Source organism: Luteibacter sp. (assembly GCF_035539195.1).
Taxonomy (GTDB): Bacteria; Pseudomonadota; Gammaproteobacteria; order Xanthomonadales; family Rhodanobacteraceae; genus Luteibacter.
Genome location: NZ_DATLIW010000039.1, coordinates 1 through 86487, shown reverse-complemented (window position 1 = coordinate 86487; position 86487 = coordinate 1). Strand labels below are relative to the sequence as shown.

At 66.9% G+C, this 86487-nt stretch carries 74 protein-coding genes, 1 other RNA gene and 1 riboswitch; of the genes, 24 read left to right on the top strand and 51 right to left on the bottom strand.

Annotated features, from left to right (window positions below; genetic code table 11):
- Nucleotides 1–399 precede the first annotated feature (399 nt).
- From lpxC to rnpB, 16 genes are all read right to left on the bottom strand, one after another.
- Nucleotides 400–1311 (bottom strand): UDP-3-O-acyl-N-acetylglucosamine deacetylase, encoded by a 912-nt coding sequence (gene lpxC / locus VM621_RS17275; protein WP_325470200.1) that lies wholly within the window; start codon nucleotides 1309–1311, stop codon nucleotides 400–402.
- Between the two features lie 317 nt (nucleotides 1312–1628).
- A complete protein-coding gene (gene ftsZ, locus VM621_RS17270; RefSeq protein ID WP_325470199.1) occupies nucleotides 1629–2813 on the bottom strand; it encodes a cell division protein FtsZ in 1185 nt (394 codons plus the stop codon).
- A 132-nt stretch (nucleotides 2814–2945) separates the two neighbouring features.
- The gene (gene ftsA, locus VM621_RS17265; RefSeq protein WP_325470198.1) at nucleotides 2946–4181 is read right to left on the bottom strand and encodes a cell division protein FtsA; all 1236 of its coding nucleotides are present in this window, start codon (nucleotides 4179–4181) and stop codon (nucleotides 2946–2948) included.
- A gap of 8 nt (nucleotides 4182–4189) precedes the next feature.
- Complete coding sequence (locus VM621_RS17260) at nucleotides 4190–4930, bottom strand: cell division protein FtsQ/DivIB (RefSeq protein ID WP_325470197.1); 741 nt, start codon at nucleotides 4928–4930, stop codon at nucleotides 4190–4192.
- Nucleotides 4927–5901, bottom strand: coding sequence for a D-alanine--D-alanine ligase (locus VM621_RS17255; RefSeq protein WP_325470196.1), 975 nt, complete (start codon nucleotides 5899–5901; stop codon nucleotides 4927–4929). Before VM621_RS17255 ends, VM621_RS17260 begins: the two co-directional genes overlap by 4 nt.
- Nucleotides 5901–7340, bottom strand: a complete 1440-nt coding sequence (murC, locus tag VM621_RS17250; protein WP_325470195.1) for a UDP-N-acetylmuramate--L-alanine ligase — start codon at nucleotides 7338–7340, stop codon at nucleotides 5901–5903. Before murC ends, VM621_RS17255 begins: the two co-directional genes overlap by 1 nt.
- Nucleotides 7337–8434, bottom strand: a complete 1098-nt coding sequence (gene murG / locus VM621_RS17245; protein WP_325470194.1) for an undecaprenyldiphospho-muramoylpentapeptide beta-N-acetylglucosaminyltransferase — start codon at nucleotides 8432–8434, stop codon at nucleotides 7337–7339. The genes murC and murG overlap by 4 nt, the downstream gene beginning before the upstream one ends.
- Nucleotides 8431–9654 carry a putative lipid II flippase FtsW gene (gene ftsW / locus VM621_RS17240; RefSeq protein WP_325470193.1) on the bottom strand — a complete coding sequence of 408 codons (1224 nt, stop codon included), beginning with the start codon at nucleotides 9652–9654 and terminating at the stop codon, nucleotides 8431–8433. Before ftsW ends, murG begins: the two co-directional genes overlap by 4 nt.
- 5 nt (nucleotides 9655–9659) lie before the next feature.
- Complete coding sequence (mraY, locus tag VM621_RS17235; RefSeq protein WP_046968252.1) at nucleotides 9660–10742, bottom strand: phospho-N-acetylmuramoyl-pentapeptide-transferase; 1083 nt, start codon at nucleotides 10740–10742, stop codon at nucleotides 9660–9662.
- The gene (locus VM621_RS17230; protein WP_325470192.1) at nucleotides 10732–12096 is read right to left on the bottom strand and encodes a UDP-N-acetylmuramoyl-tripeptide--D-alanyl-D-alanine ligase; all 1365 of its coding nucleotides are present in this window, start codon (nucleotides 12094–12096) and stop codon (nucleotides 10732–10734) included. Before VM621_RS17230 ends, mraY begins: the two co-directional genes overlap by 11 nt.
- A complete protein-coding gene (locus VM621_RS17225) occupies nucleotides 12093–13586 on the bottom strand; it encodes a UDP-N-acetylmuramoyl-L-alanyl-D-glutamate--2,6-diaminopimelate ligase (RefSeq protein ID WP_325470191.1) in 1494 nt (497 codons plus the stop codon). The genes VM621_RS17230 and VM621_RS17225 overlap by 4 nt, the downstream gene beginning before the upstream one ends.
- On the bottom strand, nucleotides 13583–15391 hold the full coding sequence (locus VM621_RS17220; RefSeq protein ID WP_325470190.1) for a penicillin-binding protein 2: 1809 nt from the start codon (nucleotides 15389–15391) through the stop codon (nucleotides 13583–13585). The genes VM621_RS17225 and VM621_RS17220 overlap by 4 nt, the downstream gene beginning before the upstream one ends.
- Nucleotides 15388–15660, bottom strand: coding sequence for a cell division protein FtsL (gene ftsL / locus VM621_RS17215; RefSeq protein WP_325470189.1), 273 nt, complete (start codon nucleotides 15658–15660; stop codon nucleotides 15388–15390). The genes VM621_RS17220 and ftsL overlap by 4 nt, the downstream gene beginning before the upstream one ends.
- Nucleotides 15657–16580 (bottom strand): 16S rRNA (cytosine(1402)-N(4))-methyltransferase RsmH, encoded by a 924-nt coding sequence (rsmH, locus tag VM621_RS17210; RefSeq protein ID WP_325470188.1) that lies wholly within the window; start codon nucleotides 16578–16580, stop codon nucleotides 15657–15659. The genes ftsL and rsmH overlap by 4 nt, the downstream gene beginning before the upstream one ends.
- A gap of 44 nt (nucleotides 16581–16624) precedes the next feature.
- Nucleotides 16625–17071 carry a division/cell wall cluster transcriptional repressor MraZ gene (gene mraZ, locus VM621_RS17205; protein WP_325470205.1) on the bottom strand — a complete coding sequence of 149 codons (447 nt, stop codon included), beginning with the start codon at nucleotides 17069–17071 and terminating at the stop codon, nucleotides 16625–16627.
- Nucleotides 17072–17648: 577 nt separating this feature from the next.
- Nucleotides 17649–18015: RNase P RNA component class A (rnpB, locus tag VM621_RS17200), an RNA gene on the bottom strand.
- A gap of 92 nt (nucleotides 18016–18107) precedes the next feature.
- Between rnpB and rsmI the strand changes: the two genes are divergently transcribed.
- From rsmI to VM621_RS17185, 3 genes are all read left to right on the top strand, one after another.
- On the top strand, nucleotides 18108–18935 hold the full coding sequence (gene rsmI / locus VM621_RS17195; RefSeq protein ID WP_325470187.1) for a 16S rRNA (cytidine(1402)-2'-O)-methyltransferase: 828 nt from the start codon (nucleotides 18108–18110) through the stop codon (nucleotides 18933–18935).
- Between the two features lie 112 nt (nucleotides 18936–19047).
- Complete coding sequence (locus VM621_RS17190; protein WP_325470186.1) at nucleotides 19048–20850, top strand: penicillin-binding protein activator; 1803 nt, start codon at nucleotides 19048–19050, stop codon at nucleotides 20848–20850.
- Between the two features lie 28 nt (nucleotides 20851–20878).
- Nucleotides 20879–21253, top strand: a complete 375-nt coding sequence (locus VM621_RS17185) for a YraN family protein (RefSeq protein WP_325470185.1) — start codon at nucleotides 20879–20881, stop codon at nucleotides 21251–21253.
- A 113-nt stretch (nucleotides 21254–21366) separates the two neighbouring features.
- Here the strand turns inward: VM621_RS17185 and VM621_RS17180 are convergent, their stop codons facing one another.
- The 3 genes from VM621_RS17180 to VM621_RS17170 all read right to left on the bottom strand — a co-directional run bounded on the left by VM621_RS17180 (nucleotide 21367) and on the right by VM621_RS17170 (nucleotide 25712).
- Nucleotides 21367–22041, bottom strand: coding sequence for an HAD family hydrolase (locus VM621_RS17180; RefSeq protein ID WP_325470184.1), 675 nt, complete (start codon nucleotides 22039–22041; stop codon nucleotides 21367–21369).
- Nucleotides 22042–22131: 90 nt separating this feature from the next.
- On the bottom strand, nucleotides 22132–24822 hold the full coding sequence (locus VM621_RS17175; protein ID WP_325470183.1) for a putative bifunctional diguanylate cyclase/phosphodiesterase: 2691 nt from the start codon (nucleotides 24820–24822) through the stop codon (nucleotides 22132–22134).
- Between the two features lie 113 nt (nucleotides 24823–24935).
- Nucleotides 24936–25712 (bottom strand): TenA family transcriptional regulator, encoded by a 777-nt coding sequence (locus VM621_RS17170; RefSeq protein ID WP_325470182.1) that lies wholly within the window; start codon nucleotides 25710–25712, stop codon nucleotides 24936–24938.
- A gap of 244 nt (nucleotides 25713–25956) precedes the next feature.
- On the opposite strand from VM621_RS17170, the gene VM621_RS17165 reads away from it, so the two are divergent.
- Complete coding sequence (locus VM621_RS17165) at nucleotides 25957–28011, top strand: M13 family metallopeptidase (protein ID WP_325470181.1); 2055 nt, start codon at nucleotides 25957–25959, stop codon at nucleotides 28009–28011.
- 167 nt (nucleotides 28012–28178) lie between these two features.
- On the opposite strand, the gene VM621_RS17160 is transcribed toward VM621_RS17165, so the two are convergent.
- Genes VM621_RS17160 through VM621_RS17140 form a run of 5 tightly spaced genes read right to left on the bottom strand, consistent with a single transcriptional unit; the run spans nucleotide 28179 to nucleotide 34442 of the window.
- Complete coding sequence (locus VM621_RS17160) at nucleotides 28179–28892, bottom strand: ABC transporter permease (RefSeq protein WP_325470180.1); 714 nt, start codon at nucleotides 28890–28892, stop codon at nucleotides 28179–28181.
- Nucleotides 28889–29818, bottom strand: a complete 930-nt coding sequence (locus VM621_RS17155) for an ABC transporter ATP-binding protein (protein WP_325470179.1) — start codon at nucleotides 29816–29818, stop codon at nucleotides 28889–28891. The genes VM621_RS17160 and VM621_RS17155 overlap by 4 nt, the downstream gene beginning before the upstream one ends.
- On the bottom strand, nucleotides 29815–30939 hold the full coding sequence (locus tag VM621_RS17150) for an ABC transporter permease (protein ID WP_325470178.1): 1125 nt from the start codon (nucleotides 30937–30939) through the stop codon (nucleotides 29815–29817). Before VM621_RS17150 ends, VM621_RS17155 begins: the two co-directional genes overlap by 4 nt.
- Entirely contained in the window at nucleotides 30936–31838 is a 903-nt protein-coding gene (locus VM621_RS17145; protein WP_325470177.1) for a glycine betaine ABC transporter substrate-binding protein, read from the bottom strand. Before VM621_RS17145 ends, VM621_RS17150 begins: the two co-directional genes overlap by 4 nt.
- Before the next feature lie 3 nt (nucleotides 31839–31841).
- Nucleotides 31842–34442, bottom strand: coding sequence for a glycoside hydrolase family 31 protein (locus VM621_RS17140; protein ID WP_325470176.1), 2601 nt, complete (start codon nucleotides 34440–34442; stop codon nucleotides 31842–31844).
- Between the two features lie 150 nt (nucleotides 34443–34592).
- Here VM621_RS17140 and VM621_RS17135 point away from each other — a divergent pair, with 150 nt between their 5' ends.
- On the top strand, nucleotides 34593–34847 hold the full coding sequence (locus VM621_RS17135) for a CsbD family protein (RefSeq protein ID WP_325470175.1): 255 nt from the start codon (nucleotides 34593–34595) through the stop codon (nucleotides 34845–34847).
- A 35-nt stretch (nucleotides 34848–34882) separates the two neighbouring features.
- Here the strand turns inward: VM621_RS17135 and VM621_RS17130 are convergent, their stop codons facing one another.
- The 9 genes from VM621_RS17130 to VM621_RS17090 all read right to left on the bottom strand — a co-directional run bounded on the left by VM621_RS17130 (nucleotide 34883) and on the right by VM621_RS17090 (nucleotide 46061).
- The gene (locus tag VM621_RS17130; RefSeq protein WP_325470174.1) at nucleotides 34883–35356 is read right to left on the bottom strand and encodes an MEKHLA domain-containing protein; all 474 of its coding nucleotides are present in this window, start codon (nucleotides 35354–35356) and stop codon (nucleotides 34883–34885) included.
- A 34-nt stretch (nucleotides 35357–35390) separates the two neighbouring features.
- Nucleotides 35391–37121, bottom strand: a complete 1731-nt coding sequence (locus tag VM621_RS17125) for a thiamine pyrophosphate-dependent enzyme (protein ID WP_325470173.1) — start codon at nucleotides 37119–37121, stop codon at nucleotides 35391–35393.
- 359 nt (nucleotides 37122–37480) lie between these two features.
- Complete coding sequence (locus VM621_RS17120; RefSeq protein ID WP_325470172.1) at nucleotides 37481–38878, bottom strand: diguanylate cyclase; 1398 nt, start codon at nucleotides 38876–38878, stop codon at nucleotides 37481–37483.
- 1 nt (nucleotide 38879) lies between these two features.
- A complete protein-coding gene (locus VM621_RS17115; RefSeq protein WP_325470171.1) occupies nucleotides 38880–40067 on the bottom strand; it encodes a hypothetical protein in 1188 nt (395 codons plus the stop codon).
- Nucleotides 40064–42406, bottom strand: a complete 2343-nt coding sequence (locus VM621_RS17110) for a putative bifunctional diguanylate cyclase/phosphodiesterase (RefSeq protein WP_325470170.1) — start codon at nucleotides 42404–42406, stop codon at nucleotides 40064–40066. Before VM621_RS17110 ends, VM621_RS17115 begins: the two co-directional genes overlap by 4 nt.
- Before the next feature lie 7 nt (nucleotides 42407–42413).
- Nucleotides 42414–43058, bottom strand: coding sequence for a methylamine utilization protein (locus VM621_RS17105; protein ID WP_325470169.1), 645 nt, complete (start codon nucleotides 43056–43058; stop codon nucleotides 42414–42416).
- Between the two features lie 44 nt (nucleotides 43059–43102).
- Nucleotides 43103–43303, bottom strand: coding sequence for a hypothetical protein (locus VM621_RS17100; protein ID WP_325470168.1), 201 nt, complete (start codon nucleotides 43301–43303; stop codon nucleotides 43103–43105).
- 29 nt (nucleotides 43304–43332) lie between these two features.
- Nucleotides 43333–45051 carry an ABC transporter ATP-binding protein gene (locus tag VM621_RS17095; RefSeq protein ID WP_325470167.1) on the bottom strand — a complete coding sequence of 573 codons (1719 nt, stop codon included), beginning with the start codon at nucleotides 45049–45051 and terminating at the stop codon, nucleotides 43333–43335.
- Nucleotides 45018–46061, bottom strand: a complete 1044-nt coding sequence (locus tag VM621_RS17090; RefSeq protein ID WP_325470166.1) for a serine kinase — start codon at nucleotides 46059–46061, stop codon at nucleotides 45018–45020. Before VM621_RS17090 ends, VM621_RS17095 begins: the two co-directional genes overlap by 34 nt.
- A gap of 127 nt (nucleotides 46062–46188) precedes the next feature.
- Here VM621_RS17090 and VM621_RS17085 point away from each other — a divergent pair, with 127 nt between their 5' ends.
- Together VM621_RS17085 and VM621_RS17080 are read left to right on the top strand one after the other, a co-directional pair.
- The gene (locus VM621_RS17085; protein WP_325470165.1) at nucleotides 46189–47679 is read left to right on the top strand and encodes a radical SAM protein; all 1491 of its coding nucleotides are present in this window, start codon (nucleotides 46189–46191) and stop codon (nucleotides 47677–47679) included.
- Nucleotides 47680–47687: 8 nt separating this feature from the next.
- Nucleotides 47688–48911 carry a nucleotidyltransferase family protein gene (locus VM621_RS17080; protein WP_325470164.1) on the top strand — a complete coding sequence of 408 codons (1224 nt, stop codon included), beginning with the start codon at nucleotides 47688–47690 and terminating at the stop codon, nucleotides 48909–48911.
- On the opposite strand, the gene VM621_RS17075 is transcribed toward VM621_RS17080, so the two are convergent.
- The 12 genes from VM621_RS17075 to VM621_RS17020 are packed head-to-tail and all read right to left on the bottom strand — an operon-like array spanning nucleotide 48908 to nucleotide 61218.
- Nucleotides 48908–50023 (bottom strand): glycosyltransferase family 4 protein, encoded by a 1116-nt coding sequence (locus VM621_RS17075; protein ID WP_325470163.1) that lies wholly within the window; start codon nucleotides 50021–50023, stop codon nucleotides 48908–48910. The genes VM621_RS17080 and VM621_RS17075 overlap by 4 nt on opposite strands.
- Entirely contained in the window at nucleotides 50020–51144 is a 1125-nt protein-coding gene (locus VM621_RS17070) for a glycosyltransferase family 4 protein (protein WP_325470162.1), read from the bottom strand. Before VM621_RS17070 ends, VM621_RS17075 begins: the two co-directional genes overlap by 4 nt.
- A gap of 13 nt (nucleotides 51145–51157) precedes the next feature.
- On the bottom strand, nucleotides 51158–52702 hold the full coding sequence (locus VM621_RS17065; protein ID WP_325470161.1) for a B12-binding domain-containing radical SAM protein: 1545 nt from the start codon (nucleotides 52700–52702) through the stop codon (nucleotides 51158–51160).
- Entirely contained in the window at nucleotides 52699–53400 is a 702-nt protein-coding gene (locus VM621_RS17060) for a class I SAM-dependent methyltransferase (protein ID WP_325470204.1), read from the bottom strand. Before VM621_RS17060 ends, VM621_RS17065 begins: the two co-directional genes overlap by 4 nt.
- Complete coding sequence (locus tag VM621_RS17055; RefSeq protein WP_414674564.1) at nucleotides 53397–54629, bottom strand: amidohydrolase family protein; 1233 nt, start codon at nucleotides 54627–54629, stop codon at nucleotides 53397–53399. The genes VM621_RS17060 and VM621_RS17055 overlap by 4 nt, the downstream gene beginning before the upstream one ends.
- Nucleotides 54630–54633: 4 nt before the next feature.
- A complete protein-coding gene (locus VM621_RS17050; protein ID WP_325470159.1) occupies nucleotides 54634–55464 on the bottom strand; it encodes a class I SAM-dependent methyltransferase in 831 nt (276 codons plus the stop codon).
- 24 nt (nucleotides 55465–55488) lie between these two features.
- Entirely contained in the window at nucleotides 55489–56325 is an 837-nt protein-coding gene (locus VM621_RS17045) for a Wzz/FepE/Etk N-terminal domain-containing protein (RefSeq protein WP_325470158.1), read from the bottom strand.
- Nucleotides 56301–57473 (bottom strand): hypothetical protein, encoded by a 1173-nt coding sequence (locus tag VM621_RS17040; protein WP_325470157.1) that lies wholly within the window; start codon nucleotides 57471–57473, stop codon nucleotides 56301–56303. The genes VM621_RS17045 and VM621_RS17040 overlap by 25 nt, the downstream gene beginning before the upstream one ends.
- On the bottom strand, nucleotides 57470–58417 hold the full coding sequence (locus VM621_RS17035; RefSeq protein WP_325470156.1) for a glycosyltransferase family 2 protein: 948 nt from the start codon (nucleotides 58415–58417) through the stop codon (nucleotides 57470–57472). The genes VM621_RS17040 and VM621_RS17035 overlap by 4 nt, the downstream gene beginning before the upstream one ends.
- Nucleotides 58414–59670: an O-antigen translocase gene (locus tag VM621_RS17030; RefSeq protein ID WP_325470155.1), complete on the bottom strand. Its 1257-nt coding sequence runs from the start codon at nucleotides 59668–59670 to the stop codon at nucleotides 58414–58416. The genes VM621_RS17035 and VM621_RS17030 overlap by 4 nt, the downstream gene beginning before the upstream one ends.
- A complete protein-coding gene (locus VM621_RS17025; protein ID WP_325470154.1) occupies nucleotides 59667–60779 on the bottom strand; it encodes a DegT/DnrJ/EryC1/StrS family aminotransferase in 1113 nt (370 codons plus the stop codon). The genes VM621_RS17030 and VM621_RS17025 overlap by 4 nt, the downstream gene beginning before the upstream one ends.
- A gap of 13 nt (nucleotides 60780–60792) precedes the next feature.
- Nucleotides 60793–61218, bottom strand: coding sequence for an FdtA/QdtA family cupin domain-containing protein (locus tag VM621_RS17020; RefSeq protein ID WP_325470203.1), 426 nt, complete (start codon nucleotides 61216–61218; stop codon nucleotides 60793–60795).
- Nucleotides 61219–61412: 194 nt separating this feature from the next.
- Between VM621_RS17020 and VM621_RS17015 the strand changes: the two genes are divergently transcribed.
- The 8 genes from VM621_RS17015 (at nucleotide 61413) to dusB (ending at nucleotide 68147) form a co-directional block, all read left to right on the top strand.
- Nucleotides 61413–61943 carry a cytochrome b gene (locus VM621_RS17015; protein WP_325470202.1) on the top strand — a complete coding sequence of 177 codons (531 nt, stop codon included), beginning with the start codon at nucleotides 61413–61415 and terminating at the stop codon, nucleotides 61941–61943.
- A 23-nt stretch (nucleotides 61944–61966) separates the two neighbouring features.
- Nucleotides 61967–63310 carry a cytochrome C gene (locus VM621_RS17010; protein ID WP_414674563.1) on the top strand — a complete coding sequence of 448 codons (1344 nt, stop codon included), beginning with the start codon at nucleotides 61967–61969 and terminating at the stop codon, nucleotides 63308–63310.
- A gap of 34 nt (nucleotides 63311–63344) precedes the next feature.
- Nucleotides 63345–63704, top strand: a complete 360-nt coding sequence (locus tag VM621_RS17005) for a c-type cytochrome (protein ID WP_414674565.1) — start codon at nucleotides 63345–63347, stop codon at nucleotides 63702–63704.
- 57 nt (nucleotides 63705–63761) lie between these two features.
- Nucleotides 63762–64505 (top strand): hypothetical protein, encoded by a 744-nt coding sequence (locus tag VM621_RS17000; RefSeq protein ID WP_325470151.1) that lies wholly within the window; start codon nucleotides 63762–63764, stop codon nucleotides 64503–64505.
- A gap of 80 nt (nucleotides 64506–64585) precedes the next feature.
- A complete protein-coding gene (locus tag VM621_RS16995) occupies nucleotides 64586–65170 on the top strand; it encodes an RNA polymerase sigma factor (protein ID WP_325470150.1) in 585 nt (194 codons plus the stop codon).
- A complete protein-coding gene (locus VM621_RS16990; RefSeq protein WP_325470149.1) occupies nucleotides 65167–65805 on the top strand; it encodes a zf-HC2 domain-containing protein in 639 nt (212 codons plus the stop codon). Before VM621_RS16995 ends, VM621_RS16990 begins: the two co-directional genes overlap by 4 nt.
- Nucleotides 65802–67106, top strand: coding sequence for a S8 family serine peptidase (locus VM621_RS16985; RefSeq protein WP_414674562.1), 1305 nt, complete (start codon nucleotides 65802–65804; stop codon nucleotides 67104–67106). Before VM621_RS16990 ends, VM621_RS16985 begins: the two co-directional genes overlap by 4 nt.
- A 54-nt stretch (nucleotides 67107–67160) precedes the next feature.
- The gene (gene dusB / locus VM621_RS16980) at nucleotides 67161–68147 is read left to right on the top strand and encodes a tRNA dihydrouridine synthase DusB (RefSeq protein WP_325470148.1); all 987 of its coding nucleotides are present in this window, start codon (nucleotides 67161–67163) and stop codon (nucleotides 68145–68147) included.
- A gap of 10 nt (nucleotides 68148–68157) precedes the next feature.
- Here dusB and VM621_RS16975 read toward each other — a convergent pair whose 3' ends face one another.
- On the bottom strand, nucleotides 68158–69180 hold the full coding sequence (locus tag VM621_RS16975) for a hypothetical protein (protein ID WP_325470147.1): 1023 nt from the start codon (nucleotides 69178–69180) through the stop codon (nucleotides 68158–68160).
- Between the two features lie 151 nt (nucleotides 69181–69331).
- On the opposite strand from VM621_RS16975, the gene VM621_RS16970 reads away from it, so the two are divergent.
- Together VM621_RS16970 and fdhD are read left to right on the top strand one after the other, a co-directional pair.
- The gene (locus VM621_RS16970; protein ID WP_325470146.1) at nucleotides 69332–71677 is read left to right on the top strand and encodes an FdhF/YdeP family oxidoreductase; all 2346 of its coding nucleotides are present in this window, start codon (nucleotides 69332–69334) and stop codon (nucleotides 71675–71677) included.
- Complete coding sequence (gene fdhD / locus VM621_RS16965) at nucleotides 71667–72506, top strand: formate dehydrogenase accessory sulfurtransferase FdhD (protein WP_325470145.1); 840 nt, start codon at nucleotides 71667–71669, stop codon at nucleotides 72504–72506. Before VM621_RS16970 ends, fdhD begins: the two co-directional genes overlap by 11 nt.
- Before the next feature lie 18 nt (nucleotides 72507–72524).
- On the opposite strand, the gene VM621_RS16960 is transcribed toward fdhD, so the two are convergent.
- The 4 genes from VM621_RS16960 to fusA form a co-directional block, all read right to left on the bottom strand.
- Entirely contained in the window at nucleotides 72525–72863 is a 339-nt protein-coding gene (locus tag VM621_RS16960; protein WP_325470144.1) for a hypothetical protein, read from the bottom strand.
- Nucleotides 72860–73420, bottom strand: coding sequence for a molybdenum cofactor guanylyltransferase (gene mobA / locus VM621_RS16955; protein ID WP_325470143.1), 561 nt, complete (start codon nucleotides 73418–73420; stop codon nucleotides 72860–72862). Before mobA ends, VM621_RS16960 begins: the two co-directional genes overlap by 4 nt.
- A complete protein-coding gene (locus VM621_RS16950) occupies nucleotides 73390–74586 on the bottom strand; it encodes a molybdopterin molybdotransferase MoeA (protein WP_325470142.1) in 1197 nt (398 codons plus the stop codon). Before VM621_RS16950 ends, mobA begins: the two co-directional genes overlap by 31 nt.
- Before the next feature lie 398 nt (nucleotides 74587–74984).
- Nucleotides 74985–77060: an elongation factor G gene (fusA, locus tag VM621_RS16945; RefSeq protein WP_325470141.1), complete on the bottom strand. Its 2076-nt coding sequence runs from the start codon at nucleotides 77058–77060 to the stop codon at nucleotides 74985–74987.
- Nucleotides 77061–77592: 532 nt separating this feature from the next.
- On the opposite strand from fusA, the gene VM621_RS16940 reads away from it, so the two are divergent.
- The 3 genes from VM621_RS16940 to VM621_RS16930 are packed head-to-tail and all read left to right on the top strand — an operon-like array spanning nucleotide 77593 to nucleotide 79903.
- A complete protein-coding gene (locus VM621_RS16940) occupies nucleotides 77593–78573 on the top strand; it encodes an aldo/keto reductase (protein WP_325470140.1) in 981 nt (326 codons plus the stop codon).
- A 40-nt stretch (nucleotides 78574–78613) separates the two neighbouring features.
- Nucleotides 78614–79039, top strand: a complete 426-nt coding sequence (locus VM621_RS16935; RefSeq protein WP_325470139.1) for a MarR family winged helix-turn-helix transcriptional regulator — start codon at nucleotides 78614–78616, stop codon at nucleotides 79037–79039.
- 51 nt (nucleotides 79040–79090) lie between these two features.
- The gene (locus tag VM621_RS16930; protein ID WP_325470138.1) at nucleotides 79091–79903 is read left to right on the top strand and encodes an SDR family oxidoreductase; all 813 of its coding nucleotides are present in this window, start codon (nucleotides 79091–79093) and stop codon (nucleotides 79901–79903) included.
- Nucleotides 79904–79935: 32 nt separating this feature from the next.
- Here the strand turns inward: VM621_RS16930 and VM621_RS16925 are convergent, their stop codons facing one another.
- The gene (locus tag VM621_RS16925) at nucleotides 79936–81216 is read right to left on the bottom strand and encodes a glycosyltransferase (protein ID WP_325470137.1); all 1281 of its coding nucleotides are present in this window, start codon (nucleotides 81214–81216) and stop codon (nucleotides 79936–79938) included.
- Between the two features lie 88 nt (nucleotides 81217–81304).
- A riboswitch (cobalamin riboswitch) is annotated at nucleotides 81305–81522 on the top strand.
- Between the two features lie 195 nt (nucleotides 81523–81717).
- On the opposite strand from VM621_RS16925, the gene metE reads away from it, so the two are divergent.
- The 4 genes from metE to metK all read left to right on the top strand — a co-directional run.
- Nucleotides 81718–84009: a 5-methyltetrahydropteroyltriglutamate--homocysteine S-methyltransferase gene (gene metE, locus VM621_RS16920; protein WP_325470136.1), complete on the top strand. Its 2292-nt coding sequence runs from the start codon at nucleotides 81718–81720 to the stop codon at nucleotides 84007–84009.
- Nucleotides 84010–84195: 186 nt separating this feature from the next.
- The gene (locus tag VM621_RS16915; protein ID WP_325470135.1) at nucleotides 84196–84561 is read left to right on the top strand and encodes a hypothetical protein; all 366 of its coding nucleotides are present in this window, start codon (nucleotides 84196–84198) and stop codon (nucleotides 84559–84561) included.
- A gap of 314 nt (nucleotides 84562–84875) precedes the next feature.
- Nucleotides 84876–85196: a hypothetical protein gene (locus VM621_RS16910; protein ID WP_325470134.1), complete on the top strand. Its 321-nt coding sequence runs from the start codon at nucleotides 84876–84878 to the stop codon at nucleotides 85194–85196.
- A 271-nt stretch (nucleotides 85197–85467) separates the two neighbouring features.
- Nucleotides 85468–86487 (top strand): methionine adenosyltransferase (gene metK, locus VM621_RS16905; RefSeq protein ID WP_325470133.1); only part of this gene is annotated, 1020 nt, incomplete at its 3' end.

The following is an 86487-nucleotide window of genomic DNA, read 5'->3' as shown; positions in this document are numbered from 1 at the left end:
CGGCCGGGGCCGACGACGGCACCACACAACGGCTCTCCTTCCACTCGACCGTATCGTCGTGAGAGACCTTGGCGTCCACCCTCGAGGCGAGTTCCGCACAAGTGGAGCGGCCGTAGGCCAAATAGGTACATGGGCCGCGGTCAGCGGCCTTTCCTTGTCGAACGCGGAGGACCTGTTTGAGCAGCGAGGGTGGGCGCCAAGGTCTCCCCGCGAAACGCCCAAGTGTACAAAGCGACGGCGCAGCCGAGCCCGCGAGGCCGAAGGCGAGCGAGGTGCAAGGTGCGAAAGAATGCCCGGCATGCCCAGCACCCGCCCCCGGTAATCCGCGAAGAACCACGAAAAAGGCCGCGATTCGCTCGCGGCCTTTCTGCTATGACGGGAGCCCCGGAGGGCCGCGCCTCAAACCGCGTGAGCGGGCTGGGCGTAGGAGATCGGCGCCTTGGCCGGGTCCTTGAAGCTGACTTCTTCCCAGGCGGTGGCGTCGGCCATCAGGCTGCGAAGGAGCTTGTTGTTGAGCTCATGACCCGACTTGTGCGCGGAGTACGCGCCGATCAGGCTGTGGCCCAGCATGTAGATGTCGCCGATGGCGTCGAGGATCTTGTGCTTGACGAACTCGTTGTCGTAACGGAGACCGTCTTCGTTGAGTACGCGGTAGTCGTCCAGCACCACGGCGTTGTCCATCGAGCCGCCGAGCGTGAGGTTACGCTCACGGAGCATCTCGATGTCGCGCATGAAACCGAACGTACGGGCGCGGCTGACTTCCTTGACGAACGAGGTCGTCGAGAAATCCATCTCGGCCTGGGAATTGCGCTTGTTGAACAGCGGGTGGTCGAACTCGACCGAGAAACCCACCTTGAAGCCGTCGAACGGCTCGAGCTTGGCCCATTTGTCGCCGTCCTGGACGATGACCGGCTTCTTGATACGGATAAAGCGCTTCGCGGCTTCCTGCTCTTCGATACCAGCGGACTGGATAAGGAAGACGAAGGGGCCGGCGCTGCCGTCCATGATGGGGACTTCCGGCGCGGAGAGGTCGACATAGGCGTTGTCGATACCCAGGCCAGCCATGGCCGAGAGCAGGTGCTCGACCGTAGAAACGCGAACGTCGCCGTTGATCAGCGTGGTCGAAAGACGCGTGTCGCCGACGTTCTCGGGACGCGAATGCAATTCGATCGGTGGATTGAGATCGGTGCGACGAAACACGATGCCGGTGTTCGGCGCCGCGGGACGAAGCGTCATGTACACCTTGTCGCCGGTATGAAGGCCGACGCCAGTGGCGCGAATGATGTTCTTGAGCGTGCGCTGCTTAATCATATTGGGTCAAACCTTAGCCGGCAGCAGCCTTAAGTGGCGGATATGCTAACACAGTCTTAACCTCGGGCCAGACAAACCGAACGGCACAGTACAGCAACGCTTCACTGTTCCTTCAGTATCAGCAGTTAGCCGCTCAGCAGTCGTGAGACTGCAAGCAACGCAATTCAAGCAATTGAAAATATTGAACTATTTTCCCGTCATCGGGGCAACACCCCGCCGCCCGGACGGGATCGGCGGCGGAGCGTCGGGCGTCCCGGCGTCATGCCGGGGCAGCCTCACGTTTTCCTTAACGTGCCTCTCGTTCCACGTTTCGGCAATCAGTCGGCCTGGCGGCGCAGGAACGCCGGGATATCCAGGTAATCGATTGCCGGCTCGGCGCCCTTCGACGGTGCCGGCTCCGACCGCGTCGACGAAACGACGTCGGGCTGCGCGTAGTCGACCACTTCGTTGCCGGTACCGGTACGCAGCACGACCGGACGCGGGCGCTGCCGCATCTCGACCTGCTGCTGCACCGGCTGACGCACCGGCTGCTTCGAAGCCACGCCCGCACGGTTCAGGCCGGTGGCGACCACGGTCACGCGAACGTCGTCCTGCATGTCCGGATCGAGCGACGTGCCGATGACCACGGTGGCGTCTTCCGAGGCGAAGTCGTGGATGACGCGACCGATCTCGTCGAACTCGCGCATGGTCAGGTTCGGGCCGGCGGTGACGTTGACGAGGATGCCGCAGGCGCCGTTGAGGTTCACGTCCTCCAGCAGCGGGTTATTGATCGCCGCCTCGGCCGCAGCCTGGGCACGATCGTCGCCCCGGGCGGTGCCCGAGCCCATCATCGCCATACCCATTTCGCTCATGACCGTGCGGACGTCGGCAAAGTCGACGTTGATCAGGCCGGGGGCCGTGATCAGGTCGGCGATGCCCTGGACGGCGCCCTGGAGGACGTCGTTGGCCGCCTTGAAGGCATTGAGCAGGGTCACTTCGCGACCGAGCACCGAGAGGAGCTTCTCGTTCGGCACCGTGATCAGCGAGTCGACATGCTGCGAGAGGTCTTCGATGCCCTTGAGGGCCACCTGCATGCGGCGACGACCTTCGAACGGGAACGGCTTGGTCACCACCGCGACGGTGAGGATGCCCTTCTCCTTGGCGAGCTGGGCAACCACCGGCGCCGCGCCCGTACCCGTGCCACCGCCCATGCCGGCGGTGATGAAGACCATGTCCGCACCTTCGAGCATTTCCTCGATGCGCTCACGGTCTTCGAGCGCGGCCTGGCGGCCGACTTCCGGGTTGGCACCGGCGCCGAGGCCCTTGGTGACATTGCCGCCGAGCTGCAGGTGCGTGCGCGAGCCGCAGGACTTCATCGCCTGCGCGTCGGTGTTGGCGACGACGAACTCGACGCCTTCGATATTGGAATTGACCATGTGGGCCACGGCGTTACCGCCACCGCCGCCCACGCCGATGACCTTGATGACCGCGTTCGGTGCCAGCTTTTCGATGAGTTCAAACATTTCCCGTCCTCCGCAGAACTTTTAGTTTTTATGGTTTATGTCCCAAGTCCGACTCCTGTCGGCCATGGGTTGCGGGCCATCCTCTTGCCCCGGCGCCCCCCTTCCATCGGGCACCGACAATCCGCTCGACGCTTAAAAATTCTTGGTGAACCAGCTCCGGAACTTCTCGACCACATTGCCGACGTTACCGACGGCCGAGCTCGTGTTACGCGAGGCGCCGGTCGACCGCGAACCATGCAGAAGCAGGCCCACGCCGGTCGAATGCAACTCGCTGGATACGACATCGCCCAGGCCCGACACGTGCTGGGGCACGCCGATACGGACCATCTTGTGGAAGATTTCTTCCGCCAGCTCGAGCGCGCCTTCCATGCGCGAGGCGCCACCGGTGAGCACGATGCCGGCGGCGACGAGGCTCTCGTAACCCGAGCGGCGCAGTTCGTCCTGCACCATCTCGAAAATTTCCTCGTAGCGCGCCTGCACCGACTGCGCCAGCGCCTGGCGAGCCAGGCGACGCGGCGGACGATCGCCGACGCTCGGCACCTGGATCGTTTCTTCCGCATGCGCAAGCTGGGCGAGCGCGCACGCGTACTTGATCTTGATCTCTTCCGCGTGAGCGGTCGGTGTGTGCACGCCATAGGCGATGTCGTTGGTGACCTGATCGCCACCGACCGGAAGCGACTTGGTGTAACGAATCGCGCCCTGCGTGTAGATAGCGATATCCGTGGTGCCGGCGCCGATGTCGACCAGGCAGACGCCGAGTTCAAGTTCGTCCTCGGTCAGTACCGCCTTTGCGCTGGCGACGGCTGCCGGCACCAGCTCGTCGACCGAAAGACCACAGCGCTGGATGCACTTGGAAATGTTCTGCACCGCGCTGGCCGCACCGGTGACCAGGTGCACGCTGGCTTCCAGGCGCACGCCACTCATACCGACGGGGTGGCGGATGCCGTCCTGGCCATCGATGCGGTACTCCTGCGATTCCTTGTAGAGCACCTTGCGGTCGGCCGGGATGGCGACCGCGCTGGCGGCTTCGAGCACCTGCTCCAGGTCGGCGGCCATGACTTCGCGGTCGCGGATGGCCGCGGTGCCGTGCGAGTTGCGCGTTTCCAGGTGGCTGCCCGAAATCGAGGCGTAGACCGAGCGGATGTCACACCCGGCCATCAGCTCGGCTTCTTCCACGGCGCGCTGGATCGAGTGCACCGTCGATTCGATATCGACCACCGAGCCGCGCTTCATGCCGCGCGACACATGGGTGCCGATGCCGATGATCTCGATCGGTTCGCCCGGCTCGTATTCGCCGACGATCGCGACGACCTTCGACGTTCCGATGTCGAGGCCGACGACGAGCTGTTTGTCGTTCTTGTTTCTCATGGTTTAGCTCAGCTTCCGACCTTGGGTGCGGCCGTGGTTTCCGGTTCCGGCCACCGGATGGCGAATCCGTTGGTGTAACGAAGGTCGGCATAGGCGAAACCGCCACGCCGACCGGCGACGAGTTGTGGGTAGACATCGAGGAAGCGGGCGAGACGACGGTCGGCCTGGTCGCGATCGCCGATGACGATCTCGGCACCGCTTTCCGTGGTGACGCTCCAGCTACCGCGTTCGCTCAGGCTCACGCCGACGATGGCGAGCTGCGCCCTGCCCTCGAACGCCTTATGAGCCTGCGCGTAGAAGCTCACGACTTCGGCCAGTCGCGAATCCGGGCCGCGCAGGCGCGGCAGGTCGCCCATCTGGTCGGCACCCGGAGCGTCGAAGACGAGGCCCTGGCGGCTGATCAGACGGTCCTCGTTCCAGCGCGCGAACGGCTGGCGCTCGTAGATGCGGACCAGGAGCGTGTCGGGCCAGCGCTTGCGCACTTCCACCGACTCCACCCAAGGCAGCGCGCCGATCGCATGGCGCACGTCTTCCAGATCGGTCGCGAAAAAGCCTTTGCCCAGCCGCGGCAACACGGCGCTGCGGATCTGTTCGGCGCTGACATGCGCGAACTCCGCCTCGACCTTGATGTTCGTCACCGGCCAGCGACCGGCGGCGAACCAGCCCTGCATCACGCCGACCACGGGCAATACCACCAAGGTGATGGCGATACCCCAGGCGACGATCCGCGTGGCGGCGGCTCCCTTCATGCCTTCGCACCCTCCCGCTGCATGGAGGTTTCGAGGACGCGCCAGCAGAGAGCCGGGTAATCCAGGCCCGCGACGGCGGCGGCTTTCGGGACGAGCGAATGCGAGGTCATGCCCGGCGCGGTGTTCACTTCGAGCAGCCAGTTCTTGCCGTGGCGGTCGCGCATCACGTCGACGCGGCCCCAGCCGAAGCAGTCGAGCGCATCGAACGCGGTCAGCGCGAGGGCGCGCATCTCGTCTTCGGCGGTGCCGGCAAGGCCGGGCACGATGTACTGGGTGTCTTCGGCGATGTACTTGGCGTTGAAGTCGTAGTACTCGCCCTTGTAGTCGATCTTGATCGTCGGCAGCACCTCGCGGCCGAGGATGCCGACGGTGAACTCGCCACCTTCGTCGTCGCCGCCTTCGATCAGGGTTTCCATCAGCATGTCGCCCGGATACCGGCGAGCGAGTTCCACGGCGGCATCGAGGCCGGCTTCGTCGAACACGCGCGTCACGCCGACGCTGGAGCCTTCCCATGCGGGTTTCACGATCAGCGGGAAGCCTACGTCGCGCGCTGCGGCGTGGACGTCGGCACCACGTGGCAGCGCGCGGAACCGCGGGGTCGGCAGGCCGAGGGCGATCCACACCTGCTTGGCGCGGACCTTGTCCAGCGACAGTGCCGAGCCGAGCACGCCGGAACCGGTATACGGCACGCCGAGCGACTGCAGTGCACCCTGGAGCTCGCCGTTCTCGCCGCCGGCGCCGTGCAGGATATTGAACACGCGGGCGAAATGACCGGCGCGCACCGCGTCCAGCAGGGCCGGAATACCATCGATGGCATGCGCATCGACGCCGCGCGAGCGCAGCGCCGCGAGCACGCCGCGACCGGAGGCGAGCGAGATCTCGCGTTCGGCGGAACTACCGCCCATCACCACGGCGACGCGGCCGAAATCGGCGGCGTCGGTGACCAGGCGGGGGAAACGTGTGTCTTCCATTACTTCTTGCTCCTCAGATGGCCGGCGTTACCCAGCTCGATAGCGGCTGCACCGATGTCACCGGCACCGAGCAGCATGATCAGGTCGTTGTCGCGCACCAGCGCGGACAAGGTGTCGCGCAGATCGCGCGGGTGATCGACCAACACGGGGTCCGTCTTGCCGCGCGCACGGATGGCGCGGGCAAGCGCCTTGCCGTCGGCCCCGGCGATCGGCGACTCGCCTGCCGGATACACCTCGGTCAGGACGAGTACGTCCACCTCGGCGAGCACGTTGGCGAAGTCGTCGAGCAGGTCGCGCGTGCGGCTGTAACGATGGGGCTGGAAAGCGACGACCAGGCGGCGGTCCGGCCAGCCGCCACGGGCGGCGGCGAACACGGCCGCGAGCTCGCGCGGATGGTGGCCATAGTCGTCGACCAGCAGCGCGCTGCCGCTGTCGAGCGCGACTTCGCCGCGACGGTGGAAGCGGCGGCCGACGCCCTCGAAACGGGCGAGCGCACGGGCGATCGCTTCGGCCTCCACGCCGAGCTGCCAGCCCACCGCGGCCGCGGCAAGCGCGTTCTGCACGTTGTGCCGGCCCGGCAGGTTGAGCGTGACCGGCAGTGTGCCGGCCATGCCCGGCAGGTGCAGGTCGAAGTGCATCTCGAAACCGATCTGGCGCACGTTGGTCGCGGTGACGTCCGCGCCCGGCTTGTCGATCGCGTAGGTCAGCATGCGGCGCGAGGTGTCCTGCGCAAGCAGGGCCGTTTCCTCGTCGTCGATGCACAACACGGCCATGCCGTAGAAAGGCAGGCGGTGCAGGAAGTCGCGGAACGCCTTCTTCACCTGGGCGAAGTCGCCGTTGTAGTTCTCCAGGTGGTCGGCGTCGATGTTCGTCACGACCGCCATCACCGGCGAGAGCATCAGGAACGAGCCGTCCGATTCGTCGGCCTCGGCGACCAGGTACTGACCGGTACCGAGCCGGGCGTTCGCCCCGGCCGCATTGAGCTGCCCGCCGATGACGAAGGTCGGGTCGTAGTCCGCTTCGGCGAGAACGCTGGCAACCAGGCTCGTCGTCGTCGTCTTGCCATGCGTGCCCGCGATCGCGATACCGCGCCGGAAGCGCATCAGTTCGCCGAGCATTTCCGCGCGCGGCACCATCGGCACGCGGGCGGCCTGGGCGGCGACGATCTCGGGGTTGTCCTGGCGGATCGCGCTCGAGGTGACGATCACGTCGGCGCCGTCGATATTCGCGGCGCTGTGGCCGATATGGACTTCCACACCGAGCCTGGCCAGCCGTTCGGTGGTCGGCGACGGCGCACGGTCGGAACCGGACACGCTGTAACCGAGGTTCTTCAGTACCTCGGCGATACCGCTCATGCCAACGCCGCCTACGCCGATGAAGTGGACACGGCGGAACGAGGTCATGAAATCGTCGTGGGCGCGCAAACGACCGGGCGTCATGCGGAAACCTCCATGCAGTGACGTGCAATCGTTGCTGCTGCGTCGGGCTTGGCCAGCGTACGGGACGCATTGGCCGCGGAAAGGATGTGCTGGCGATCCTGCAGCATGCGCGACAGGATGACCGCGATTTTCTCCGGACCGTCGGACGAGGCGGCCACGGCGTCGGCAAGTAGCAGGGCACCGCCGGCGTCGACCATGGCACGCGCATTCGCCGTCTGGTGATCGTCGACGGCATGCGGGAAAGGAACGAGCAGGGCTTCGAGCCCGGCGGCGCAGAGTTCGGCGACGGTCAGTGCGCCGGCGCGGCAGACCGCGACGTCGGCCCACTCGTAAGCGCCCGCCATGTCATCGATGAAGGGCACGACGTTGGCGTGCGTGACGCCTGCCGCCGCATACGCGGCACGTGCTTCCTCGAGGCCACGCTCGCCGGTCTGGTGGACGATTTCCGGCTCGCCGGCGCCGAACCCCGGCATGCCACGCATGAAGGCGAGCGCCTTGGGCAGCGCGAGATTGAGCGTGCGCGCACCGAGGCTGCCGCCGAGCACCAGCAGGCGCGGACGGCCGTCGCGCTGTGCGAGGCGCTGATCGGGCGCCGGCAAGGCGGCGATTCGCGCGCGCACCGGGTTACCCACCCACTCGCCGTTCGGCAGCACATGGGGGAACCCCGTGAGGACCTTCTTCGCGAACGAAGCGAGCTTGCGGTTGGTGAAGCCGGCGACGGCATTCTGCTCGTGCACCACCAACGGGATACCCGCCAGGCGCGCGGCGACACCGGCCGGACCGGCCACATAGCCGCCCATCGACAGCACGCAGCGCGGACGCAGCTTGCGCAGCAGTTTCAGCGAGGCGAACAGGGCGCGAGCGAGCATGAACGGCGCCAGCAGGCGGGTCGCCACGCTCTTGCCGCGCAGGCCGCCGACGGCGACGGTGTGCAGGTCGAGGCCGTGGGCCGGCACGACGCGCGTTTCCATGCCGCCTTCGGCGCCGAGCCAGGCCACCGGCACGCCGCGCGAGCGCAGCTCGTCGGCCACGGCGAGCCCCGGGAAGATGTGTCCCCCGGTACCGCCGGCCATGATCAACACGGGGGCGTTCATGCCATGCCCCCGAGCGGCGCGGCCGAGTTCGGCACGGCGTTCGCCGGCAGGCGCACGGCGGTCTGCCGCGCATCTTCGGCGCGGTTGATCTCGAAGGTCGCGCGCAGGAGCACGCCAACCATGGCGCAGGTCATCAGCACGGACGAGCCGCCCGAGCTGATCAGCGGCAGGGTCAGGCCCTTGGTCGGCAGCACGCCGAGGTTCACGCCGATCGAGACCATGGCCTGGAAGCCGAGCATCAGCGAAATGCCGTAAGCGACGTAGCCGGAGAAGCGATGACCCAGTTCGACACCCTTCAGGCCCATGTACAGGCCACGGCCGACCAGCACGATGTACAGGAAGATCACCAGCACGATGCCGGCCAGGCCCAGCTCTTCGGCGAGCACGGCGAGAATGAAGTCCGTGTGTGCCTCGGGCAGGTAGAAGAGCTTCTGCACGCTCGAACCCAGGCCGACCCCCGTCCATTCGCCACGACCCACGGCGATCAGCGCCTGGGTCAGCTGGAAGCCGTCGTTGAACGGATCCTTCCAGGGATCGAGGAACGAGGTGAGGCGCTTGATGCGGTAGTCCTCGGCGGTCGCCGCGTAGATCAGCGCGGGGACCAGCGGCGTCGCGAGCACCAGCAGGTTGCGCATGCGCGCGCCGGCGAGCCAGACCATGCCGACGGTGGTGGCGACGACCAGCGCGGCCGAGCCGAAGTCCGGCTGGGCCAGCAGCAGGAGCACGATGAAGCCCGCGACGCCGACCGGCTTGACCACGCCGAACAGCTCGTATTCCACGCCTTCGCGGTGGCGCACGAGATAACTGGCGAGATACGCGACGAGGATGAGCTTCACCGCTTCGACCGGCTGGAAGCTCGTCACCAGCAGGTTCACCCAGCGGCGCGCGCCGTTGATGCGCATGCCGAACACCGGCAGGAACACCATGAGCAACATGATGATGCCGAACAGCAGGAGCAGGAAGCTGTGCTTCTCGAGGGTCTTCAGTTCGGTACGCATGGCCGCGGCGGCGAGACAGCCGCCGAGGACCAGGAACACGAGATGGCGCTTGAGGTAGTAGAACGCACCCTGGTGCGAGCCGTCGGCCACGGCGATCGAACTGGAGGTGACCATCACCACGCCCAGCGCCGCGAGTGCGAGCGCGGCCAGGAGCAGCGGGAGGTCGAAGCTCCCCCGCGGGCCCTGTCGGCGTTGCGCCTGGTTTTTGCCGAAGCCAAACATGATTCTCAGCGCACCTTCAACGTGGCCAGACCGATAAGCACCAGCACGACGCTGATGATCCAGAAGCGAACGATGACCCGGGGTTCCGGCCAGCCCTTCAGCTCGAAGTGATGGTGGATCGGCGCCATCCGGAAGATCCGCTTGCCGCGCAACTTGAAACTGGCGACCTGCAACATGACCGAGGCGGTTTCCATCACGAACACGCCGCCCATCACCAGCAGCACGATCTCCTGGCGCACGATGAGGGCGACGCAACCGAGTGCGGCGCCGATGGCGAGCGCGCCCACGTCACCCATGAAGACCTGGGCCGGATACGTGTTGAACCACAGGAAGCCGAGGCCGGCACCGGACAGCGCGCTGCAGAAGATCGCCAGCTCGCCCGCGCCGGGAATGGCCGGGATGCCGAGGTACTCGGAGAACAGCTTGTTGCCGGCAAGGTAGGCGAAGATGCCCAGCGCGCCGGAGACCAGCACGCTCGGCATGATCGCCAGGCCGTCCAGGCCATCGGTCAGGTTCACCGCGTTGGAAAAGCCGACGATGATGAAGTAGCCGATCACCACGAAGAACAGGCCCAGCGGCACCGCCACCTGCTTGAACAGGGGCACGTACAGGGCGATCTCCGCCGGCGCCTGATGCGTCTGGTAGAGGAAGACGGCGGCGGCCAGGCCGAACACCGACTGCCAGAAATACTTCCAGCGGCTGGCCAGCCCGCGGCTGTCCTTGAGCACCAGCTTGCGGTAATCGTCGTAGAAACCGATGACGCCGAAGGCGAGCGTGACCAGCAGCACCACCCAGATATAGCGGTTGCCGAGGTCGGCCCAGAGCAGGGTGGCGATGCCGATGGCGAAAAGGATCAGCGTGCCGCCCATGGTCGGCGTGCCGGCCTTGGAGAGGTGGGTCTGCGGGCCGTCGCTGCGCACCACCTGCCCCGCTTTCAGCGCGGCCAGCTTACGGATCAGCGCCGGGCCGAGCAGGAGCGACACGGCCAGCGCGGTGAGCGCCGCCATGATCGCGCGGAAGGTGATGTACTGGAAAAGATGCAACGACGTGAAGTGCCGAGCCATCCATTCCGCCAGTTCAAGCAGCATCGGATGCTCCTTCAGCGTGTTTCTTCATTGCCGCCACGACCCGATCCATGCCGGACGAGCGTGACCCCTTCACGAGGCAGGTCACGCCCTCGTGGATCTGCGTGCAGGCGGCCTCGATCAGCGCCTCCTGTGTCGCGAAATGTTGCGCGCCCGGCCCGAACGCTTCGACTGCCGCGGCCGACTTGATCCCCGTGGCGAGCAGGCGCTCGATGCCACGCTCGTGTGCGAACTTGCCGATGCCGGCATGCAGCTTGATCGTTTCCGGACCCAGTTCGGCCATGTCGCCGAGGATCAGCCAGCGCTCGCCACGGGCGAGCGCCAGGGTATCGATGGCGGCGGCGGCGGAACCCGGATTGGCGTTGTAGCTGTCGTCGATCAGTGTCCAGTTTCCCTGCATGGCTTCCAGGTTCAGGCGGCCCGCCACGCGCGGCACCTGCTCGAGACCTTCGACGATGACATCGACCGGAACATCCAGGGCCGTCGCGATGGCCGCCGCGGCGAGCGCGTTGGCGACGTTGTGGCGGCCGGCCATCGGCAGGTGCACATCGCCGTCGCCGTGCGGCGTCGACAGCACGAAGTGCGTCCCGTCGATGCGCTCCTCGATGATGTCCGCGCCGATATCCGCGCGGTGCTCCAGGCCGTAACGAAGTATCTTGCGGGTACCGGCGAGGTTGGCGAAGAAGCCGGCGAAACGTGTGTCGTCGGCATTGATCACCGCGACGCCGTCGACGGGCAGCGACTGATAGAGCGCGCCCTTGGTTTCGGCGACGCCTTCGATCGTGCCCATGCGCTCAAGATGCGCGGGCGCGATGGAATTGACGAGGCCGATATCGGGCCGCGCGATGGCAGCCAGGTAGTCGATGTCGCCCGGCTTGCCGGCGCCCATTTCGAGCACCAGGTACTGGGTATCCCGCGGCATCGCCAGCAGGGTCAGCGGCATGCCGATCTCGTTATTGAAGTTGCCGGCATTCACGTGCGTACGGCCATGGCGCGACAGGATGGACGCGGTCAGCGTCTTCACCGTGGTCTTGCCATTGGAACCGGTAATGCCGACCACGCGTACGCTGGTCTGGGCACGCACGGCGCTGGCGAGATCGCCCAGGGCGATCTGCGTGTCGTCGACGATCACCTGGGCAATCGCCACGTCGACCGGGCGCGTCACCAGGGCGGCGACCGCACCACGCTCTGCCGCGGCGGCGACGAAATCATGGCCGTCCACGCGCTCGCCCGGCAGCGCGACGAACAGGTCGCCGGCCTTCAGCGTGCGGGTATCGATGGAAAAGCCGGTCACCTCGACATCGGCGCCATGCAGGCGGCCGCGGGTCCACAGGGCGACGGCGGACAGGCGCATCATGCGCGGGCTCCTTTCGTGCTCTTGGCCATCGCCTCACGGGCGACGGCGAGGTCGTCGAAGGGCAACTTGCCCTGCGGACCTTCCTGATAGGTTTCGTGACCCTTGCCTGCGATCAGCACGACGTCGTCGGCTTTCGCATCGGCCAGGGCCAGGGCGATGGCCTGCGCACGGTCGCGCTCCACCAGCACGGTGTCGCGGTGCGCGAAGCCTTCCATGATCTGGGCGACGATGGTGTCGCCGTCTTCGGTGCGCGGGTTGTCGTCGGTAACGATGACCATGTCGGCCAGGCGCTCGGCGATCGCGGCCATGATCGGGCGCTTGCCCTGGTCGCGGTCGCCGCCGGCGCCGAACACGCAGATCAGCTTGCCCTTGGTGTGCGAACGCAGCGCCAGCAAGGCCTGCTTCAGTGCATCCGGCGTGTGCGAATAATCGACCACGACCAGCGGCTTGCGGCCGTCGCCGCCGAGGCGGCTCATGCGGCCGTTCACCGGCTCGAGCGCTTCCAGCGCGGCGTGGATACGGTCGAACGGTTCACCCAACGCGCCGAGGACGGCGGCGACGGCGAGCAGGTTGGCGACGTTGAAGCGGCCGAGCAGCGCGCTGCGCACGGTGCGCATGCCCCACGGCGTATTGAGGTTGAACGACAGGCCCTTGGCCGACGTCACGATGATATCGGCGCGGACCTCGGCATCCTTGTCGGTGCTTTCGCCCGCCATCGTGGTGCGCAGCTTCGCGATGCCCTCGCCGAGACCCTTGGCCAGTTTCGCGCCGAACGGATCGTCGATATTGATCACCGCGGCGCGCAATCCCTCGAAGGCGAACAGCTTGGCCTTTGCGGCGCCGTAGGCTTCCATCGTGCCGTGGTAATCGAGGTGGTCACGGGTAAGGTTGGTGAACACGGCCACATCGAACGCCAAGGCGTTGACCCGGCCCTGCTCCAGCGCGTGCGAGGAGACCTCCATGGCGACGTGCGACGCGCCGGCGTCGCGGAAGCCGGCAAGCAGGGCCTGCATGCTGATCGCGTCCGGGGTCGTGCGCTCGCCTTCGACGACCGCACCGTGCATGCCGGCGCCCAGGGTACCGACCGTGGCCGGCTTGCGGCCGAGGAAGGCCAGCGCCTGCGCGATGAGCTGAACCGTCGAGGTCTTGCCGTTGGTACCGGTAACACCGATCAGGTCGAGCGACTGCGACGGTTCGCCGAAGAAGCGGGCAGCGATGGCGCCGGTCTTCTCACGTAGTTTTTCCACCGCGATCACCGGCACCCCCGCGTCGATCGTCGTGAACGGCGGCTCGGCGAGGATCACGCTGGCGCCCTGCTCCACGGCCTTCGCCGCGAAGTCGATGCCGTGGCCCTTGCCGCCGCGCAGCGCGACGAAGGCTTCGCCTTCGGCGATTTGCCGGGAATCCAGCGAGAGCCCGGAAACGACGAGTTCGCCGGCACCCGAGGCGTCGGCGAAACCGTGAAGGAGTTCGGCCAGGGGCATGGTCATGGGACCACCTCTTCCGCCGCACTGTCGTCCGCCGGCGGCGGCGGTGCGTTCGCGGTGCCGATGAGGCCGCCCACGCTGGGCCCGCCGACATACCAGCGACCGACGTTGTCGGGCGGGATATCGAGCAGGCGCACGGCACCCTGCATCACCTGGGCGAAGGCCGGGCCGGCGACCGAGCCGCCGTAGTAATGGCCGCCCTGCGGATCGTTGATCACGACGACCGTTACCAGGCGCGGGGCGCTGGCCGGGATCATGCCGACGAACAGCGAGATGTAGTTCTTCGCGTAGTAACCACCCACGGAGAACTTGTGCGATGTACCGGTCTTGCCGGCGACGCTGTAGTTGGCGACCGAGGCGAAGCCGAAGCCGGTACCGCCGGGCTGCAGAACGGTTTCGAGCATCCGCACCAGCTGCTGGGCGACTTCGGGCGTGATGACCTGGTTCGGCGGGTTGTCCGCGCCCTTGATGAAGCTGGGCGAGCGCAGCGCGCCGCCGTTGGCGATGGCGGCGTAACCGGTAGCCAGCTGCAAGGGCGTCACGCTGAGGTTGTAGCCGTAGGCCATGCGCGACTTTTCGATCGGCTTCCAGGTCCGGCTGACCGGCAGGTAGCCGGCGGCTTCGCCGGGGAATCCGCTGCCGGTGCTGCTGCCGATGCCGAACGACTTCCACATGTTGTAGAGGAACTCGGTATCGAGCGTCATCGCGATCTTGGCCGCGCCGACGTTCGACGATTTGGTGATGACGCCGGTCGGCGTGAGCGTGCCCCAGTTGTGGGTGTCGCGCACCGGGTGGCCGCCCATCATCCAGGTACCCGGCGAGGTCTCGATCATCGGCGAGGTGGGTGTGTACTTGCCGCTGGTCAGCGCCGCGGCCATGGTGAAGGCCTTCATCGTCGAGCCCGGCTCGACCACGTCGGTGAGGGCACGGTTGCGGCGATCGTTCGGCGTGCTGCCGCGAACGGCATTGGGGTTGAAGGTCGGCAGGTTGGCCATGCCGAGCACTTCGCCCGTATGCACATCCATCACCACGATGGATCCGGAGTCGGCCTTGTTCTTGTCCAGCGCGTCCTTGAGCGCGCTATAGGCGAGATACTGGATGCGACGATCGATGGACAGCGTGATGTCGCGACCCGGCTGCGGCTCGCGCACCAGCTCGACGTCTTCGACGACGTGACCCATGCGGTCGCGGATGACACGCTTCGCGCCCGGCTTGCCGGCCAACCATTCGTCGAAGGCCAGCTCCAGGCCTTCCTGGCCGTGGTCGTCGATATTGGTGAAGCCCAGGATATGGCTGTTCACCGCGCCCGACGGGTAATAACGGCGGTACTCGCGTTGCGAGGAAATGCCGGGAATCTTCAGGTCGACGATCGCCTGCGCGTCTTCCGGACGCAGCTGGCGGGCGATGTACATGAATTCCTTGTCGGCGCGCGCGGCAATCTTCTGCTTGAGATCGTCCGCGTCGACGTGCAGCGCCTTGGCCAGCTCGGGAATGCGGTCTTCGTTCTCCAGCACTTCCGGCGGATTGGCCCAGATCGAGGCGACCGGCGTCGACACCGCCAGCGGCTCGCCGTTGCGATCGAAGATCGTGCCGCGCGACACGGCGATAGGCATCTCACGCAGGAAGCGGGCATCGCCCTGATCCTGGTAGAACTGCTTGCGCACCACCTGCAGGTCGAACGCACGGACAACGAGGCCGGTCGCGCATACGCAAAGCAGCGCCACGACCACGGTCATGCGCTTGCGCGGGCTCGGCCCCTGGCCGCGGCGGCGGCTCGGCACGACGGGCTTGCCGTAGCGGGCCTTCATCGACGCACCAGCTGGATGTCCTGCGGCTTCGGCGTCACCATGCCGAGTTTGGCACGGGCTTCCGCATCGATACGGCTGGGCTCGGCGTACGTGGCCTGCTCGAGCTCGAGGCGACCGTATTCGACGCCGAGATCGTCCTTCTGCGCCTGCATCTTCGAGAGTTCGACGAAAAGCACGCGGCTCTCATGGCGCGTCCACACCACGCCGATCGCGCTGGCGAGAACCGCCAGCAGCAAGATCGAGAGGCAGATCGCGCCGAAGACTTTCATGCGAGTTTCTCCGCGACGCGCAGCACCGCGGAACGCGAACGCGGGTTCGCGGCCACTTCGGCATCGGAGGGGAAGATCGCCTTGCCGATCGGCTTGAGGCGGGCCTGGCTGGCGGCCGGCGGCGGGCCGCGGCGATTGCCCTGCACACGGCCTTCGTGCGAACGGATGAACTGCTTCACCGTGCGATCTTCCAACGAGTGAAAGCTGATCACGGCGAGGCGGCCGCCGACCTTGAGCAGGTCGAGGGCGGCATCGAGGCCACGCTCGACGGATTCGAGTTCGGCGTTCACGCGGATGCGCAACGCCTGGAACGTGCGCGTCGCCGGATTCTTGCCGGGTTCGCGGCGGCCGACACAGCCGGCGACGAGGTCGGCGAGTTCGGACGTGCGGGTAATCGGCGCGGTGGCGCGACGCTCGACGATGACCCTGGCGATACGACGGCTGAAGCGTTCTTCGCCGAAGCGCCAGAGCACGTCGGCGATCTCGGCTTCATCCGCTTCGGCGAGGAAGTCGGCGGCGCTGATGCCACGCGTGGTGTCCATGCGCATGTCGAGCGGGGCGTCGGCCATGAAGCTGAAGCCGCGGCTGCGATCGTCGAGCTGGGGCGAGGACACGCCGAGGTCGAGCAGGATGCCGTCGAGGCCGCCTTCGAGCGCCGGCCACTCGCCCATGGTGGCGAAGTTCTCGTGACGCAGGGCGACACGCGGATCGGTGGCGAGGTCGGCTTCGGCCACGGCGATCGCCGTGGGATCGCGGTCCATGAGAAACAGGCGACCGTCGGTGGACAGGCGCGCGAGAATCGCCCGGGCGTGACCGCCGCGGCCGAAAGTCCCATCCAGATAGCGCCCGTTCTCGCGCAAGGCGAGGCCCTCCACCGCTTCGTCGAGCATCACAGGGATGTGCACATCGCGCCCCGCCATCGCCACATCCCGCTCCCGTTCCACCAAGACCTCGAATTAGTTCGTCACAACCGCAGTTCCGCCATGTCGTCGCTGATCTCGTCCTCGCCGATCGTTTGCCGGATCTTGGCGAGGTGGGCCTGTTCGCTCCAAAGCTCGAACTTGTTGCCCATGCCGAGGAGGACGGCCTTTTTTTCTATCCCGGCCGCCGAACGTTGGCTCGATGGAAGGAGGATGCGGGCCGCTCCGTCAGGCTCGACGATGGCCGCGGCACCCACCAGCTTCATCTGCAAAGCGCGGTGGACGGCCTTGACGCTGGGTAGCGCGTTGACCTGATCGCGGACCTGTTCCCATTCCGCGTACGGAAAGATCCAGAGGCAACCGGTCTCGAAGGGGTTGTAGGCAACGACCAGACGATTCGCACAGGCGTCGGCCACCAGATCCCGATACGAAGTCGGGATCGTCAGACGACCCTTGTCGTCGATCGTGATGGCTGTCTCACCTTGGAACATCTTCGTTGGCCGCCCCACCAAATCCCACGATTTCACACTGGGGCCCACGATAGTCTCGGGTCCTGAGACTGTCAAGGAAATTTTTCTTGTGAATCAAGGAGAAAGCTCACGTTCATCACCAATTCCAGCCGTTTCTGAGGAAGGGGCGGAAGGTGGTTGAATCATTGAGGTTTTTTACGAACGACCTCGGCGTTTCAAGGGCCCCGCAAAGGGGAATTCGAATGTGTGACTGAACTCACGTTCATGCGACGGTTGAGACCATCCGGAAGCCATGTGGAAACCATCTGGGAGCTATGTGGAAGCCATGCGGGAACGATGTGGGAACGATGTGGGAGCCATGCGGGAACCATGTGGGAGCCGCTTCAGCGGCGATGCTCTTTCTTCGCTGGGGGTGAAGCAAGCAACCTGGCAAGAGTCGCTGCTACGCAGCGGGTGTATTTGCCATTCGCCGCTGAAGCGGCTCCCACATGGCTCCCACATGGCTCCCGCATGGCTCCCGCATGGCTCCCGCATGGCTTCCACATGACTTATCAAGCAAAACGGCGCCGTCGTAAGACGGCGCCGTTTTACCGCGAAGAAAAGGAGTCGGCCTGTAAGCCGGGTTCTGTTCGTCTTGCGACGTGACAGTCATTCTTCTCGGCCTGGCGTCACCGCCAGGCTCTAGCAACCTACCCGGGAACGACGCGGGCCGCGTCATAGTCCCCTTATTTGGTCTTGCTCCGGGTGGGGTTTACCGTGCCATGCGACGTTAGCCCCGCATGCGGTGCGCTCTTACCGCACCCTTTCACCCTTACCTGATCCCCTTGCGGGGCCATCGGCGGTCTGCTCTCTGTTGCACTGGCCGTCAGCTCACGCTGCCCAGGCGTTACCTGGCACCCTGCCCTATGGAGCCCGGACTTTCCTCGATACGCCCGAAGGCGTGACGCGACTGTCCGGCCGACTCCACCGCCAATGATACATGGGGCAGCCTGGTCCAAGCACCATCGCCGATGCATCCGCTCCTACAATGCCCGGTCACCGCTCACGGATTCCTCCGATGTCTCTCTCCCGCCCCGGCATGCTCCATGTGGTCGCCACGCCGATCGGTCACCGCGACGACATCAGCGCGCGCGCCATCGAGACGCTGCGCCGGGTGAAGGTGATCGCCGCCGAGGACACCCGGCATACGCGCCCCCTGCTGCAGCACCTGGGCATCGACACCCCGCTGGTCGCCCTGCACGACCACAACGAGCGTACCGCCGTGGACGGACTGGTCGAGCGCATGCGCGCGGGCGACGACGTGGCCCTGGTCTCCGACGCCGGCACCCCCCTGATCAGCGATCCCGGCTTCCGCCTGGTCCGCGCCGTGCGCGCGGCAGGCCTTCGGGTGAGCCCGGTACCCGGTGCCAGCGCGGTCATCGCCGCGCTTTCGGTCGCCGGGCTACCCAGCGATCGCTTCATCTTCGAAGGCTTCCTGTCCGCGAAGGCCGGTGCCCGACGCGCCCGCCTGGGCGAACTGGCCGGCGAATCGCGCACGCTCATCTTCTATGAGTCGTCGCACCGCATCGTCGAGTCCCTCGAGGACATGCGCGACACATTCGGTGCCGACCGCGAAGCCGTGGTGGCGCGCGAACTCACCAAGATGTTCGAGACCGTGCTCGATGGCCCCCTGTCCGACCTGGTCGAGCGCGTCACGACGGACGCCAACCAGCAGAAGGGCGAGTTCGTGGTCATGGTGGCCGGACGCGAGGAAGGCGAGGACGAGCGGCTGGCCGAAGGCCTGCGCGTGTTTGCCATCCTCAAGGAAGAACTGCCGCCGGCCAAGGCGGCGAAGATGGCGGCCGCCATTACCGGCGCGCCTCGCAAGGCCCTGTACGGCAGTTGATCGCCGTCGCCATTCGCTGGACCGCCTCACATCGGCCTCGCGAAGCGATGGGCTATGATCCGGACGTTTCGGCGCCGGAAGGGCGCCGCCGTGCCGCCCAAGGAATCTTGCGATGCAACCGATCCGCGCCACCACTCTCAGCCTCCTGCTCTGCGCCGGTCTCGCTGGCTGCGTGACCCAGGGCGGCGTGAGCCAACATGGTTCCGCCCCCTCGGGTGACGCGACGCAGGCGGCGCAGGCGCTGTACACCAAGGGACAGTTCGACCAGGCCGCGCAAGCCTATCTCGCGCTGGCCGGCCAGGACGCCGCGCACCGGGACTACTACAAGCTGCTCGCCGCCGAAGCGTACCGCCAGGAAGGCGCGCTCGATCGCGCCGCACCCGTCGTCAGCGACATCCGTCGCTCGCACCTCGATGGCGAGGATGCGCTGCGCTTCGATGCCCTGCGCGCCGAGATCGCGCTGAAGAACAACGATCCCGCCGCCGCTCTTTCGTACACGGGCAAGCCGTCGTCGCGGGTGTCGCCGCAGATCGACCAGCGGCTGGCCGAGTTGCGCGCGCGGGCCCAGGCGGCATCGAACGATCCCTGGAGCGCCGCGCAGACCCGTGTCGAACTCGACGGACAGCTGCGAGGACTCGACCGTGAGCAGAACCGCAAGGAGATCCTCAACCTGCTCACCGGCATGGGCGCCCAGCCCCTTGCCGAACGCGGCGGCGCGCTGCCCGCCGGCGACCCGATGCGCCCCTGGGTGACCGAGGCGCAAAGCCAGCTCGGCAGCGTGACACGCTCGCCGGCGGTGCTCGACCAGGCGGTCGGCACGGTCACCGGCGACAAGGGCGTGCGCGAAGGCTACAAGGTACCGACCAAGGTCGCGCTGTTGCTGCCCCTCACCGGCCCGCTGGCCGGCGCCGGCGCAGCCATCCGCGATGGCTTCTTCACCAACTACATCGAAGCCGCGCACACGAACGCACCGCGCCCCGAGGTCGTCGTCTACGACGCCGGCAACGACGCGCAACATGCCGTCGCCGCCTACGACAAGGCGGTGGCCGAAGGTGCCCGCTTCGTCGTCGGCCCACTCAACCGTGACGGCGTGACCGCCATCTTCGCCAAGGGCGCCCTGCCCGCGCCGATGCTCACCCTGAACTACCCCAACGACAACAAGAACCTGCCCCCCGCGGGGGCGAACGAGTTCGGGCTGCTGCCCGAGACCGAGGGCGCCCAGGTTGCCGACCATATGGCCGACCGCGGCATGCGCAGCGCCATCGTCGTCATCTCCACCGACGATTTCGCCCGCCGTGCCGGCAACGCGTTCAAGGCCGAGTGGCAGGCGCGCGGCGGCACCGTGATCAGCCAGGCCACCCTGGATTCGGCGAGCATCGATTTCGCCTCCCAGTTGTCCGCCCCGGACAACCAGGATCCCGCCACCAGCGGCGTCTTCATCAGCATGAAACCCCAGCAGGCGCGCCTGCTGTTACCCCAGCTGCGCCTGGCGAAGATCACCCTGCCGGTGTTCGCCACCTCGCATGTCTACAGCGGTGGCGACGACGCCACGGCGGACCGCGACCTCGAAGGCGTCGAATTCTGCGACGCGCCGTGGCTGTTCGATGGACAGCCGGGCCTGCCCCGTCGCGCCGACCTGTCATCCGCCCTGCCCTCGACCAAGGGTGTTGCCGCGCGCCTGTTCGCCTTCGGCATGGATGCCTGGGGCCTGGTGCCGTACATCGACTGGATGCGCGGGCACCCGGGCAGTTACCTGCCGGGCGCCACCGGCCAGCTGGTCGCGGATGAGTTCGGACGCGTGCGACGCGTACTGATCTGGGCGCGCTTCACCGACGGCGTAGCCCACCCTGTCGCGGGTAGCCTCGAACTCGAAGCGCCGGCAGCGGCCCCCAACGTGGAAAGCGGCGGCGGCTGATTCCCGTCGGCGCGGCCGGGAGTGCCGCGTGACCGCCACAACGAGGAAAACCACCGCGCGCCGCGCCACCGGAGACCACTTCGAGGGCGCGGCGCTGTCGTATCTGCAATCGCGCGGCTTGCGCCTGGTACGGGCCAACTTTCTCTGCCGGCACGGGGAGATCGACCTCGTCATGCGCGACGGCCAGACCCTCGTGTTCGTGGAAGTACGCTATCGACGCAGTTCGGCATTCGGCGGCGCGCTGGGCTCGATCACGACGGCCAAGCGACGACGGCTGATCAGCGCGGCTCACCTATGGCTGGCCTGGCATCCGCACGATGCGCGGCGCCCCTGCCGCTTCGATGTGCTCGCGTTCGAGGGGGAGTCGGTGGAATGGGTGCGCGCGGCCTTCGAGGCCGCTTGAGCACCCATCGCCGCTGAAGCGGCTCCCACAGATGAAGCGGCTCCTACAGATGAAGCGGTTCCCACACGAAGGGTGCTGCATCGCCGACGGATCGGCTCCTGCAGACGCCGGCATCAGGCGGTGGCGAGGAACGCCTCGCGGCCCATCGTCGCCAGCTCGCCGACGGAATCGATGGTGATGTCGGGCGGGGTTTCCTGCAGCTCCGCGCCCGCCGCGGCGGCATAGTGCCCCTGCCTGACGAACACCGTGGTCACCTTGTCGCCCAGTAGTTTCTTCAGCGCAACGAGGATGCGTGGCTTGTCGTCGACCATGACATAGTGGTCGGCCGGGTAGCGCTTCCGCATGTCGTCGAGCATGTCTTCCTTGTGCACGTAAATGAGCACGTCCTCGCGAAAGGCATCCCACAACCCGGCCCGGCGGATCTTGCGCGGTTGGAACACGGTGTCGCCGTCGGACATGATCACCGGCCGGCCCAGGGTGCGAAGGTGATCGATCGCTTCGAGCACGCCCGGGAAGCGGCGCTCGTCGAAAGGATAGTCCAGCAGGAAGAACGACATCTCCATGAAGGCGAGGCTGCTGTCCTGGCCGCGCAGACGCTGCAACACGCCGAGGTAATCGGCGTAGCCGACCTGGTCGCGGATCTCCTTGTCGATCGCGTTGTAGCGCACCCGTCCGTCTTCGCCGAAGTCGCGCAGCAGACGGGCGGCCAGATCGGCGCTGAAACGGTCGTTGTCGATCAGGGTGTTGTCGACATCGAAGAGGAAAACGATGGGGTCGTGGGTGGACACGATGGATCCTTGCACGGGAACGTCCGGCTTATATGGGGATGCCCAGCGTGGACCGAAGGGGTCGCCGGGGTCTTGTACGAGCGGACCCGATCAGGCGCGGCGCGTCGGCACGAGCGACAGCCGGGTGCCGCCACTGGCCTTGGAGTTGGGCGCGAGCAGACGCTCGATCTCGTCTGGCGGCAGCGGACGCGAGTATAGAAACCCCTGGCCCTCCTGGCAGCCGGCGCGCAGCAGGAAATCGTGCTGGGCTTCGGTTTCGATGCCTTCGGCGATCGTGTGCAGGTCCAGGCTCCGCGCGATGGCGACCATCGCTTCGGTGATCGCCACGTCGTTGCCGTTGAGCGGCAAACCGGTGACGAAGGAGCGGTCGATTTTCAGATAGGCCACCGCCGGCAGTTTCAGATACGCCAACGAGGAATAGCCGGTACCGAAATCGTCGATCGCCACGCCCACGCCCAGCTTGTGCAGGGCGAGCATCGCGCGCTCGGTGTCTTCGCCCAGACGGAGGATCGCGCTCTCGGTGAGTTCCACGAGCAGGCGCTTGGGTGGTATCCCGGTGGTGAGCACGGCCTGGCTCACGCCCGCAAGAAACTCCGGGTGGCCGAACGAACCCGCCGAGACATTCACGGCCAGGCGAAGCGGAGGCAGTCGCGCGAGGTCCCATTGGCGCAGTTGCTCGCACGCGGTCTCCAGCACCCACTGGTCGATCTGGCGGATCAGGCCGAGACTCTCGGCAAGCGGAATGAACTCGTCCGGTCCCACGTTCCCGCGATCGGGGTGGCGCCAGCGGATCAACGCTTCCACGGCCACGATGCGGCCCGTCTTCATCTCCACACTGGGCTGGTACACCAGGTGGAACTCGTGCCGGGCCAGCGCCTGGCGCAGTTCCGAAGCGAGTTTCAGGCGACGCCGCGCGTCGGCATGCATCTTCGGTGTATAGAAGCGCAACGCGTTGCGTTCCTCGGTCTTGGCCACGTACATGGCCGCGTCCGCATTGGCGATCAGGGTGACCGCATCGTTGCCGTCCAGCGGGTAGCCGGCGATGCCGATGCTCGCGCTGACATACAGCTCGTAGTCGCCCAGGTCGAACGGGCGGGCCAGCGCGGCCAGCATCGCCTCGGCCACGACCAGCGCCTCTTCGCGCGAACGCAGGTCGGCGAGCAACACGGTGAATTCGTCGCCACCGATTCGACCGGCGACATCGTCGGGGGTCAGTTGCGCGCGGATGCGTTCGGCGACACGCATGAGCAACGCATCGCCCGTGGCATGGCTGTAACTGTCGTTGACGACCTTGAACGCATCCAGGTCGACGAAGAGCACGGCGATGGCACCGCGCTCATGCGCGGCCCGGGTGATCGCTTCGGCGCAGCGGCGCTCGAATTCGGCGCGCGTGACCAGGCCGGTGAGCGGATCGTGCGTGGCCATGTGCTGAAGGCGCTGGCGATCGGCCTTGCGCGCGGTGATGTCGGAGACGACGGCGACATAGTGTTGTGGGCGCCCTTCGCTGTCGCGAATGGTGCTGATGCTCATCAGTTCGGGATACGTACTACCGTCGGCACGCCGGCTTTCCACTTCACCGAGCCAGTTGTCGCCCGAAGCGATGTCTTCCCATAGCGACGCCGGCAAGGGACGGCCGTCGGGCAATGTGCGCGTGGCATCGAACCGCGTGCGCCGCAGTGCCTGCAGAGAGATGCCCGTGAGCTTGGCGTGCGCCGCGTTCGCCGTGGTCACCCGACGGTCGGCATCGGCGATGATCACGCCTTCGGCGATGCTCGCCAGGGCCTCGGCCGCGATCTTGCGCTCCTGCTCCATGGCCACGCGATCGGAGATATCGCGAACGATCGCCTGGCACACCTGGCGCGATCCCCAGACCACCAGGCTGCTTTGCGTTTCCACCGGCCGGCTGCTGCCATCCGCATTGCGCAGCACACCGGTCCCCGCGTGGTCGGAGCCTTCGACGAAGAGACTGGAAAGCTGCATGCCTATCAGTTCGGCGCGCGAACAACCTGACCAGGTCGCCGCACGCCGGTTGGCATCGAGGATACGGCCGCTTTCCTCGTCCACCATGAAGATGGCATCGGCGGCACTGTCGAACAGCAGGCTGTAGCGCTCCTCGGTGCCGCGGATGGTGGCGACGATACGGCCGGCCATGCGCAGCCAGAGCAGGGAAGCGAGCGCGGCGACGGCGAACACCGTGAAGAAGAGGACGCGACCGATCCACGAGGCGCCATTGGCGATATCGAGCGAGAAAGCCTTGGTCCGCGGTTCGACGTAGCTGTTGAGCGCGGCGATATGGGCGCGCTCCGCGTCGATCGTCGCGGCCGGCGGCGCGCCGGCGGCATACGCGCGATCGAGCCGGTCGGCGGTATCGGCGAGGTCGATCAGGCTGGCGTCCACCGAACGCCACTCCGTGACGGCTTCGCGCACATACGGCATGCCGGAAAAATACTGGAAGATGAAGACCATCCCGGGGATGGCTTCCGGAATCACCCCGCCGCGTGCGAAGGCGTCGTAAACATCCGCATGGACGAAGTCGCCGCTGGCAATCGCATCGCGTGCCCAGCGGTCGGCCATGAGTACATCGTAGTTTCGCCGGAATCCGGCAAGGTCCGCCGGACGACCGTGCGTGGCATATTCGTCGAGGTCGATGACGGCCTGCTTCTGCGCCTTCGACCAAAGACTCTCGCCGTTGAGAAACCCGGCGAGAGTCACTTGCGTCTGTAGCGCCACCCACGTCAGGGCGAGGATGAGGCCAACGACCGCAACGAGCGCGTAGGCCAATGGCCTCAGACGCCTCGAAAGGGGCAGTTGATGATTGGCCTCAACGCGTTGCATCGCTTCCTCAGATCCTCATCCGGTCGTGATAGTGCGCCACATGGTGCCCAACTTGCGAGTTACGCGGCTGCCTCGTTCCACTTGCGGATCGACGCCGTGGCATCCATGCACCGATCCAGCGTAATACTCATGCTGACGTAGCTGCGACGGACACATTCCCTGATGTGCTCGATCTGGTCCACCGGAGGATTCGTCCCCAGCAGGGTGCAGACGATCTCCAGCGCTTCCCACGGATGTGTATCGTCATAAGCGGCGTGAAGCTGAAGCCAACGCAGCCCGGCTTTGCGGCCCGTAATCGGCAGGCTTTCGGCGTAGGTCACGCTTTCATAGACGATTTGCGACCAATCGCCGGTTGCCCCCTCCACCGCATAATTGGTCGCGGCGATACCCGCGGCCAGCGAATCGTCACGGCTCACTTCCTCGCACCACTGGGCCAGGGCCTGCGTACCTTTGGGCGGTTCGGCCCGGAGCACGTCCTCGCGGGACACCCCGGCGCTCTCGGCCCAGTTCAGCCAGTACTCGGCGTGATTCTGTTCCACCCGGATGTTACGCACCAGCCAGCGGCGAGCGAGGTCGTCGCCCGGGCTGCGGCCGTAACGCGTCTTCAGGAGGCTGTGCGACATATAGCCGGGGAAGCGTTCGATGACCGGCCAGACACCGATCATGAAGTTGCGGGTGGTTTCCGGATCGAGGGTGGCGGCGATCATCGCCGACCACATCTCATGGCCGACGATCTGCCGCCGTGTGTCCTCGCAGGACGAAACCATGTCCTGTGCCCAGAGCGGATAGCTGGCGATGTCGGTCTGTGAGCCGGTCAGTTCGAAACGAGCGTTCATATAGATCTCCCAAAGGATCTGCTGCCAATTGAAGGTCGAGGCAGGCCCGGGCGACCCGCGGCCCGCCTTGCCGGCCCCGTTGCGGGGCCGGACGACCATTAGGGCACAATCGCTACGGCACATTTTCGGCAATTTCGGCCATGGCGGCCGTCGCAGAGGCCGCTTGCGTGTAGCCCATTCGTCATGGACACAGTCGTCACCGCGGGGTCTATCGTTGGCATCCCGAATGCCAGGACATCCTTCCATGGTCACGATCAACCGCATCCTCGCCGCCGCCATCGTGTGTGGCCTCGCTTCCACCGGCGCGCTCGCCGCCGGCGCACCCGTCGGGGTGGACCTGAAGGGAATCGATCACTCGGTGCAGCCAGGTGACGACTTCGACGGCTACGCCAATGGCGCCTGGAAGAAAACCGCGGTGATTCCGGCCGACCGGGCCAGCACCGGCGTGTTCCTGGAGGTATTCCAGAAAGCCGAAAAGCGCAACGCCGAACTGATCAAGGCGGCAGGCGAAGGCCATCCTGCGGCGGGCAGCGAACAGCGCCTCATCGCCGACTACTACAAGGCCTACATGGATGAGGCCGGCATCGAGAAAGCGGGACTGAAGCCCCTCGCGCCCGCGCTTGCCTCGATCGACGCGATCAAGGACAAGGACGGCCTGTCGGCCGCGCTCGGCGCACAGCTGCGCGCCGACGTCGATCCGATCAATGCGACCCACCTGGACACCGAGCACCTCCTCGGCCTGTTCGTCGCCCAGGGGCTGGAAGATCCCTCGAAGAACATGCCGTACCTGCTGCAGGGCGGCCTGGGCATGCCCAACCGCGATTACTACCTGAAGACCGATAAGGACATGGCCGACACGCGGGCCAAGTACGCCGCGTACGTCGAAGCCGTGCTGACGCAGTCCGGCACGCCCGATGCCGCCGGCAAGGCGAAAGCCATCCTTGCCCTCGAGACGAAGATCGCCCAGGCCCAGGCCTCCATCGTCGAAAGCGAAGACATCCACAAGGCGAACAACCCGTGGCCGCGCGCGGCCTTCGCGAGCAAGGCGCCGGGAATCGATTGGGACGCCTATTTCAAGGCGGCCCACCTCGACGACCAGCCGACCTTCATCGTCTGGCAGCCGGCGACAGTGACCCGGTTCGCCGCGCTGGTCGCCAGCGAGCCGCTGGACACCTGGAAGGCCTGGCTACGTTTCCACACGATCAATGCCGGTGCGAGTGGCCTGCTGCCCAAGGCCTACGACGATCTCGCCTTCGGCTTCTACGGCAAGACGCTCACCGGCACGCCGCAACAGCGTGAACGCTGGAAGCGTGGTATCGGTCGCGTCAACGCCGACCTTGGCGATGCCGTCGGCCAGATCTACGTGAAGCGCTACTTCCCCGCCTCCTCCCGCGCCCAGGTGCAGGACATGGTGAAGAACATCCTCAAGGCCTTCGACGCGCGCGTGGACACGCTGGACTGGATGTCGCCCGAGACCCGGCAGAAGGCCAAGGCGAAGATCGCCACGATCAAGGTCGGCGTCGGCTACCCGGATACGTGGCGCGATTATTCGAAGCTGGAGATCCGGCCGGACGACGCGCTCGGCAATCACCAGCGCGCCGAGATGGCCGAATATCAGCACCAACTGGCAAAGCTCGGCAAGCCGGTGGATCGCGACGAATGGTGGATGACGCCGCAGACGGTCAACGCGGTGAACCTGCCGCTGCAGAACTCGCTCAACTTCCCTGCGGCGATCCTCGAGGCGCCGTTCTTCGATCCGAAGGCGGACCCCGCCTCCAACTATGGCTCGATCGGCGCGGTGATCGGCCATGAAATCAGCCACAGCTTCGACAACACCGGTGCCGAGTTCGATGCCCAGGGCCGCCTCGCCAACTGGTGGACCGATGCCGACCAGAAGCATTTCAAGGAAGCCGGCCAGCGCCTCGTCGAACAGTTCAACCAGTACGAGCCCCTACCCGGCCTGCACATCAACGGCCAGCAGACGCTTGGCGAGAACATCGCCGACCTTTCCGGCCTGACCATCGCCTTTGCCGCGTACAAGGAGAGCCTGCACGGCAAGCCCGCGCCGGTGATCGACGGCATGAGCGGCGACCAGCGCTTCTTCCTCGCCTTCGCCCAGTCATGGCGGACGAAGACGCGCGACGCGGCCTTGCGCGCACAGGTGATCGGCGACGGTCACGCACCGGGCGAGTTCCGCGCGCAGACCGTGCGCAACCTGGATCCCTGGTACGACGCGTTCCAGCCGAAGCCGGGGCAGAAGCTGTACCTGGACCCGAAGCAGCGGGTGAAGATCTGGTAAGGGATTCGGCCATGCCGAAGTCGTAAGAGCATCGCCGATGAATCGGCTCCCACACAAAGCAAGGTCAGGCTATGTGTGGGAGCACCGGCCGGCTTGTGTGGGAGCACTGGCCCGGCTATGTGTGGGAGCACTGGCCAGGCTATGTGTGGGAGCCGCTTCAGCGGCGATCAGCCTTGCCGGCGAATTCGCCGCTCGAGGGTTCCGAGCAAACCGTCGATCGAAAGCGCCAACGCGCCGACCAGCAGCGCCCCCTGCACCACATACGCCGTATTGTTCCCCACCAGCCCCTCCACGATCGGCGAGCCCAACGTGGTCGCGCCCACGGCCGAACCGATCGTCGCGGTGCCGACACCGACGATGGCCGACAGGCGCACGCCGGCCATGATCGGCGCGGCGGCCAGCGGCAATTCCACCTCCCACAGGCGTCGCCAGCGACCATAGCCCATGCCGTCCGCCGCGTGCAGCGCGGCCGGCGGTACGTTGTCCAGGCCTGCCACGGTCTGGCCGAGCACCGGGAGCACCCCATACAGCGTCAATGCCAGCAGCGTCGGCGCGGCACCGAAACCGAGCAAGGGCACGGCGATCGCCAGCACGGCAACCGGCGGAAACGTCTGCCCGATCACCGCCACGGCACGCACGGTCGGCAGCAACTCGCGGCCGCGAGGTCGCGTCGCCAGCACGCCCAGCGTGAGACCCGCCGCGACCGCGATCAGGGTGGCCAGGACGACCAGCCACAGATGCGACAGCGTCAACACAAGAAACGACGTGCGCGCGTACAGCGGATGCGATAGCGACGGCAGCCAGGCGTGGAACCACGGCGCGCTATGGGGCAGCACGAGGAGCAGGACGACCAACAGCAACGGGGCGACGATCGCCTTCACTCGCGCAAGGCCACGAGATCGGCCAGCAGGATTGCGCCGGCAGGCTGCCCGGCTTCGGACACGGGCAGACGATCGCGCCCCTGGGCCAGCATGGCGCCGAGCGCGTCCTGCAGCGAGGCGCCGCCGTCGACGGCATCGCCATCGGCACGCTCGTCCTTGCGCATGCTGTCGCGCACGCGGCGCACCGCCAGTTCGCGCAGGCGTGCGCGCGACCCGCCGACGAATTCACGCACGCGTTCGTTCGCCGGATGGCGGATGAGTTCGAGCGGCGTACCGACCTGGGCGACCTTGCCGTCGAGCATCAGCGCCACGCGCTGACCGAGGCCGAACGCCTCGTCCATGTCGTGCGTGACGAACAGGATCGTCGTGGCCGTATCGCGCTGGATCGCCTTCAGGCTGGCCTGCAACGATTCGCGCGTCACCGGGTCGAGTGCACCGAACGGCTCGTCCATCAACACGATGCGCGGCCGCGCCGCCAGCGCACGCGCGACACCGACACGCTGTTGCTGCCCTCCCGAGAGCGTGTCGGGATAGCGATCGGCGAAAGCGGGCTCGTCCAGCTTGAGTAGCGCCAGCAGCTCGGCCACGCGTGCACGGATGTCGACGCTCGACCAGCCCAGCAGCCGCGGCACCGTGGCGATGTTCTCGCCGACGGTGCGGTGCGGGAACAGACCCACGGACTGGATCGCATAACCGATGCCGCGCCGCAGCGTCTCGACCTCCTGGGTAGCCACGTCCACGCCATCGATACGCACGCTGCCCCTATCGATGTGGACCAGGCGATTGACCGTGCGCAACAGGGTGGACTTGCCCGAGCCCGAAGGCCCGACGAGGACGAAGAACTCGCCGTCCTCCACGCGAAGCGAGAGGTCGTCGATGACGACGTGCTCGCCGAAGCGCTTGTGGACGTGGTCGAACTCGATCATGGGCGGCGTTCCGTAAGGGCGAGCATGGCCTGGAAGAGAAGATCGACGACCAGCGCCAGCGCGATGATGGCCAGCGTACCCAACATCACCATGTCGTTGGCGCCCTGGCCGATGCCGAGGAAGACGAAGCGGCCGAGTCCGCCGGCACCGATCAGCGTGGCGACGGCGGCCAGGCCGATCGTCTGCACGGCGACGATGCGCAGGCCGGCAAGCAACACCGGCCAGCCCAGGGGCAGCTGCACGCGCGCCAGCAACTGCACTCGACTCATGCCCAGGCCGCGCGCCGCGTCACGCGCATCCGCCGGCACCGCCCCCAGGCCGGCGACGGTATAGCGCACCACCGGCAACAGCGCGTACAGCACGAGGGCGAAGACCGCCGGCGCGGCACCCGTGCCACCGAAGCCGATCGCGCCCAGCGCTGGCCATGCCTGCGCCAGCCAGGCGAAAGGCCCGATCAGCAGCGCGAAGAGGGCAAGCGACGGGACTGTCTGCAGGAAGGCGAGCCCGCCGACCACGAGGCCATCCGTTCGTCGCGTGCGCCATGCCCACCAGCCCAGGGGAACGCCGACGACGAGCGCCAGCACGAGCGTGGTCGCGGCCAGGACCAGATGCGTGAGCAATGCATCCATGAAGGGTCCACGCTGCGCATGGAATTCACGGACCAGGGCCAAGGTGTCGAAGCATCCACCGAGCCCCATCGCGACCAGTGCCGCCAGCAGCGAAAGCCAAGCGCCGATCCGTCCGGCCATGCGCACGTCGCGCAAGCGGTCGAGCATGAGCAGAACCGCCGCGAGCCACATCGACCAGAATCCCGCACCCAACGGCACGCGCGCACTGGGTATCGTCGTGAGAAGCAGCGAATGCGCGTCGATACTCGCCAGCAGGGGCAACCCGGCAATGAGCAGCCACGCCATCGAGGCAACGGCCACAGGGCCTCCCTTTGCGCTCGTCGTGCCGAAGGCCGCTACCAGCGCCCACGTCGCGGCCAGTGCCAGCGCCTGCGGACTGTGCGGCGCACCGCTCAGCAACCGGTTCGGCGTGAGGTACAGGAAAGGGAGGGCCAGCGCGGCGAAAAGGCCGGCGCCCGCCAGCACCGCCACCGGCAACGCGCGCCGGTTCATCGCAGCAGGCCCGCGTCGCGCAGGAAGTCGCGGGCCACGACGGCCGGATCCTCACCGTCGATCTGTGTGCGTGCGTTGAGCTTGCGCAGCACGTCCACCGTCAACGGCTGGAAGGCGGCTTCCAGCGAACGCCGCATGGCCGGATAACGGCGCAGCACATCCTCGCGTACCACCGGCGCAGGCTGGTAAACCATTTCCACATGTCGAGGGTCGGCAAGCACGGTCAGCCCGGTGACGGCGATGGCGCCATCCGTGGAGTAGACCATGCTCGCGTTGACACCCGATATGCCTTCGGCAGCGGCCTTGATCGTCGCCGAGGTATCCCCGCCGGCGAGCACCAGCAACTGGTCGCCACGCAGCGTGAAGCCGTAAGCCGACTGGAATGCCGGCAAGGCCGCGTCGCTTTCCACGAACTCGGCGGAGCCGGCCAACCGTACGTCGCCACCACGGGTTACCCAGTGTGCGAAATCGTCGAGCGTCGCGAGCTTCGCAGCACGCGCCACGTCACCGCGCACGCCGATCGCCCAGTGGTTGTCGGCCGGCGCCGGGCGCAACCAGACCAGGCGATGGGCGGCGAGATCGAGCGAGGCGGCGAGCGCATACGCCTTCGGCGCGTCGCGAAACGCGGGATCGCTCTCGCGATGGAAGAAGAATGCGGCGTTGCCGGTGTATTCCGGATAGACGTCCAGGTCGCCATTGAGCAGGGCACGACGCACGATGGAAGTCGGCCCGAGCTGGGTGCGGTCGACGACCGGAACGCCGTCGCGGCGCAGCACCTGCAACAGGATCTGCCCGAGCACCGCGCCTTCGTTATCCGCCTTCGAGCCTACCCGCACCACGGCCTGCCCCTGCGCCGCGAAGGCGAGCATCGTGAGCAGGACGCAGAGCAGGCGACGCAACGCTCAGCGCCCCAACAGGCTGGCGAACGTACGCTTGAAAGCCGCGTCGATCGGCGTGGCATCCACGCTCGCCGGCAAACCGCGGAAACGCGCTTCGAAGGCGAGGACGGCATCCATGAACCGCTGGGCGCGACCTTCGTCGTCGCCCTCCTCCACCGCATAGCCCAGCACGCGCGCCGCCTGGCCTGCGAGATCGACGTCGTCGGGAAGGGCCGAGATATCTCCCCAGACCTGCTTCAGGTACGCCACGGCGATCCCGGCACGCCGCATCCGATGGAGCAGGCCGACCGGCATCGTATGTTCGGGAGTGAAGCGGGCGACGATGTCCTGCGGTTCATCCAGCGAGACCGGACCGAGGTCGACGCGGATGCAGAGCGACGCCGTGTCGAACAGCCAGGTCCGCGCCTTGGGCGACGCGCCGTACGGCAGGCGCACACCGTTCACCTCGACGCTTTCCGGAATGCCTGCGTCGAGCAGCTCCACGATGTACGAACGCGTCGCGGGCCGGCCCCTGTACTGCCCGCGCATGGCGTCGATGTGAACGCGCTGCGCGCGATCGCCGCGACGGCTGCGTACACACGTGCGCGCGAACTCGCCGCGCTGGTAACCCTGGGTCTCGCCGTCGTCGTCGTAGAGTTCGGTGGCGCCCTCGTCGCCGGGAAACACCTGCAGGATCAGCGCGTCGGGCACGCTGGCAAGGTTGCTCATGCCCTCGGGGTACAAAGGCACGACGCTGCCGGGACGTACGAAGATCGGTATCTCCTCGAGCGTGTAGTGTCGCTCGATCATCTGCCCGCCTTCGAAGGACTCCGCGCCGTCGCGGCTATACCATAGGCCCGGTGGCAGCCAGACGGGAAAAGCGGCCGCGCCGTCGTCGCCCACCGGTTCCGTCACCGGCGCGACAAGGATATCGTTGCCGAACATGTACTGCGCCGGATGGTTGTACGACGCTTCGTGCTCGGGCCAGTGGTAGTACATCGGCCGCACGATCGACAGGCCCGTATCGTAGGCGTGGCGCGCGGCGCCATAGATATAGGGCGCGAGCTGGTAGCGCAGGCGGATCGCGGCGAAGATCGCGTCGCCATAAGGCGGCCCGAAGTGCCACGGCTCCTTGTGCAGGCTGGCTTCCTTCGCCGAGTGCGTGCGCAGCACCGGGCTGAAGGTGCCCAGCTGCATCCAGCGCGCATACAGCTCGGGCTCAAGATGCCGCTCGGGCCGGGGGATGTGCTTATGGAACGTATGCCCACCGATGTCGTGGCTCCAGTAGCCGTAAAGGACATTGGACGCCATCGCCGTGAAGTGCGGCTGGAAGGCCAGAGAATCCCAGGAGATCACGCTGTCGCCCGAGAAACCGATGGGATAACGGTGATTACCCAGGCCACCCCAGCGGTGGTAGATCAGTCCACGGTGGTCGCCTTCGCGCTGCATCTCGGTGAAGAAGGTGTGGTTCAGCCACCACGTATTGGACAGCCCGGGATACGCCTTCGATTCCGGCCATTGCTGCCAGTCGAGCCACCAGAAATCGACGCCGATCTTCTCCAGCGGGTGGAGCACCGTGTCGAACAGCGCACGCATGTATGGCTTCGAGGTGCCCTCGAAAGGAATCGCCGCCTGCGTCGAGGTGTCCCACGACAACGCCTTCGCCATCGCCTCGTACTGCTCTTCGTGCGGCAGCACGCCGGAGGCCGGATGCAGGTTGAGGGTCACGCGCAGGTGCTGTCCGTGGGCCCAGCGCATGAAAGCCTTGGGGTCCGGAAACAGGCTCCGATTGAAGGTGTAGCCGGTCCAGCCCGACTGCTCGCCGAAGACATCCTTCTGCTCGTGGCCCGGCCGCAACGAGAGTCCTGGCGTGGTGTGCCAGTCCATGTCGAGCACCAGCACGTCGAGCGGGATACGCTCCTTGACGAAACGCGCCCCCAGCGTGCGGAGTTCCTCGTCCGTGTAATTCCAGTAGCGCGACCACCAGTAGCCGAAGACGAAGCGAGGCGGCATCGGCTGGGGCCCGGCGATGGCGGCGAAGTCGGCCAGGGCGGCACGGTAGTCGTGGCCGTAGCCGAAGAAATACAGGTCCTGACGCTCGCCGGCCGGACGTTCGAGCACCCAGCCTTGGTCATCGATGCCGAAGCCTTCGGTGTCGTCGACCACGTGCCAGCCGTCGCGCGCGATCAGTCCTTCCTCGATCGGCAGCTTGCTGCCGTCCTGCCAGGTGTCGCCGTCGTAGCGGTCGAGCGTGCGGTAGGTGCCGCCGAGATTGGCCTTCTGGACATCGCCGGGTTTCCAGGAGAGGTCGCCATCGCCCTGGCGGACCACGATGGCGAGGTTGGCAGCGGTGAAGCGCCCGGTGCCCTTCCGGTAGCGAAGCCGGAGCGCACCGGTGTCGATCTCGAGGGAGTGCTCGTCTTCGGCAATCCGGAAGCGGGGCACGTCGAGCGCCCTATGCACCACGACCTGGGTGCGGCTGTCCCGGAAGGCGCCGGTGGCACTCCATTCCAGCCGGACGAGCCGTGGCGTGAGGACACTGAAGCGCACCCCGGCCCGCTCGATCACGGCCTCCGGGTGGGCCGCGGCGCCGGCTTCGGACCGCTGGTCTGTCGTGGCTTCCATGGGCGCGGAGCCCCTTCTTCGGCGCGAGGTGCACCATTATGACGCGTCGCCGCATGGAACCGGTGAAAGCATGCGCTTGACGGCGTCTTGTCGCGGCGTGCACTTCCGGACCGTCACCTTCTGCTCTTCAATCACCGGAGGAGCGGGACCATGACAGAAGACCAGATCCGTGGCGCAGCCAACACCATCGGCGGACGCGTCCAGCGGGCCGCCGGCGCCCTGGCCGGCGACCACGGCCTCGAAGCCGAAGGCGCCATCCGCGAGACGGCCGGCCGTGTCCAGGCCAAGGCCGGCGAGGCGGTCGACACCGCCCGCGACGTGATCGCCCATCGCCCCCTCGGTGCCATCCTGAGCGGCTTCGGCGTCGGTATCCTGGTCGGCATGCTCCTCGCCCGCCGCGACTGATTCGCCTGCAAGGGGACGCCGGCGGCCCGCGATGATCAAGCGGACGTTTCACCGCCGGCATCGTCCTCGAACCTGTACAGCGCCGCCTGTCCACGGCGACGCCCATGCATGTCGTGAAGCTCCCAGACCGAGCAATCGTGAATGCGAAACGTTGTACCGTCCTTGGCAACTCGTATTCCGGAGTAGCCGTGGGCGATGCCGTGTTCTTCGAGCGCCCGAAGGAAAGCCGCGCGGTCGCCGCGACTTTCCGCCGGCGCGCTGAGGCGCGAAGGAAGCCGAAGCAATTCACCCATCGAATAGCCGAAACGGCCCTGGGCCGATCTGTTCGCGTAGATGAAACAAGGATCGACCTCGGCGCTGTGAGCCATGAGACCGAATCGGGCTTCCCTATGAAGCCATAGCAATCGGCACTGTCGCACCGACACAGGCGTCTCGAGCGGGTGACCCATCCAGCGCCGATAGGAATCGTCCACCAGGCGGATGATGTCGAACGGGATCGTTGGCCTCATGAGAATGCCCTGCCTTCAACGCGACACGCAGCGCTCAGAGGTTACGCAGCCGAGGGTTCTTCCCGAGTTCCTGTCGCCCATCGACCGGTATATCGACGAGGATGGAGCGCTGCGGATGTGAGAGGCATCGGGTGAGTAGCTCGTCCAGGTTGGAGAGATCGGCGCGAAGCCGAAAAGCGTCCCAGCCACAGGCTTGCGCGATCCCGGCGTAGTCGAGTTTTTCGAGGTCGGCGTGGTAACGCTCTGGAGGAACGTCGTCAAGAATCTTGCCGAGCCCTTGCTCGACGATGGCGTACGTCCCGTTGTTCAGCAGGAACACCACCAGACCCAGGTGACGTGCTTCACCGAGGTAACCGGCGAACAGGCGAAAACACCCGTCGCCAGTGAAGGCGAACACGTGCGCGTCTGGTGCACCAAGACTCGCACCTACGGCCGCGCCGAACGCGCCCCCCATGGCGGATCCGCGATAGAAGCTGTGAAACCGGATATTCGGGTTGGGTCGCTGGGTGACATATTGACGATCCTTGTAGGCAAGACAGACATCGTCGAAGCCTATGCTCCCCTCGGGCCACCACGCGTCCAGACGTCGGTACAGATCGACGAGGTCGACATGGCCAGCGGAGGCAGTCGCGTAGGGTCCGGCATTCAGCTCCGCGGGTGCGATGGCGGCAGGCCTGTGCCTGAGAGGTTCTTCGAGCAATCGTTCGAGCATGGCTTCGAGGGCTTCCGCCAAGGGTGCACGTAACCAATAGCTGGCGCCTTCGACGCAACGGGCGAATCCGCCCGAACCGATCCCATACCCACTCTCCTTACCGGTAACGATGAAAACCGAGTGGACACCGACGGGATCGAGATTCGTGGTGTATTCGTCAGGAACCGCACCGAGCACCAGGAGGACGTCGTTCTCGCCAAGCGAGCGCCACAACGCGGTGGCTTCGTCGTTTCCGCCGAACAGGATGTATCCGTATCCGTAGGGGTTGTCGCGCGCCACACCGTTGGCGCCATTGATGCTCCAGATCAGGGGCGATGCGACAGCCTCGCAAAAGCGCGTCGTCAAGGACGAGGCACCTTCGATGCGCGACAGTTCCTCACCCACCAGGACGACGATTCGTCGTCTGTCACTACGGGTGCGCAAAGCACGGACAAAGGCGTCAACGGCATCGCCATCGGCATGTACTTGTCGTTTCGCGCGTTGCCGAGGCGGTGCGACCTGGGACTTCCGAAGCGCTTCGTCCACCAGGACGAGTACGACCGGCTGGCCCCCGGACACGACCTCCCCCGCCCGAAGCAGCTGGCCGTTAAGCGCTTTCGCACTGTCCAGAACGAATACGTTCCCGCCGAGTTCGGCCCTCAGCTGCTCGACGATGTTACTACCGTGGATCGACGTGTCCTGCAGTGGTCCCCATCCCTCGGCCGAAGAAGGCGATACGGGAACGATGTAGACGGCCGGAATGTCATGCAATTTCGCATCGGAGAGACCGCAGGCGAGCAGCTTCGTGGCGGCTCCGGTGGTGGCGATGGCAGCGGCCGGCCTCCCGGTAGCGAGAAAGTGACCAAGAGGAATGAATCCGGCCGCGTATTCGCCGATCGAGAAGAACCGCAGCATGTCCCGCGAAGGGGACGGCGCGCTCCACGGCGGCAGGTGTTTCAGTAGATGAATCACACCGCCGCCGGTTACACCGGCGCATAGACCGATGCCCCAGTGGCGTAACGTGGCGGCAAGCACTTCGTAACCCGTCGGAGCCGACATCGGCCTTGCTGACATGCGCATCCCTCCATGGTGGCCATCACCCTTGTAGGTATAGCGCAAATGCGTGCCGAAACCGCTCGAGGCAGCTTGCGGTCGATACCTCCATTCCGGAGCGTCTTCTTGCTAATCAAACCGCTCACGACAGCGCTGCCGTTTACACATCATGTTGCCGAACCCGGGCGTCGCGGTCGGGTTGGCTCTTGGGGCTTTCGCGGAAGCATCGCCGCTGAAGCGGCTCCCACAGTGGCTGCTTGGGGCGCAGGGGCGATCCCTTTCGCCGCTGAAGCGGCTCCCACAGGGGCTGTGTGGGTCCCACAGGGGCTGTGTGGGTCCCATAGCGGGTGTATGGGTCCCACCGTGGCTGTTCGCTCGACTCAGAGCAACAGGCAGCGATTACGCCCTGCCCGCTTGGCGGCGTAGAGCGCACGATCCGCGCGATCGAAAACCGTTGCGGCGGTGTCGTCGGGGAGAAAACGCGTGACGCCGCCGGACATCGTCACCGTCACCGGTTTCTGACTGGCGTGGAAGGCGAGCGCCGCGACCGTCTCGCACAATGCCTGGGCGGCGGTCACCGCCTCCTCGGCGGAAATGCCGGCGAAGACCACGACGAACTCCTCGCCGCCGTAACGGGCGACGAAGGCCGGTTCGGGCAGTTCACGCGTGAGCGTCTGGCCGACGATACGGAGCACCGCGTCGCCCGCGGCGTGACCGAAGCTGTCGTTGATCACCTTGAAATGATCGATATCGAAGGCGCCCACGCAGGCGACGCCACGATGCTCTCGCACATCGCGCTCGATCTCGGCCATCCGACGCTCGTAGGCAAGGCGGTTCGGCAGCCCGGTGAGCGGATCGGTGAGAGCCAGTTCGTGTTCCCGGCGCAGCGAGTCCTGCAGGGAGGTAGCCTGGGTTTCCAGCTCTTCGACGCGATCCTTCATGCGTGCGGCGCGATCGCGGTACGTCGCCAGCCGCTCGTCTTCGCGCACGCGGAACGCGCGGAAATGTTCGTCGATCAGGGAGAGACGCGCGTTGACCTGGGCCTGCAAGGTGTCCAGGTCGGTGGCGCCCTGCGTCTGCTCGACGAGAAGGCGCATTTCCTCGCGCACCGTGGCATCCAGGTCGCGCCCCTGTTCGTCGGCGGCGGCCATGTTCTCGGTCTCCGCCACGAGATAGCGAGTCATGTCGCCGAGCCTGCCGCTGACGTCGGCAAGCAGGTCCTGCAGTCGGGCGATATCGTGCTTCAGGGCGTCGCGCTGCAGGTTGACCAGATCGGCCAGAGCGTTCGCGGCCGCGGCGACTGCGTCGGTATCGTGCGCATCGATCAGCGCGGCCCGCAGTTCGTCGGCACGGCCGGCGAGGGTGGGCGCCAGGACGATGCGTTGGAGGACCTGGCGCAAGGTTTCGATCGCGACCCTGTCCGCGCGGCTGTCTTCGGCGACGTCCCGCGTGGCGCCTACGAGCGTGACCGTGTCGTCACCCGGTTCCCGCGCCGACGCTTCACGCGGCTCCAGCGCCGTAACCGCCTCGGCCAACGCGTCGAGCAAAGGCTCGAGGGTATCGGGGGACGAGACGTGGCGCAGGTCGTCGCCAAGCTGGTCGAGCAAGCGGTCCGCTTGCGTGCTCTGCCCGCGGGCCAGCGCGACCAGGCGTAACACGAGTCGCCGCAAGCCTTCTTCGAGCTTGCGGAAGTCCTGCTCGTCGCGCTCCATCCGCTCGAGGGCAAGATGGTATTTGCGCTCCCAGACATCCTGCGTCACGTCGTCGCCTTCGCTCATATCAATACATCACCCGCGCCAGCAGCTGCAGCTGGTTGCCACGTTCATGGGGCGAGAGTCCCACGTCTGCACGAGCGTCGCGAGTGGCAGCGACGTGCAGCCACTCGGCGGTGAGGCGTAGCCAGTCGCTCGGCCGCCAGTTCAGTGCGGCGGTGACCGCACGGCCACGCTCGCCCGACGGCCAGGTGCGGAAGCGTTCCACGCGCAAGGTCGGACGCCAGGCGCCACGGTTCCAGCCGGCAAGCAGGAAGCCCGACTGGAAATGGGTGCGGACGATGTTCTGTCGTGGCTGCACGTCGGTATCGCCATCCATGCCTTGTGCGATCCAGGTCACCGGACCGGTGGCGAACTTCGCGCCCACCGACCAGAAGCGCGTGCGCCAGGCGAACAGCTTGTCGCCCCCGGCATAGAGTTCGTGGGCGTGGGGGTCCGCGCGGTTGTCGTAGCGCAGGAGGCGCAGATCCAGGCCGGCGGCATTCGTCCAGCGGGTGTCGGCATACCACCCGGTGCGACCACCGACGCTCTGCAAGGGCGCATACGCCTGGCGACCACCGTCCTCCTCGGACGGCTCGCGCAACCGCCCGCCCACGCCATACACGAGGTCGCTCAACGACCAGCCCCGCGTGGCCAGGATGTTCCCTGCCGGATCGCCGTGCCGGAACAGGCCGCCGCCAAGGCCGAGCGTCCCGTTGTCGCCGCGCCATTCCTCACGGGCTTCGGCGCCCAGGCCACGCAGTTCCTCCCCGACCCAGCTGTTGATGGCCGAGGGCGTGACGGTCCACGGGCTGGTCCAGCCGATACCGTCGTTCTCCAGCGAGATCGGGATGAAATACAGACCGCCCTTCAGCGACGCCCGCCATGCCGACAGCGATAGCGGGCGGTAGCGAAGGAAAGCCTCCATCAGCTGCGGACTGGCGTGATCGGTCTGTTGCAGCTGTACGTCGGCAAGAGCGAACAAGGCCGGGGTGACTTGTGCCGTGACGACGAGGGCGGCGGCGCCGAACCGCGCCCTCGTATCGCCATCCCCATAGCGCAGGCGTCCGGGGCCTCCGTTGACGAAGCTCGGGTCGTTGGCGGCATCGACCAGACGCGCATCCGCGTACGCGTGCACCTTCACCTCCTGCGCGCTGGCGAAGGGCGCAACGACGCAGACGGCGATGGCGGCGAGGGCGCGGCGGAGTCGACTCACGCGGATCCCACGCCTTGCGCTCCCTGGCGCGCGACCAGGGCCGCGAACGTCATCGGCCGGTCGACGTGGAATCCCTGCACATGATCGCAACCGACCTCACCGAGGAAGGCGACGGTCGCCTCGTCCTCCACGCCTTCGGCGGTCACCCGGTAACCCAGGCGATGGCCGAGCTCGACCAGCGATCGGACGATCACGCGGTCGGTTTCATCGGTGGCGAGGTGTTGGACGAACATCTTGTCGATCTTCAGTTCCCGGACGGGCAGGCGGCGCAGGTAAGCGAACGAGGTCTGGCCGACCCCGAAATCGTCGATCGCTATGTCGATACCCATATCGGCCAGCCGCCGGAGGACTTGAAGCGCGGCCTCCGGTTCACCGATCACCGCGCTCTCGGTCACCTCGAGGATGAGCGACGTGGCCGGCAGGCGGTGGACCTGAAGCAGGTGGGCGACGCGATCGGGCAACTCGATATCGCCGATGTCGCGCGCCGAGAGGTTGATCGAGATGCGCATGCCTTGTCCGCCACGGTCGAGTTCGGCCGCCTGGGCGATGCCGCGCTCCAGCACCCAGCGGGTCAGCCGGCCGATGTTGCCGGTCTCCTCGGCCACGGCGACGAACTGCTCGGGCGAGACCATGCCGCGCCCCGGGCGCGGCCAGCGGACCAGCGCCTCCGCGCCGTCGATGCGACCATCCACGAGGCGCCGCTGTGGCTGGTAATAGAGTTCCAGCGCGTCGCCGTCGATCGCCGCACGCAGCTCGCTCATCAGCGACAGACGCTCCGGCCGATGCGGATCGGCGCGGGGATCGTAGACGTCGACGCCTCGCGCCGAGCCTACCGCGGCGAATTCCGCCACCTCGGCGCGACGTAGCAGGGTCGCCGCACGCTCGCCATGGCTGGGCGCCAGGGCGATGCCCACCGCCGGGCCCATATCCATATTCACCTCGGCGTCCTGGTAAGGCTGGCCGAGCGCATCCATCACGCGGAACGCGACCGAGATCGCCTCGGTACGGTCCGCCCCGCGAAGCCATACGGCGAACTGGGTATCCGTGGCACGCGCGACGTAGTGCGTGCCGGCCGCCTGACCCACGCGTTGGCCGGCGTCGCGCATGAGGCGGTCGGCGAACGCGTGGCCGATGGTCTTGATGATGTCCGGCAGGCGCGTGACGCCGACGATCAGCAAGGCGCCTTGCTGGCCCGGCGCGGTCGCCAGATCCTGGTCCACCGCTTCCTCGGCGGCCGCGCGATTGGGCAGGCCGGTCACGCCATCATGCATCGCCTGATGCCGGATGCGTAGCTCGCGTTCGCGCACCGCGTCGCCCATGGTGCGGAACGCCTTCGCCAGTTCGCCGATCTCGTCGCGCCGATGCACCTCGGGTGCGTCGCGGTAGTCGCCACCGGCGATCCGCCGCGCCGCGGCCGCCAGCGCTTCCACCGGACGCGAGACGCCCCGCGCCACCAGCCAGGCGACGAGCAGTCCGGCCGCCAGACCCATGGCGAGCAGGACCAGCCATGCATTCCATACCGCCTTATACGGGCGAAGCGCATCGTCGAGCGAATAGCCGAGCACCGCGTACACGGCCCCGCTGCCCTTGGGTTGGCGGAGCAACTGGGCAAACACCAGATAGTCGCGACCGCCGATGGTTACGGCCGTGGGCCGCGACGGCAGCGAACGATCGGTCGAGGAAAAACTCGCCGTCAGCTCGGAATGGCTGCTACCGCGAGCGATCACCGCATAGTGACCGGCGCTGCTCGGCGTGGCGAGCTCGATGTCGCGAGGCAACGCGGACAGCTGCTGCATATGCGCGATCATCGCGTCGTCGACCGGAATGCTGGCGACCACCAGTCCGACCGGCTGCGGCGCATAGATCGGCACGACGACGACCCAGTAGGCCTTCCCATCGACCACCGCAACGGCGGCGGTGCGCTCGGAGAAGGCACGGCTCAGCAGGTCGGGAAACGCGAACGGCCGGGCGTCGTCGGCGGCGGCCATGGTATCGGCCTGGACCTTGCCGTCGAGATCGAGCAGTTGCATGCGCGATGCGCCGACCCGACGGCCGTGGTTGCGCAGCACCGAGAGAATGGTTTCCTTGTCGCGCGCACCGATGGCCGAGCGCAGCCCGTAGTCCAACGACATGATCTGCACGCCATTGGCGACACTCGCCGAGAGATCGTTCATCTGCGCCACGAAAGCGGTGGCGTTCGCAGTCAACTGGTGACCGCCTTCGTCGATCAACTGACGGCGTGCGACGTCGTAGGCCAGGATAGCCGTGAGGCCCTGGACAAGGACCAGCGTGGCAACGAAGAAGAGTGCCAGCCGGGTGCGGAAGCCGAGGACCGGCATGGTCCGCTCAGTAGCCGAGGTGCTCGCGATCCATCGCGCCACGTGGATCGGGCAGCAAGGCGAGGTTGAAATGGACGGTGGCGGGCACCGCGTCGCCGACGGTGACACCCTGGATCGGCAGGGTCACGCCAGGGCGCAGTTGCGGATGCCAGGCATGCGCCCGGTACTGTCCGGCCATGACGCCTTCGATGCTGGCCCTGCCCTGTGCGTCGGTCGTCGCCATCTCGGGATCCTTCGTCACGTAGAGGTAAGTGAGCATCTGATCGTGGATGTTGCAACCGACCGCGGCGTTGCCGGGATTCGTCATCGCCAGCGCAGGGGAGCTCTCCCCCGGGCCGAGCATGTATTCGAACTTCACCATGTCCGAAAACGAGTAGACGTGGTGTCGCGTGGTGTCGCTGTTGCGGAAGATCACGCTGTCGCCGGGGTGCAACGCGGTGACGTAGGGAAGGAAGGTCTCGTCCTTCTGGTCCACGTAGCGGGTGGCCGGCACGATCGCGCGCGGCGTGGTGCCGGGCATGGGCGCGAGGCTGACCACCGCGTCCGCGATGGGATGGCCGCTGGTGTCCACGACCTCGATGACCACACGCCCGGCGTGGGCCGGTGCGGCGCCCAGGATGAGTACGGTCGCGATGGCGAACAGACTGCGCATAGGATTCCCCAGTGATCCGGCGCTAGCCTAGCTCAGTCGGAGGCTCAGCCGCGAACGGGGCGGAGCATGCGACAGACGGCGGCCATGGGGCGGTGCGGTCCGCAGGGGTCGGTGCTCCAGAAGTCGCTGCGATGCACCGCGGCAACCGCATCGAACGACGGTTGGCCCGGGCCCTGAAGCCGGCCGCCGGCCAGGGCGAGTACGAGCCCGGCCAGCATGGCAATGGATTTCCTGGTGACGTACATGGCCTTCCCCCCGGTTGACGATGCCGACGTTAGGCCCCCGCGCGTGAAGGGACAATAGACCGAAAGGTGGGGCCGATCGTCACGCAATGGTCGGCAAGCACCGCGACACCTTCCCGATGGGAGACGACGAGCAGCAGGGCGCGTGGCAATCGGCGCTTCACGGCCGAGAGGACGGCGAGTTCCGATGCCGCATCGAGTGCTCCGGTGGCCTCGTCCAGCACGGCCACCGTCGGCTCGTGGAGGATCACCTGGGCGAGTAGCAGGCGCTGGAGTTCACCACCGGAGAGGCGGCTGGAGTTGTCGTGCAGGGCGGTTTCCAGGCGTTTGTCCAGGCCGACGTCGCGCAACACCCCATGCAACTCCTCGTCCGTTGCCGCCGGCGCCGCCCAGCGCAGGCAGTCGCCGATCGTCGCCTGCCACGGCCGCACGCTCTGGCTCACGTAGGCACCATGGGCGACGTACGCGCGATACGCGTCGTAGTCGATGCGGCGTCCCTGGATGTCCACGTCGAACACCACCGGGCGCGCCATCCCGGCGAGGACATCGACGAGGCTGCTCTTGCCGATACCGGAATCGCCCCGGATGAGCACGAGCTCGCCGGGACGCATCACGAGATCGCCAAAGTCGATGCCCGGCAGCGGTGGCGACACGTGGATGCGCCCGACGTGGATGCCACAGGCCGGTAGCGTCGGTCGTGTCGTCGCCGCAGGCGCTACCGCGCCCGGCGTGCGCATGTAGCGCTGCCACAGCGCGAAGGCCGGTGCCGCCGAACGCATCTGCTGGAGACTCTGCCGGGTGGAAACCAGGTAGGGCAACAGCCGGCCGAGCAAGAGACAGACCGCGATCAAGGCGCCCCTGTCGATACCGTGCCAGCCTTGCGCCAAAAGGAACAGGACGGCGATACCGCCCACCGCCAGCAACTCGAGCACCAGCCGCCCCGAGGCGATAAGCTCCAATTGACGGGCATAGCCGTGCGCCAGGGCCGCCGACACCTCGCTCCAGCTGTCGGATTCCGCGTCCTCACGACCGAACGAGCGCACGTGACGCAAGCGCCTCGGGAAATCCTCGCTATGCCAGAACAGGCGCGTCATGTCCGCCACGTACCGTCGACTCACCTCGACCTGCTCGCGACCGTGGAAACGCGATGCAAGCAAGGCGAGGATGCCTAGCGGCGGCGCCAGAAGGAGCAGCGGCGGCGACACCCAGAACGCCAACGAGAGGCTGATCGCCGCGGTGACGCCGGCGACAAGCAGCTGCTGCAAGGCACTGAATCCCTGCACCACGATCTCGGTGTTGTAGGTGAGAACGTTGGCGATTTCCGCCGAACTGGCGTCGGCCAACGGGCCGATGTCGGCGGCGACGAGGCGTGCATGGACCTGGCAACGCAGCCGCATGCCGTAGCGACCGGTGAGACGCGCGCCCAGACGTGACGCCTGCCAGCGCAGCAGTGCGAAAGCCGCCGTCACGCCGGTGAACGCGGCCGTGCGCCCGCCGGCACCGATCGACGCAGGGAACCAGCGACCTTCGAATGGCAGCCGTGCACCCGGCTGGACCAGCGGTACGAGCAGAATGGCGGCGAGCGCGCCGGCAAGCGCCGCGGCCAATGAGAGCGCGACATAGACAGCGATCCTCCAGCGGTCGGCGCGCGGAAGTGTCGCGACCAGCGAGCGAAGGAGGGCATGCAGACCCGCACCGGAGGTCGCGCTGGCCACGGTCAGGCGCTCGCCACCTGGCTCGAAGCCAGCCACTGTCGCAGGGCATCGACCGACGCGAGCGGATGACGCCCACGTCGAAGCAGCTGGACGTCCATCTCCGCCAGTCGATGCACGAAGCGATGCCAGCCGGGCTGACCGGCCGCGTAAGGCTGGTCGGCGAGAAGGCGCGCCGCTATCTCGTCGCGATCGAGCGGCCTGAGCATGTCGGCGACATCCTCGGCCGCGTCCGCCGAGACGAACACGGCACCGATCAAGGCCAACGGCGAGGTCGCGACATGCCCGTGGCCCTGGCGGAGATCGGCCTCGAACTTGGTCACGCCGCTGCGTCGCGTGATCGTCGGCGAGTGCGCGATCCAACGGCGCAACGGGCCATCGTCGATGAAGCGCAAGGCGTCCTCGCGCACATGGAGGAAGTTACCCACCCCCCGCGCCTCCATGCTGCGTGGGTCGACGAAGATCGCGTCTTCGGCCACGAAGTCCATGCCAGCGATGAGGCCGTGCAGGGCAAGCGTCGATTTGCCCGCGCCACTGGCGCCGAGCAAGAGGACACCCCGGCCATCCAGACCCAGGCATGCGCCGTGCAGCGGAAGCAGATCCATGCCGCGGGCGGCGAGCAGGAAGACGGCGAACTCGATGAGCTCGTAACGTACGTGGTAGGGCCAGTCGAGCATGTCTTCGGAGACGACGACAAGAGCTCGTTGCCGCGAGTGATCGACGATCACGTAGTTGGACGCATCCATGATCCCACAGAGCAGCCCCGCACCCGATTGCGTGACGACCGGCGGTGGTTCGTGCGCGATCGTCGCCTCGCGGCGCGGTGACATCCGTAGCTCCACATGAAAGCCGGGCAACGGCGTATCGGGGTCGTCGGCCGGCATGCCGCCATAGGCCGCTTCTACCGGCTCGAGCAGCGCGGAGTGCGTGCTGTCGAAACGGAAACGCGCACCGAGAATGGTCTTGACCATGGCGAAGGGATAAGGCGAGCGCTCGAAGAAGGGATCGGCGCCAACGTCGCCAATGCCCGGAAGGGTGATCTGGGCCATGCGGCGTCCCGGCAGTTATGCCCGTGGGTGCGGTGCTTCCCTGGAAAGGTTGCGCTTGCGATGGAGGCAACCGTCGCCGTACGCCGGGGCACTCACTGACCAACGCGACGATTGAGGTCCCCCCGACATGCTCAAGATCCAGGTCGGCCACTCCTACTTCCTTCGATACGATCCGAAGCAGTGGGAACGTGGCAAGCCCTATCCCCCGCTGGCGACCATCCAGGTCGCCGCCCTGCTCAGGGAGATGGGCCACGAACTGTCGTTGTTCGACGCCATGCTGGCCGAGGGCGTAGAGGACTACACCGCCGCGTTGCACGCCGCCAGTCCGCACCTTGTCGTGATCTACGAAGACAACTTCAACTACCTGACCAAGATGTGCCTCAGCCGCATGCGCGATGCGGCGTGCCAGATGATCGCCGAGGCGCGTGCCCACGGCGCGCGCGTCATCGTCGCGGGCTCCGATGCGTCCGACCAGCCAGAGCCCTTCCTCGCCGCGGGCGCCGACGCGGTGCTCGTCGGCGAAGGCATCGCCGCACTGGCGGCCCTGGTGGACCGGCTCGAACGAGCACCGGATATCGATACCGCGCGCTGGACGGCCGGGCTCCCCGGCGTCGCTACCCTTGTCGACGGCGCGACGCAGCTCGTCCGGCTCGGCGCCGTGCCGCCGGATCCACGTGTGGTCGGACGTCCGGCCTGGGATCTGGTCGACATCGATCGCTACCGCTCGCTGTGGCAGGTACGCCATGGCTACTTCAGCCTCAACATGGCGGCATCCCGCGGTTGCCCGTTCCGCTGCAACTGGTGCGCGAAGCCGATCTGGGGCAACCACTACAAGCAACGCAGCGCCGAGGACGTCGCCGCCGAGATGACCTATCTCAAGCGGACATTCCGCCCGGACCACATCTGGATGGCCGACGATATCTTCGGCTTCCATGTCGACTGGGTGACGGCTTTCGCCGCGCACCTGCGTGACAGCGATGGCTCCGTGCCCTTCACCATCCAGACCCGCGCCGACCTCGGCAGCGAGCGCATGGTCGCCGCGCTTGCCGAGGCCGGCTGCGCCGAAGCCTGGATCGGTGCGGAAAGCGGCAGCCAGCGCGTGCTCGACCGCATGAACAAGGGCACGACGGTGGCCGAGCTGATCGTCGCGCGGCGTCGCTTCGGCGAACACGGCGTTCGCGTCGGCTTCTTCATCCAGCTGGGTTACCTCGGCGAGCAGCTCACCGACCTGCTTGCGACGCGCGATCTTGTCGCGGAGGCCGCGCCGGACGACATCGGGGTCAGCGTGTCGTATCCACTGCCGGGCACGAAGTTCTACGAGGAAGTCAAGGCGCAATTGGGCAGGAAGACCCATTGGCGCGACAGCAACGACCTCGCGATGATGTTCCGCGGCGCGTATGACTCCGACTTCTATCGCAGCATGCGCGACCTCCTGCACCAGCAGGTCAACCTGCGCCAGTCGCGCGAGACGCTATCGCCCGCGCGCCGCAACGAGATGCATACACAGCTGGAAGCGCGCTGGAACGCCCTGTTCGCCGATGAAGCCGGACATCGCAGCGAACAACCCACGCCATCGCCGTTCATCGCGATGCAGACCATTGCCCTGCCCTTACTGTAGATGCCGCCATGATGCCCTCCCTGAAGCTCGTCCGTCGTGGCCTGAACCGCACTACCGAGGCACTCGCCGCGGAGCTTGCCCTGGCCAGGCCGGGTAGCCGGTTGCCGGCATGGACCGACCTCGAATGGCGACTCGCATCCGCCGTGGCCGTGGCGCACGGCGTGTCTCCGCTGCTCAGTCGGCTGTCGACCTGGCAGAAGCCGGCATGGCGGCGTTTCCTCGCCGCGCAGCGCGAGCACGTGGAGCAGCGTCACGCCCGCATCGCCGCACTGCTCGAGCGCATCGATTCAGGCGCGCGCGACGTCGGCCTGGCGGTGGTCCCGCTGAAAGGTTCGGCACTGCATGCCTTGGGCATCTACGCACCCGGCGACCGGCCCATGGCCGATATCGACCTCCTCGTTCGCGACGAGGATGTCGGGCCGACCAGCGCCCTGCTCCTGGAACTGGGCTACGTGGAGTCGTTCGCGCAGTGGAAGCACCGCGTCTTCAAGCCGGTGGACGGGAGCGATTTCGTCGGCCTCGGCGAACACCGCGACACCCCGGTCAACATCGAGTTACACACGCGTATCCAGGAGCGGCTCCCGGTATCGACCGTCGACATCACCACGCGGATCTATCCCCGTCATCCGCGTCCGGGCCTCAATCCTTACCCGTCGCACGGCGCCTTGATGAGCCACCTGCTGCTGCATGCCGCCGGCAACGTGTGCGGTCGCAGCGTGCGGCTCATGCATCTCAACGACATCTCGCTGCTGTCGACGCGAATGGTGGCCAGTGACTGGCAGGCCCTGTGGGACGACGGCCGCACCGGCTCCGCGTGGTGGGCACTGCCGCCGCTGCGCCTGGTCGCGCGCTATTACCCGAACGCGGTCCCGCCGACGACGCTCGACCGCCTCGAGCGCGAGTGCCCACCCCTGCTCCGCGCCCTGTCGCGTCGCTGGACGCTGACCGATGTGTCCTGCTCCGATCTGTGGCTGCATGCGCTCCCCGGCGTCGAGTGGTCGCGCAGCGTGAGCGAAGTGATGCGCTGCTTGCGCAATCGTCTGCGGCCTTCGGCGGAAAGCGTGAAAGAACGGGCAGACATGGTCCGCACACAGGTGTGGTTGCAGGGCCAGAGCTGGGTGACGCAGGGTCATCGTCGCCGCATGCTCACGTGGCTCACCCGCCCGGTGCCGCGCATGGACACGCTCTACGTCGTACGCGCCGCGCTCGAACCGGCGGCGCCACTGGCCTAAGCCGAACCCCCGCGCCGCGCGAGCAGTTCGCGGTACAGGGCCTCGAACGTCCGCGCGGTGTAGTCGGCATCCTCGGCAAGAGCACGATGCTGCGCAGCCTCGGCCAGGCGACAACGCAAGGCCTCGTCGACCAGCACCCGCTGGATGGCGGCGGCCAGACCGACCCAGTCGCCGACCTCCACCGCGATGGCCGCCGAGGGCGACCATTCCGCGATATGACCGACCGCCGTCCCCACCGTGGGTACGCCGGCGACCGCCGCTTCGAGCAAGACGAGCGGGCCGGCCTCGTGGACGGACGACATCACCAGCAGGTCGGCCGCGGCGATCAGCGGGCGCAGTTCGCGCTGCGTGCGGAAGCCCAGGAAACGGACGTGAGCCTCGAGTCCCAGTTGAAGAGCGAGTCCGTGCATCCGACCTTGCAACGTATCGACCCCGACAATGTCCATCGCGAAATCCACGCCGGCGTCGCGCAAGGCGGCGAGCGCGCGTAGCAAGGTCGTCTGGTCTTTCACCTGGTTGAGGCTGGCGACATGCATCAGCCTGGCGCGCGGCGCGGCGCGACGACGTGGCGCGAGGGGGGGCCACGCCGTCAGATCGACGCCGAGCGGGATGCGTCGCGCCGGAATACCGAGCAAAGCCAGCGTATCGACGATCGGGGCACTGGCTGCGGACACCGCGTCGGTAGCACGAAGGACAACGGCCTCGCGAAGCCGCCCTTTCCAGCGCCGCCTGCCGCCGTAGTCGATAGCGTGCAACGCGACCAGCTCGCCGCCCGCGATGTGGACCAGGCTGGGCAGCCGCAGCAGCTTCGCCGCGGCGACCGCGATGAGGCTGCACGATCCGGAGAAGATCGCCTGGATCACGGCGAACGGTGCGACCCGGTGTTCCGCACGAAGCGCCGCGATCGCGCGCAAGCGCGTCCATCCGTTGCCGATGTTGTGCACCGTTGCACCCAGCAGCGACCAGGTCGCCGGCAACGGCTCCTGGTGCAGGACGAACACATGCACCTCGTGGTGACGGGCAAGCCGTGCGATAAGCGCGAGGAAGACCGGAATCACGCGGTACTCGCCCGTGCGGTCCATACCGCCGGGGACCACGATCGCGAGCTTCACGAGCGTCCCTCCCGACGGTCGGCGAGCAGTCGCGCATACGCGTCGGCCCATTGGCGGCCCACCGCGGCAAATGAAAGCGTCGCGTCGAAGAAGGCTCGCACGTCCGCGCGCGAAGGCCGTATGCCCGCCGCACGCACGAGGGACTCGGCCAACCGCCCGGCGTCGCCGCAAGGCCACAGCTCGCCGACCACATTCGCGGTAAGGGACCGAAACGACGGAATGTCCGTGACGACCGGTGTCACGCCACAGGCCAGGGCTTCGAGCAATGCGAAGCCACAACTCTCCGCGCGGCTTCCCGACACGAACAGGTCGGCAGCACGCATCAGGGTTTCGATGCGCGCATGCGGCTGGTTGCCGAGCAGGTGTACCCGGCCCTGGAGCCGCGGGTCGCTATCGATCCTGTGACGCACCGCGTCCATCAGCGGAGCGCGACCGAACGCGCAGTACAGGCGTATCCCCGGCAGCCGTTGCGCCGCACGCGCCACGCCCTCGAGGACCGTCAACGGATCCTTGCCATCACTGAGATGGCCCACCCACAGCACGCAGGGATCGCCGTCCAGCCCGGTCTCGGCACGGGCGGCGTGGCGATCGCCCGGCTGGAAGCGACTGCTCGACTCCGGAATCGCGAACAGGCGCGTGCGCTGGGCGAACAGCCCCTCGCGGGTGAACGGCCCTGCCAGTGCGGGCGAGGTGAAAGCGATACCCGAAGCCGCCGCGTACCACCGGCGCCAGCGTGGCCGACGCCACCAGCGTGGCGGTCGGTCCGCATGGTCCTGGATCAGGATAGGTACGCGTGGCAGGCGCTGTGCCACCGCGAAGGCATCGGCGGCGAAGCCGAGGCTGTGCACGTGCACGACCTGGCCGCCGATGTCGGCGACGAGGTCGGCGAGGAAGCGGCCGCGTGCGGCCGACGAGCGCAGTCCGCGCAGGTCGACGAAGTGATAGTCGATACCATGGCGCTGGAGTAGCCGCTGCTGTGTCGCAAGCTGGATCACCGACACGCGCCATCCCGATGCCGCTGCCGCCTCCGGGATATCCGCCAGCGATGGCCAGCGATCGAACAACGCCTCGGCCGAGCAATCCGCCGGCGCGCGGAGGAAATTGATCTGCGCGACATGCACGGGGCAACCTCGCCTAGAGACCGGAAACCTGGGGCATGCGTAGCCGCACGAGCTTGTTCGCCAGGTTGAGTTCCCAGGGCCGGTCGTACTGGCGGCGACGATAGCGCCACGACGCCATCGCACTCAGGCCACGCTTGGCCCACGACGGCGAACGAAGGTCCTGCACCGTGGGGAACCGGCAACGCAGGACCGTCACGAAGTCCTGGATGTGTCGGCGCAACTCGTCCGTCAGCCAGGGCGCATCGGCGTGGCAGGCGTAGTCCACCCAGCGCCGCTCCATCCACTCTTCGGGTGTCGACGGGAAGATCACCGGCTCGCCGTGCAGGTCGAGCAAGGGCATGGAGGCGTGCTTGCCGCGGTCCTTTTCGTGTTTGCTGCTTTCCGGCAACGGCGTGTAGATGTAGACGATGATCTCCGACGCCGGATTGATGCGCTTCAGCTCGCGGATGAACTCGAACGTGTGCTCGGTCTCCTCCAGCGTGTTCTGCGGCGGCGCCACCATGAACGACAGCTCGGGGATCACGCCGTTCTTCCGGCACAGTTCGGCCACCTGCAGCGTCTGGTCGGGACGCGTGCCCTTGCGGATCTCCTTGAGCATGGCGCCGCTCGGCGACTCCGCGCCGACGTAGGCCATGCGCAGGCGGCTCTGTCGCACCAGGTCCCAGGTGCCCTCCGAAAGATTCAGCAGCGCGTCGGAACGTGCGTAGCACCACCACGGCATTTCCAGTTTCGCCATGACTTCGAGCAAGGGAATCATGTCCACTTCGCGATCGAAGAAGTTGTGGTCGAAGAACTGGATCGAATCGGCGCCGAGTTCGTATTTCAGGTAGCTCAGGTCGCGCTCGAGGCGCTTCGCCGTGGGCAGCGCGGTCGTGCCGCCGAACATCGCGTTGACCCCGCAGAACGTGCAGCGGAAGCGGCAACCTATCGACGCCTGGTGCGCGGCGGTGCGCTCGCCGAGAAAGGTCCGCGCGAGATAGCGCCGAGGGTCGCCCAGTTTGTCGTAGGGCAACACGATGCCGTTATCGCCGAGCGAGAAGCGCCGGCTGGGATTGTGGACGACCGCGCCGTCGCGCTTCCACGACAGGCTGCCGATATGCGCGACCGCCGGCTCTCCGGGGCGACTCAGCGCGGCGACCAGTTCCGGCAGGCTTTCCTCTGCCTGCCCGCGTATGGCGTAGTCGACATAAGGCGCGGCAAGCGCGGTGTCCGTGTAGAGCGTGGGGAAGTAGCCGCCCCAGACGATCGGCAAGTGCGGATAACGCTCGCGAATGACGCGGGATACCTCGATGGACGGGGCGATCTGCGGGCCGCCCATCACGCTGATGCCGATCGCGTCGAAGCGGTCGCCGTCGATGGCCGCCAGCGTGGCACCGATGAAATCGCGATCGACATTGCCGTCGACGATCTGGCTGTGACCGTTGCGATCCAACGCCGCCGCGAGGTTCAGCAGTGAGAGCGGAAAGCGCGCGCTCGAACGCGAGGTGATCGTCGGATTGATCAGCAGGGTCCGGGGCGATCGGCCGGTGTCGGCCGCGGATGCATCGAATCGGTTCACGCTATGCGCCTCAACTGGAAGACCAGGGCCACGGGAAGTTCGAGGGCCATCGGATCGAACTGCGCGCCGGCGGGGATGTCGGCGGGATCGAGCATCGGTTCTTCCACGCGTTCGATCGCCAGGCCCAGCGCCGCGCAGGCCGCATGCCAGTGACTGTAGAGATGGCGCGTGTGACGTACCGCATAGCGCTGGCCGCCGGCGCGGAAATCGCGCTGCCAGCCCAGGGCGTGGCCGATCGGATGAACGTCGCTGCAGAGGATGCGCCCGCCCGGACGGGTCGCGCGCCGAAGTTCCGCCAGGGCCGGCTGCAAGGCTTCGAGGTGGCCGATCGTGAGCGCGCATACCGTCAGGTCGGCGATCGCGCCCGGCACCGGCATGGCGGCGAGATCGCCCTCGCGCAGCGCGACGCGCGCGTGTTCGGGGTGCTCGCCCAGCGCTGCGCGCGCACGCGCCAGCATGGCCGGGGACAGGTCGACGCCGGTGACGCGCGACGCGCCACGACGCAGCGCGTGCATGAGGTAGCGTCCGCTGCCGCAGCCGGCGTCGAGCACATGCCGGCCGCGGAGCACCTCGGGTATCAGGGCCAACATGGCGCGCTCCTCGGCCATCATGACCGGGTTGTGCGCGTGCGCGGGATAGCTGGCCGACCACAGCGCGTACGCGGCCACCGGTTCCAGCTCCGGCAAGGGTGAGGTCAGTGACACGGTGCCTCCATGGCGAGATCCGACTCGCGTTCGTCATCGGCGAGGAAAACGTCCAGACCCGCCTCGAGGACGCAGACGGCAGGGTCGACCAGGGATCGCGCGATCAGCTTCGGGCGACCGTCGAGCGTGGCGGGCACGGCATCGACGCCGGCCGCCGCGAACCATTCGGCGAAGTCGGGATCGGCGACGCGTGGCACGCCTCCACGGACGACGGCACGGATGTCGCCGCGGGACACGCCGACCAGGCTGTCCGCGGCCAGGCCGTCGCGATCGCGCACGATCAGCAGGTCCGCCGGCGCACCCGGCGCGAGGCTGCCACGCAAACCGAGGCGGAAGATGCGAGCCGCATCGGTGGTCACCAGGGAAAGCAGCGCGGTGTTCGACAGTTCCCCACTGGCCGAGACGGCGCCCAGTTCGTCGAGAAGATCGCGACGACCGCTCAGTCGCGAGTCACTGCCCAGCGCGAGGCGCCCTGCGGCATGCAGGCGACGCGGGTCCAGCGTGCGGCCGAGAAGCGCATGGTTACTGCCGGGACACCAGACGACGGCGGCCCCCCTGGCGATCACGCGTTCGATGTCGGCCTCGTCCATACCGACCCCATGGACCAACACCGTATGGGCGCCGAGGCAGCCCAGCGCATCCAGGCGTGAGAGCTCCGACGCGGCCACGCTGTCGGTGCCCTCCGCCAGATGGATCATCCACGGTCGTCCCGCCGGCGTGGCGAGGTAGCTCTCGCGCACCGGCGGACCGAAGTCCGGACCGTCCAGCGCATAGCTCCATCCGTGGTCGCGGAGCAGCGTCACCGGGAAATCGTCCGCATCGAGCTCCGCATGCCAGGGATCGTGATGGACGACGAAGGTGGTTCCCGCGAGCAGGTTCTTCAGCGCGCCGTGACGCAGGCGCACGGCTTTCGGCACATGCAATGCGCAGACGACCCCGGCGTCGCGGAAATGCGGCTGGAACGCCGCGATCCACGCGTAGCTGTTCGCGAACGGCGCGCCGGTGCGCAACGGCGGCACGGCGTTCACCTGGAGGTGCTCGTGTCCATTGATCAGGCCCGGGAAGATCCGATGTCCCCGCACGTCGACAGCGAACGCCCCGCGCGCCGCGGATGCGGAGACGCGACCGGCACTGAGCGTCAGCGGCGCGCGCGAGACGCCGCTGCCGAGCATCGTCAGGCCGCCTTCGAGTGTCGAATCGATCATGGTCGGTGGCGCTGCCATGACGTCAGCGACGGCGCAGCACGATCAGGAAGTGATCGCCCATGTCGCGCAGCAGAGGCAGCGTGCCGAAGCGGTCGTCGAGCCGGCCCAGGCGCTCGTACCACGCCGGTCGACGCTCGTAGCGCTCGACCATGTACGGGGGCGGCATGAACAGGCTCAGCGCACGGTAGCCAGCCAGCTCGAAGCAGGCGGCGAAGGGCCGGTAGAACTCGCGCGGCAGGTAGTACTTCGTCCAGATGGTGTGGCGATTCATGCCCACCGCGGTCGCCCCGCGCGCCGCGCGTACCGCCGCACGGCGAAACCTGCCGCGCAGTGCGTAGTGAACCGCTTCCCAGGGGCAGATGCGACCCATGACGGAGAAGATCATCACGCCGCCGGGACGCACGAGACGTGCGCACTGCCCGGCCACATCGTCCAGATCGGGGGCGCAGTTGAGTGGCCCGAAGTTGGAATACACCCCGTCGAACGTTCCTTCGAGACTACCGAGTTCCTGTACGCCGAGGTGCCGCGCCGTCAGGCGGCCATCCAGTGCCGCGTCGCCTGCACGGGACAGCGTGCGTGCGACCATCGAGGGCGACCAGTCCGTCGCGACGACCCGGTGACCGCGCCGCGCGAACTCCGCCGCGTCGATGCCCGTGCCGCAACCGATGTCGAGCAGGCGCGAGTCGTTGCCCAGCTCGGCCGTCACGGTGTCCCAGAGCGTCAGGCGCATGCGCTGGATGAGCGCGTTGTTGCCGCGCGGACCGTCGTAGTCGGCGGCGACGCTGTCGAATGCCCGCTGCGTGTCGAGCAGACGCGCGGCATCGATCGGTTCGGGCGTCGGTTGGGCACTCATATCGGTCGCTTCCGGGTGTTCGGATCAGTGAGTGCCGTGCGGATGCGCTTTGGTTGAACGGCGGCGCAGGGCGTTGCGTGCGATCGCCGCGACCCCGCCGAGAAACAGGCCGAAGACGATACCCATGCCGAGTGCCAGTACATGGTTGGGAAAGGCACGCGTGTCGGGCACATACACCGGCCAGGGCATCGACGTCTCATAGGTGTAGTTGGGCGCGAGCCGCACCAGAAGCTCACTGCGCGCCTGCTGCAGCGCACGGATGTCCTGGTTCTTGCTGGCGAGCAGGACGCCGGACAGGGCTGCCGCCGTGCGGTCCGCGGCGTTCGTCGAACTTTCCAGACGGTCGCGATCCGCCAGCGCGACGCGCAGGTTGCTCTCCAGTTCATCGAGCCTGTCCCGGGCGAGCTTCAACGGCAACGCGTCGATCCGCTGGTGAATCGTCTGTAACGCGGCGAGCGTCGCCTTGGCCAGGCCCTTGGCCTGATCGGCCGAGTACGCGCGAAGGGTGAGCTTGAAGAGGTTGGCATACGGCTGCGGGTCCGTCTTCAGGCTCCGACGAAACAGCCGACCCTCGGGCGAATCCGGGAAGAGGCCGAGGCTACGGAGGACATCGTCCTCGAACGCCACCGACTGCACACGCGCGATCACGCGCAGCAAGGGCTCGGCCTTGGGATCCTGGCCGACCGGACTGGAACCCACCTGGCCGATCTGTATCCACGCCGTGGCCTCCCACTGGCTGCGCGCCGTGGCGACCCAGGCCAAGGTGAGCCCGAGCACCATGACAAGCACGGCGACGAACCAGCGCCACTCGCGACAGAAGATGCGCCATAGGTCGATCAGGTAGATTTCGTCTTGTTCCATGCGTGGGGCTCGGTGGAATGGGAAAGGGAGAGACCGCCGCGACGGCTCGGCAACAGGGCTGCACAAAGTTGCATCGACAGGCAAAGCACGATGAACGCGCCGTTGGTCCAGATGAAGGCCTGCGGTGCGAAGGGCGACATCACGCAGACATAGGCCACGCGCAGGAAGATCAGCAGGGAGAACAGCGACACCGACGCGCGAAGCCGGCGCACGCTCCACACCAGCAGCGCGTAGAGCAGGAACATCGAGGCGACGGCGCCAAGCGGCCCGAAGGCGAGCAGGAACGGCAGGAACTCGGTCCCCACGTTGATGTTCGCCGCATCGAACGGAATGTCCGTCGGCGCGGATGTCATGGGTCCGGCCTGCGGGACGAGTTGGCCGATCAGGAGGCTCGTGTCGGTGTAGCCCTTGGCCACCATCGAGGCGAAGTTGTACGGCCCCGCGCTGACATAGAGCACCAGCCATTTGATGCCCTGCGGCGAGGCGAGGTACAGCGGGCTGAACGGCAGGGCCACGTTGTCCAGCGAGCCCGAGCGCACCGCACCGAGCACCGAGAACACGGTCGCCCCGAGCACGCCGATCACACCGATGGATTTCCACGGCAGGGGCCGACGCTCGTCGCGCCTGAACAGAATGACGAGGGCAAAGGAGAACAACGCCGCGAAGATCCGGTTGCGGTCGATGACCAGCACCGGAAAGACCAGCCCCACGATGATCAGCGCGTTACGCAGGCCTCGCTGTCGCGTGCACAGCAACCCGATCGGCGGCAGGGTCCAGCACAGCGACGAGATATGCCGCACGTGCTCGCGACCCGGTTCCATCGTGGCGTAGGACGCCGGGTTGTCGAGCAGCGGCACGGGAAACAGGGCCAGGTCGAGGCCGCAGAACAGGATCACGACCGCGGCGAAGACGAGGGCCACCAGCGCTTCGCGGCTACCTGTGTAGTCGCGCGCACGAACGCGCGCGATGGAAGGAAGTCGGATGCCCGCGAAGGTATCGACGAGGACGATCGCGCCCGCGGCCATCATTAGCAGCGACATGCCCTGGAGATAGCCGGCAGGGAGATCGTAGGCGAGCCAGGTGACCGCGCAGGCCAGCAACAGGGGCCAGGCGATATACGTTGCCGGCGAGCGCAGGAGCCACTTCATACACCCTCCGCGTGAGGGTGGACGGCACGCCGAAGACGCAGCTTCGACACGAGCAGGAGAGCGGCATAGGCGGCCAGGTGCAGGGCGACGCGAGTGTGGCGCTTTTGCAGAAAGGCGATCTTCGCACCGATGTATTGGGCCTGGGCGCGCAGGAGCGTGCGGTACGGTTCATCGAACAGGCAGACGCGGCTCATCGCCACCTCGCGCGATTCGACCAGGTTCACGATGCGCGTCGCGGTGTGCCGCGTCTTGCTGAAGTTCGCGCCGTGCAAACGGTAGGCGCATACCGCGACGTCGATGAAGCCCAGGGCGTCGCGGGCGGCCAGACGCAGGAACATGTCCCAATCGTCGATACGCAGGCCCTCGGTCCAGCGTGCCACGGTTTCCAGCACGCTCTTGCGCAACAGGGTGACCGGGCCGCCGACCGCCCAGTGGCCGATCACGGCACGGCGGATGCCGTCGCTGGAGTCGTACAGCCTTTTGTCCGCCCCGTGCAGGTCGCACATGCCACTGTCGTAGAGCCGGTTGCCGTCGCCGTCGATCACGATCGAATCGCCGATGACCGCACCCTTGGTCCGGTGCGTCACGAGATAGCGAACCTGTGCCTCGATACCGCCGGGCAGGAGGTAATCGTCACTGGCCCCGATGCGCAGGAACTCGCCATGCGACCGGGCCGCCAGTTCGTTGAGCGTCGCGGCGATACCGCGATTCTCCCGACGGACGAACTCCACCGGGATTTCACTGCCATGCGCCGCTACCCAGTGCTCGATCCGCTCCGCCGTGTGGTCGGTCGACCCGTCGTCGATGATGACGATCTCCTTCGCCGGGTAAGGATCCTCGAGCACGCTATCCAGGCAGCGCTGCACGAAACCCTCGTGATTGAACGCCGGGATCAGCACCGACACCAGGGGCACGCGGGTCCATTCGTCCAGTTCGACGGTCATGCGCGCAGCCCCCCAAGGTAGTGGCGGACCACCAGCAGGTTGAAGATCAGGTAGCCGACATAGTTGATGGCGAAGGCATACATCGCGCCGACCAGCCCGAAATGTGCCGTGCACAGGTAGACCAGCAACAGGTAGCTCACGCCGAAGGCGATCTCGGCGGCCACGAACAACCGGGTCATGGCCTTGGCCAGCATCACGTAGGAGAGAACGAAGGAGGCGATCTTCACGACGTCGCCCACGAGCTGCGGGGCGTAGAGCGCATCGGCCGAGGTGAAATCCGTGCTGAAGAGCAACCGGGTGACCCATCCGCGAGCGAGGTAAACCAGGGCCGCCAGCACGAGAACCGCCGGCAGGATATGCCGATAGGCGTTACGCAACTCATCGACCAGCGCGCCGCGTTCACTGATCGATGCGAGCTTTGGCAGGTAGTAGATGTTGATCGCCGCGGTGAGAAAGAGCAGGTAGGCGTCGGAGACCTTGCTCACCGCCTGCCAGTTGCCGACCTGCTCCCAGCCGAACTGCAGCGCGAGATGGTCGCGCACGGCGATATTCACCAGGGGCGGCAGCACGGCCGAGCTGATCGTCATCAACGAGAACGCGGCGAGCCGGCCGTTCATTTCCCGGTCGAAACGCAGCCGCGGCAGGCTCTGCCGGAAATAAGGGCTGCGCCACCACGAGGGCAAGGCCACGGCGAGCCAGGCCAGCTGACCGAGGACGAGGGCGAGCAAGGCGCCATAGAGCTGGAAGCGGCTGGCGAGCCAGGTGGCCATGGCGATGCCGAACACCGAACCGATCACCTGGATGAAGGCCAGCCGGCGGACATCCATGAAACCGTTGATCACGGCCAGCACATAGTTCACCGCGGCGATGCCCAGTTGCGCGATCGCGAGGACGCGGATGAGGCTTTCGAAGCTCGCGTCGCCGAGGATCCACACGGCGAGCTGCCGACTGAAGACCAGCGCGGCGATACCCATCAGGCACGATGCGCACAGCGCATAGGACAGCGCCGCGGCGAGCAAGCGCGACAAGCGTTGCGGATCGCCACGGTACTCGGCGACGTATTTGACGATACCCGCGCTTATACCGCCACCGGCCAGCACGGCCAGCAACGACATCAGGCTCATGAATTGCCCCAGCCGGCCGACGCCTTCGGGCCCGGCGAACCAGGCCACCAGCTTGATCACGACGAGTCCCGCCAACAGGCGCGCGGCCGTGCCGATGGCCGAATAGAAACCGGCACGCGCCAGGCTCATGGCCGAACCTCGAAGCTCATGCATGCCGAGATGACCCGCGCCACTTCTGCGTCGTCGAGTGTCGGGCCGATCGGCAGGCTCAACACTTCCTCATGCAGGCGTTCGGTCAGTGGCAGATTGCCGGCGAAGATGCCGGCATACGCCGGCTGCCGATGCGGGGGCACGGGGTAATGGACCTGGGCATGGATGCCATGCGCCAGCAGGTGCGCCTGCAGCGCGTCGCGGTGGGTGCTGCGAACGACGAACAGGTGCCATGCGTGGCTCTCGTCACGCACGACCTCCGGCAGGGCGATGTCCCGATGCTGGATCGCGGCCAGGTAACGACGGGCGACCGCGCGGCGATGGGCAACATCGGCGTCGACGTAACCCAGCTTCACGCGCAACATCGCAGCCTGCATCTCGTCCAGTCGCGAGTTCACGCCCTGGTAGAGATGCCGGTACTTTTCGAGCGAACCGTAGTTGCGCAGCGCGGCGACGCGCGCGGCCAGCTCGGCATCGGCGGTGACGACCGCCCCGCCGTCGCCCAGCGCGCCGAGGTTCTTCGCGGGAAAAAAGCTGAATGCGGCGGCATCGCCGAACGAGCCCGCACGACGTCCCGCCCGGATGGCGCCGTGCGCCTGCGCCGCATCCTCGATCACCAGCAGCCGGTGTCGGTCGGCGATCGCGGCGATCGCGGGCATGTCCGCCAGCTGGCCGTAGAGATGCACGGGCATGATCGCGCGCGTTCGCGGCCCGATCGCCGCCTCGATGCGTGCCGGGTCGATGTTGAACGTGGACGGCTCCGGCTCGACCGGGACCGGGACCAGTCCGCTGTGGGTGACCGCCAGGAAGCTGGCGATGAAGGTATTGCCCGCTACGATCACTTCGTCGCCTTCGACCAGGCGACCCAGCGACTGGTAGGCACGAAGGATCAGCAGCAACGCGTCGAGCCCGTTCCCGACGCCCACGGCGTGCGGCAGCCCGCACCATTGGGCGAACTCGCGTTCGAACGCGTCGACCTCCTGGCCGAGCACATACCAGCCGGAGTCGATCACGCGCGCCGCCGCCGCCTTCAGTTCGTCGGCATGGCGCGCATTGATGGCGCGTACATCGAGGAAGGCAACGTCCATTACGCGGACGCCGTCACAGGGCAAGGCCTTCCACATAACGCGCACCATGCACTTCACGCAGGAACTGCGCGTAATCGGTGATGTAATCGCCGGGGTCGTAGAACTGGTCGGCGAGCACCATCAGCACGCAGTCGTCGCTGAAATCGTAGAGTTCGCGCCAGACCATGCTGCCGAGCAACAGGCCCTCCGCGGGATCGTCGAGCACGACGGTCGACGGACCGCTGCCGTCGTCGAGCAACAGCGTGACCGAGCCGCGCACCGGTACCGCCAGCTGCGTGAGATGGCGATGGGCATGCTGCCCGCGGTGGACATCCGGCGTATTGGCGAAGATGTAGTACACACGACGGATCTCGAACGGGACGTTCCGATGCTGCTCGAGGGAGACGAGCATGCCGCGGCTGTCGCCGTGCTTCTGTAACGGGATGCGCTCGATGTGCATGCTCTGGGCCAGGCACTGTTTCGTTGATGGCGTCATACGAAGCTGAGTGCCGGGCCTGTGATCAAAGGTTGCGGCAACCTTCCGCCGCCAGCGCGGCACTCAATCGCATTGGCAGCGATACGAAGGGCAGCTGGGGCATGGGACTGAATCCACGAATCCCGTCGAGGGACACGTCGTTGTCGGGCGAACGGGGCCTGGCACCCCTGCCCCGGCGCCTGCGCGTCCTGCACTGGCTTACCGTGGTCTGCGTGGTCCTGGCCGCCGCCTTCATCCTCACGCGCGACCAGCTGGACGGGCGCAGCGTGCGCTTCTGGCTACTCGAGGGGCATCGCCACTTCGGCCTGTTCGTGCTCGCACTCTTCGTCGTCCGTGTGGTCGTCCGCCTGCGGGTTGGCAAGCTCCCCTCGGCCGGCGAGATGGCGTGGCCCGTGCGGGTTGCCGCCGGCCTCACCCATGTCGCGCTCTACGCCTTGCTGGTCACCCTGCCCCTGCTTGGTTGGGCGCTCAGCAGTGCGGAAGGCAACCCCGTCCACGTGTTCGGTGCCACGTTGCCCAACCTCGTGGCCGCCGACGAAGACCTTGCCGACAACCTGCAGGCCTGGCACCTGGATGCCGCCTGGGTCTTGCTGGGTCTGGTTTGCCTGCATATCGCCGCTGCGCTCTGGCATCACTTCGTCATGCGCGACGGCGTGCTCCGCCGGATGTGGCCCAAACGCCGTCGCTGACCACACGAAAACAAGGAAATGTCATGGTGTCCCCTTTGATCAGACGCGCTATCCGCTGGGCACGACCCACACCACTGGCCTGGGTGGTCGCCGCCCTGCTGATGTTTGCCAGCACCGCTGCACAGGCCATCCCTGCCTATGCACGGCAGACAGGCTCCGCCTGTGCGGACTGCCACGCGGGCTCCTATGGCCCGCAGCTCACTCCGTATGGCATGCGCTTCAAGCTCAATGGCTATACCGACACCGACGGCAAGGGATTCAAGGTTCCGGTGTCGGGCCAGCTGAGGGAAACGTATACGAACCCGGCAACCGGCAAGAGCACGACGAACCTCACCGAGGGTGACCTGTACCTCGCCGGTCGCCTCACCGACCAGGTCGGCGGCTTCGTGAAGGTCGAGGCCGATCGCACCGGACACGACACGTACAACACGCGACTGAGCAACGTGGACCTGCGCTTCGTCGCCAGGGAACTGAAACTCGGCGGCAAGGATCTCACCCTTGGCGTGAGCGTGAACAACAGTCCCGGTTTCCAGGATCCGATCGCCGCGCTGCCGAATGCGTCCTTCATCGCACCGGTGGGCGTGACCGGCTCGCTGCTCAGTCTCGCCACCCCTAACGCGCCGAGCAACCGGGTCATCGGCGCGACGATGTACGCGCTCTACGATCGGAACTGGTACGGCGAGGTGGGCACGTACCGCTCGCTGCCGAAATCCACACAGGACCACCTCGGTTACAACGTCGCCAGCGATCCGGGCAGCTTGCACGACACCGGCTATTTCCGCTTCGCATACATGAAGGATATGAAGAAGCAGTTCTTCTCCGCCGGCGTCGTCGCCCTCACGACGCATCGATCGCTGCCGCGCTCCGGGCCCAGCGACCATCTCACCGATCTCGGCTACGACCTCACGTACCAGTACCTCGGCAACCGCGAACACATCCTGCAGTTGAGCTACGTCAACATCCTGGAGCAGCGTCACTATGGCGCGGCGCTATTCGGAGCCGGTGGCGTGGCCGCGCCGGATCGCGGCAACGTGCACGACCAGACGCTCACGGCCACCTACACCTTCCACCAGACCTACAGCCTCTCGGTGTCGCGCCTGCTCAGCACCGGCAGCCGCGACAGCGTGCGCTATCCGCCCTTCGGCAATCCGGATGCGACGACCAACATGGTCACGCTGTTCTGGGCACCGTTCGGCAAGGACGATTCGTACACCACCATCGCCAACCTCAAGCTGGCGGCCACCTGGTACCGCATCACGCGGTTCAACGGTCGCGAGGACAACATCTTCGGCGCTCCCCCCGGCGTCCGCCCCACCCATGCAGGAGACCTGAATGCTTTCACCCTTTCCGCCAGCCTCGCGTTCTGAGGCGCGTCGCTCCCGCCTGCTCCACGGCGTCGTGTTGGCCGGGCTGCTGTTCGGCTGGTACGCGGCATCCCCCGCCGTGCGAGCCGGTGACGCCAGCGCCGGCGCCGACGTCTTCAAGTCCGAATGCGCCGAATGCCATGCCGTGAAGGAGGGACGCAACAAGAAGGGTCCCAGCCTGTTCGGCATCGTCGGCCGGCCATCGGGCAGCATCGCCGACTACAGCTATTCCGACGCCCTCAAGCAGGCCAACTGGACCTGGACCGCGGACAAGCTCCACTGGTACCTGTCCCAGCCGGCCAAGACGGCCAACCCCGGCACGAAGATGAAATACGATGGACTGACCGACGCCAAGCAGCTGGACGATCTGCTGTCCTACCTGGGCAACGTGCACTGACGACCTCCGAATGACGACCTGATGCGGCAAAGCCACCCCGGATCCACACACAGGGGCATGCGATCGGCACGGTGGCTCGCCACCCTGCCGACGCGTGCCTGCGTCCGACTTGGCATCGGTGTGTCGGCCGTGCTCCTGGCCCTCCCCGGGACGGCCCTGCATGCCCAGTCGTCGACCCTCGGAGGCGCCCTGGCGCTGAGCAACCAGCTCGTCGATCGCGGCCTGGCCGTCACCCCGAAGACGCCGGTGTTGCAGGGCGCGCTGTCCTGGACCACGCCATCGGGCTGGTCGCTCGGCCTCTCGGCCAGCACCGAAACGCGATCGCCGGCCCAGGTCGTCGAAGCCCTGGCCCAGGCTTCGTACGCGTGGTCGCTGTCGAGCGACTGGCAGATGCAGGCCGGCCTGATGTACTACCGCTATGGCAACGACTCCCACTGGCGAAGCTACGACCGCGTGGAACTGGCGGCGACCTGGATCTACCGCGACGTGCTCACCTTGGGCCTCTCCGAGGCCCAGCTCATCCACAGCGGCGGCCGCGGACCGCGGGGTGCCGCGGACATCGGCTTTCGCTGGCCACTGGCGTGGAAGCTCGCCGGGTCGGCGGGGATCGGCACGGCCCAGTACCTCGTCCCGCCTTACTACCGCCAGCATCCCCGCTACCAATACGGACACGTCGGCCTGGTGTGGGAGAATGCCGGCTGGCGGGTGGAGCTCAACCATATCGTGACCCAGCACGCGCCGCGCCCTGCGGGCTCGCCAGCCGTCTCACCGTGGAATGCGACCATCGCACGCACGTTCTGACGAGGCGGCACCGGGGCCGCGCAACCTTTCCCCTCGCATGGGGCACTCACGCTGGTCTCCCGACTCGCTCCAAGCCAACCATGAATGACGCGGACACCGACGCCGATACCACCGACCGCCTCTTACTGCAGCGCATGGCGGCGGGCGATCGTACAGCGCTCAGCGTGCTTTACCGCAGCTACCACGGACGATTGTGCCGCTTCCTTTCGCGCCTGACCCGGCGCGCGGACATCATCGAGGAAGTCATCAACGACTGCCTCTGGATCACCTGGCAGAAAGCCGGGAGCTTTCATGGCGACTCGCGCGTTTCCACCTGGATCATGGGCATCGCCTATCGCTGCGGCCTGAAGGCCCTGCGCCAGCACGGCAGCGAACCGGTGGACGAAGATTCGATTCCCGAAGACCGCGTTCCCTCGCACGACCCCGACGAAGACCGCGAACTGCGCGACTGGCTCGGCAAGGGAATGGACCGCCTCACCGTGGACCAGCGAGTCGTGGTGGAACTGGTATACGGCGTCGGCCATACACTGGACGACGTCGCGGTCATCATGCAGTGCCCGGTAGGTACCGTGAAGGCACGTCTTTTCCACGCGCGGGTGAAGCTGCGCAACGTCCTTCCCGGCCTCGCCGGTGCGACGTCCGTTTCGAGGGAGAATGCGCCATGAGGATGCCGACGGATACGGGCCGCGACTGCGGTCGCGCCTGGGAAGCGATGCCCTGGGTACTCCAGGACAGCGCACCGCAGGAACAGACCGAGTGGCTGATGGGCCATCTCGCCGAATGCGACAGCTGCCGCGCGGAATTCGAACAACAGAAACGCCTTCGCCTGGCAATGTCCTTGCCGGCGGATGTGTCCATCGACCCCGAGCTGGGCCTGCGTCGCCTGCTCGCCCGCGTCGATGCCCCGGAAATCGTCACGCCGCCGGCGCGTGCCGCCGGCGGCAGCTGGGTGACCCGCGCCCTCGTGGCCGCCGTGCTCATCCAGGCGATCGGCCTGGGCACGCTGGGGGCGAAATTCTGGGCGGAAGGCACGCCGCAGCCGGCGTACCACACGTTGAGCCAGCCGTCGGCGCACGTCCCGGCCGGCGCTATCCATGTCGTTCCCGACACCGGCATGAAGCTGGCCGACTGGAACGCACTGCTGCAGTCGATGCAGTTGCAGGTCATCGGTGGCCCGAACGATGTCGGCGCGTACACCGTGCTGCCCGAGGGTGGTGCGGCGGCTTCGCCCCAGCTCGTCCAGCGTCTCCGCGCCGCGCCGGGTGTCCGCCTCGCCGAACCGGTCAACGCCAATCCATGAAGACAGGCCTCGTTGCGCTGTCGTGCCTGCTCGCCATGTCGACCGCGTGTGCGCCTGCGCGGTCGATGCCGCCGGTCGATACGAAGGCGACTGCCACGCCGGCCGGCGCGGTCGTTCGCATGGACAGCCAGCGTGACATCGTGCTCGCCGTCGCCAATCCGCTGGCGCCGGCCTCGACGCACGCCGGTTCCAGCCTGCTCGGCTACGCGCCCTCCGCGCACTACGGCGCAGGCCAGCGGGCGATTTCGGAGTTGAACGACCTGAAACGGCACTACGACCTGCAGGAAGTCAGCGGCTGGCCGATCAAGACACTCGACCTTTATTGCGTCGTGCTGCATCCGGCGCCGGGCGTCGACCGCGACCAGCTCATCGCCGCGCTGCAGAAAGACGAGCGCGTGCAGCTCGCGCAACCGTTGCAGGATTATTCGGTGTATTCGAGCGACACCGACGGCGCCGACGCGCACAAGTACAACGATCCCTACGCCGACCTGCAACGCGGGTTCGTGGAAACCGACGCGGCCCTCGCGCACAACGCGAGCCAGGGCGAAGGTGTCCGCGTGGCCATCGTCGATACCGGCGTGGACATGACCCACCCGGACCTGCGCGGGCATATCGGCGATACGCGCAATGTCGTCGACGACGATACCTCGGCTTTCGATCACGACAGCCATGGCACCGAAGTGGCCGGCATCATCGCCGCGATCGGCGACAACCACCAGGGCATGGTCGGCATCGCGCCGAAGGCCAGGCTCAGCGTCTACAAGGCCTGCTGGTATCCCGCCGAGGCGCATGGCGGCGCGCGCTGCAATTCGTTCACCCTGGCCAAGGCACTGGCCGCGGTGAACGACACGGATGCACGCATCGTCAATCTGAGTCTCGGCGGCCCCGCCGATCCCTTGCTCAGCAAGCTGCTCGCCAAGATCCTCAGTGAAGGCCGTATCGTCATCACGGCGATGCCACCGGACGGCAAGCTCAGCGGCTTTCCCGATGGCGCCCCCGGGGTCATCGTCGTCCGGACCAGCGCCACCACGCCCGCCCCCGCCGGCGTGGTCAGTGCGCCCGGCAACGACATCCTCACCACCCAGCCCGGTGGCGGTTACGACTTCACCTCGGGCTCCTCCATGGCCACCGCCCATGTGAGCGGCATCGTCGCCCTGATGCTCTCGCTGGCGCCCGGGCTGGATCCCGCCTCGGTCCACGCGATCCTCCTCGCCAGCAGCGTGCAGAAGCACGGCATGCTCGAAGTGAACGCCGCCGGAGCCGTCGCCGCCCTGAAAAGGGCCGGAAAAGCCGTCCGCTGACCCGCCGGGGTGGGCCTGGACACGGTGCCTTCGCGGATCGCGTAAAATCGCCCCATGCGCATCGGCCCCTATTCCATCGCACCCGGCGTGGTGCTCGCGCCCATGGCTGGCGTCACCGACAAGCCCTTTCGTCTCCTGTGCAAGCGCATGGGGGCCGGCCTGGCGGTGTCCGAGATGACCACCGCGGACCCGCGCCTGTGGAATACGACGAAGTCGCTGCGGCGGATGGATCATGTGGGCGAGCCGGAGCCGGTCAGCGTGCAGATCGCCGGCTACGACCCCGGCATGCTTGCCGAGGCGGCAAAGTACAACGCCGACAACGGCGCCCAGATTGTCGACATCAACATGGGGTGCCCGGCGAAGAAGGTCTGCAACGTGTGGTCGGGCTCCGCCCTGCTGCAGGACGAACCGCTCGTAGCGCGCATCCTCGCCGCCGTGGTCGAGGCGGTGGATATTCCCGTCACGCTGAAGATCCGCACGGGCTGGGATCGCGACAACCGCAACGCGCTGACCATCGCGCGCATCGCCGAGGACGCCGGTATCGCCGCGCTCGCCGTGCATGGCCGCACGCGCGCGGACAAATACGAGGGCGAGGCGGAGTACGCGACCATCGCCGCGGTGAAGGCCAGCGTGCGCATTCCAGTCATGGCCAATGGCGACGTGGTCACCCCGGAAAAAGCGCGCGACGTGCTCGAGGCGACCGGCGCCGACGCGATCATGGTCGGCCGCGGCGCGCAGGGCCGGCCGTGGATCTTCCGCGAGATCGCGCATTTCCTCGACACCGGCGAGCAGCTCGCCGAACCCACGCCCGGCGAAGTCCGCGAGATCCTCTGCGGCCACCTCGAGCACCTCTACGCCTTCTACGGCGAGAAGATGGGCGTGCGTATCGCGCGCAAGCACCTGGGCTGGTATGCCAAGGACCGCCCGGAAAATGCGGCCTTCCGTGACGTCGTCAATCGCGCCGAGGATGCCACCACGCAGATGCGCCTGACCCGCGAGTACTTCGACGCACTGGAAGCCGGCACCTCGCTCGCTGCCTGACGCGACCCGCTCAGCCCGTGCGCGACTGCGGCGGCGGCACGTGGGCCGCCTCGCGTAACGATCCGGTCAGGCCGCTGTCGCCGTACCTGTCCAGATAGCGCGCCAGCGTCGCCGCGAATGCCTCGTCACACGCCCAGCGGCCATGCCCGCTCGATGGCGAATGCCGGTGGACGAAGTCCAGCAATTGGACGCACTCGTGGCGGTAGCCCAGGTCCAGGAAGCGGTCGGCCGCACGCGTCGTCTCGCCCAGCGGCGCGGCCGCGAAACCCGTCGCCCCTGGATCGTCGATCTGCAGGCCGGCCATCGAGCAGCCCAGCTTGAGGCCAAGTGCCTCGCGCAGCACGGCGTCGAAGTCCTCGCCCTTGTAGCGGCAGCGATCGCTCCACCAGGTCCAGTAATGGATGGTGTCGCCCAGCGCATGCAATGCCGAGGCCACCAGGGCGTTCCCGCCCTGCACCGCGTCCTGCGCAATCACGAAGGCGAAGCTCTCGCCCGCGGCCAACCTCACGGAAGCCGTGGCGACCCCGTCCGCAAACGAGAGCGGCCGTGAACATGCCACGTGCCAGCCAGCCTCAGCCCGCCCGGCCGTCGCACTCGATGCCTGCCGCCCCGACCCACATTCGGTAGCGATGCCCACCCGGCAAGCCAGATCGAAGTCCAGCACGCCCTCCGTGCAAGTCACCAGCCGCACGAACCGCCCGGCCGCGATCGCCTCGGCCTGCCCCGGCCGTCCTTCCGCCAGGGCCATGAAATCGACCACCCGAAGCTCGCCGGTCTCGGTTCGCGCGGTGGATTCGAGGACGTTCGTCCCGGGCACATACGCGGTCACCCAGACGGGGGCGCCATCGAAGGCAAGGCTCAGCAAAGGCCGACCGGCTTCGATCTGACCAAGGAGACCGGCATGCCTGTCCAGTGCCAACTGGATGATCGAGGCATCGCCCCGCACCCGACCGAAGCCGCGCAGGTCGCCGATCGGCAGGCCGCAAGCGATCTGCCGTTCCTGGGTAACGGCGGCAAGCTCTTGTAGGGACACGTCAGTTCTTCCTGGCGCCTTGGGGAGGACGCCGAGCGGCGCGGAGGTTGAAGCAGCGTCCGGCAAAGTCGTGTGAAACCTTCGTAAGGGGGGTCTTAATTAACGCTGTCCCGTTTAGGATTGGCGTCAGGTACAAAGATCGGGCCAGGCCATGAGCGAGAAAGACCTTCCGGAGGTTCCGGGCGTTTCCGACTACGACGCTGCCGCAGGCGGTTGGGGCGCCCTGGGCGCCGTGGCGCGTGCCATCAGCGGGCAACTGGCCTTCGGCCGCGAGACGCTCGCCCTGCACCGGATGAATCAGCCGGCCGGTTTCGACTGCCCGGGGTGCGCCTGGCCCGATCCGAAGGAAACCTCCTCGTTCGAGTTCTGCGAGAACGGAGCCAAGGCGGTGACCTGGGAGGCCACGTCCAAGCGGGTCAAGCCGGAGTTCTTCGCGAAGAACACGGTGGCGGATCTGTGGAACCTCACCGATTACACGCTCGAAGGCCTGGGGCGAATCACTCATCCCATGGCGTACGACCGTGCCAGCGATACCTACCAGCCCATCGCCTGGGACGAAGCCTTCCGTCGCATCGGCGAGGCCTTGCGCGCCCTGCCCAACCCCGACATGGCGGAGTTCTACACCTCCGGACGCGCCTCGAACGAAGCCGCCTTCCTGTACCAGCTGTTCGTTAGGGAATTCGGCACGAACAATTTTCCCGACTGCTCGAACATGTGCCACGAAGCCACCAGCGTGGGCCTGCCGAAGTCGATCGGCTCGGGCAAGGGCACCGTGTCGCTGGAGGATTTCGACCATTGCGATGCCATTTTCTGCATTGGCCACAATCCCGGCACCAATCATCCACGCATGCTGTCGACGCTGCGCGAGGCCTCGCTGCGCGGGGTGCCGATCGTCGTGCTCAATCCGCTGCCCGAGCGCGGCCTGGAGCGTTTCACCTCGCCGCAGCATCCGGTCGAGATGCTCACCAACAGCTCGGTGCGTATCGCTTCGACGTACTACAAGCTGAAGATCGGCGGCGACGTGGCCGTGCTCAAGGGCATGATGAAATACCTGCTGGCGGCCGACCGGCTGGCGATCGCCGCAGGCCTGCCCGGCGTCATCGATCGCGACTTCATCGAGGCGAACACCACCGGTTACGAAGCGCTCGTCGACGACGTCGACGCGACGAGCTGGGAGGCCATCGAAGCGAAGTCCGGGCTGACCCGCGCCGAGATCGAATCCGCTGCAGATATCTATGCCAAGGCCAAGCGTGTCATCGTCTGCTACGGCATGGGGATCACCCAGCACGCGCATGGCACCGAGAACGTGCAGCAGATCGCCAACCTGCTCCTCCTGCGCGGCAACATCGGCCGCCAGGGCGCCGGCATCTGCCCGTTACGTGGGCACAGCAACGTGCAGGGCGATCGCACGGTCGGCATCTCCGAAAAGCCGAACGCGGAACTCAACGACGGCATCCGTGCCACCTACGGCTTCGAGCCGCCCGTGGCGCATGGACACGATGCGGTCGCTGCGGTCATCGCCATTCGTGACGGTCGCTCGAAGGCGCTGGTCGCCCTTGGCGGGAACCTCGCCGTGGCGATGCCGGATACGGAAGAAACCTTCGAAGCGATGCGGGGGCTGGACCTGGCCGTGCACATCGCGACCAAGCTCAACCGCTCGCATCTCATCCTCGCGAAGCAGTCCTTCATCCTGCCCTGCCTGGGCCGCACCGAGTTGGATGTGCAAGCGACGGGTGCGCAATCGGTGACCGTGGAAGATTCGATGTCGATGGTGCACGCGTCGGCCGGCAGCCTTTCTCCCGCGTCCGAACACTTGCGTTCGGAGCCGTGGATCGTCGGCGGCATCGCCAAGGCGACGCTTCCGCACACGCGGGTGGACTGGGATCGACTGGTCGGCGATTACAACCTGATTCGCGACGACATCGAGAAAGTGTTCCCGATCTTCTTCGACTTCAACCGACGTGTGCGCCAGCCGGGCGGCTTCCGCCTGCGCGTGGCGGCGAGCGAACGCGATTGGGCGACACCGGACAAGCGTGCGCAGTTCCTTCTCGCACGCGGCCTCGACGAGGATCCGTTGCCGGGCGACGGCGAGCTGATGCTGACGACGATTCGTTCGCACGACCAGTACAACACCACGATCTACGGCTTGAACGACCGTTATCGCGGCGTCACCGGCAGGCGCGATGTGATCTTCATGCACGCGAACGATCTGGCCGCGCGCGGCCTCAAGCACGGCGACCGCATCGACGTCGTCGCCACCGGCGTCAACGCCGCCGACGGCAGACGGCGCGCCGTGGACGGCTTCGTCGCCGTGGAATACGACATCGCCGAAGGCTCCGTGGCGATGTACTACCCCGAAGGCAACGCCCTCATCGCCCTGGAAAGCCACGACCGGCGATCGGGCACGCCGGCGTACAAGTCGGTGCCGGTACGGATCACCGTCTCGGCCCTGCCCCACCTCGCGAAACCGAAGGCGCGCGCCGCGTATGCCAGCTGAGCGACAGCCACCGAAAGGGTCGGCCGCGCGGCCGGTACTGCGCGTCGAGCGCGGCATCGCGACGCCGGATGACGATCGCCTCGCGGAAGAAGTGCCTGTCGCGATGCATGTCGACGGCGAGCCCTTCGCGGTGATGATGGCGACACCGAACGATCTCGAGGATTTCGCACGTGGGTTCGCGTTGACCGAAGGCATGGTCGGCGCGGTCGAGGAGATCGAACGGATCGACGTGCAGGAGGTGCTGGAAGGCATCACCGTCAACATCCGCACCGCGAAGACCTGCGGGAGTCGCTTCAGCGGCGACTTCAGTGCCGAAGCCCACTCCCCCCGGGAACGGCTGCTCCCGGGTCGCAGCGGCTGCGGCATCTGTGGCAGCCGTGAGCTCGAGGATGTGGTGCGTCATCCGGACCCCGTGGGCACCGGCCCGACCATCGGCTGCGACGCGATCGAACGAGCACTGGAGTCCCTGCGTGCGGCGCAGCCGATCAACGCCTTCACCGGTTCGGTTCACGCGGCGGCATGGGCGCTACCCGATGGCGCCCTCGTCTGCGTGCGAGAAGATGTCGGTCGCCACAACGCTTTGGACAAGCTGATCGGGGCGATGAGCACGGCGCACATCGATGTCGATGACGGCTTCGTGGTGATCACCAGCCGCGCCAGTTATGAAATGGTGACCAAGGCGGCCGTGGCCGGCATCACGATCGTCGTCGCGATATCGGCGCCCACGGCGCTGGCGGTGCATCTGGCGGCCGATTGCGGCGTGACCCTGATCGGCTTCGCCCGGCCCGGGCGGTTCAATGTCTATAGCCGGCCGCAGCGGATCATCTGAGCGAGCGCCGCGAGCGCCTCAGTTGCGTCGACGGCGCAGGCTGTCCTTGACGTCGACATCGAAACGCACCGTGGTGGCGACCGTGTCGTGCCCCGGGATATCGAAGACAAGGCCGTCCTTGCTGGGCAGGCGCGACTGCAGTGCGGACAGTTCGCTCACCGGCACCTTCAGGCGCCATTCGTGGGCATTGCCTTCGAGCGTGCATGAGGGCGCATCGGTGGCGTCGACCGAATAACGCATGACGAAGGCCTTGCCGAAGGCGGTCGAGCCCAGCAGGGCGACGTTGCCGAGCAGTTCGCCCAGTTCGTCCTCGTCGATTCGGACGCGGACCGTGTCGTTCTCCAGCTGTACCCTCATGCGTTCGCCTCGCGCCATTCGTCAGGGGTGTTGCAGTTGGCCAGGAGCAACGGATCCAGGCCGTCCAGCGGCAGTGTGGTCGCGCCGACGCGCGCCTGCAAGGCGGAGACCGAGCGATCGCGTCCCGTCGCCGTCATCAGCGTGGCGAGCGCGTCGCGCGTGCCGGCGTCGAGGGTGATCCGCATCGGCAGGGGATGACCCGCCCAGCGCGTTGCCGATAACGTGCGCTCCGCCAGCAGGGGCAGGAGCACCGCGGGGCCAAGCTTCGGCATGTCCACGGGCACCACGAGCAACTCGCCGTCGGGAAGGACCTCCGCGGCACTGGCCATGCCACCGACGGGACCCGCGTGCGGCCATCGATCCGGAACACCGCCCGGACGCGAACCACTGACCGCCACGAGTCCGGCGCCGAGGTTGCGCAGGATGGATGCCGTGCGCCGGAGCATCGTCACGCCATCGATCGCCAGCAGCGCCTTGTCCTCGCCCATGCGCGACGACAAGCCGCCGGCGAGGATCAGGCCGACGATCATGCTGCGTCCGTGGGATCGAGCGGCCATGCGTCGACGACCTCCGTGTAACTATCGGTCGCGGACAGCCAGACGTTGGCGCGCGTATACGGCAGGATGCGATACGCGGCCTGCGCAGGGGTCATGCGCGCGACCGGAAGACCGGACTCGTCGTGAAAGAGCTCGCCCAGACCGAAATGCTGCATGCCCTCACGTACGTCCGGCACGGCGTCCAGGCGCGCGCGAAAAGGCCGCTCCGGTGGCAATCCCGCCATCGCCCGCAGGATCGGGGCGACGAAAAATCGATAGCCCACCGCCACGGCGATCGGGTTGCCCGGCAAGGCAACGACAAGCGGCCCATGGTCGAAGCGTGCGGCGAGCAAGGGTTTGCCGGGTCGGATGGCGACCTTGTGGAAGAGTTCGCGGGCGCCAAGAGCGCAGAGCGCGGCAGGGACAAAGTCGAAGCGGCCTGCCGAGACCGCGCCGGTGGTGACGATCAGGTCGGCATGTCGCGCCAGCGCATCGCGGACGGCGATATGAAAGGCCTCGCCATGATCGGGCACCCGCGTGCGTCCAACGAGCTCCGCACCCCAGCGGGAAAGACTCGCCGCGAGGAAGGGTCCGTTCGAATCATGGATGCCGGCAAGGGGCAACGGCCCGCCGTCGTTGAGCTCGCTGCCGGTGTTGACGATGGCGACACGCGGCCGGCGCAGCACATCGATGCGATCGACGCCGAGCGCGGCGAGCAGCATGATCGCCGCCGGATCGACGCACCGCCCTGCGGGCAAGGCCACTTCGCCCGCTCGTATGTCGCTGCCTGCGTGGCGCACGTTCTGGCCGCGTCGTTCTTCCACGGTGAAGCGCACACGATCGCCATGGCGTTCCGTGCGCTCCACGGGGACGACGGTGTCGAAGCCCGCGGGCATGCGCGCACCAGTGGCGATCTCGCATGCCTCCGCGTCGGGGTAATCATAGGTGTCGTCGCCCGCCGCATGCATGGCGGCGATGGCGTAGGTCGAATCCGCGGGAAGCGTCTCGCCGTTCGCACGGACGGCGTAACCGTCCATGGCGGCATTGTCGAAGCCGGGTAACGCGTGCGGACTGACGATGTCGCGTGCGAGGAAACGGTCCGATGCGAACGCAAGGTCGACGCGCTCGCTATCGAGAGCGGCGGCTTCGCCCAGCAACCGGGCAAGGGCATCGGGGTAGGAGATCATGGGCGAAGCGTAACCCGGCAGCGTGGTGCCGGATAGCAGCCGCTTTGGCGGCAATGGGCTCGTGTCGCCAGCACCCATCGCCGATGAATCGGCTCCCACAGTACAGCCGGAGTGCCGTGATGCTGCTCCATGCTCCTGTGGGAGCCTGCCACCTACCACCTACCTACCTGCTACCTGCTACTTGCTACTTGCTACTTGCTACTTGCTACTTGCTACCTGCTACTTGCCACCTGCTACCTGCTACTTGCCACTTGCCACTTGCCACTTGCCACTTGCTACCTGCTACTTGCCACCTGCTACTTGCCACCTGCCACCTGCCACCTGCTACTTGCTACTTGCCACTTGCCACCTGCCACCTGCCACCTGCCCCCTGTGGGAGCCGCTTCAGCGGCGATGCCTTACGCGCTCCTGCGCGACGCCTCCTGCACCGCTGCCGGCCGGTAAGCGTGGAAGGCGACCGTCGCCGAGGCGCGTCCCTGGCTGAGGGAGCGCAACGCCGTGCTGTAGCCTTCCAGTTGAGCGAGCGGAACATCGGCTTCGATCTCCGTGCGCTCCTGCGTGTCGGTCAGGTTGACGATCTGCCCGCCACGACGCTGCAGGTCGCCCAGCAGGTCGCCCACCGCCGAACCCGGCGAACTCACCGAGACGCGCATCACCGGCTCCAGCAGCACCGTACCGGTCGCTTCGAGCGCGGCCTTCACGCCGAGCTGCGCGGCACGATGGAAAGCCATCTCGTTGGAGTCCACCGCATGCGCCTGGCCGTCCGTGACCACGACATGGGCACCGACCACGGGGTAACCGCGCGGACCTTCGAGCAGGGCCGACAACGCCCCTTTCTCCACCGCCGGTTGGAACGGCTTCGGAATGACGCCACCGGTGGTCTTGTCCTCGAAGCGGTTGCTGTCCTCGCCGGTCGGCGTGACCGAAAGCACCACCCGTGCATACTGGCCACTGCCGCCCGTCTGTTTGGCCAGTTTGCCTTCCACCGGGCCCGAGGCCGACGCCGGCGTTTCCTGATAGGCCACGCGCGGCGAACCGGTGCGCACTTGCACACCCCACTCGCGACGCAGGCGCTCCACCATCACTTCCAGATGGAGTTCGCCCATGCCCCAGACCAGCGTCTCGCCGGTATCCGGATCCGTGCCCACGCGGAAGGACGGATCCTCCTGCGCGAGGCGCGCGAGCCCGTTGCCGAGCTTGAGCAGGTCGGCAGAGCGTTCGGGCGAGAGTCGCCACGAGAGCACCGCTGGCTGCGCCTGGATCGTTTCCAGGCGCAGTGGATGATGCGAATCGGCAAGCGTTTCGCCGGTAGCGACATCCTTCCAGCCGGCAATCGCGACGATGTCACCCGCTTCGGCAGCCTCGACCGCCTCGGTGTCTTCGGCGCGCACGACGGCAAGACGGCCGACGCGCTGCACGCGATCCGTGCCACTGCGCCATACCGCATCGCCCACGTGCAGGCGGCCCGAGTACACGCGCACGAAAGCCAGCGGACCATGCGCCTGGTTGACCACCTTGAAGACGAGCGCGGCCAGCGGCGCATTCGCGTCGGGCGCGACCATGACGTCGCCCTTGTCGGTATGCGCGACCACGGCGGGACGATCCAGTGGCGACGGCAGGTAGGCGATGAAGGCGTCGAGCAAGGGTTCGATACCGACATTGCGGAACGCCGAGCCCGGCAACACCGGGGAACCGGCGCGCGCCAGCGTGCCACGACGCAAGGCAGCGGTGAGCGTGGCCGCGTCGATCGTCTGATCGGCGAGCCAGAGTTCGGCCAGCGTTTCGTCACGGTCCGCCACCGCGGCGACGAGGTCGGCACGCGCTTCCGCGTGGGCGGCGCGTTCGGCGTCATCCCAGGGATGGATGCTCGGCACACCGGCATCGTCGAAGCGCCAGATGCGCTCGCCGACGAGGTCGACCAGACCGGTCATGTGTTCGCCTTCGACGATCGGACGCGCGACCACCCACGGATTCGCGCCGAGCTTGTCGCGCATCTGCGCGACGACGGCATCGAAGTCCGCGCCAGGGCGATCCATCTTGTTGACGAAGGCCATCAGCGGCACGCCATGGCGACGCGCCTGGTGCCAGACGGTTTCCGATTGCGGCTGCACGCCGGCAACGCCCGAGAACACGGTCACGGCGCCGTCGAGCACGCGCAGCGAACGCTCCACTTCGATGGCGAAGTCGATGTGGCCAGGGGTATCGATCAGGGTCAGGCGGTGGGGCTGGCCGCCTTCGGGCGTCCAGTTGGCGCGCACGGCCGCGGCGCCGATCGTGATACCACGCTCGCGCTCGAGTTCCATGTGATCGGTGGTGGTGGCGCCGTCGTGCACTTCACCGGTGCGATGAATCGTGCCGGTCTTGTAGAGCAGACGCTCTGTGAGCGTGGTCTTGCCGGCATCGACGTGCGCAATGATGCCGAGGTTGCGCCAACGGCCGACGGGGATGCTGCTTTCGCGAATGGTGGTACTCATGGCTAACGGTTCCTGATGGGGTCGCCAGGGGCTCGATGCATTCGTCGAGCGAGGCACTCCCCGATCCTGTTACCGCCGCCCCTGGCTGAGCGGGACGGTCAGGATCGAGGGTCGCGGCTGATCTTCATGGCACGTTTCTCCGGCAGGGACTTGCAGATTTCGAGACAAAAAAAAGCACCCTTGCGGGTGCTGTCGGTGTTCTTCGAGGCCAGGGTGCCGTTACGTGAACGACACTCCGCCAGGCATGGGACGCGCGCACCCGCGACGCGCCCATGGGGCGATCGGTGTGACGGACATCAAATCATGCTTGCAGCGGAACATGGCCGGGCTCTCTTGGTGAGGGGCAAATGCTACGCCTGGCCGGTGAGGGCCGGCAAGGGCGTCGCGTCTTTGCTGCACGCTAAGTTAGGGAGGCTGTGGCAGGTTTCAAGGGGGCGCTTCGCAGGAGGCGCCCGGGCGAGATTAACGAAGTTTCATTTCACCCACCCGCTTTAGGGATCACACTTCCGGGCAGTCCTCACCGGAGTTCCCCATGCGCTACGTGAAACTCGGCCGTACCGGCCTCGACATTTCCCCGCTGGTCCTGGGTTGCATGACTTACGGCGTGCCCGAGCGCGGCAACCACGCGTGGACACTGGACGAAGAAAGCAGCCGGCCCTTCATTCGCAAAGCGCTGGACCTGGGCATCAACTTCTTCGATACCGCGAACGCCTACTCGGACGGCACGTCGGAAGAAATCGTCGGTCGGGCCCTGAAGGACTTCGCGCGGCGGGACGAAGTCGTGATCGCCACGAAGACGTTCTTCCACTGGCGCAAGGGACCGAACGGCGGCGGCCTGTCGCGCAAGGCGATCTTCCACTCCGTGGACGACAGCCTCTCGCGGCTGGGCACGGATTACATCGACCTCTTGCAGATCCACCGCGCGGATCACACCACGCCGGTCGAGGAGACCCTGGAAGCGCTGCACGACGTGGTGAAGGCCGGCAAGGTGCGTTATCTCGGCGCGTCGTCGATGTACGCATGGCAGTTCGCGAAGATGGTCTACACCTCCCGGCTACATGGATGGACCGAGTTCGCCAGCATGCAGGACCACTACAACCTGCTCCAGCGCGAAGAGGAGCGCGAGATGATCCCGTTCTGCGAAGACCAGGGCATCGCCGTACTGCCGTGGAGCCCGCTTGCGCGCGGACGCCTCACCCGCGACTGGGACGTGAGCAGCACGCGGCAGGAGAGCGACGTCTTCGGGCGCACGCTGTACAACGCGACCGAGGACTCGGACCGGGCCATCGTCGAGGCGGTGAAGAAAGTCGCCGAGCAGCGCGGCGTACCGCGCGCGCAGGTGGCCCTGTCCTGGGTTGCGCATCGTGCCGGTGTCACCGCGCCGATCGTCGGCGCCTCGAAGCCACACCACCTGGACGACGCCGTCGCCGCGATCGACCTCGTGCTGTCCGCTGAAGAGACGGCGACGCTGGAGAGCGCCTACGGCCCCCACCCCGTGGCCGGCTTCGAGTAGCCGCTTGACATGTGTGCGTATGCACGATCATGATGTGCCCATGGCTACCCGCAACGACTTCTGCAACTGCTTCGCCGCCCGTCAGGCGGCGCGAGCATTGACCCGTTCGTACGAGCGCCATCTGGCACCCAGTGGCCTGACCAGTTCGCAGTTCTCGATTCTGGTGGCGCTCGAGGACCGACCGGGAATCGGCATGCGCGATCTGGCCGAGGAAATGGTCATGGACCGGACCAGTCTGGTCCGCGCGCTCAAGCCCCTGCAGCGCGATGGTCTGGTCGCCGTTGCCGCTTCGGCCGAGGATCCACGGCAGAACGTCTACGTGCTCACCCCCGCCGGCTTGGCGAAGTCTGCCCAGGCGGGCGAACTGTGGGCGCAAGCCCAGACCGAATTCGTTACGAAGTTCGGCGGCGAATCCGCCGCCGAGGCGGCGCGCCAAGCCTTTCATCGCATGGGCCAGATGGGCTGACCTTTTTTTGTCTGCAATAGTGCATACACACACAATCTAGGAAACACGATCATGAGCACAAAGACGTTCGGAACAGCACTCGTTACTGGCGCCTCCTCCGGCATCGGCGCCGTCTACGCCGACCGGCTCGCGCGTCGGGGCTACGATCTGATCCTCGTCGCGCGTAGCAAGGACAAGCTGGACGCGCTGGCGAAGCACATCGCGAAGTCCACCGGCCGCGACGTCCGTATCCTTGCCGCCGACCTCACGCTCGATGTCGACCTCCGGCGCGTCGAGCAGCTGATCGGTGAAGTCACCGACCTCACCTTGCTGGTCAACAACGCCGGGGTCGGCGCGACGGCGCCGCTGCTGCAAGCGGATGTCGGCAAGATGACCGACCTCATCGCCCTCAACGTGACCGCACCGACGCGCCTGGCGTACGCGGCCGTCCCGGGCTTCGTCGCGCGCGGCAACGGCGCGGTCGTCAACATCTCCTCCATCGTCGCGATCGCGCCGGAGCTGCTGAACGGCGTGTACGGCGGCAGCAAGGCGTTCGTCCTGGCCCTGACCCAGTCGATGCACCATGAGCTGGCCGACAAGGGCGTCAAGGTGCAGGCCGTGTTGCCGGGTGCTACCGCGACGGACTTCTGGCCGGTCGCCGGCTCGGCGGTCGAGAACCTGCCGAAGGACTGGGTGATGAGCGCCGAGGACATGGTCGATGCATCGCTCGCCGGTTTCGATGCGGGTGAGCTGGTGACGATTCCCTCCGTGGAGACGACGGCGCTGGTCGACGGGCTGGAAGCCGCGCGGCGCGCGCTGTTCCCGGAGCTGTCGAAGTCGGTGCCGGCATCGCGGTATGGCGTCGAGACCAACGTCGCGGCGTGATCGCGGGGCGTCGTCGCTCGGCAGGCGTCGCCTCAGCGCCGGGCGATCGCCTGTTCGATCCCATCCGCGGCGACGCGCGCGCCGTGCTCCGCACGAATCACCACAGCGGCGCGCCGGGCTCGCGCCGCCACACCGTCATCACTCAGCAGAGCGCGCAGCTTCGTTGCGGCCATGTCGGCGCGATAGCGCGCCGCCGGCAACACATCGCCCACGCCAAGGCGAACCACGCGCGCCGCGTTGTCCGGTTGATCGAAGCCGTGTGGCACGACCAACTGCGGACAGCCGGCACGCAGCGCTTCCTGCGTGGTCCCGATGCCGCCGTGATGGACGACCGCTGCCGCGCGTGCGAACAAGGCGCCATGCGGCGCATAGTCGGCCGCGAACACGCCGGCAGGCAGCAGGGCAGGCAGGCGCGCACGCATCTCCGGTGAGCCTGTCAGCAAGACCGCGCGTCGATTCAGGGCCGTCGTGGCCGCGATGCTCTCGTGCAGAAAGGTCTCGCCGGCATGCACCGCGGCCGAGCCCAGCGTGAACACCAGCGGTGCGTCGCCGGCGTCGAGAAACCCCGCGAGTTCGGCGGCAAGCACATCGGCGGACGGCGTGTAGCGGCAATACCCGGTCACCACGGTGTGCGCGGGCGCATCCTGTGGCGGCCGCCCCAGCAGCGGCGAATACATCGCCAGCACGCCGTCACGCGCGTGTTGGCCGCGATGGAACGGATCGCCCCATACGGACACCGGTGCCAGCCCCAACGATTGCCGGAAGCGGCGCACCGCCTGGGTCCACGGCGACGTGACGGTCTCGCCGATACGGCGCACCCAGGCTCCCCGTCGGGGCGACGAACGCAGGAAGCGGTCCAGCCCGTCGATGCCGGTCGCGGGCGGATCGAAGGCCGAAAGGAAGACGGCTGGCGATAGCGCCGCCGACAGCCACGCGATACGCCGCGTCTCGCCGAGAATCTGCCCGGCGAAGGCCAGGGTGGAGGTCACGATGGCGTCGGCATCGACACAGACCGGTGCCAGCGCCGCGTAGCTGCTGGCGACGTCGGCGGCGGCGAGGTCGCGGACGACGAAACGCGGTCCGCGCCAGGGGTGGAAGGCGCGTGCGGCGAACGCCGCCTTGTCCTCGGGCTCGGCGATGCCGCTGGCCAGCACGAAGTCGAGGCCGGCCTCCGCCACCGCACCACGATGGATGCCGTGGGCGCCGATGGTGACGCGATACCCCCGCTGGCCCAGTTCCCGGCCGACGGCGAGAAAAGGAAACAGGTCGCCCTGCGAACCGACGGTCGCCATCACGATATGCCTTCCGCTCATGCCGCGCTCCTTGGTGTGGTTCCATCCTCGCCGCCCGGATGTCGAGGCGATGCATCGTCGCCGATTGACTTTGGGCGTCCATACGGCTAATTTTCCGCCCGTCAGCGGTCTTTATCTCTTTATTCGAATAGAAAGATAAAGCGAAGAGGGAAGCCGGTGGGAATCCGGCGCTGCCCCGCAGCGGTATGTGGAGACGACCCCGTCACAGGCACTGGATCGATCGGATCCGGGAAGCGACGAGCAAGGCGGCACCGGCCAGGTGCCACATCCACGAGCCCGAAGACCTGCCGCCGACCGGAACGAACGCGCCGTCATGGGCGCGGGCGCTCCGTCCGACCTGGACAGCCGCCTTGCCAAGGGCGGCCTCCGGTTCGCCCGCGGGGGCGAAGGTCGACGGCTAGCCGCATGACGCCCTCCTGCCTGCCGCGCTCGCCGCGGTAGCCCGCGTGCGTTCGCGTCCAGCCGCCCTTCCCTCCTCTTTGCCACGAAGAGGAATCATCCATGCCACACGTAACTTACCCGGGCTTCCCCCGCATCGGCCGACGCCGCGAACTCAAGCGCGCCCTCGAGAGCCACTGGAAGGGAGAAACCCAGGCCGACGAGCTGCTAGCGGTCGCCCGCGAACTGCGCCAGCGTCATTGGAAGCTCGCCCGCGACGCCGGGGCGGACAGCGTCCCGGTGAACGACTTCTCCCTCTACGACCATGTGCTCGACGCCGCCGTGTCGGTCGACGCGATCCCGGCGCGCTACCGCGAACTCACCCGCCACAACGCCCTTGCCGGCTACTTCGCCATGGCCCGCGGCCACCAGGACGGCAAGGTCGACCTGCATGCCTTGGAGATGACCAAGTGGTTCGACACGAACTATCACTACATCGTGCCGGAACTCGAGGCGGGACAAGCCTTTGCTGCCCATCCGGAAAAAGTGGTCGCCGAATACCGTGAGGCCGTCGCCGCCGGGCATGTCGCCCGCCCCGTCCTGCTGGGCCCGGTCAGTTTCCTGCGTCTGTCGAAGACCGTCGACGGCAGCGATCCGCTGGCTCTGCTCGATGCCCTGCTGCCGGCATGGCTCGGCGTGGTGGACGCCCTCGCGGATGTCGGTGCCGACTGGGTGCAGGTGGACGAACCCACCCTCGTGCTCGACCTGGACGCGCCTTGGCGCGAGGCCTTCCGGCGCAGCTACGCGGCCATCGCCGCGCACGGTCGCGTTCGTGTGCTGCTGGCCACCTACTTCGGCGAGCTCGGCGCCAACCTCGAGCTGGCCGCGGCGCTGCCGGTCGCCGGCCTGCACGTGGATCTCGCCCGCGCGCCCGAGCAGTTGGATGCCGTGCTCGACGCGCTGCCCACCGACCGCGTGCTTTCCGCCGGCGTGCTGGACGGCCGTAACATCTGGCTGAGCGATCCGGCGACGGTCCTTCCGCGCGTGGACCGCCTGCTCGCTCGTCTCGGCGACGATCGCTTGTGGTTGTCGACCTCCTGCTCGCTGCTTCACGTGCCGATCGATCTTGCCGAAGAGAAGCACCTGCCTGCCCACCTCGCCGGGTGGCTGTCGTTCGCACGGCAGAAGATCGCCGAACTGCGTCGCTATGCCGATGCGGTCGCCGGCCATGAGGCCGCGCAGAAAACCCTGACCCGCCAGCATGAGGTCGTGGCCAGCCGGCAGACCTCCGGGGATGTCGTCCGTGCCGATGTGCGCGCCCGGGTGCGCCAGCTCACGCCACAGTTCGGCCAGCGTCGCTCCGCCTTTGCCTTCCGCGCCGCCGTTCAGCGTGAGCGATACGACCTGCCCGACCTGCCGACAACCACCATTGGGTCGTTTCCACAGACCGACGACCTGCGTATCGCCCGCGCCGCGCATCGCTCGGGCAAGCTGGAAGACGATGCCTATACGGCCATGCTTCGGGATGAAGTCCGGCGTGTCGTGCGCTTCCAGGAAGATGCCGGCATCGACGTACTGGTCCACGGCGAGCCCGAGCGCAACGACATGGTCGAGTACTTCGGCGAGCAGCTCGCCGGCTATGCGTTCACTTCGCTCGGCTGGGTGCAAAGCTACGGCTCGCGTTGCGTCAAGCCGCCGATCATCTACGGCGACGTCGCGCGTCCCGCGCCGATGACCGTGGCATGGTCGACCTACGCCCAGTCGCTCACCGACAGGCCCATGAAGGGCATGCTGACCGGACCGGTGACGATGCTGCAATGGTCCTTCGTCCGCGACGACCTGCCGCGTTCGGAGGTGTGCCGGCAGATCGCCCTCGCCCTGCGCGACGAGGTCCACGACCTTGAGAAGGCAGGCATCGGCATCGTGCAGATCGACGAACCGGCACTACGCGAAGGCCTGCCGCTGCGTCGCGCCGACTGGGACGCCTACCTTGCCTGGGCGGTCGACGCTTTCCGCATCACGGCGGGCGGGGTCAGCGATGCCACCCAGGTACACACGCACATGTGCTACTCGGAGTTCAACGACATCATCGAGGCCGTCGCCGCGATGGATGCCGACGTGATCTCGATCGAGACCAGCCGCTCGCGCATGGAGCTGCTCGACGCCTTCACCCGCTTCCAGTACCCCAACGGCATCGGCCCCGGCGTCTACGACATCCACTCGCCGCGCGTGCCCACCCAGGCCGAAATGGCCGACCTGCTGGCCCGTGCCCTCCAGGTACTCCGTCCCGACCAGCTCTGGGTGAACCCCGACTGCGGCCTGAAGACCCGTGGCTGGCCCGAGGTATCCGAGGCCCTGAAGGGCATGGTCGCGGTGGCCAGGGCGGCCCGCGAGCGATTGGCCGCAACGGCCTGACACCAGGCGGCTCCCCCTGCGTGGGGGAGCCGCTTCCGTGGCGACGGCCGGCTTGCGTGCATGCACGCGCGTCGGCGTTGACTGACGCGCGTCCAAGTTAAAAACCTGGGCGTCGACCCACCTTTTTCTGACGGAGTAGCGGCGTACAAGCTCCTAACCTAAGCGCCCCATCGGAAGGAGCGTGACATGAGCAAGAAAGGATTCGCCGTGCTGCTTGCCCTCGCAAGCGCGCACGTCACGGCGGGAGAGCGCCAGTATGTGCATGACCTGGATCGCCGTTTCGACCAATACACCTGGGTCACCGCCCACAACGCGTTCAATACCTGGTTTCCTTTCCCTAACCAGAGCAAGAGCATTTCCCAGCAGCTGCTCGATGGCGTGCGCGGCTTGTCGCTGGACCTGCACGAATACCAGGGCAGGGTCAGGGCCTGCCACGGGTCATGCTTCCTTGTGGGCCAGCCCCTGGCCACGCACCTCAACGGCGAGATCGTGCCCTTCCTTCTCGCCGATCGCCAAGCGCTCGTCACCATCCATCTGGAGGATTACGTCTAACGCAGGCCGCTACACCCTCCCAGGCGGCGTGGCCACCATCCTGTCCTCAAGGAGCGGTACGACGGAAAACCACTGGGAGCTGGGCAAGACCATCTTCACGCACGATACGTCGTGCAAGAGCCGCTGGAGTGACACGTTGGCACCCGGGCAGGTGTCGTTCCCGGGAAAATCATGGCCCCGCCTGTTCGTCATGAACCATTTTCACGGCGTCGGCGAGCCCCAGCATTCAGCATGGCGATGCTTTCGAGCTTGCCGGCGTACTCAACCAAGGCGGCATCGTCCTCTACGAAGGCAACAAGGCGACCCAGGACATCGTGTGCGGCATCCCCGGCGGCGAGGCGGCCACCATCAACTTCAAGAGTGGAGACCGTCGGGGGTGCGAGAACGACGAAGCCCGCTCGGCTCGCCTGTTCGGGTTACCCGCCGGCACGACGTTCACCGTATTCGACTCACCCAATGGGAACTGGTCCGACGACTACACCACGGTTCGCGTCCTCAAGGACCTCAAGGGCCGCAGTGTGACGATTCCTTCGTTTCACACCTCGTACAGCAGTGGCGACATGGCCGTCCAGGCGCGATACCGAAATGGCCTGGACGGGAAAATCTCCCGTATCGTGGTCGTCCCTGCCCCCTAGACCCGCTGCCCGGCGTGCCGCCGTAGCCTGACTCCGCGGCCGCCAGGGGCGGCTTCAGCGCCGATCCTGCGCCAGCGCGGAACGGCCGGGTCGCCGCCGAAGTGCCTCCTGCCGGCCACCGCCCGGCAGCCCGCCAGGCCGCGGGCGCCTGAACGTCCATGCAATCGTAACCCCCCGGGCGTACCCTTCTTCCTGCAAAGCCGACAAAGGCCGTGTATCATGGCGCGCCCCCATTTATCTCTTTATCCGTAAAGAAGGATATATACCCACGATGAGCAACTTCCTCTTCACCTCCGAGTCGGTCTCCGAAGGCCATCCGGACAAAATCGCCGACCAGATCTCGGACGCCGTTCTGGACGCCATCCTGGCCCAGGATCCGCGCGCTCGCGTTGCCTGCGAGACGCTGGTGAAGACCGGCGTCGCCATCGTCGCGGGTGAGATCACCACCAGCGCCTGGATCGACCTCGAAGCGCTGACCCGCAAGGTCATCCTCGACATCGGCTACGACTCCTCGGAAGTCGGCTTCGACGGCGAGACCTGCGGCGTGCTGAACCTCATCGGCAAGCAGTCCCCGGATATCAACCAGGGCGTGGATCGCAAGAAGCCCGAAGAACAGGGCGCCGGCGACCAGGGCCTGATGTTCGGCTACGCCACGAACGAAACCACCGAATACATGCCGGCGGCGATCCACTACGCCCATCGCCTCGTCGAGCAGCAGACCAAGGTCCGCAAGAAGAAGAACTCGCCCCTGCCGTGGCTGCGCCCGGACGCGAAGAGCCAGGTCACCCTGCGCTACGAGAACGGCGAAGCCGTCGCCATCGACGCCGTCGTGCTGTCCACCCAGCACGATCCGGACGTGAAGCAGAAGGACCTGATCGAAGGTGTGCGCGAGCTGATCCTCAAGCCCGTGCTGCCGGCGAAGCTGCTGCACAAGGGCACCAAGTTCCACATCAACCCGACCGGCAAGTTCGTCATCGGCGGCCCGGTGGGCGATTGCGGCCTGACCGGTCGCAAGATCATCGTCGACACCTACGGCGGCTGGGCCCGTCACGGCGGCGGCGCGTTCTCCGGCAAGGATCCGTCCAAGGTCGACCGTTCGGCAGCCTACGCCGCGCGTTACGTCGCCAAGAACATCGTCGCGGCCGGCCTCGCCGACCGTTGCGAAATCCAGGTCAGCTACGCCATCGGCGTCGCCGAGCCGACCTCGATCTCGGTGACCACCTTCGGGACCGGCAAGATTCCCGACGAGAAGATCGAGAAGCTGATCCGCAAGCACTTCGACCTGCGCCCG

Coding starts and splice junctions, on each gene's coding strand:
- VM621_RS17120 (WP_325470172.1), bottom strand. CDS start 38,878: ATGAGCGAAGGCGACGACGTGACGCAGGATGTCTGGGAGCGCAAATAC.
- rsmI (WP_325470187.1), top strand. CDS start 18,108: ATGTCTCTCTCCCGCCCCGGCATGCTCCATGTGGTCGCCACGCCGATC.
- dusB (WP_325470148.1), top strand. CDS start 67,161: ATGCGCATCGGCCCCTATTCCATCGCACCCGGCGTGGTGCTCGCGCCC.
- VM621_RS17020 (WP_325470203.1), bottom strand. CDS start 61,218: ATGCACATCGAGCGCATCCCGTTACAGAAGCACGGCGACAGCCGCGGC.
- VM621_RS17110 (WP_325470170.1), bottom strand. CDS start 42,406: ATGCCGGTCCTCGGCTTCCGCACCCGGCTGGCACTCTTCTTCGTTGCC.
- mobA (WP_325470143.1), bottom strand. CDS start 73,420: ATGGCCGCTCGATCCCACGGACGCAGCATGATCGTCGGCCTGATCCTC.
- VM621_RS17220 (WP_325470190.1), bottom strand. CDS start 15,391: ATGAAGGCCCGCTACGGCAAGCCCGTCGTGCCGAGCCGCCGCCGCGGC.
- metE (WP_325470136.1), top strand. CDS start 81,718: ATGCCACACGTAACTTACCCGGGCTTCCCCCGCATCGGCCGACGCCGC.
- VM621_RS17055 (WP_414674564.1), bottom strand. CDS start 54,629: ATGGCAGCGCCACCGACCATGATCGATTCGACACTCGAAGGCGGCCTG.
- VM621_RS16935 (WP_325470139.1), top strand. CDS start 78,614: ATGGCTACCCGCAACGACTTCTGCAACTGCTTCGCCGCCCGTCAGGCG.
- VM621_RS16925 (WP_325470137.1), bottom strand. CDS start 81,216: ATGAGCGGAAGGCATATCGTGATGGCGACCGTCGGTTCGCAGGGCGAC.
- VM621_RS17155 (WP_325470179.1), bottom strand. CDS start 29,818: ATGATCGAGTTCGACCACGTCCACAAGCGCTTCGGCGAGCACGTCGTC.
- VM621_RS16940 (WP_325470140.1), top strand. CDS start 77,593: ATGCGCTACGTGAAACTCGGCCGTACCGGCCTCGACATTTCCCCGCTG.
- VM621_RS17050 (WP_325470159.1), bottom strand. CDS start 55,464: ATGAGTGCCCAACCGACGCCCGAACCGATCGATGCCGCGCGTCTGCTC.
- VM621_RS17035 (WP_325470156.1), bottom strand. CDS start 58,417: ATGACCGTCGAACTGGACGAATGGACCCGCGTGCCCCTGGTGTCGGTG.
- VM621_RS17165 (WP_325470181.1), top strand. CDS start 25,957: ATGGTCACGATCAACCGCATCCTCGCCGCCGCCATCGTGTGTGGCCTC.
- murG (WP_325470194.1), bottom strand. CDS start 8,434: ATGAACGCCCCCGTGTTGATCATGGCCGGCGGTACCGGGGGACACATC.
- ftsL (WP_325470189.1), bottom strand. CDS start 15,660: ATGAAAGTCTTCGGCGCGATCTGCCTCTCGATCTTGCTGCTGGCGGTT.
- VM621_RS17105 (WP_325470169.1), bottom strand. CDS start 43,058: ATGCGCAGTCTGTTCGCCATCGCGACCGTACTCATCCTGGGCGCCGCA.
- fusA (WP_325470141.1), bottom strand. CDS start 77,060: ATGAGTACCACCATTCGCGAAAGCAGCATCCCCGTCGGCCGTTGGCGC.
- mraZ (WP_325470205.1), bottom strand. CDS start 17,071: ATGTTCCAAGGTGAGACAGCCATCACGATCGACGACAAGGGTCGTCTG.
- VM621_RS17140 (WP_325470176.1), bottom strand. CDS start 34,442: ATGGAAGCCACGACAGACCAGCGGTCCGAAGCCGGCGCCGCGGCCCAC.
- VM621_RS16970 (WP_325470146.1), top strand. CDS start 69,332: ATGAGCGAGAAAGACCTTCCGGAGGTTCCGGGCGTTTCCGACTACGAC.
- fdhD (WP_325470145.1), top strand. CDS start 71,667: ATGCCAGCTGAGCGACAGCCACCGAAAGGGTCGGCCGCGCGGCCGGTA.
- VM621_RS17045 (WP_325470158.1), bottom strand. CDS start 56,325: ATGGAACAAGACGAAATCTACCTGATCGACCTATGGCGCATCTTCTGT.
- VM621_RS16915 (WP_325470135.1), top strand. CDS start 84,196: ATGAGCAAGAAAGGATTCGCCGTGCTGCTTGCCCTCGCAAGCGCGCAC.
- VM621_RS16930 (WP_325470138.1), top strand. CDS start 79,091: ATGAGCACAAAGACGTTCGGAACAGCACTCGTTACTGGCGCCTCCTCC.
- VM621_RS16960 (WP_325470144.1), bottom strand. CDS start 72,863: ATGAGGGTACAGCTGGAGAACGACACGGTCCGCGTCCGAATCGACGAG.
- VM621_RS17030 (WP_325470155.1), bottom strand. CDS start 59,670: ATGAGCCTGGCGCGTGCCGGTTTCTATTCGGCCATCGGCACGGCCGCG.
- VM621_RS17125 (WP_325470173.1), bottom strand. CDS start 37,121: ATGTCAGCAAGGCCGATGTCGGCTCCGACGGGTTACGAAGTGCTTGCC.
- rsmH (WP_325470188.1), bottom strand. CDS start 16,580: ATGGCGGGGCGCGATGTGCACATCCCTGTGATGCTCGACGAAGCGGTG.
- VM621_RS17100 (WP_325470168.1), bottom strand. CDS start 43,303: ATGTACGTCACCAGGAAATCCATTGCCATGCTGGCCGGGCTCGTACTC.
- lpxC (WP_325470200.1), bottom strand. CDS start 1,311: ATGATTAAGCAGCGCACGCTCAAGAACATCATTCGCGCCACTGGCGTC.
- murC (WP_325470195.1), bottom strand. CDS start 7,340: ATGACGCCCGGTCGTTTGCGCGCCCACGACGATTTCATGACCTCGTTC.
- ftsW (WP_325470193.1), bottom strand. CDS start 9,654: ATGTTTGGCTTCGGCAAAAACCAGGCGCAACGCCGACAGGGCCCGCGG.
- VM621_RS17080 (WP_325470164.1), top strand. CDS start 47,688: ATGATGCCCTCCCTGAAGCTCGTCCGTCGTGGCCTGAACCGCACTACC.
- ftsZ (WP_325470199.1), bottom strand. CDS start 2,813: ATGTTTGAACTCATCGAAAAGCTGGCACCGAACGCGGTCATCAAGGTC.
- VM621_RS16990 (WP_325470149.1), top strand. CDS start 65,167: ATGAGGATGCCGACGGATACGGGCCGCGACTGCGGTCGCGCCTGGGAA.
- VM621_RS17150 (WP_325470178.1), bottom strand. CDS start 30,939: ATGAACCGGCGCGCGTTGCCGGTGGCGGTGCTGGCGGGCGCCGGCCTT.
- VM621_RS16995 (WP_325470150.1), top strand. CDS start 64,586: ATGAATGACGCGGACACCGACGCCGATACCACCGACCGCCTCTTACTG.
- ftsA (WP_325470198.1), bottom strand. CDS start 4,181: ATGAGAAACAAGAACGACAAACAGCTCGTCGTCGGCCTCGACATCGGA.
- VM621_RS17225 (WP_325470191.1), bottom strand. CDS start 13,586: ATGACCATGCCCCTGGCCGAACTCCTTCACGGTTTCGCCGACGCCTCG.
- VM621_RS17190 (WP_325470186.1), top strand. CDS start 19,048: ATGCAACCGATCCGCGCCACCACTCTCAGCCTCCTGCTCTGCGCCGGT.
- VM621_RS17260 (WP_325470197.1), bottom strand. CDS start 4,930: ATGAAGGGAGCCGCCGCCACGCGGATCGTCGCCTGGGGTATCGCCATC.
- VM621_RS17090 (WP_325470166.1), bottom strand. CDS start 46,061: ATGGCCCAGATCACCCTTCCGGGCATTGGCGACGTTGGCGCCGATCCC.
- VM621_RS17135 (WP_325470175.1), top strand. CDS start 34,593: ATGACAGAAGACCAGATCCGTGGCGCAGCCAACACCATCGGCGGACGC.
- VM621_RS17085 (WP_325470165.1), top strand. CDS start 46,189: ATGCTCAAGATCCAGGTCGGCCACTCCTACTTCCTTCGATACGATCCG.
- VM621_RS17025 (WP_325470154.1), bottom strand. CDS start 60,779: ATGGACGTTGCCTTCCTCGATGTACGCGCCATCAATGCGCGCCATGCC.
- VM621_RS17170 (WP_325470182.1), bottom strand. CDS start 25,712: ATGAACGCTCGTTTCGAACTGACCGGCTCACAGACCGACATCGCCAGC.
- VM621_RS17040 (WP_325470157.1), bottom strand. CDS start 57,473: ATGAAGTGGCTCCTGCGCTCGCCGGCAACGTATATCGCCTGGCCCCTG.
- VM621_RS16950 (WP_325470142.1), bottom strand. CDS start 74,586: ATGATCTCCTACCCCGATGCCCTTGCCCGGTTGCTGGGCGAAGCCGCC.
- VM621_RS17010 (WP_414674563.1), top strand. CDS start 61,967: ATGGTGTCCCCTTTGATCAGACGCGCTATCCGCTGGGCACGACCCACA.
- VM621_RS17000 (WP_325470151.1), top strand. CDS start 63,762: ATGCGATCGGCACGGTGGCTCGCCACCCTGCCGACGCGTGCCTGCGTC.
- VM621_RS16985 (WP_414674562.1), top strand. CDS start 65,802: ATGAAGACAGGCCTCGTTGCGCTGTCGTGCCTGCTCGCCATGTCGACC.
- mraY (WP_046968252.1), bottom strand. CDS start 10,742: ATGCTGCTTGAACTGGCGGAATGGATGGCTCGGCACTTCACGTCGTTG.
- VM621_RS17230 (WP_325470192.1), bottom strand. CDS start 12,096: ATGATGCGCCTGTCCGCCGTCGCCCTGTGGACCCGCGGCCGCCTGCAT.
- VM621_RS17130 (WP_325470174.1), bottom strand. CDS start 35,356: ATGAGGCCAACGATCCCGTTCGACATCATCCGCCTGGTGGACGATTCC.
- VM621_RS17255 (WP_325470196.1), bottom strand. CDS start 5,901: ATGGAAGACACACGTTTCCCCCGCCTGGTCACCGACGCCGCCGATTTC.